113 protein-coding genes, 1 tRNA gene and 1 riboswitch (1 of these 115 only partly in view) are annotated in these 112743 nt (G+C 65.3%); of the genes, 54 read left to right on the top strand and 60 right to left on the bottom strand.

The window, feature by feature from the left end:
- From DK926_RS08160 to DK926_RS08145, 4 genes are all read left to right on the top strand, one after another.
- On the top strand, positions 1-283 hold the 3' portion of the coding sequence (locus DK926_RS08160) for an EXLDI protein (protein ID WP_114330105.1). Its footprint begins 236 nt before the window's first position; only the last 283 of its 519 coding nucleotides appear in the window; the start codon falls outside the window, past its left edge; the stop codon is at positions 281-283.
- A 136-nt stretch (positions 284-419) separates the two neighbouring features.
- Entirely contained in the window at positions 420-1373 is a 954-nt protein-coding gene (locus DK926_RS08155) for an ATP-binding cassette domain-containing protein (protein WP_114330010.1), read from the top strand.
- The gene (locus DK926_RS08150) at positions 1370-2158 is read left to right on the top strand and encodes an ABC transporter permease (RefSeq protein WP_114330009.1); all 789 of its coding nucleotides are present in this window, start codon (positions 1370-1372) and stop codon (positions 2156-2158) included. The genes DK926_RS08155 and DK926_RS08150 overlap by 4 nt, the downstream gene beginning before the upstream one ends.
- Positions 2159-2266: 108 nt before the next feature.
- Positions 2267-3112 (top strand): glucose 1-dehydrogenase, encoded by an 846-nt coding sequence (locus DK926_RS08145; RefSeq protein ID WP_114330008.1) that lies wholly within the window; start codon positions 2267-2269, stop codon positions 3110-3112.
- Positions 3113-3115: 3 nt separating this feature from the next.
- Here the strand turns inward: DK926_RS08145 and DK926_RS08140 are convergent, their stop codons facing one another.
- The gene (locus DK926_RS08140) at positions 3116-4291 is read right to left on the bottom strand and encodes an ATP-binding protein (protein WP_114330007.1); all 1176 of its coding nucleotides are present in this window, start codon (positions 4289-4291) and stop codon (positions 3116-3118) included.
- A gap of 73 nt (positions 4292-4364) precedes the next feature.
- On the bottom strand, positions 4365-5084 hold the full coding sequence (locus DK926_RS08135) for an alpha/beta hydrolase (RefSeq protein WP_114330006.1): 720 nt from the start codon (positions 5082-5084) through the stop codon (positions 4365-4367).
- 134 nt (positions 5085-5218) lie between these two features.
- Here DK926_RS08135 and DK926_RS08130 point away from each other — a divergent pair, with 134 nt between their 5' ends.
- Positions 5219-5524: a hypothetical protein gene (locus DK926_RS08130; RefSeq protein ID WP_068430739.1), complete on the top strand. Its 306-nt coding sequence runs from the start codon at positions 5219-5221 to the stop codon at positions 5522-5524.
- On the opposite strand, the gene DK926_RS08125 is transcribed toward DK926_RS08130, so the two are convergent.
- Positions 5514-6359, bottom strand: a complete 846-nt coding sequence (locus tag DK926_RS08125) for an alpha/beta fold hydrolase (RefSeq protein ID WP_114330005.1) — start codon at positions 6357-6359, stop codon at positions 5514-5516. The genes DK926_RS08130 and DK926_RS08125 overlap by 11 nt on opposite strands.
- A 242-nt stretch (positions 6360-6601) precedes the next feature.
- Here DK926_RS08125 and DK926_RS08120 point away from each other — a divergent pair, with 242 nt between their 5' ends.
- Positions 6602-7147: a hypothetical protein gene (locus tag DK926_RS08120; RefSeq protein WP_125833389.1), complete on the top strand. Its 546-nt coding sequence runs from the start codon at positions 6602-6604 to the stop codon at positions 7145-7147.
- Here DK926_RS08120 and DK926_RS08115 read toward each other — a convergent pair.
- Positions 7144-8034, bottom strand: coding sequence for a LysR family transcriptional regulator (locus DK926_RS08115; RefSeq protein ID WP_114330104.1), 891 nt, complete (start codon positions 8032-8034; stop codon positions 7144-7146). The genes DK926_RS08120 and DK926_RS08115 overlap by 4 nt on opposite strands.
- Before the next feature lie 120 nt (positions 8035-8154).
- Here DK926_RS08115 and DK926_RS08110 point away from each other — a divergent pair, with 120 nt between their 5' ends.
- Positions 8155-9459, top strand: a complete 1305-nt coding sequence (locus tag DK926_RS08110) for an NAD(P)/FAD-dependent oxidoreductase (RefSeq protein ID WP_114330003.1) — start codon at positions 8155-8157, stop codon at positions 9457-9459.
- Here DK926_RS08110 and DK926_RS08105 read toward each other — a convergent pair.
- Genes DK926_RS08105 through DK926_RS08095 form a run of 3 tightly spaced genes read right to left on the bottom strand, consistent with a single transcriptional unit; the run spans position 9444 to position 12462 of the window.
- Complete coding sequence (locus tag DK926_RS08105) at positions 9444-10847, bottom strand: FAD-binding oxidoreductase (RefSeq protein ID WP_114330002.1); 1404 nt, start codon at positions 10845-10847, stop codon at positions 9444-9446. The two genes, DK926_RS08110 and DK926_RS08105, sit on opposite strands and share 16 nt — an antisense overlap.
- A complete protein-coding gene (locus DK926_RS08100; RefSeq protein WP_114330001.1) occupies positions 10847-12103 on the bottom strand; it encodes a DUF6596 domain-containing protein in 1257 nt (418 codons plus the stop codon). Before DK926_RS08100 ends, DK926_RS08105 begins: the two co-directional genes overlap by 1 nt.
- The gene (locus DK926_RS08095) at positions 12094-12462 is read right to left on the bottom strand and encodes a YciI family protein (protein WP_114330103.1); all 369 of its coding nucleotides are present in this window, start codon (positions 12460-12462) and stop codon (positions 12094-12096) included. The genes DK926_RS08100 and DK926_RS08095 overlap by 10 nt, the downstream gene beginning before the upstream one ends.
- A 257-nt stretch (positions 12463-12719) precedes the next feature.
- Here DK926_RS08095 and DK926_RS08090 point away from each other — a divergent pair, with 257 nt between their 5' ends.
- Complete coding sequence (locus DK926_RS08090; RefSeq protein WP_114330000.1) at positions 12720-13967, top strand: helix-turn-helix domain-containing protein; 1248 nt, start codon at positions 12720-12722, stop codon at positions 13965-13967.
- A complete protein-coding gene (locus DK926_RS08085; protein ID WP_114329999.1) occupies positions 13964-14698 on the top strand; it encodes an EAL domain-containing protein in 735 nt (244 codons plus the stop codon). Before DK926_RS08090 ends, DK926_RS08085 begins: the two co-directional genes overlap by 4 nt.
- Positions 14699-14755: 57 nt before the next feature.
- On the opposite strand, the gene DK926_RS08080 is transcribed toward DK926_RS08085, so the two are convergent.
- Positions 14756-15448 (bottom strand): DUF998 domain-containing protein, encoded by a 693-nt coding sequence (locus tag DK926_RS08080; RefSeq protein ID WP_114330102.1) that lies wholly within the window; start codon positions 15446-15448, stop codon positions 14756-14758.
- A gap of 370 nt (positions 15449-15818) precedes the next feature.
- Between DK926_RS08080 and DK926_RS08075 the strand changes: the two genes are divergently transcribed.
- The 6 genes from DK926_RS08075 to DK926_RS08050 are packed head-to-tail and all read left to right on the top strand — an operon-like array spanning position 15819 to position 23495.
- Positions 15819-15917 carry a potassium-transporting ATPase subunit F gene (locus DK926_RS08075; RefSeq protein WP_114330101.1) on the top strand — a complete coding sequence of 33 codons (99 nt, stop codon included), beginning with the start codon at positions 15819-15821 and terminating at the stop codon, positions 15915-15917.
- Between the two features lie 7 nt (positions 15918-15924).
- Positions 15925-17610: a potassium-transporting ATPase subunit KdpA gene (gene kdpA / locus DK926_RS08070; protein ID WP_114329998.1), complete on the top strand. Its 1686-nt coding sequence runs from the start codon at positions 15925-15927 to the stop codon at positions 17608-17610.
- A complete protein-coding gene (gene kdpB, locus DK926_RS08065) occupies positions 17607-19682 on the top strand; it encodes a potassium-transporting ATPase subunit KdpB (RefSeq protein WP_114329997.1) in 2076 nt (691 codons plus the stop codon). The genes kdpA and kdpB overlap by 4 nt, the downstream gene beginning before the upstream one ends.
- 1 nt (position 19683) lies before the next feature.
- On the top strand, positions 19684-20322 hold the full coding sequence (locus tag DK926_RS08060; protein WP_114329996.1) for a potassium-transporting ATPase subunit C: 639 nt from the start codon (positions 19684-19686) through the stop codon (positions 20320-20322).
- A 9-nt stretch (positions 20323-20331) separates the two neighbouring features.
- Positions 20332-22815, top strand: coding sequence for a sensor histidine kinase KdpD (locus tag DK926_RS08055; RefSeq protein WP_114329995.1), 2484 nt, complete (start codon positions 20332-20334; stop codon positions 22813-22815).
- On the top strand, positions 22812-23495 hold the full coding sequence (locus tag DK926_RS08050; RefSeq protein ID WP_114329994.1) for a response regulator: 684 nt from the start codon (positions 22812-22814) through the stop codon (positions 23493-23495). The genes DK926_RS08055 and DK926_RS08050 overlap by 4 nt, the downstream gene beginning before the upstream one ends.
- A gap of 8 nt (positions 23496-23503) precedes the next feature.
- Here DK926_RS08050 and ggt read toward each other — a convergent pair whose 3' ends face one another.
- On the bottom strand, positions 23504-25408 hold the full coding sequence (ggt, locus tag DK926_RS08045; protein WP_114329993.1) for a gamma-glutamyltransferase: 1905 nt from the start codon (positions 25406-25408) through the stop codon (positions 23504-23506).
- A 163-nt stretch (positions 25409-25571) separates the two neighbouring features.
- Between ggt and hadA the strand changes: the two genes are divergently transcribed.
- Genes hadA through DK926_RS08030 form a run of 3 tightly spaced genes read left to right on the top strand, consistent with a single transcriptional unit; the run spans position 25572 to position 27538 of the window.
- The gene (gene hadA, locus DK926_RS08040; protein WP_114329992.1) at positions 25572-26114 is read left to right on the top strand and encodes a (3R)-hydroxyacyl-ACP dehydratase subunit HadA; all 543 of its coding nucleotides are present in this window, start codon (positions 25572-25574) and stop codon (positions 26112-26114) included.
- Positions 26115-26131: 17 nt separating this feature from the next.
- Entirely contained in the window at positions 26132-26770 is a 639-nt protein-coding gene (locus tag DK926_RS08035; RefSeq protein ID WP_243636710.1) for a hypothetical protein, read from the top strand.
- A gap of 51 nt (positions 26771-26821) precedes the next feature.
- The gene (locus DK926_RS08030; RefSeq protein ID WP_114329991.1) at positions 26822-27538 is read left to right on the top strand and encodes a Clp protease N-terminal domain-containing protein; all 717 of its coding nucleotides are present in this window, start codon (positions 26822-26824) and stop codon (positions 27536-27538) included.
- Here DK926_RS08030 and DK926_RS08025 read toward each other — a convergent pair whose 3' ends face one another.
- A complete protein-coding gene (locus DK926_RS08025; protein ID WP_068430787.1) occupies positions 27539-28147 on the bottom strand; it encodes a TetR/AcrR family transcriptional regulator in 609 nt (202 codons plus the stop codon).
- A gap of 50 nt (positions 28148-28197) precedes the next feature.
- Positions 28198-29163 (bottom strand): NAD(P)/FAD-dependent oxidoreductase, encoded by a 966-nt coding sequence (locus DK926_RS08020; protein WP_114329990.1) that lies wholly within the window; start codon positions 29161-29163, stop codon positions 28198-28200.
- A gap of 120 nt (positions 29164-29283) precedes the next feature.
- Here DK926_RS08020 and DK926_RS08015 point away from each other — a divergent pair, with 120 nt between their 5' ends.
- The 3 genes from DK926_RS08015 to DK926_RS08005 all read left to right on the top strand — a co-directional run bounded on the left by DK926_RS08015 (position 29284) and on the right by DK926_RS08005 (position 31288).
- Positions 29284-29961, top strand: coding sequence for a thiamine pyrophosphate-dependent enzyme (locus tag DK926_RS08015; protein ID WP_114329989.1), 678 nt, complete (start codon positions 29284-29286; stop codon positions 29959-29961).
- Positions 29962-29964: 3 nt separating this feature from the next.
- Positions 29965-30894, top strand: coding sequence for a transketolase (locus DK926_RS08010; RefSeq protein WP_114329988.1), 930 nt, complete (start codon positions 29965-29967; stop codon positions 30892-30894).
- Between the two features lie 121 nt (positions 30895-31015).
- The gene (locus DK926_RS08005) at positions 31016-31288 is read left to right on the top strand and encodes a hypothetical protein (protein ID WP_114329987.1); all 273 of its coding nucleotides are present in this window, start codon (positions 31016-31018) and stop codon (positions 31286-31288) included.
- A gap of 3 nt (positions 31289-31291) precedes the next feature.
- Here DK926_RS08005 and DK926_RS08000 read toward each other — a convergent pair whose 3' ends face one another.
- Both DK926_RS08000 and DK926_RS07995 read right to left on the bottom strand, forming a co-directional pair.
- Positions 31292-31483 (bottom strand): hypothetical protein, encoded by a 192-nt coding sequence (locus DK926_RS08000; RefSeq protein WP_114329986.1) that lies wholly within the window; start codon positions 31481-31483, stop codon positions 31292-31294.
- 57 nt (positions 31484-31540) lie between these two features.
- Positions 31541-32368: an MBL fold metallo-hydrolase gene (locus DK926_RS07995; protein WP_243636709.1), complete on the bottom strand. Its 828-nt coding sequence runs from the start codon at positions 32366-32368 to the stop codon at positions 31541-31543.
- A gap of 329 nt (positions 32369-32697) precedes the next feature.
- On the opposite strand from DK926_RS07995, the gene DK926_RS07985 reads away from it, so the two are divergent.
- Positions 32698-33558 carry an SGNH/GDSL hydrolase family protein gene (locus tag DK926_RS07985; protein ID WP_114329983.1) on the top strand — a complete coding sequence of 287 codons (861 nt, stop codon included), beginning with the start codon at positions 32698-32700 and terminating at the stop codon, positions 33556-33558.
- Between the two features lie 66 nt (positions 33559-33624).
- Entirely contained in the window at positions 33625-34260 is a 636-nt protein-coding gene (locus DK926_RS07980) for a LysE family translocator (RefSeq protein ID WP_114329982.1), read from the top strand.
- Positions 34261-34270: 10 nt separating this feature from the next.
- Here DK926_RS07980 and atzF read toward each other — a convergent pair whose 3' ends face one another.
- The 5 genes from atzF to DK926_RS07955 are packed head-to-tail and all read right to left on the bottom strand — an operon-like array spanning position 34271 to position 40910.
- A complete protein-coding gene (gene atzF, locus DK926_RS07975) occupies positions 34271-35953 on the bottom strand; it encodes an allophanate hydrolase (RefSeq protein ID WP_114329981.1) in 1683 nt (560 codons plus the stop codon).
- Positions 35940-37955: a 5-oxoprolinase/urea amidolyase family protein gene (locus DK926_RS07970; RefSeq protein WP_114329980.1), complete on the bottom strand. Its 2016-nt coding sequence runs from the start codon at positions 37953-37955 to the stop codon at positions 35940-35942. Before DK926_RS07970 ends, atzF begins: the two co-directional genes overlap by 14 nt.
- Complete coding sequence (locus DK926_RS07965; protein WP_114329979.1) at positions 37952-38572, bottom strand: urea amidolyase associated protein UAAP2; 621 nt, start codon at positions 38570-38572, stop codon at positions 37952-37954. Before DK926_RS07965 ends, DK926_RS07970 begins: the two co-directional genes overlap by 4 nt.
- Positions 38569-39360 carry an urea amidolyase associated protein UAAP1 gene (locus DK926_RS07960; protein ID WP_114329978.1) on the bottom strand — a complete coding sequence of 264 codons (792 nt, stop codon included), beginning with the start codon at positions 39358-39360 and terminating at the stop codon, positions 38569-38571. The genes DK926_RS07965 and DK926_RS07960 overlap by 4 nt, the downstream gene beginning before the upstream one ends.
- A gap of 5 nt (positions 39361-39365) precedes the next feature.
- The gene (locus DK926_RS07955) at positions 39366-40910 is read right to left on the bottom strand and encodes an amino acid permease (RefSeq protein WP_114329977.1); all 1545 of its coding nucleotides are present in this window, start codon (positions 40908-40910) and stop codon (positions 39366-39368) included.
- A 207-nt stretch (positions 40911-41117) separates the two neighbouring features.
- On the opposite strand from DK926_RS07955, the gene DK926_RS07950 reads away from it, so the two are divergent.
- Entirely contained in the window at positions 41118-41831 is a 714-nt protein-coding gene (locus tag DK926_RS07950; RefSeq protein WP_114329976.1) for a TetR/AcrR family transcriptional regulator, read from the top strand.
- A gap of 38 nt (positions 41832-41869) precedes the next feature.
- Here DK926_RS07950 and DK926_RS07945 read toward each other — a convergent pair whose 3' ends face one another.
- A complete protein-coding gene (locus DK926_RS07945; RefSeq protein WP_114329975.1) occupies positions 41870-43213 on the bottom strand; it encodes an MFS transporter in 1344 nt (447 codons plus the stop codon).
- Positions 43214-43439: 226 nt separating this feature from the next.
- Between DK926_RS07945 and DK926_RS07940 the strand changes: the two genes are divergently transcribed.
- Both DK926_RS07940 and DK926_RS07935 read left to right on the top strand, forming a co-directional pair.
- On the top strand, positions 43440-44270 hold the full coding sequence (locus tag DK926_RS07940) for a fused MFS/spermidine synthase (RefSeq protein WP_114329974.1): 831 nt from the start codon (positions 43440-43442) through the stop codon (positions 44268-44270).
- A gap of 38 nt (positions 44271-44308) precedes the next feature.
- A complete protein-coding gene (locus DK926_RS07935; RefSeq protein WP_114329973.1) occupies positions 44309-44602 on the top strand; it encodes an antibiotic biosynthesis monooxygenase in 294 nt (97 codons plus the stop codon).
- A gap of 15 nt (positions 44603-44617) precedes the next feature.
- On the opposite strand, the gene DK926_RS07930 is transcribed toward DK926_RS07935, so the two are convergent.
- From DK926_RS07930 to DK926_RS07920, 3 genes are all read right to left on the bottom strand, one after another.
- Positions 44618-46405 (bottom strand): EAL domain-containing protein, encoded by a 1788-nt coding sequence (locus DK926_RS07930; protein WP_243636708.1) that lies wholly within the window; start codon positions 46403-46405, stop codon positions 44618-44620.
- Between the two features lie 206 nt (positions 46406-46611).
- On the bottom strand, positions 46612-48987 hold the full coding sequence (locus tag DK926_RS07925; RefSeq protein WP_114329972.1) for a lysylphosphatidylglycerol synthase transmembrane domain-containing protein: 2376 nt from the start codon (positions 48985-48987) through the stop codon (positions 46612-46614).
- 55 nt (positions 48988-49042) lie between these two features.
- The gene (locus tag DK926_RS07920; protein ID WP_114329971.1) at positions 49043-50311 is read right to left on the bottom strand and encodes an MFS transporter; all 1269 of its coding nucleotides are present in this window, start codon (positions 50309-50311) and stop codon (positions 49043-49045) included.
- Between the two features lie 93 nt (positions 50312-50404).
- On the opposite strand from DK926_RS07920, the gene DK926_RS07915 reads away from it, so the two are divergent.
- Positions 50405-50752 (top strand): winged helix-turn-helix domain-containing protein, encoded by a 348-nt coding sequence (locus tag DK926_RS07915; RefSeq protein ID WP_114329970.1) that lies wholly within the window; start codon positions 50405-50407, stop codon positions 50750-50752.
- 11 nt (positions 50753-50763) lie between these two features.
- Complete coding sequence (locus tag DK926_RS07910) at positions 50764-51933, top strand: macrolide family glycosyltransferase (RefSeq protein ID WP_114329969.1); 1170 nt, start codon at positions 50764-50766, stop codon at positions 51931-51933.
- Here the strand turns inward: DK926_RS07910 and DK926_RS07905 are convergent.
- On the bottom strand, positions 51914-52243 hold the full coding sequence (locus tag DK926_RS07905; protein ID WP_114329968.1) for a hypothetical protein: 330 nt from the start codon (positions 52241-52243) through the stop codon (positions 51914-51916). The genes DK926_RS07910 and DK926_RS07905 overlap by 20 nt on opposite strands.
- A gap of 9 nt (positions 52244-52252) precedes the next feature.
- On the opposite strand from DK926_RS07905, the gene DK926_RS07900 reads away from it, so the two are divergent.
- The gene (locus tag DK926_RS07900; RefSeq protein ID WP_114329967.1) at positions 52253-52579 is read left to right on the top strand and encodes a hypothetical protein; all 327 of its coding nucleotides are present in this window, start codon (positions 52253-52255) and stop codon (positions 52577-52579) included.
- Here DK926_RS07900 and DK926_RS07895 read toward each other — a convergent pair.
- From DK926_RS07895 to DK926_RS07880, 4 genes are all read right to left on the bottom strand, one after another.
- Positions 52562-53338, bottom strand: coding sequence for an AIM24 family protein (locus DK926_RS07895; protein ID WP_114329966.1), 777 nt, complete (start codon positions 53336-53338; stop codon positions 52562-52564). The two genes, DK926_RS07900 and DK926_RS07895, sit on opposite strands and share 18 nt — an antisense overlap.
- Positions 53339-53345: 7 nt before the next feature.
- Positions 53346-54023, bottom strand: a complete 678-nt coding sequence (locus DK926_RS07890) for an AIM24 family protein (RefSeq protein ID WP_114329965.1) — start codon at positions 54021-54023, stop codon at positions 53346-53348.
- A gap of 1 nt (position 54024) precedes the next feature.
- Positions 54025-54648 carry an AIM24 family protein gene (locus DK926_RS07885; protein ID WP_279387067.1) on the bottom strand — a complete coding sequence of 208 codons (624 nt, stop codon included), beginning with the start codon at positions 54646-54648 and terminating at the stop codon, positions 54025-54027.
- An 89-nt stretch (positions 54649-54737) separates the two neighbouring features.
- Entirely contained in the window at positions 54738-55715 is a 978-nt protein-coding gene (locus DK926_RS07880; RefSeq protein WP_174551494.1) for an LLM class F420-dependent oxidoreductase, read from the bottom strand.
- Between the two features lie 79 nt (positions 55716-55794).
- Here DK926_RS07880 and DK926_RS07875 point away from each other — a divergent pair, with 79 nt between their 5' ends.
- Positions 55795-56172 carry a VOC family protein gene (locus DK926_RS07875; protein ID WP_068430847.1) on the top strand — a complete coding sequence of 126 codons (378 nt, stop codon included), beginning with the start codon at positions 55795-55797 and terminating at the stop codon, positions 56170-56172.
- A gap of 1 nt (position 56173) precedes the next feature.
- Here the strand turns inward: DK926_RS07875 and DK926_RS07870 are convergent, their stop codons facing one another.
- From DK926_RS07870 to DK926_RS07855, 4 genes are all read right to left on the bottom strand, one after another.
- Entirely contained in the window at positions 56174-57244 is a 1071-nt protein-coding gene (locus DK926_RS07870) for a trypsin-like peptidase domain-containing protein (RefSeq protein WP_114329964.1), read from the bottom strand.
- A 97-nt stretch (positions 57245-57341) separates the two neighbouring features.
- The gene (locus tag DK926_RS07865) at positions 57342-58028 is read right to left on the bottom strand and encodes a nuclear transport factor 2 family protein (protein WP_114329963.1); all 687 of its coding nucleotides are present in this window, start codon (positions 58026-58028) and stop codon (positions 57342-57344) included.
- A 141-nt stretch (positions 58029-58169) separates the two neighbouring features.
- Positions 58170-59702: a metallophosphoesterase gene (locus DK926_RS07860; protein ID WP_114329962.1), complete on the bottom strand. Its 1533-nt coding sequence runs from the start codon at positions 59700-59702 to the stop codon at positions 58170-58172.
- Positions 59703-59709: 7 nt separating this feature from the next.
- Entirely contained in the window at positions 59710-60507 is a 798-nt protein-coding gene (locus tag DK926_RS07855) for an IclR family transcriptional regulator (RefSeq protein WP_114329961.1), read from the bottom strand.
- 149 nt (positions 60508-60656) lie between these two features.
- On the opposite strand from DK926_RS07855, the gene DK926_RS07850 reads away from it, so the two are divergent.
- From DK926_RS07850 to DK926_RS07830, 5 genes are all read left to right on the top strand, one after another.
- Positions 60657-61529: an isocitrate lyase/PEP mutase family protein gene (locus tag DK926_RS07850; RefSeq protein WP_114329960.1), complete on the top strand. Its 873-nt coding sequence runs from the start codon at positions 60657-60659 to the stop codon at positions 61527-61529.
- An 11-nt stretch (positions 61530-61540) separates the two neighbouring features.
- Positions 61541-62794 (top strand): aconitase family protein, encoded by a 1254-nt coding sequence (locus tag DK926_RS07845; RefSeq protein WP_114329959.1) that lies wholly within the window; start codon positions 61541-61543, stop codon positions 62792-62794.
- Entirely contained in the window at positions 62791-63327 is a 537-nt protein-coding gene (locus tag DK926_RS07840) for a 3-isopropylmalate dehydratase (RefSeq protein ID WP_068431071.1), read from the top strand. Before DK926_RS07845 ends, DK926_RS07840 begins: the two co-directional genes overlap by 4 nt.
- Entirely contained in the window at positions 63324-64655 is a 1332-nt protein-coding gene (locus DK926_RS07835) for an MFS transporter (protein ID WP_114329958.1), read from the top strand. The genes DK926_RS07840 and DK926_RS07835 overlap by 4 nt, the downstream gene beginning before the upstream one ends.
- A gap of 82 nt (positions 64656-64737) precedes the next feature.
- A complete protein-coding gene (locus DK926_RS07830) occupies positions 64738-65586 on the top strand; it encodes a DUF72 domain-containing protein (protein WP_114329957.1) in 849 nt (282 codons plus the stop codon).
- Here the strand turns inward: DK926_RS07830 and DK926_RS07825 are convergent.
- Positions 65583-66326 carry a GTP pyrophosphokinase family protein gene (locus DK926_RS07825; RefSeq protein WP_114329956.1) on the bottom strand — a complete coding sequence of 248 codons (744 nt, stop codon included), beginning with the start codon at positions 66324-66326 and terminating at the stop codon, positions 65583-65585. The two genes, DK926_RS07830 and DK926_RS07825, sit on opposite strands and share 4 nt — an antisense overlap.
- Positions 66327-66851: 525 nt before the next feature.
- On the opposite strand from DK926_RS07825, the gene DK926_RS07820 reads away from it, so the two are divergent.
- From DK926_RS07820 to DK926_RS07805, 4 genes are all read left to right on the top strand, one after another.
- On the top strand, positions 66852-67952 hold the full coding sequence (locus DK926_RS07820; protein WP_114329955.1) for a serine hydrolase: 1101 nt from the start codon (positions 66852-66854) through the stop codon (positions 67950-67952).
- Complete coding sequence (locus tag DK926_RS07815) at positions 67949-68434, top strand: helix-turn-helix domain-containing protein (protein ID WP_114329954.1); 486 nt, start codon at positions 67949-67951, stop codon at positions 68432-68434. Before DK926_RS07820 ends, DK926_RS07815 begins: the two co-directional genes overlap by 4 nt.
- 110 nt (positions 68435-68544) lie before the next feature.
- Positions 68545-68943: a DoxX family protein gene (locus DK926_RS07810; RefSeq protein WP_114330098.1), complete on the top strand. Its 399-nt coding sequence runs from the start codon at positions 68545-68547 to the stop codon at positions 68941-68943.
- Between the two features lie 96 nt (positions 68944-69039).
- Entirely contained in the window at positions 69040-69723 is a 684-nt protein-coding gene (locus DK926_RS07805) for a hypothetical protein (RefSeq protein WP_068430872.1), read from the top strand.
- Here the strand turns inward: DK926_RS07805 and DK926_RS07800 are convergent.
- The 3 genes from DK926_RS07800 to DK926_RS07790 all read right to left on the bottom strand — a co-directional run bounded on the left by DK926_RS07800 (position 69689) and on the right by DK926_RS07790 (position 75341).
- Positions 69689-72943: a BTAD domain-containing putative transcriptional regulator gene (locus DK926_RS07800; protein ID WP_114329953.1), complete on the bottom strand. Its 3255-nt coding sequence runs from the start codon at positions 72941-72943 to the stop codon at positions 69689-69691. The two genes, DK926_RS07805 and DK926_RS07800, sit on opposite strands and share 35 nt — an antisense overlap.
- 20 nt (positions 72944-72963) lie before the next feature.
- Positions 72964-74874, bottom strand: coding sequence for a DEAD/DEAH box helicase (locus tag DK926_RS07795; protein ID WP_243636707.1), 1911 nt, complete (start codon positions 74872-74874; stop codon positions 72964-72966).
- A 71-nt stretch (positions 74875-74945) separates the two neighbouring features.
- Entirely contained in the window at positions 74946-75341 is a 396-nt protein-coding gene (locus tag DK926_RS07790) for a VOC family protein (RefSeq protein WP_114329951.1), read from the bottom strand.
- A gap of 136 nt (positions 75342-75477) precedes the next feature.
- On the opposite strand from DK926_RS07790, the gene DK926_RS07785 reads away from it, so the two are divergent.
- From DK926_RS07785 to DK926_RS07770, 4 genes are all read left to right on the top strand, one after another.
- A complete protein-coding gene (locus DK926_RS07785; protein ID WP_114329950.1) occupies positions 75478-76638 on the top strand; it encodes an alpha-hydroxy-acid oxidizing protein in 1161 nt (386 codons plus the stop codon).
- Entirely contained in the window at positions 76635-77921 is a 1287-nt protein-coding gene (locus DK926_RS07780; RefSeq protein ID WP_114329949.1) for an alpha-amylase family glycosyl hydrolase, read from the top strand. Before DK926_RS07785 ends, DK926_RS07780 begins: the two co-directional genes overlap by 4 nt.
- 69 nt (positions 77922-77990) lie before the next feature.
- A riboswitch (TPP riboswitch) is annotated at positions 77991-78086 on the top strand.
- Between the two features lie 26 nt (positions 78087-78112).
- Positions 78113-78868 carry a 3-oxoacyl-ACP reductase gene (locus tag DK926_RS07775; RefSeq protein WP_114330097.1) on the top strand — a complete coding sequence of 252 codons (756 nt, stop codon included), beginning with the start codon at positions 78113-78115 and terminating at the stop codon, positions 78866-78868.
- A gap of 3 nt (positions 78869-78871) precedes the next feature.
- Positions 78872-80143, top strand: a complete 1272-nt coding sequence (locus DK926_RS07770) for an LLM class flavin-dependent oxidoreductase (protein WP_114329948.1) — start codon at positions 78872-78874, stop codon at positions 80141-80143.
- Here the strand turns inward: DK926_RS07770 and DK926_RS07765 are convergent.
- Entirely contained in the window at positions 80107-81027 is a 921-nt protein-coding gene (locus DK926_RS07765; protein ID WP_114329947.1) for an alpha/beta fold hydrolase, read from the bottom strand. The two genes, DK926_RS07770 and DK926_RS07765, sit on opposite strands and share 37 nt — an antisense overlap.
- A gap of 70 nt (positions 81028-81097) precedes the next feature.
- Between DK926_RS07765 and DK926_RS07760 the strand changes: the two genes are divergently transcribed.
- Positions 81098-81574, top strand: coding sequence for a hypothetical protein (locus DK926_RS07760; RefSeq protein WP_114329946.1), 477 nt, complete (start codon positions 81098-81100; stop codon positions 81572-81574).
- 48 nt (positions 81575-81622) lie between these two features.
- Here the strand turns inward: DK926_RS07760 and DK926_RS07755 are convergent, their stop codons facing one another.
- Positions 81623-81994 carry an alpha-isopropylmalate synthase regulatory domain-containing protein gene (locus DK926_RS07755; RefSeq protein WP_243636706.1) on the bottom strand — a complete coding sequence of 124 codons (372 nt, stop codon included), beginning with the start codon at positions 81992-81994 and terminating at the stop codon, positions 81623-81625.
- Positions 81995-82382: 388 nt separating this feature from the next.
- Between DK926_RS07755 and DK926_RS07750 the strand changes: the two genes are divergently transcribed.
- Complete coding sequence (locus tag DK926_RS07750) at positions 82383-83573, top strand: ATP-binding protein (RefSeq protein ID WP_114329944.1); 1191 nt, start codon at positions 82383-82385, stop codon at positions 83571-83573.
- A gap of 61 nt (positions 83574-83634) precedes the next feature.
- Here the strand turns inward: DK926_RS07750 and DK926_RS07745 are convergent, their stop codons facing one another.
- The gene (locus DK926_RS07745; protein WP_068430906.1) at positions 83635-84753 is read right to left on the bottom strand and encodes an alkane 1-monooxygenase; all 1119 of its coding nucleotides are present in this window, start codon (positions 84751-84753) and stop codon (positions 83635-83637) included.
- Between the two features lie 146 nt (positions 84754-84899).
- Here DK926_RS07745 and DK926_RS07740 point away from each other — a divergent pair, with 146 nt between their 5' ends.
- Positions 84900-85730, top strand: a complete 831-nt coding sequence (locus DK926_RS07740) for an alpha/beta hydrolase (RefSeq protein ID WP_068430909.1) — start codon at positions 84900-84902, stop codon at positions 85728-85730.
- Here DK926_RS07740 and DK926_RS07735 read toward each other — a convergent pair.
- Positions 85727-86605, bottom strand: coding sequence for an amidohydrolase family protein (locus DK926_RS07735; RefSeq protein WP_114329943.1), 879 nt, complete (start codon positions 86603-86605; stop codon positions 85727-85729). The genes DK926_RS07740 and DK926_RS07735 overlap by 4 nt on opposite strands.
- Entirely contained in the window at positions 86592-87278 is a 687-nt protein-coding gene (locus tag DK926_RS07730) for a dienelactone hydrolase family protein (RefSeq protein ID WP_114329942.1), read from the bottom strand. The genes DK926_RS07735 and DK926_RS07730 overlap by 14 nt, the downstream gene beginning before the upstream one ends.
- A gap of 87 nt (positions 87279-87365) precedes the next feature.
- Here DK926_RS07730 and DK926_RS07725 point away from each other — a divergent pair, with 87 nt between their 5' ends.
- Complete coding sequence (locus DK926_RS07725; RefSeq protein WP_114329941.1) at positions 87366-88355, top strand: NADPH:quinone oxidoreductase family protein; 990 nt, start codon at positions 87366-87368, stop codon at positions 88353-88355.
- A 29-nt stretch (positions 88356-88384) separates the two neighbouring features.
- Here the strand turns inward: DK926_RS07725 and DK926_RS07720 are convergent, their stop codons facing one another.
- Entirely contained in the window at positions 88385-89740 is a 1356-nt protein-coding gene (locus DK926_RS07720; RefSeq protein ID WP_114330096.1) for an AarF/UbiB family protein, read from the bottom strand.
- A 183-nt stretch (positions 89741-89923) separates the two neighbouring features.
- Between DK926_RS07720 and DK926_RS07715 the strand changes: the two genes are divergently transcribed.
- On the top strand, positions 89924-90499 hold the full coding sequence (locus DK926_RS07715) for a DUF998 domain-containing protein (RefSeq protein ID WP_165839536.1): 576 nt from the start codon (positions 89924-89926) through the stop codon (positions 90497-90499).
- 9 nt (positions 90500-90508) lie between these two features.
- A complete protein-coding gene (locus tag DK926_RS07710) occupies positions 90509-90856 on the top strand; it encodes a helix-turn-helix transcriptional regulator (RefSeq protein WP_068430925.1) in 348 nt (115 codons plus the stop codon).
- Here DK926_RS07710 and DK926_RS07705 read toward each other — a convergent pair.
- Positions 90853-91443 (bottom strand): ATP-dependent Clp protease proteolytic subunit, encoded by a 591-nt coding sequence (locus DK926_RS07705; protein ID WP_068431082.1) that lies wholly within the window; start codon positions 91441-91443, stop codon positions 90853-90855. The genes DK926_RS07710 and DK926_RS07705 overlap by 4 nt on opposite strands.
- 5 nt (positions 91444-91448) lie before the next feature.
- Positions 91449-92063, bottom strand: a complete 615-nt coding sequence (locus tag DK926_RS07700; protein WP_243636724.1) for an ATP-dependent Clp protease proteolytic subunit — start codon at positions 92061-92063, stop codon at positions 91449-91451.
- Between the two features lie 164 nt (positions 92064-92227).
- Here DK926_RS07700 and DK926_RS07695 point away from each other — a divergent pair.
- Positions 92228-92301: transfer RNA gene (locus DK926_RS07695), tRNA-Met, on the top strand.
- A 61-nt stretch (positions 92302-92362) separates the two neighbouring features.
- Here DK926_RS07695 and DK926_RS07690 read toward each other — a convergent pair.
- The 5 genes from DK926_RS07690 to DK926_RS07670 form a co-directional block, all read right to left on the bottom strand.
- Positions 92363-93013: an LON peptidase substrate-binding domain-containing protein gene (locus DK926_RS07690; protein ID WP_114329938.1), complete on the bottom strand. Its 651-nt coding sequence runs from the start codon at positions 93011-93013 to the stop codon at positions 92363-92365.
- Positions 93014-93029: 16 nt separating this feature from the next.
- Positions 93030-93920, bottom strand: coding sequence for an alpha/beta fold hydrolase (locus DK926_RS07685; RefSeq protein WP_068431085.1), 891 nt, complete (start codon positions 93918-93920; stop codon positions 93030-93032).
- A 125-nt stretch (positions 93921-94045) separates the two neighbouring features.
- Positions 94046-96592, bottom strand: a complete 2547-nt coding sequence (locus DK926_RS07680; protein WP_114329937.1) for a non-ribosomal peptide synthetase — start codon at positions 96590-96592, stop codon at positions 94046-94048.
- A gap of 130 nt (positions 96593-96722) precedes the next feature.
- Positions 96723-99281: an FtsX-like permease family protein gene (locus DK926_RS07675; protein ID WP_207890772.1), complete on the bottom strand. Its 2559-nt coding sequence runs from the start codon at positions 99279-99281 to the stop codon at positions 96723-96725.
- Position 99282: 1 nt separating this feature from the next.
- Positions 99283-100014, bottom strand: coding sequence for an ABC transporter ATP-binding protein (locus DK926_RS07670; protein ID WP_114329936.1), 732 nt, complete (start codon positions 100012-100014; stop codon positions 99283-99285).
- A gap of 76 nt (positions 100015-100090) precedes the next feature.
- On the opposite strand from DK926_RS07670, the gene DK926_RS07665 reads away from it, so the two are divergent.
- Complete coding sequence (locus DK926_RS07665) at positions 100091-100852, top strand: deoxyribonuclease IV (RefSeq protein WP_114329935.1); 762 nt, start codon at positions 100091-100093, stop codon at positions 100850-100852.
- A gap of 40 nt (positions 100853-100892) precedes the next feature.
- Here the strand turns inward: DK926_RS07665 and DK926_RS07660 are convergent, their stop codons facing one another.
- The 3 genes from DK926_RS07660 to DK926_RS07650 all read right to left on the bottom strand — a co-directional run bounded on the left by DK926_RS07660 (position 100893) and on the right by DK926_RS07650 (position 103270).
- Positions 100893-101528: a hypothetical protein gene (locus DK926_RS07660; protein ID WP_206030857.1), complete on the bottom strand. Its 636-nt coding sequence runs from the start codon at positions 101526-101528 to the stop codon at positions 100893-100895.
- An 82-nt stretch (positions 101529-101610) separates the two neighbouring features.
- Complete coding sequence (locus DK926_RS07655; protein WP_114329934.1) at positions 101611-102099, bottom strand: DUF309 domain-containing protein; 489 nt, start codon at positions 102097-102099, stop codon at positions 101611-101613.
- A complete protein-coding gene (locus tag DK926_RS07650) occupies positions 102050-103270 on the bottom strand; it encodes a multidrug effflux MFS transporter (RefSeq protein ID WP_114330093.1) in 1221 nt (406 codons plus the stop codon). The genes DK926_RS07655 and DK926_RS07650 overlap by 50 nt, the downstream gene beginning before the upstream one ends.
- A 136-nt stretch (positions 103271-103406) precedes the next feature.
- Here DK926_RS07650 and DK926_RS07645 point away from each other — a divergent pair, with 136 nt between their 5' ends.
- Complete coding sequence (locus tag DK926_RS07645; protein ID WP_114329933.1) at positions 103407-103811, top strand: hypothetical protein; 405 nt, start codon at positions 103407-103409, stop codon at positions 103809-103811.
- Here DK926_RS07645 and DK926_RS07640 read toward each other — a convergent pair.
- From DK926_RS07640 to DK926_RS07625, 4 genes are all read right to left on the bottom strand, one after another.
- On the bottom strand, positions 103786-104727 hold the full coding sequence (locus DK926_RS07640; RefSeq protein ID WP_114329932.1) for an aldo/keto reductase: 942 nt from the start codon (positions 104725-104727) through the stop codon (positions 103786-103788). The genes DK926_RS07645 and DK926_RS07640 overlap by 26 nt on opposite strands.
- A gap of 83 nt (positions 104728-104810) precedes the next feature.
- Complete coding sequence (locus DK926_RS07635) at positions 104811-105326, bottom strand: VOC family protein (RefSeq protein ID WP_068431091.1); 516 nt, start codon at positions 105324-105326, stop codon at positions 104811-104813.
- A gap of 103 nt (positions 105327-105429) precedes the next feature.
- Positions 105430-106371 (bottom strand): DNA-3-methyladenine glycosylase, encoded by a 942-nt coding sequence (locus DK926_RS07630; RefSeq protein ID WP_114329931.1) that lies wholly within the window; start codon positions 106369-106371, stop codon positions 105430-105432.
- Between the two features lie 32 nt (positions 106372-106403).
- On the bottom strand, positions 106404-107408 hold the full coding sequence (locus DK926_RS07625) for an acryloyl-CoA reductase (protein WP_243636723.1): 1005 nt from the start codon (positions 107406-107408) through the stop codon (positions 106404-106406).
- A gap of 141 nt (positions 107409-107549) precedes the next feature.
- Here DK926_RS07625 and DK926_RS07620 point away from each other — a divergent pair, with 141 nt between their 5' ends.
- Positions 107550-108113, top strand: a complete 564-nt coding sequence (locus DK926_RS07620) for a ribonuclease H (protein WP_114329929.1) — start codon at positions 107550-107552, stop codon at positions 108111-108113.
- Between the two features lie 16 nt (positions 108114-108129).
- On the opposite strand, the gene DK926_RS07615 is transcribed toward DK926_RS07620, so the two are convergent.
- From DK926_RS07615 to DK926_RS07605, 3 genes are all read right to left on the bottom strand, one after another.
- Positions 108130-108627 carry a MarR family winged helix-turn-helix transcriptional regulator gene (locus DK926_RS07615; protein ID WP_207890771.1) on the bottom strand — a complete coding sequence of 166 codons (498 nt, stop codon included), beginning with the start codon at positions 108625-108627 and terminating at the stop codon, positions 108130-108132.
- Entirely contained in the window at positions 108617-109708 is a 1092-nt protein-coding gene (locus DK926_RS07610; protein ID WP_114329927.1) for an LLM class flavin-dependent oxidoreductase, read from the bottom strand. The genes DK926_RS07615 and DK926_RS07610 overlap by 11 nt, the downstream gene beginning before the upstream one ends.
- A gap of 79 nt (positions 109709-109787) precedes the next feature.
- Positions 109788-110165 carry a hypothetical protein gene (locus DK926_RS07605; protein WP_114329926.1) on the bottom strand — a complete coding sequence of 126 codons (378 nt, stop codon included), beginning with the start codon at positions 110163-110165 and terminating at the stop codon, positions 109788-109790.
- A 296-nt stretch (positions 110166-110461) separates the two neighbouring features.
- Between DK926_RS07605 and DK926_RS07600 the strand changes: the two genes are divergently transcribed.
- Positions 110462-111502, top strand: a complete 1041-nt coding sequence (locus DK926_RS07600; protein WP_114330092.1) for a glycerophosphodiester phosphodiesterase family protein — start codon at positions 110462-110464, stop codon at positions 111500-111502.
- Between the two features lie 6 nt (positions 111503-111508).
- Here DK926_RS07600 and DK926_RS07595 read toward each other — a convergent pair whose 3' ends face one another.
- Entirely contained in the window at positions 111509-112423 is a 915-nt protein-coding gene (locus tag DK926_RS07595; protein ID WP_114329925.1) for an oxidoreductase, read from the bottom strand.
- A gap of 157 nt (positions 112424-112580) precedes the next feature.
- The coding region (locus tag DK926_RS26995; protein ID WP_165839535.1) for an integrase core domain-containing protein at positions 112581-112743 on the bottom strand (163 nt) is incomplete at its 5' end.

Below are 112743 nucleotides of genomic sequence, written 5' to 3'. Positions count from 1 at the left end.
GGATCGCGTCGAGGAGTTCCGCGTATACCGCGGCCGTTCCGGCAAATTCGTCGTACACACCACGAAGTCTCCCGAAACGTCCTGGACCGCAGGTGCCAACGGTTCCGCGCAGGGATGGCGAAAGTATCTCAGCAGCGACCAGCAGTGGAGTACCACGGCTGCGACCGCCACCCTCGACATCGCCGACGACTTGGATGCACTGCGTGAGGTGATACCTCCCGAACTGTTCGCCTTGGTGTCCGATGCAACCGCAGACCCGGTGGTCGAAGACCTCGATATCTGAAACACATTGTGTGACAACACTTCACTGACGCGCTGGCGTTGACGTAGCCGCGCATTCTCGTCGTACCGCCGCCGATCGGGTGATGCGGTCGACTTCATCTGCCCGAAATACTCGGGCCACACGGGGAGAACTCGTCATGACCCTGTCCACTCGTTCGCCCGCGGTGTATGTGCGCGGCCTTCGTAAGACGTACGGCGACCAGACCGTGCTCGACGGAATCGATCTCGACGTCCCTGCGGGGACCGTGTTCGCGCTGCTCGGCCCCAACGGTGCGGGCAAGACCACGACAGTGCACGTACTGTCCACTCTGATTGCACCGGACTCGGGCGAGGTTGTCGTCGCCGGACACGACCTCCGGAAAGACCCGAACGGTATTCGCCGCGCCATCGGTGTCACAGGCCAGTTCTCGGCCGTCGACAAGCTGTTGACCGTCGAGGAAAACTTGCGGCTCATGGCCGATCTGCACCGGCTCGGCCGTGCCGAAGGCGGCCAGAGAATCGCGTCGCTGCTCGCACGCTTCGAACTCGCCGATGCCGCACGGAAAACGGCCCAATCGTGTTCGGGTGGAATGCGTCGCAAGCTCGATCTGGCGATGACTCTGGTCGGCGAGCCGAGTGTCGTTTTTCTCGACGAGCCGACAACCGGACTGGATCCGCGAGCACGAAAAGTATTGTGGGATACGGTTAGCGAGCTCGTGGCCGACGGCATCACGATCGTCCTCACCACCCAGTATCTCGACGAAGCGGACGCATTGGCCGACACGGTGGCCGTGATCGACGAGGGGCGCGTCGTGGCACAGGGCACGCCTGCCGAGCTGAAACGACGGGTTCACGGAGGGAATGTGCGGCTCCATCTGGCCGACAAACGTGCGTTCGACGCTGCGGCACAGGCCTTTCCGAACGGGACCGCTGGTGTCGACGATGCCGTCTTGACGATTCCTGGCGCAACCGATGTCGCCGGGCTGCGAGCGGTTCTCGACCATCTCGATGCACTGGGCGTGGAACCGGATCATCTCGAGGTGACGGCCCCGAATCTCGACGACGTCTTCTTCGCCCTCACCGACTCCACCACCCGAAAGGTCGCGCCATGACTACGCTGTCGCCCGCGTTCCAAGATTCTGCGGTGATGTTCCGCCGCAACCTGATTCATCTTCGACGCTACCCGAGTATGACGGCCGTCCTCGTCGGGATGCCCGTCGTCTTCCTGCTTCTGTTCGTCTACGTCTTCGGCGGAACGCTGGGAGCCGGGTTGCCGGGAGCGGGCGGTCGTGCTGCTTACCTCGCATACGTGACGCCGGCGATCATCGTCATGGCTGCGGCGTCTGCGGCTCAAGGCACCGCCATCTCAGTCGCCACGGACATGACCGAAGGCATCATCTCGCGTTTCCGCACGATGGCGGTCTCACCCGGTTCGGTCCTGACCGGGCATGTCCTTGCCAGCGTAGTGCAGGGCCTGCTCGCTATGGGTGCTTTGATCCTCGTCTCGGTAGCGCTCGGGTTCCGGCCCGACGCAGGCCTACTGGACTGGCTCGCGCTGCTCGGAGTCCTTACGCTGCTTGCACTCGCGCTGACCTGGTTGTCGGTGGCACTCGGGCTCGTGTCGGACAGCGTCGAAACGGCGAGCAACCTGCCGATGTTCCTGATCATTCTGCCGTTTCTCGGAAGCGGATTCGTACCGACGGACTCGATGCCGACGGTTCTGCGGTGGTTTGCCGAGTACCAACCGTTCACGCCAGTGATCGAGACCGTGCGCGGTCTGCTGGCAGGTGACGTCCGACCAGCCACGGCCACTTGTGCGGTCGCGTGGTGCGTCGCCATCACTGCAGCCGGTTACCTGTGGGCGAGAAGACTGATGCGTCGCGAGCGCACCCGCTGACGAAACGTCCACTTTCGAGGACTGTCTCGGACACCGGCCCGCCGGTAGCGTCCATCTGTGCTCGACGGCCTACCCGTCTCGGCGAGATTCGCATCCCCAGGAGGACCCATGCCCGGTTTGCTCGAAGACAAAGTTGCCATCGTCACGGGCGGGTCGAGCGGGATAGGGCGAGGGATCGTCGAGAAGTACGTCGCCGAGGGTGCGAAGGTCGTCATCGCGGACATCCGCGACGACGACGGGTCGGCGCTCGCCGGTCAACTTGGCAAGAACGCCGCGTTCGTACATTCCGACGTGACGAAAGAGGAGTCGATCGAGTCGACGGTCGCCTTCGCCGTCGACACCTTCGGTCGTCTCGACGTGATGGTGAACAACGCAGGGGCACAGGGTGACCCGTCGACGATCCTCGACGTGCACGCCGACGGTTTCGACAAGACCATCGCGCTGCTGACGCGGTCCGTTCTGCTCGGCACCAAATACGCGGCGGCCCAGTTCATCCAGCAGGGTTCGCCGGGTTCGGTCATCTCGACCGCCAGTGCTGCTGCCCTGCAGGGCGGGTGGAGTGCGGTGGGTTATACCGCCGCCAAGCATGCGGTGGTGGGCCTCGTCAGGCAGGCTGCCGCAGAACTCGGCCAGTACGGAATCCGGGCCAACGCCATCGCGCCCGGAATCATCATGACCCCGATCATGTCTCGCACGTTCGGCGTCGAGGACGGGCGATCCGAGGAGTTCACGACGTTCCTGGCCGAGCGACTGGGCCCCGGCCAGCCGTCGCGTCGCGTGGGCTTTCCCGCCGACATCGCGGGCGTCGCAACCTTTCTGGCCAGTGAGCTGTCCGAATACGTCAATGGGACCGTCATTCCCGTCGACGGCGGTGCAACGAGCGTAACGCTGGGCACGTTCGCGACGGATGTCGTCGCGGCAGCGAACGAATTCGTCTCCGGCGCAACTCGATAACACTCACGGGTCGTACCGCCGCCGCCTCGTTTTCTGTGCCGGAACGACGAGCGTCGGCATCGCCCGCGTCAGATAGTCCGCGAACGCAGGCGCGGTGAAGGCAGCCGTCCCGTCGTCGCGCAGGTAGATCATTCCCTTGTCGACGAGATCGCTTCGCGTCGAGTGGCATCGATGTGCAGTACGCTCGAGCAGCCGGGCGGTCTCGGCTTCCTCCGCGGCATCGACCACCGCACGCAAGTACGCCAGCTCCAGTTCCGTTGCCCGAGCGAGCATTGCGCCGAAGTAGTGACGATCGACGTGCTCGACGTAGGCCGTCTCTGCCGCTGCGCCCACCACGGCCGAGCCTCCAGCCCTCTGCCACAGGACGTACCCGAGCGCCTGGACGAAGGCCGGAACGCCACCGGTACGTTCGACGGCCCATGCGATCGCGTCGTCGTCCCATTCCTGATGCGTGCGAAGCAGATCGGCAGTCTCGGCACTGGACAACGCCTCCAGTTCCACGAAATCGAAGAGGCGCTTCGCGCGGACCTGCGTCTCGGGCATGAGCGCGTCGGATCTGGGGATTCCGGCGCCGACGAGGGTGATGGGCAGCTCCCGCAGGTATGTCCGGTGTAGCCCATCGACCAGCGCGCCGAGTTGTCGGACGGTCAGGTGATGCATCTCGTCGACGACGAAGACGACGCCGGTGCGGTGCTCGTGGGCTGCCTCGCCGAGCGCCAGGAGAACGGCGGTGACGTCAGCCGCGAGATCGCCGGTGTCGGCGCTGCCCGGCGCCGTCAGGTCCCAGTGTGCGGTGAGCGGACTGTTCTCGCCGAGGGGTGACGCGAACGATCCCAGCGCCCGTGCCGCGGCTTCGGTCTCGCCCGACCAGCGCGAGCGCGGCGCGAGGGAGAACAGTGCACTACGGAACTCGAAGGTGAACTGACGGCGAAACCCCAGGTCGTCGCGTCGGACAACGCCGGTGTCGACGACCGTCCACCGACGTCGACGTGCGATCTGCGCGAACTCACGCAGGAGGACGGTCTTACCCATTCCTCGCAACCCGGTCACCCACTGAGATTGCCGAGGATGTCCGCGTTCGAGCCCGTCGAGCAGCGTCGTGAATGCAGTTCGGTATCCCTCGCGCCCGACGAGCATGCCCGGCTGCGCTCCGGCGTCGGAAGTGAAGGGGTTTTCCATACCGAAAGTTATATTGTGTCGCCAGAACTAAGTAAATCGCTGGCGGTGAATTTCAGAGGAACCCCCGACCGGGCTAGGGATGCCTGCTGGTCAGGTGCTCGACCATCCAATCGAGGCCGACGGAGACCGCGTCCCGTGCGTGCCGTTCGTCCGCCGTTGCGTCGAAGCCATGCCCGACGCCGTCGACCCTCTGAATCTCCAGCGGTGCGTCGACCTTCGATGCTTGTTCGACGAACCCGTTCTGGCCGTCGACGAAATCCGGTATCTCGTGCTCGACGAGTGTGAGGAACGTGGGCACCGACGCGATGCCCGCGATAGCTTGCTCCGGCGTCGGCCAGCCCGGAGTCCCGGGACCGGGCAGAACGGGGTACGTCAGTTCGACGCACCGCAGCCACGACGGCGGCTCGGCGAGAAGCGGGTAAGCCAGCGGGCCACCGCCGGAGAAGAACCACGCACCCACCGAGTCGCCGTCGGTCGTGGGCAAGGAGCGAAGTCGATCTAACGCCGTCGTGACCGTCTCGAGTGCCTCGGGGTAGAGGAATCCGTTCAGGAGATCATGGTCGACGACGCCGGCCGCGATTCCCCGCCGGGCCAGGTGGCTCGCGTAGTCCCGGTAGAAGCGTGAATGTCGCGGTGTCACTGCGGGTTTCTCGGGAAAGAGTCCGTGAACGAGCAACACACACGGGGCAGGCAGGCCGTCGGCGGGCAGATAGACGTCCAGATTGTCGTACGACTCGGGGGCGACGTGTTCGGCGGGCAGGATCAGGGGCGGATCACTGAGGTCGGGCAGCATGGATTCCTCTCGGCGACGGGATTGTCCAGGAAATCCTCCTCACCGCCATCCGTTCCTGTCCAGTCATTTTCGAGTCTCACCGGGAGCCGATCCGTATGGTTGGTTTCGGGTCGCGAGTAGGCAGGGGTGGAAACATGAGTATGCGAGACAGGTTGATCCGTGCGGAGCCGTCGACGCTCGTGTTCGGTGACCCACACACAGCTGCCGACGGCGCGACCATCATCGCTGTCTCCTCCGTTCGGTCCGACGGATCACGCACGGCGGCAGGGTTGTTCGTTGTAGTGGATGGAAAATGCACGTGGACGCCTGCGGTGGATCAGACGCGCATCGCGATGTTCGGTATCGCGGTCGGACTGGTAGCGGCGACGATCTCCGCCCTTGCAGTCCTACGGCGTCCGCCGTGGCCGGACCTGACCGGGACGGTCCGGATCAACTCCTGAGGAACCTCATCACCGTATCCGTCTGTCCGACGACGGCGTGTCCGATGCCGGGCAGTACCGTGACCGACGCGTCGGCGATCGATTTCCTTACACGACTGGCCGTTTCGGCGGAATCCATCATGACATCACGGTCGCCGACGATCACCTGCACGGGAATCGAGATGCCGCGGAGGTCGTCGTCGGAGAATATCGGCAGTCGCTCGGTGCGCGGCTTGAAGTGCGCGAAAATGCTTACCACGTCGTCGAGAACCGGTGCAGCGGAGGCGGTGTGCAGACCCGTCACCATCTGCGCGGTGCGTCGCCGCCCACGCTTGCCGAAAGCGCGCAAGAGCAGGGCCTTCGGTAGCCATCCCATCGTCTGGCGACCGATTCCGCCCGGGCACAGCAACACCAGCTTGTCGACGCGGGTCGGTCGACGAATCGCGTAGTCGAGTGCTGTCCAACCGCCGAGCGACATCCCGACGAAAGACGCGTGCGCGACGTCGAGGGCGTCGAGTACCTCGTCCAGCCAGGACGCGAGTGCGTCCGTGTCCAAGGGAAGTCGCACAGGGTCGCTTCCGCCGGGTTCGCCCAGCATGTCGACGGCGTGGACTCGGAATTCGCGCGCCCAGGTGGCAATGTCGCCGATCCAGGTTCCGGCATGCGATCCCGACCCGTGCAGCAGAACGAGCGCCGGAGCATTCGCTGGGCCGGACGTGACGACGTGCGTTTCGCCTGCTCGCGTCGAGACGCGTCGCTTCTCCGACGGCACGGGCCAGCTGTCGAGCATGGCGCGGTAGCGGCGCGCGACGTCGTCGGCTCCGGCGGTAGAGGTGTAGATCTGTGTCGTTGTCATGCACGTATCGTGCACTAAAGGAGAAAAATAGGGAAGCATAGGGAGTAGCAAGGAAATATTCGGTTACGACAGCGGCGGCATACGGCTCGCGACCGCGCCACTCGCGGGCATGAATGAACCATCGAAGCCATCCGATCGTATGGATGAACCATTCAAGCGGTGACAGCGCCCCAAAACCGCTCCGCCACAGAGGTTTCCGGCGCCCAGGCACGTCGAAACATGCCGAGGGGTATGGTTCTTCCATGACGTGGTCACGGGTCAGGGGGAGTTCGGTGGCCCTCGGAGCAGTCTGCGCGGTGCTCGGCGCCGCGACGTCGGCGTGCGGCGAGTCGGTGCAGGCGGCGACCGGACGGTGTTCCGACGCCGGTGTGTCGAGCGTCCGCGTCACCGGCGATGAGCCTCCGGAATGGGCCGACCACTGGGTGTCGCGTTCCGAAGGCTCGATCGGCGGCGGTTCGGTGACGCCTGGCTCCGACTACGACGCCACATTCGACAACGTCTATTCCTGTGTCGGGTTGACAGCCCAGAAATGGAACGCGATGGCGACGGGCAGTAGCACGATGGAGCAGCGCGTGGTGCGCGTCGGCGTCGACGACTACTACTACCGCGCGGGCGACGTGAGTGTCGAGAATCGCAGTTATGCGGTGGATGTGGTTGTCGCGCAGATCGACTCGGACTCGGCCAGATTCGGAGTGGCGTTCTCGCCGCTGTCCGAGCCGCGGCCGCTCGACGACGTCTACGGCGGAGCGTTCGTCGTTCAGCGGATGCGTGAAGCCGGAGTCTTCTAGTCGATCGTCTGATCCGGTGCCGTGTCGGCGAGTGCCTCGATGAGGTCCCGTTGGATGTCCGTCGCCGGAATCGACGAGTCGACGACGGCCGAGACCGCCAACTGCAGCCTGTGGTGCGCCTCGGTGCGGAATGCAAGACCGGTCTTCGGCGTGCTCTCCGCAGTGCTGGCGTAGATGATCGACCAGCATTCGGGATGGTTGAGCAATTCGGCGCTGGCGGTGTGATCAGGGGCAACGGGTGGACCGAACGTCAGCCGCAGACCACTGCGTTTCATCGCGCCCTCGATAACACGGTGCAGCAGGATTTGATCGGAACGTTTCGGTAGCAGCAACGGGTACGCGGCCAACTGCTCGAGGCTGGGGTTCTCCCCACGTGCCAGCGGATGACCTTCGGCGAGCACGACCACCAGATCTTCGGTCCACAACTCGGTGACCTGCAGGCTCGACCGCTCGACGCTTCCGCGAATCAAGGCCACTTGGCAGTCCCCGGACATGACCGCGTCGATTTGTTCGGCGAATCGTTTCAGCACGAAGTCGATCTCCGCTTCGGGATGCCGCTCGCGGACGCGAACGATCGCGGCGAGCGCGTTCGCGGCGAACGTCATATTGCCGGTGAGGCGAAGCTGGTTCTGCTTTCGGGTCGTCAGCGCCAGCGCTGCCTGCTCGAGTTCGAGCATATGCCGCGCGATCGACACCAATTGTGCTCCGACAACGGTCAATCGGACCGATCTCGACGACCGCTCGAACAGCGGTTCTCCCATCTCGCGTTCGAGCTTGGCTATCTGGAGACTGATTGCAGATTGGGACACATAGCAGCGCTCGGCCGCCCGAGAGAAACTCAATTCCTCGCCCACGGCCAGGAAATACTTCAGCTGCCTCAGCTCCACGTCGCCTCCATCCATGAGTTTCGCTCATCGATGCTATTCCAACTTTCGCGTTGATAACGACTTCGTGCCCGCGTTCTATGGAGTGTGGAAGTTCGATTCGTGGGAAAGGGATGCAAGACAGTGGACACGTACGAGGTCGTCATCGTCGGATCAGGATTCGGAGCACTGGCCGCCGCCAAGACTCTGGGCAAGGCGGGCGTACGGTTCTCCCTCATCTCCAGCACCACCGAACATCTCTTTCAGCCGTTGCTTTACCAGGCCGCGACGGGCATGCTGTCGACCGGCGAGATCGCCCCGCCGATCCGGCGCATCCTTGCCGAGTACGACTCGGCCGACGTCCGTCTGGGACGCGTCGTCGATGTCGATCCCGACAAGCACCAGGTCACCTACACCGCCGCGGGTGTGACGCACACGATCGGCTTCGGCAAGCTCATCGTCGCGACAGGCGCCACCCAGGCCTACTTCGGACGCGACGAGTTCAAGGACCGCACGTTCGCGCTCAAGACCGTCGACGACGCCATCGCACTGCGCGAGCAGATCCTGAGCTGCTACGAGAATGCACATCTGGCCTCGGACCCGGCCGTGAAGAAGGACCTGCTGAGCTTCGTGGTCGTCGGCGCCGGCGCGACGGGCGTCGAACTCGCCGGCCAGATCAGGGACCTCGCGCAGCGGTACTTTGCCGGCTCGTTCCCCGACATTTCCCCCGACGACGTCACCGTCACGCTGGTCGACGGCGTCAAGGACGTTCTGCCCGCGTTCGGCGGCAAGCTGTCGAGTTACGCGCGCACGAAGCTCGAGAAATCGGGAGTCGACGTCGTCACCGGCGCGCTCGTCACCGACATCGCGGACGACGTGGTCACGATCCAGGATGTCGACACCAAGACCTCCCGCACCATCGCGGCCAAGACCGTCGTCTGGTCGGCCGGCGTCCAGGCAAGCGATCTGGCTGGGACCGTCGCCGAGCGAACCGGTTGCGACACCGATCGCGCCGGACGTCTTCTGGTGCACGACGACCTCACGGTCGGTACGTCGAAGGACATCTACGCCATCGGCGACGTGACGTCGCTGAACGGCCTGCCCGGCCAGTCGCCCGTCGCGATGCAACAGGGACGCCACGTCGCGAAGATGATCACCGGCAAGGTCGAGAACGGGACCGCGTTCGAGTACGTCGACAAGGGAAGCATGTCGATCGTCGGCCGATTCAGTGCCGTCGCACGGTTGTTCGGCAAGGTCGACATGTCCGGACCGATCGCCTGGGTCATGTGGCTCGCGGTGCATCTGCTGTACATGGTCGGCTTCAGGAATCGCTACGTCGCGGTCGTCTCGTGGCTCAGCTCGTACATCGGTGACCGTCGCCCGCACTTCCAGTACACCGATCGATGGGAGAAGGTCGACGAGCGGGAAGAGGATCAGATAGCAGCCTGACGGCGGTCGAACAGCACGCCCGGGTTCAAGATCGAGTGGGGGTCCCACGCGTTCTTGATCGCGGCCATCGCCTGGACCTGGACGTCCCCGCGCTGACGCGTCAGCCACCGACGTTTCGCTCGCCCGACTCCGTGTTCGGCGCTGACGGTTCCTCCGACCGAGAGCACGTGGTCGAGCACCGCGTCTTCCAACGCTTCGGCCACGGCCTCGGGGAAGGTTCCGGATCCGGGCAGAATGTTGACGTGGATGTTGCTCTCGGCGAAGTGCCCGAACAGCACTGGGATCGCGGCGGCGTCCACCCCGTGCACCGTCGTCGGAAGTGCGTCGACGAACGCGCAGAACTCGTGCGCGGGCACACCGACGTCGAGCTTGACGGGAACGCCTGCAGCACTGACGGATTCGGTGATGCGCTCACGGAACGACCACAGTGCTCGTCGTTCGGCGGCCGAGACGGCGACCGCGATCCGGTCGGCGTCCAAACCCGACGTCGTGAGCGAGTCGATCACCGGTGCAGAGGCGTCGACGAGGCTGCGGTCGCCGACGTCGGAGTCCCCGAGCTCGACGAAGACCCAGAACCCGTCGGTCGGCAGCGGTGGCGTCGTATCCAGAAGAGCCGCAGCACGTTTCACGGCACTTCCCGCTGCCCACTCCACCGCGTCGAGCCCTGGAAACGACAGCAGAGTGGTCAACGCATCGGCGGCACTCCGCGAATCGGGGAAGGCGAATGCAAGAACCAGTCGATCGCGATGCGGCACGACGAGCTTCCACGTCACGTCGGTGATCACCGCGAGCGTGCCCTCGGATCCGACGAGGAGGTTCGTCAGGTCGTAGCCGGTGTTGTCCTTTCGTAGACCGACCCGGCGGTCTACGATCTCGCCGTTCGCGAGCACTGCCCGCAGGCCGTTGATGCGGTCACGCGCCGTGCCGTACCGCAGCACCCGCGCGCCACCGGCGTTCGTCGAGGCGACGCCCCCGACCGTCGCCGTTGCCCCGGACGCGAGCGCCAAACCGGTCGTCAGACCGTTCTCCTGAGCCAGTCGTTCCAGTTCCTGCAACGTGACGCCGGCTCCGACCGTCACCGAGCCGTCCTCGCGCACGTCGGAAGTCGATGTCAGTGCCTCGGTGGTCACCACGACGGATCCGTCCGCCGGAACTGCGCCGCCGACAAGGCCGGTGTTGCCGCCCTGTGGAACGACGGATACTCGATGGTCGTTGCACACGGCCAGCACGGCGGCAACGTCCTCGACCGACCGTGGCCTCGCGACCGCGCGCGGCGAACCCGTCCACCTGCGCGTCCAGTCCGTCGAGTAGCGAGCCATCGCGTCGGCGTCGCGCAGGATTCTCCCGGGGGCGGCGGCGTCGAGAGCGGCATCGAACGAGGAGTCCATCACGTCAGGCTATCGGGACCCTCGTCCAGGCCGAGAGACTCGAGTCGACGCCGGAGGAATTCGCGCGTGGGCGCGTCGGGAGACAGTGACATCGCTTTGGCGTAGGCGGCAGCTGCGTCGTCGACGCGCCCGAGGCGCCCCAGGAGATTCGCGCGGGCCGCCCACGCGGGCTGGAACGACGTCGCGGCCGACGCGTCGTCGAGCATGCGCAATCCGGTTGCAGGCCCGTCTATTTCGGCCGTGACGACGGCGAGCGCGACCGCTCCGCCGACCGTCGGTGCAAGCGTCTGCAGCGCAGAATGGACTTGGGCCAAGTGATACCAGTCGGTCACGCCGGTGCGTCGGCGCGCACAGTGGACGGCCTCGATCGCGGCTTCGAGCTGAAAACGGCCCAACGGCGATCCCCTGCTCGTCGACGCGTGTGCGACGCGCAGGTGGTTCTCACCGCGTGACAGAAGGTCCTGGTTCCACCGCGTCGCGTCCTGCTCGGGTAGCGGCACGAGAACGCCGTCGTCGTACCGTGCTGGAAGCCGGGCGAGTGACAGACACATCAGTGCAGCGAGACCGTGAGCCTCGGCGTCGTCCGGCAGCAGGACACAGAGAGTCTCGACGAGGTGCAACGCTTCCCCCGCGAGGCCCTCCCGTACTTCGGTGCCGGTGGTGTGCCAGTCGATCGCGAACGCACCGTGAACCGCCGCCATGACGGCCGTCAGCCGAGTCGGAAGCACGGATCGATCGGGCAGCTCGAACGGGATGTGTGCGTCGCGAATACGTTTCTTCGCCCGTCCCAGACGAGCCGCGAGGGTCGACGTGGGGAGCGCGAACGCCTGGGCGATCTGCTTCGCCGTGCAGCCGAGGACGACGTCCAACATTAGCGGAGTGTGTACGGCCGGATCTATCCCCGGGTGGGCGCACATCAGCATCAGCTGCAGCCGCTTGTCCGGAACGGCATCCGGGTCGATGTCGTCGACGCTGCTGCGGGCATGAACTGCGGGGTCGAGCGACACGCTGGTACGACTGGCGGCCGATTTCCAACCGTCGCGCTGGCGATTCCGCGCCGCGGTCAGCAGCCACGCGTCCGGATTGGTCGGGACGCCGTTGCGTGGCCAGGTCGTCAACGCACGCTCGAACGCGTCGGCCAACGCGTCCTCGGAGCTGGTGATGTCGCCGCTCGCCCCGACCAGAATCGCGAGGAGCCGCCCGTACGACGTGCGGGCGGCCGCCTCGGCGTGTGCGACAGTGCTGGTCAGGTCCATGATCCGTCGACGAAGGACGTCGCCGCCGCGCGTACCTCGATGACGCCGTACTGGGCGCCGGGGCACCGCTCGGCCCACATCAACGCCGCGTCCAAGTCGGGAACATCGATGACGAAGACGCCGCCGAGTGCTTCCTTGGTATCGGCGAACGGGCCGTCCTGGATCTGCACGGTTCCGTTCCTCAGCGTGACGGTCGTCGTCGCGGCCGTGTTGGTCAGGACCTCGGCTGCAACGAGGACTCCCGCGGCTTGCAGCGCCGCGCCGTACGCGCCGAAGGCTTGCTGCATCTGGGCGATCGCCTCCTCGGGGATCTCCCCGTCGGCAGGTTCGGCATTGTTCAGAAGAAGTGCGTAGCGCATGGTGTGCTCCTGGTCGTCTGCAATCTCCACCGCGTCGTGCGGTCTTTCACCGTGATGACGATCGACGCGTGCCGCAATCGACAACGTTCGACCGATTTTCGCTCATAGCTGCCGCGGACAGCGGCTCATCAACGGTCGACGCACGCCCGTTACAGTCATCGAGATCGGAGAACACGCTGAAATCAGTCGAAAAGTTTGTTTGTTGTCGTATTGTGATCTGATCGTATGTCCGAGAGGCGGTCGGGAAGGGGGCTCGGATGGCAACACCCACCGGTGCTGCGCTCGCCGTGTCTCTGGGCGGGCGGCCGGCGTCGCACAGTCTGCGCACCACCCGCGCCGCGACGACGAGGCTGGTCGACGCCATCATCGACGGCGCCGACTGCACCGAACTGACCGACGACCACGGCCGGGACGAGGTGGCTCAGATCGCGACGCTGTGCGTCGAACTCGCTGCCGACGTCCTCGACAGCGGAACGCAACCGTCCACCGTCGACCTGACGAGGCTGCGAGAACACGCAGCCAGGTGGGCTCGGGCCGGCATGCAGATCGCGCCGATCCTGCACGCGTTCCACGTGGGCTTCTCGGCCGGATTGCGACTGGTCGCCGACACCGCGGACGCCGACGAACATGCCGCGCTGGTCGACGGTGCGGTGTTGATGTTCGGGCTTCTCGACGTCGTGTCCGAATCCGTCACGTCGGCCTACCTCGAGGAGTACAAGGCCGTCGCGACGCTGCACGACGACACCGGACACTCGATGACCACCGCGTTGTTGGCCGGCGGCACCCGTGCGCAGCGCATTGCCGAGCGGTCGGGGATCGAATTGGCCGCGTCGTACGACGTCATCGCGTTGCACTTTCCGCCGCACCCCGACGAGAAGGGATCCCCGGCCGAGCGGGACATCGCCGCCGGTATGAAGCAGCGTCGTATTCACGCCGCCGTTGCCGACTGCGTGTCCCCGTCCCTCGCCCTGGCCGTGCTGAGTCCGACCGGTGGCACCGTCCTGGTGCCCGACACGGCGTCGGACAGCGTGGAGACGATCGTCGAGCGCATGAGCGCGGCAGGTGGCATCTCGATCTACGCGGCGTCGGTGACGGCGACGACGGATCATGTTCCGGACGCAGCCGAGAACGCATACGAGCTTCTCCGGCTCGTCCAGCGACTCGAGTATCGACCGGGCGTGCACCGCATCTCCGACCTCGCGCTCGAGTTTCAGATCGCGCGCCCCGGTGTCGGTAGACGGCACCTCCAGAAACTGCTCGACCCGCTGCGCGTGGTTCCCGATCTGCTGCCGACGCTACGTGCGTTCGTCGGAGCCGAAGCCAACCGCAAGAAGGCAGCGAAACAACTTGTCGTGCATCCCAATACCGTCGACTATCGGCTCAAGCGTATCGAGCAGATCACCGGAATCGACCCCATGAAGTCGTCCGGCCTACGGTCGCTGCACGCCGCATTGATCGCGGACTCGTTGGATGCGCACACTCCGTCGGAGGCGTCCAAGCGATGACCGTCACGTCGATGTCCGCACGCGCCGCACTCGTGGCGATCGATGCGATGATCCCGTCCTTCCAGCCCGTGGTCACGCTCGACACCGGCGGAGTCGTCGGCGTCGAGGCGCTCGCGCGCTGGCCAACCGTCGAAGGCGTCGATCCTGCCGAAGTGTTCGCGCTCGCCCGGCGACGCGGCGTCGTGGCCGACGTCGACATCGCTTGCCGCACTGCGGCAGTCAGAGAAGCTCGGTCGTCGTTGTCGGTGCGCGGTCTCACGTTGTTCCTCAACGTCGAACCGTGCGGCGCAGCCGATCCCGTTCGGATGGAGGCGCATCTCGACACGCTCGCAGACGACCTCGACGTGGTACTCGAGATCACCGAACGCGGCCTCGACGTCGACCCCGACGGTCTGCGCGCCATGATTCGAGCGGCACGCCGTCGTGGAATCACCATCGCACTCGACGACGTCGGTTCGAACTGGAGCACGTTGGACGCGCTACGCATCGTCGAACCCGACATCGTCAAGCTCGACGCGCGAATTCTGCGCCACCCGGGGACGATTCGGTCCCGTCGTGTGCTTCGCGCGGTTCGAAAGCATGTGGACGACGCGTCCGCGGTGATGGTCGCCGAAGGCATCGAAACCGAACGTGACCGGGCCCGCGCCGTCGACCTCGGTGCCACTCTCGGTCAGGGCTGGTTCTACGGCCGGCCCGTGTCCATCTCGTCCATCGGCGCAACGGACTGCTGACGCACGAGGTTGTGGGCGACATGTCCCAGTTGCCGCAGGCTCATCAGGAATGCCGGTTCATACGGGAGCGACTGGGACATCACGCCCAGCCTCGGCTTTCCCCGACTTCTCCCTCACCAGGGTCGGCATACTCTCGACGGCCGCCCGCCGAATCCACCGCCGGGGATCACGGGCGAACGTGAAGTCGAACCGGGCGAGCACCGTCCGCCGGGCCAGGGCGAACAGGACCGCCGTGCCCGTGACGGCCATCCATGTCGGCATGGGATACAGCGCGAGGCGCTCCCCGAGGCCGAAGTGCAGCGTCTGCGCGACCATCAAGATTGCGCCCACCACTCCGACCGCCGCACACAGAGCGGACCACACTGCGACCAGTCGTCGTTCGTGCCACAGATGCCATGCGATCAACACGAGCACGACATGCCGGGCGATGAATCCGGGAAGTACCGCGGTCCAGTGGACGATCGTGCCGTCGTTGGCGGGGAACAGGCCTGTCGCGGCGGTACTGACGGCAATGACGACCGCGAGCGAGAGGATCCACTTCTTCTCCCGGCCGCTTCTGATGTGTCGGTGAAGAAACACCGCGCCGACCAGCGTAAGGGCGCCGAGCACGATGAACGACGAGTTCATCACGTCGTGCATCGGTGAACACGAGTCGACGTCGCACGTGGTGACTCCGAGTGAGCTGATCGAATCTCGGGCGAAGCTGTACGGCGTCTTCCAGGCCGCGGCGGTGAATACCTCTGCCAACAGATAGGCGAACGAGAGTATCCAGGCCGTCCCCGCTGCCAGATGACGAAGGTTGTGGGTTCGGCGTTCGTGACTGATGAGAAACTCCCTGTCGCATCGAGCGTGGTTCCGGCACACCCTACGGCCCGAACCTGAGAGCCTGCCCGAAATGACCAGTGCCGCTCTCAGGTTCGCACCCGGAACCGGACGGTCGGTGCCGTAAGAATGTCGTCAAGAACGCACGGTCGGTCCGTAAGGAGCTCGTAAGAATCGTCGTCCGGACGCGTCGACGAGCCGAAGCTGGGGTCATGGCCGATATCGCTTACCTAGCCGTCGTACTCGCCGCGTTCGCGTCGTGCGCGCTCGTCGTACGGGCACTTGGAGCAACACAGTGATCACGTATTCAGGAGTCGTGAGCGTCGTGGCGATCGCACTCGCAGCAGTCACGGTCGTCTACCTGCTGATCGCTCTGCTCGATCCCGAGAGGTTCTGACGCCGACATGAATCCTGCGCTTCTCGCGGGCCTGCAGATCGCTGCTGTGATCGCCGTGCTCGCACTCGCCTACGTGCCGTTGGGTGACTACATGGCCCGCGTGTTCGACGGCACCCGCGATCTACGGGTCGAAGCGGTGACCTATCGCATCTGCCGCATCGATCGACGGACCGAACAGACCTGGGTCGGCTACGCCGGCAGCCTCCTCGCATTCTCGGCGGCCTCGGTGCTGTTTCTGTATGTACTGCAACGGATTCAAGGCGTTCTACCGTTGAACGACGGGTTGCCCGGGGTGAGTCCGGCCGTCGCGTTCAACACCGCCGTCTCGTTCGTCACCAACACCAACTGGCAGTCCTATGTACCCGAGACGACGATGTCGAATCTGACGCAGCCGCTCGGCCTCGCCGTGCAGAACTTCGTGTCCGCGGCGGTCGGTATGGCGGTGGCGGTTGCTCTGGTACGTGGATTCGTGCGCGTACGAAGCGGCGGCGAGATCGGCAACTTCTGGGTCGACCTCACCCGGGGGACGCTGCGGATTCTGCTTCCGATCTCCTTCGTCATCGCCCTGGTGCTGCTGACACAGGGTGTCGTGCAATCGTTTTCGTCGGGTTTCACAGCACACGGGCTGGACGGATCGATGACGAACACCGCACTTGCACCTGCTGCATCGCAGGAGGCCATCAAGGTGCTGGGGACCAACGGCGGCGGAATCTTCGCCGCCAACTCGGCACACCCGTTCGAGAATCCGACGCCACTGAGCAACATCGTTCAGATCATCGCGCTGCTGCTGATTCCCGTCTGCCTGACGCGAACGTTCGGCACCATGGTCGGAAATCGCAAGCAGGGTCTGACGGTACTGGCCGTCATGGCGACGCTGTGGGGATGCTTGCTCGCCGTCACACTCGCCGCCGAATCCGGCACCCGCGGAATCGCTGCGAACGCGGCGGGCGCGATGATGGAGGGCAAAGAGGTACGGTTCGGTATCCCCGGCTCCGTGCTCTACGCCGTCTCGACGACCGGAACCTCCACGGGCGCAGTCAATGCCGCGCACGACAGCATGTCGCCGCTCGGTGGAGGGGCGGTCCTGCTCAACATGCTGTTCGGAGAGATCGCGCCCGGCGGCGTCGGTACCGGCCTCTACGGGATGCTGATCCTCGCCGTAGTCGCGGTGTTTGTCGGGGGACTTCTCGTCGGACGCACCCCGGAATTCCTCGGCAAGAAACTCGGTCGACGCGAGATCACGATGGCGGCCCTGTCGGTGCTGGTCATGCCCGCGCTCGTGCTCGTAGGCACCGCCGTCACCGTCGTTCTGGACTCCACCACAGGGTTTCAGGGAAACTCGGGTGACCCGGGCACTCCAGGGTCGATCCACGGCTTCACCGAAGTTCTGTACGCCTACGCGTCGGCCGCCAACAACAACGGAAGCGCGTTCGGTGGCCTGACGGTCACGAGCGACTGGTTCCAGACGTCCCTGGGCCTTGCGATGCTGTTCGGCAGGTTCCTGCCGATCGTCTTCGTTCTGGCGCTTGCCGGCTCCCTCGTCAAGAGCAGGCGTACGGCCACCGACGTCGGAACGCTGCCGACCACCGGTCCTCTGTTCGGCACGTTGCTCCTCGGCTCGGCGGTCCTCGTCGCCGCCCTCACCTTCTTCCCCGCCCTCGCTCTGGGCCCGATCGCGGAGGCGATGCAATGACTGTCGTGACCAGTCCGGAACAGCCCGTGGACATCGAAACCGCCGTTCCCGCCGGCAAATTCGACACCGACCAACTGTGGACCGCGCTGCCGGGTGCGTTCCGCAAACTCGATCCTCGGCACCTCGCGAGAAACCCCGTCATGTTCGTGGTGTTCCTGGGGTCGGTGGTGACGACGGTCCTCGCCGTCGGCGACCCCTCCGTCTTCGCGTGGTCGATCGCGGGGTGGCTGTGGTTCACGGTGCTGTTCGCGAATCTCGCCGAATCCGTGGCGGAAGGGCGCGGCCAAGCGCAGGCAGCGAGCCTGCGCAAGGTCAAGCAGGACACCACCGCGCGACGACGCACCGCGGGCGGAGGCGTCGAGACCGTACGCGGCTCCGACCTCGCGATCGGTGACGAGGTGATCGTGGCCGCCGGTGAGACCATCCCGGGTGACGGCGACGTCGTCGAGGGAATCGCCAGCGTCGACGAATCGGCGATCACCGGTGAATCGGCCCCCGTGGTCCGCGAAGCCGGCGGAGACCGGTCGGCGGTCACCGGCGGCACGACGGTCCTGTCCGACGAGATCGTCGTGTCCATCACCGCTGCGCAGGGTGAGACGTTCGTGGACCGGATGATCGGACTCGTCGAAGGGGCGTCGCGTCGGAAGACACCCAACGAGATCGCGCTGAACATCCTGCTGGCCTCGCTCACGATCGTGTTCCTGCTCGCCGTCGTCGCCATCGGACCGATGAGCGCCTACGCCGGTGACGAACAGGATCCGGTGCGGTTGATCGCGCTTCTCGTCTGCCTGATCCCGACCACCATCGGAGCGCTGTTGTCCGCCATCGGGATTGCCGGCATGGATCGTCTCGTGCAGCGGAACGTCCTGGCGATGTCCGGCCGGGCGGTCGAGGCTGCCGGTGACATCGACACATTGCTCATGGACAAGACCGGCACGATCACCTACGGAAACCGACGCGCGACCGCTCTGCACCCGGCGCCCGGGGTCGATGCCGTCGACCTGGCTCGCGCGGCGCGCCTCTCGTCGTTGGCGGATGGCACGCCCGAAGGGCGCAGCATCGTCGAATTGTGTTGCAGTGAATTCGATCTGGCACCGACAGCCGACGCGTCGGAGATCGCCGGTGAGTTCATTCCTTTCACCGCGCAGACACGGATGAGCGGTATCGATATCGGTGACAGCAGGATTCGCAAAGGCGCTGCGGACACCGTCGCCGCATGGGTACTCGAGAACGGCGGCACGCCGGTGGACGCCGTGCGCAACACCGTGCACGACATCGCGCAAGCAGGAGGTACGCCTCTCGTCGTAGCGGAGACGGCCGACGGCTCCTCGACCGTGCTGGGCGTCGTCGAACTGTCCGACGTCGTGAAGCCGGGGATCGCACACCGCTTCGCACAACTGCGGGCGATGGGCATTCGGACGGTCATGGTCACGGGCGACAACCCGCTGACTGCGAAAGCGATTGCCGCGGAGGCAGGTGTCGACGACGTCCTCGCCGAGGCGACGCCGGAGGACAAACTGGCGTTGATCAGGAAGGAACAGGAAGGCGGCAGGCTCGTCGCGATGACGGGCGACGGCACCAACGACGCCCCTGCGCTCGCACAGGCCGACGTCGGCGTTGCGATGAACACGGGAACGTCCGCCGCCAAGGAAGCCGGCAACATGGTCGATCTGGATTCGGATCCGACCAAACTGATCGAGATCGTCGAGATCGGTAAGCAGTTGCTGATCACGCGCGGCGCATTGACGACGTTCTCGCTGGCCAACGATCTGGCCAAGTACTTCGCGATCTTGCCCGCCATGTTCAGTGGGCTGTATCCGCAGCTGAGTGGGTTGAACATCATGCGACTCGCGACGCCCGAGTCGGCGATCCTGTCGGCGGTCATCTTCAATGCGCTGGTGATCGTCGTGCTGATTCCGTTGGCACTGAAAGGTGTTCGCTATCGCCCGTCGTCGGCTGCCTCGCTGCTGCGGCGAAACCTGTTGATCTACGGCGTCGGTGGCGTCGTCACGCCGTTCGTCGGCATCTGGGTAATTGATCTTCTCGTCCGACTCGTTCCCGGGATTGGTTGACATGCGCTTCGCACAGGGTTTTCTTCGTCAGATGCTCGCAGGCTTCGCGGTACTCGCGGTGTTCACCGCTGTCCTCGGCGTCGGTTATCCCGTCGCTGTGTGGGCCGTCAGCCGTCTGGACACGGAGTCGGCGGAGGGGTCGCCGCTTCGAGACGCTGCAGGATGCGTCGTCGGAAGCTCTCTGGTCGGCGTCGATCCACAGGTTCCGGACGGACAGCCCGACCCGTACTTCCACCCCCGCGTCACCGGATCGGTCGCCGACGACGACGCGTTCGCGCCCGGTGACCCGAGTGCCGCGCTCCCGACCAACCAGGGTCCGAGCAGCGAAACGCTGGCGTCGTTCGTCGGGCAGCGGCGCGCGGAGGTCGCAGCGCGTGAGAACGTCGACCCGAGCCAGGTCCCCGTCGACGCCGTGACGGGATCCGGATCGGGCATCGATCCGGACATCAGTCCCGCCTACGCGGCGTTGCAGATCCCACGGGTGGCCGAGGTGAACGGCCTGAGCGTCACCGACGTTCGAGCACTCGTCGACGACTACACGCACGGTCCGCAGTACGGTGTACTCGGGGCGGCTGCGGTGAACGTTCCGCAGCTCAACGTCGCTCTCGGACTGACTGCGCCGCACTGCAGCCCGGACTAGGAGACGTGCATGGACCAGAAATGCCGCGGGGAGCTGCGGATCTATCTGGGTGCTGCGCCTGGCGTCGGCAAGACGTACGCGATGCTGAGCGAGGCTCGTCGCCGCCGGGACAGGGGATGCGACGTCGTGGCGGCTCTCGTCGAGACACACGGGCGCGCGGTGACGGAGGCGGCGCTCGACGGCATCGAAGTCGTCCCGCCGACCGAGATTCCCTACCGCGGCACCGTCGGACGCGAACTCGATCTGGATGCCGTGCTGGCGCGTCGGCCGGATCTCGTTCTGGTCGACGAGCTCGCACACACCAACACGCCGGGCTCACGGAACACGAAGCGGTGGCAGGACGTCGAAGTGTTGCTCGACGCGGGTCTGGACGTCGTGTCGACCCTGAACGTGCAGCACCTCGAGTCGCTCAACGACGTCGTCCAGCAGATCACCGGCGTCGTGCAGCGAGAAACAGTCCCGGACAACGTCGTTCGTGCGGCAGCGCAGGTGGAGCTCGTCGACATCACGCCGGAAGCGTTGCGCAGCAGGATGTCCCACGGGAACATCTACAGCGCCGAGAAGATCGACGCCGCGTTGGACAACTATTTCCGACGCGGCAATTTGACGGCGCTGCGCGAGCTGGCGTTGCTGTGGATCGCCGATCAGGTCGACGCGGCGCTCGTGAAATACCGGACCGACGAACACATCACCGACACGTGGGAAGCGCGCGAGCGAGTCGTCGTCGCGGTGACGGGTGGGCCCGAGTCGGAGACGCTGGTGCGTCGCGCAAGTCGTGTCGCATCTCGGTCCAGCGCCGAGCTCATGGTGGTGCACGTCGTGCGCGGCGACGGCCTCGCGGGGGTGTCCGCGCCGCAGATGGGGGCTGTCCGCACCCTGGCGACGGCCGTCGGCGCGAGCATGCACAGTGTCGTCGGCGACGACGTCCCGACGACGCTGCTGGAATTCGCGCGGGGCGTCAACGCGACGCAGTTGGTCATCGGCACGTCGCGACGGTCTCGGTTCGCCCGAATCGTCGACGAAGGCATCGGATCGTCCGTCGTGCAGAACTCCGGAACCATCGACGTGCACATGGTGACGCACGGCGAGACCGGGTTTCGACGACGCCGTCTGCGCGTCCATGCGGATTCCCGTGCGCGACGGATGCTGTCGTGGGTCGCTGCGGTGGCCGTTCCCTGTGTCGCCGCTGCCGTACTCGCGATCGTCGACCCGCAGTTCGACTCGAGCGGTGAGAGCGCGCTGTTCTTCATGGTCGTGTTGTGCGTGGCTCTCCTCGGAGGGGTTGCGCCCGCGGCACTGTCGGCTCTGATCGCAGGATTTCTGCTCAACTTCTTCTTCACCGCTCCGCGACACAGCTTCGCGGTCGCCGAGCCCGAGAACTTCGTCGTGACGGTCGTGCTGCTGATAGTCGCCGTCGCGGTCGCGGTTCTGGTGGACACCGCATCGAGACGTGCCAGGGAGGCACGACGCGCGTCGCGCGAGGCCGAGCTGTTGACGTTGTTCGCCGGCTCCGTGCTGCGCGGTGCGGATCTCGACGCCTTGCTCGAGCGCGTACGGGAGACGTACGGGCAGCGGTCGGTGTCGTTGATCGAAGTGTCCACCGGTGACACGGTCGGTAGCGTCGGAGATGTGCCTGCGCCGACCGTCGAACACGCCGATACGCGAATCGATGCGCCCGCCGGAGATTTCACGATGGTGCTCGCGGGGGCCCGCACCCGTGCGCGTGACCGACGCGTGCTGACGGCCGTCGCCAATCAGGCGGCCGGGTTGGTGCGGCAGGCGAGACTGACCGAGGAGGCCAGCCGTGCCAGTGCGTTGGCCGAAGCGGACGTGCTGCGGCGAGCGCTGCTGTCGGCCGTCAGCCACGATCTGCGGACGCCTCTGGCCGCGGTCAAGGCCGCATCGTCGTCGCTGCGCAGCACCGACATCGAGTTCTCTCCCGAGGACACCGCCGAATTGCTCGCCACCATCGACGAATCGGCCGATCAACTGACCGCGCTCGTCGGCAACCTCCTGGACTCGTCGCGACTGCAGGCGGGCGTCGTTCGACCGACCCTGCAGCCGGTGTACGTCGAGGATGCCGTCCATCGAGCGCTCGTCGGATCGTCGGCTCCGGTCGGGCGGGTACATATCGACGTAGGCGACGTCGAAGTACTCGCGGACGTCGGACTGCTCGAACGGGTGCTGGCCAATCTCGTCGACAACAGCGCACGGCATGCGCCCGACAGCGACATCCGGATCAGTGCCACGCGCGCAGGCGAGCGTGCGTCGATCACGGTGTCCGACGGCGGTCCCGGAATCGCGGAAGGATCGGAGAGCACCATGTTCGACGCGTTCCAGCGACTCGGCGATCGCAACAACACCGTCGGAGTCGGGCTCGGGCTGTCCGTCGTCAAGGGTTTCGCCGAGGCCATGGGCGGGTCGGTCGTCGCCTCGGGCACCCCGGGCGGCGGGCTCACGATGACCGTCGAGTTGGGAGCGGTGACCCGATGACGGCAGCGAGGACTCGCGTGCTCGTCGTCGACGACGAGCCGCAGATCGTGCGCGCTCTCCGCATCAACCTGCAAGTCAGAGGCTATGAGCTTGCCGTCGCGACGTCGGGAGCCGAGGCGTTGCGTGCGGCGGCCGATTTCCATCCCGAGATCGTGATCCTGGATCTCGGGCTACCCGACATCGATGGTATCGACGTCATCGGCGGCCTGCGGGGATGGACGGATGTGCCGATCGTCGTGTTGTCGGCGCGGACCGACTCGGCCGACATCGTCGACGCTCTCGACGCCGGTGCCGACGACTTCGTCACCAAACCGTTCGGGATGGACGTGCTGCTCGCGCGTCTCAGAGCGGCGGGGAGGCGTGGTCCGCATGCGACCGAGAACGCCGTCGTCGTGACCGACGCGTTCACCGTCGACCTGTCGGCGAAAACGGTCACCCGGCACGGGGAGAACGTCCACCTGACCCGCACCGAATGGGGTGTGCTCGAACTCCTGGCCCGCAACCGCGGAAAACTGGTGTCGCAGAAGGAAATTCTCCAAGCGGTGTGGGGTCCACGGCACGAACGCGAAACCCATTACCTGCGAATCTATCTCGGCCAGCTCAGGCAGAAGCTCGAGGACGACCCGTCGCACCCGAAGCATCTGCTCACCGAGACGGGCATGGGATATCGGTTGCAGTAGTGCGGCTACTAGTTACCCAGTACGACACCCTCACGACGCGGATCCGCACCACCGGACCATCCGGTGTCGGTGCGCTGCAGCGCGCTCAGGCCGCTGGACTGGTCGGCGACGGACACGTCGTGGCCCATCGCGTCGAGTTGCGTCACGACGGGATCCTCCGGCCCCTGCACGTTCGGATGCTCACCGCCGTAGTTCGTGGCGGGCGAGTTGGCGGCACCGAAGTCGACCATCGACACGGCCTGTTGGGGGTTCATCCCCCAATCGAGCATGCCCACAAGCGTTTTGACGACGAACTGAATGATGACCGATCCGCCGGGAGAGCCCGTCACGATCGCCAGATCGCCCCGTGAGCCGTCGGTGTTCCGGTCGAACACCAGCGTCGGCGCCATCGAACTGCGGGGACGCTTTCCCGGTTCGACGCGGTTGGCCAGCGGTGTCCCATCCGGTGATGCCGGCTCGGCGGAGAAGTCCGTGAGCTGGTTGTTCAGCAGGAAGCCGTCGACCATGTGGAACGAACCGAACGCCGACTCGACCGTCGTCGTCATCGACGCGGCGTTACCGTAGCGGTCGACGACGGAGATGTGGCTGGTTCCGTGTTCGGGATCGGTCGACGACGCGAATTCCACGGGCCCGAAGTCGCCGTGCTGTGCCGTTCCCATGCTGCGCTGCGGATCGATGATCCCTGCCCGCTCGCTCAGGTACTCCGGGTCCAGCAGTGCATCCGGTGATCCCCCGGGAAGTGGCACGAAATCCGGATCGGCGACGTAGAAATCCCTGTCCGCGTACGCAAGTCGCTCGGCTTCGGAGATCAGGTGCACACCCTCGGCCGTGGGCTTCCCGCCGTTCGCATCCATGTCGGTCGGTGCGTACTCGGCCAGATCGAAATTCGACAGAATCCCCATCGCCGACGCGACCGCGATCCCACCGGACGACGGCCCGGGCATCCCGCAGATGTCGTGGTCCCGGTACTGCGTGCAGACGGCGGTACGGGTCTTGGCCTCGTATCCCGCGAGGTCCTCCAGCGTGATCTGCCCGGGTGTGCGGCCTGCCGAGGTGTCGGCGGTGGCGTCGACCATCGCGTCCGCGATGTCGCCGGTGTAGAACGCGTCGGCGCCACCGTCCGCGATGGCGGACAACGTCTTCGACATCGCCGGGTTGTTCAGCACGGTGCCCTCGGACTTCGGTGCGCCGTCCGGCAGCAGGAAGTAGTCCTTCGATTCCGGGTCGAGCGCCAGCTTCGCGGCGGAGTCGGCAATCGACTGCGCCATACGTGGACTGATCGCGAACCCGTTGTCCGCCAACTGCACTGCCGGCTGGAACAAGTCGGACCAGTCCTGAGTCCCGTGATCGGTGTGTGCCTGCTCGAGCATACGGAGCACCCCGGGCACGCCGATCGATCGGCCACTGGATCGGGCATCCGGTTGCGGCGGGGTGCGGTCGACGTCGTCGATGTAGCGCAGGTAGTCGCCGGTGGCGCTCGCGGGCGCCACCTCCCGACCGTCGTACGCCTGTACCTCGCGAGATTTCGCGTCGTAGTACATCAGGAACGCGCCGCCCCCGATGCCCGACGACTGCGGCTCGACGAGCCCGAGCACGGTCTGCGCGACGATGAGCGCGTCGGCAGCGGTACCGCCGTCGCGCAGGACCTCGCACGCGGCCTCGGTCGAGATCGGATTGGCCGTCGACACCGCGTAGTCGCGGGTGTCGACCGGTGTCATCCCCGATCGGTACCCGGTCGCGATCTCCGGGTTCGTCGAGATGTCACCGCCGGAACTGCCGCCCGCCGACGTGCTCTGGGCTGCGGTGATGTCACCAGCCGCGCACGACGCGGATTCGGTCTCCTCGTTACTGCAGGCAGTGACCGGTAACAGGACGAGTGCGCAGAGCGCCACGGTGATTCGTCTCGAACGCATCGACCGACGCTAACACCGGTGCGCCGTCCTCGTAGTCGTTCCACTCCGGGTCGGCGTCGAGTACGGCGATTCCACGGTTGCTGAACGGTTGCTGGAGGAGCTTTCGGCCCCGTGTGGAACGCGTTGCATTCGGTCGACCAGCAGGGCGGTAAAATCGTCACCCATGAGCGATGTGTCAGAGGACGTGCCGGGGCAGGTACGTGCCATGGTGGGACAGAGCTACCGGATCGACGACGTCTACGAGGTCGGCAAAGCGAAGGTCGCCGAGTTCGCACGTGCCGTACAGAATTTTCATCCGGCCCACTTCGACGTGGACGCAGCCGCGGAACTCGGTCACCACGATCTCGTCGCTCCGCCCACCTTCATGGCGCTCGTCGGATTCGTCGCACAGCGTCGGCTGTTCGAAGAGACCCTCAGCTGCTACGCCATGCCGCAGATCCTGCAGGTCGATCAGAAGTTCGCCTTCCACCGGCCGCTGCGCGCAGGTGATCGCCTGAGCTGCGAGGTGTCCATCGTCTCGGCGCGCAAGGTTGCTGGAACCGATCTGATCGTCGTCGAGAACGACATCTTCGACCAACGTGACCAGCCGGTCATGACGGCGACGACGACCATCGCAGCCAGCACCGACATCCAGGCACCCGACGAGTTCATGGACGTCGTGGAGAAGATCATGATGGCCGGTACGGTCGCGGTTCCGGCCATCTGACGGTAGTTTCCCGTGGCGTGAAGCGTGCGCCGCTCGAGTCCCGTCCCGACGAGATGCGCCGACGATGGGCGCTCTGTTCCGCACTGACGGCAGCACAGGGTCGGCCGGACCACTGCTGTGCGCGTGATCGCACCTGGCACTACGACGACGGCGGCGGTAACTGGGCCGACGTGCGGATACTCGACGAGGGACGGGCGGTCCTCGTCGGCCACGACCACGAGTACAGCGACACGTACTACGCCGGAGCAGCACCGTACTTCGGTGAGCCCGAAACCGATCTTCTCGCGGACACTCCCGCGTGGTGGCGGGACGCGATCGAGGACTACCTCACCGACATCGAGCGGAACGGCATGTGGATCGGGTTCGTGTACGGCTTCGACGGCGGGGTATGGACGCGCGCCGACTACACCGTCGCCGACGGCTTCGAATCCCTTGCTCTTCCGACGGTCACGCACGAGGCGACGGCGCGTCATCTGACCGAGTTTCTCCAGCACATCGCGCGTGACCAGGGCATATCCGCCGACGTCGATCCCCAGGCCGTAGCAGCGGCGATCGCGGCAGGCGCCGACGTGTCCGAGGATCAGCTGCGCACGCTGTTCGGCGCGCGGCAGCTCGACGTCGCGGCCGGAGTTGCGGCGGCGCGAGCGTTTCGATGACATCGTCAACCGAGGGTTGACGCAGCGAAATCGTCAACTTATGGTTGACGCATGACCGAACCCACGAAACTCAACGTCCCCGTCCGTCTCGATGACCTCATCGAGGGCATCAAGAAGGTGCACACCGATGCGCTCGACCAACTGTCCGACGCGGTTCTCGCGGCGGACGCACTCGGCGACCTCGCCGATCACCTGATCGGGCACTTCGTCGATCAGGCACGCCGGTCCGGTGCGTCGTGGACCGAAATCGGCCGCAGCATGGGCGTCTCGAAGCAGGCTGCTCAGAAACGGTTCGTGCCCAAGGGTTCCGACTCCGACCTCGACGCGAACCAGGGGTTCAACCGTTTCACTCCGCGCGCTCGGGGCGTCGTGGTGGGGTCGCAGAACGAAGCGCACTCCGCCAAGAACGCAGAGATTTCCCCGGCGCACATCGTCCTCGGCCTCCTGAGTGAGAAGGAGGGCATTGCAGCGCGAATCCTGTTGACGGACAATCGGACCGAGCAGACCGTGCGTGACGCGGCCGCGGCGGTGTTACCGAAGGCCGTCGCGGAATCCCCCGCTCTGATCCCGTTCGGCGCCGACGCGAAGAAGGTCCTCGAGTTGACGTTCCGCGAAGCGCTTCGTATGGGGCACAACTACGTCGGCACCGAGCACATTCTTCTGGCTCTACTCGAACACGAGGACGGAACAGGGTTGCTGACCGATCTCGGCCTCGACAAGTCCTCCGTCGAGCAGCAGGTTGCCGAATTTCTGTCGCAGTTCGACTGATCATCGACGCGGCGGCGAGATGCCCGCCGTCACGTTGTCGACGAGTGCATCGACGAAGTCGAAGTCCAACGGCAGGGTCGGAAGCAACAACCTCAAATAGCAAGCGCCCCACAGTTCGTCGATGACGACGTCGAGGTCGATGCCGTTCGCGATCTGTCCCACGCGTCGGGCGGCTTGGAGGCGTCCCACCATTCGCGTTCGACGCGGACCGGCGTACGAGCGGATGAACTCGTCGGCGAGAGCGGGGTCGCTCTGTGCCGCGCCGATCAACTCCGCGACGATATGTCCTGACCGTTCCGCGGTCAGTAATGAAACGAACGACCGCAGTTGGGTTTTCAGGTCGGCGGAGATGTCACCGGTGTCCTCGAACGACACGACGTCGTCGACGACGCTCGAATAGGCCTCGTACGCCAGCGCGCCAGGCGACGGCCACCATTTGTAGAGCGTCATCTTGCTGGTGCCGGCCTGCGCGGCCACCTTGTCGAAAGTAATTGCTGCGAAACCGCTTTCGAACAAGCGATCGGCGGCGGCCTTCAGAACGGCGGCACGTACCTCTCCGGCGGGCCGTCGTCCGCGGCCTGGCCGGAGGGACGTCGGCCGGTCCTTCACACCTACCCCTTCGGATGGTCCTACGTGGTCGAAGGGTACACGACGGCCTCTCAGCGCGATGTGGCAGCGAGTGCCGAACGGACGTCTTCTTCGATGAAGCTGGCGACGATACCGCCCGCTGCCCGGACTCCTGCTGCGGCAGAGCCGATCACGTTCTCCATCGGCGCCGCGACGTTGCCCGCTGCGAACACGCCGGGGACAGAGGTGTTCCCGGCCTGATCGGTGGCGACGTACGACGCGCCCATCGGCTTGTCGCCCATCGTCATCTCGGTGACCTCGAGGCCGAGACTCACCAGAATGTCCGCGTTGGCCTCGAACTCGGGCTTGGTGACGACTGCCTGCACCGGAACGGTGGTGCCGTCGGCCAACGTGACTCCGGCGAGCGTGTCGTCGTCGAGTGCGAGGCGCGCGATCTCGCCCTCCACTACGGTCACGCCGAGGGCCGCCAGTTTGGCCGATTCCTCTGCGGTGGGCTCGAATTGGTTCGTGAACAGCACGACGTCGTCGACCCACTGCCTCCACATCATTGCCTGATGCGTCGCGAACGCGCTGCCGATGATGCCGACGGTCTGCTCGCGCACTTCCCAGCCGTGACAGAACGGGCAATGCAGAACGCTACGTCCCCATTGCTCTGCGAGTCCCTCGATGTCGGGCAGCACGTCGGTGAGACCGGTGGTGACGAGGAGGCGTCGCGCAGTGACCGCGGTGCCGTCGGACAGGTCGACCGTGAAGTGCGGATCGGTGTGCTCGTCGGACTTCGATGCGGACAGCACCGAACCGGCCTTGATCACGACGCCGTAGGACTGTGCCTCGTCGCGGCCTCTGGCCAGCAGGTCGAGGGGCCGTATGCCCTCGAGGCCGAGGTAGTTGTGGGCGTGGTCGGCCGGTGCGTTGCGCGGCTGACCTGCGTCCACGACGAGCACCCGCTTGCGTGCCCGTCCGAGCGTCACCGCTCCCGCAAGGCCTGCGGCGCCGCCGCCGATGATGATCACGTCGTACTCGGGTTTCGATGTCATGTACCCACTGTGACCCACCGTTCCGAGTATGGCAAGTAACTTTGCTGGATCGGCAAAATAGACCACTCATGGAGGGTCTGGCCTTGACCTCGACAAAGGTTGAGGTCGCAGGCTGGGGTCATGACAGCGACCTACGACGAGCTACCGGCGCTCATGACCAGAATGACCGGCGACGAAAAGCACGATGCGAGCGCCACATCCACGCTCGACGTCATCTGGGTTCTCTATTCGAACGTGCTCCGCGTCGACCCGAGCGACCTGGACGACCCGGACCGTGACCGATTCTTCCTGTCCAAGGGTCACGGGCCGATGGCGTACTACGCGGTGCTCGCGGCACACGGGTTCCTGACGCCGACGCAGCTGGACACGTTCGGCGACTTCGACTCGATTCTCGGATATCACCCGGATCGCACCCTCGTGCCCGGCGTCGAGATCTCGTCGGGTTCGCTCGGTCACGGGCTCGGCCTGGCCGCGGGAACCGCTGTCGCTCTGGCGCTGCGCGGGAGTGACGCACGCGTGTTCGTCCTGCTCGGCGATGCGGAACTGGACGAGGGCAGCAACATCGAAGCCATCCAGTTCGCCGGCCGTCGCGGTCTGACGAATCTGACCGCCGTGGTGATCGACAACGACTCCGCGGGGCTCGGGTGGCCCGGCGGTATCGCACGCCGGTTCGCGGTCGAGGGATGGGTGGTCGACGACGTGGACGGCCGAGATCATCGACGACTGCACCGTGCGCTCACCGCCCGAGACGGGGACATGCCTCATGCCGTCGTAGCCCACGTGGAGAAGAAGGGATAGACCATGGCGACATCGACTGCCGCATCGACCGATCAGCGTGAACGCTTCTACCGGCTCGTTCCGGAGCTGCTGGCCGAAGTCGATCGGCTCGCGCTGGTACTCGCCGAGATCGGCGTCGGATACGTCGACCCGTTCCTGACGGACGACGTTCGGGCGCGAGTGGTGAATGTCGGTATCCGCGAGCAACTTTCGATTTCCCTGGCGGGCGGTATGGCGCTGGCCGGGATGCGGCCCATCGTGCACACGTTTCCGCCGTTCCTGATCGAGCGACCTTTCGAGCAGGTGAAGCTCGATCTCGGCCATCAAGGCGTCGGCGCCGTACTCGTCAGTGCGGGCGGTTCGTACGGCATGGCGTCCGGCGGGCAGACACATTTCGGCCATCGCGACGTCGCGGTGCTCGACACCCTGGATGGGTGGACGGTCGACGTCCCCGGCACGGCCGACGAGGCGGAGGATGCGCTGCGTCGAGCGGTTCGATCGGATGACCGCGTCTATCTGCGGCTCGACAGCACATCCAATCGCCGACGCTACTCCGACGGCCCCGGCTTCACCGTGCTCCGGCGAGGCAGCTCAGGGACGGTCGTCGCGGTGGGACCGACGGCGGACAACACGCTCGATGCCGTCGAACTCCGCGACGTCACGGTTCTGTACGCCGACACCGTTCGGCCGTTCGACGCGGCAACCCTCGTGTCCACGCTGACGCATCCCGACGTGGCGATCGTGGAGCCGTATCTGGCGGGGACGTCGGTGCCGTACGTGTCCGACGCGTTGTCCCACGTCCCGCACCGAGTGCTCGGCCTAGGTGTGGGGCGGGAGGAACTGCGCCGATACGGCTCGCCGAAAAACCATGAACGGGCACACGGACTCGATGTTGACGGTCTCCGGAACTCGCTCGACGAATTCTTCGGATCCACGCCCCGTTTCGGGGGCTGAAACAGGACGGTTCGGCATCGAATGTCCAGGTCAACCGACCTGGATCGCCTTGAAACACGTGCTGTGGTGTTGTTCACTGGTCGGGTACGGAAGAGGTCGTACGAACAGTGGTCGGGGGACGATGAACAGAGCAGTCGAGCATTCGTGGCACGAGAACACGTGGCGCGACGGGGACACCGTTGTCGCCGTCCGCGATCTGGGCAAACGATCGTGGTGCAGTGGCGTACCGGCGGGTTCGGTAGGTGTCGTCGTCGACATCGACTGGCTCGGAGACCTACGCGTGGTGTTCACCATCGACGACTGGCTCGCGGGCCGGACCATGGTGGAGAAGGTGGTTCCCGTGTGCGACGTTCGTCAGGTTTGCCCGTACGAACGTCGCCTCTCGAGTACCTGACGTCTACTCGGTCTCGGTAGCCGGGCCCTCGGGGGTCGCGCCACCTTCGCCGGACCAGTCCCCGGACTCGATACCTTCGGCGGGGTCCGATTGAACGTCGGAATCCGCGCCTTTCGAGTCCTTGTCGGTGTCGACGGTGGCGGGGTCGGCCGAGTCGGCGTGCTCGTCGTTATGCGTGTGATCGGTGTCGGTCATGCAGTGCCTCATACCCCTGGATTCCGATGGTCAACCGTCGACGATGTCGGTGACGGGTCAGAGCCCGTCGGTCGGCACTCCGATGTGGTCGAAATACCGTCGCGCCGAGCGGAACACCGCGTCGTGCGCGTCGCGAGTGATGATCCGATCCCACCACGCGCCGTACAGCGATTCGAATGCCAACGGGCGCACGAGGTCCACCGCTCGGCGAATCGTGTCCGGATGCTCGGGGATCAGATTGGGGTAGCTGTACATGAAGCCGACCCACTTACGGTCGGCGACGACGGTGAAGATGTCGCCGGCGCACAGCGCACCTCGGCCGTCGATGCCGTCGGCCCAGTGCATGACGGTGCCGCCGGCGAAGTGGACTCCCGCGTTGATCAGAGTGCGTCCGGGGAGGATGTCTCTCGCGTCTCCCGACCACAGGACGACGTTGTCGCGTCGGGGAACCCATGGTGCGTCGCGCTCGTGCACGTAGATGGGGGCGTCGTCGAACGCGCGACTCCACTCGACCATGGAGCTGTAGTAGTGCGGGTGCGACAACGCGATGGCGGAGATGCCGCCGAGTTCGGTGACCCGCTGCACGGCCGCGTCGTCGATGTACGAGATCGAGTCCCACAGCACGTTTCCGCCGGGGCCGGGAATCAACAGCGCGCGCTGGCCGATGGCGAAGTCGGGTGCCGTCGCCAGCCCCCACAACCCGGGAACTTCCTCGTGGATGTCGACGGTGTACCCGTCGCGCCGCAGCTTTGCGAGGGACGTCCACTGCTGGCCGTCGTAGCCGACGTATTGCCGCTCGTCTTCGCAGATCGGGCACTGCGCACGGTCGGCGTCCAGCGGATACTGGACGCCGCACGTGACGCAGATGGGGAGATCGTTCCCCACGATCACTCCGATATCAGAGACCGAAGGGGAGAACTCCCGGAGCCAGCTCGAAGCCGCTGCTGCCGGCCGAGATGGATCCGACGCTGCCGAGGATGAGGTTGATGAAATTCGTGATCATGCGGTGGTAGTCCTTACGTTACGGATGCGGTGAACCTGGTCGAGGGTACCGGCGCCGTCGTCGAATGGGCAGCCCGTGTTGCCTGTGACTTGGCTGCGAATCCGTGCAACGCGTTCTCCGCGCACGTTCCACCGGCAGCGCAGGTTGCACCGTGCGCGTTCGCTGCAACCTGCGCGGTGGCGCTGGTTCGCATCGGTAGCCTGGGAGAATCATGCGTCGCGCAGCGGTAGGACTTCTGGCAGGACTCGTACTCGTCGGGTGCAGTGCCGAGCAGGAATCGGGCGCGTCGGCCCCGACCCCTCCGGCGGTCGACTACGTCGCACTCGGAGATTCCGCTGCGTCGGGACCACTCATTCCGAATTCGACCGGGACGCCCGGCTGCTTGCAATCCGATGCGAACTATCCCCATGTTCTGGCTCGGCTGATCGATGCGGCGACGTTCGTCGACGTGTCCTGCTCGGGTGCGCGATCGGAGAACATCACGGTCGCCCCGCAGCAGACCAACAGCGGTCCGATCCCCATTCAGCTCGACGCCCTGTCCCAGGACACGGACCTCGTCACGATCACCATCGGCGGTAACGACGTCGACCTGGTCTCCGCCGCGCGCGGATGCGTCAACTTCTCCCCCGAGCCGAACGGGGAGTCGTGTGCCGACGCGCTCACCGCGGGCGGCAACGACAGCATCGCCGACGCCATCGCCGCTGCCGCACCGAAATGGGGTGACGTGCTGGACGCGATCGCCGACCGAGCGCCGAACGCGGAGATCGTCGTCGTCGGCTACGGCACGTACGTCCAGCCCGGTGGTTGTTACGGCACCCAGCCCGTGTGGGCGCGGGATGCGGACTACCTGCAGGCGAGCGTCGATCGATTGAACGACGCCCTCGCCGCCGAGGCCCGGTCTCACGACGCGAAATTCGCCGACGTCCGGCCCGTGAGCGTGGGTCACGACGCGTGTGCGGCTCCCGATCAGCGCTATCTCGAAGGCGTCGTGCCGGCGAATTCGGCTGCGCCCCTGCACCCCACCGCGGCAGGGATGGAGGCGTTCGCCCAGGTGATTGCGGCCATGCGCTGACGCACCCGTCCACGATCGTGAAACTGGCCCGATACAACGGGTCCGAACACTGTCATCGTCGATGGCATGGTGACGACGACTGCGGTGATGGGTGTGTTCGCTGTCGCGCTGGCGATGGTGCTCACTCCTGGGCCGAACATGGTGTATCTGGTGTCCCGCAGCATCTCTCAGGGTCGCAACGCGGGGCTTGTGTCGCTCGGCGGCGTCGCGCTCGGGTTGGTGGTGTACGTGGTGGCCACCAACCTCGGGTTGGCGACGGTGTTCGTTGCTGTTCCCGCGCTGTACACGGCCATCAAGATCGCCGGAGCGTGTTATCTGTTGTGGCTGGCCGTGTCGGCGATTCGAGGATCGACGACGGTCTTCGAAGTGTCAGGGCTGCAGCAGGATTCGAACCGCCGGTTGTTCACGATGGGGTTGGTGACGAATCTGCTGAACCCCAAGATGGCCGTCATGTACATCTCGATCATTCCGCAGTTCGTGAATCCTGCTGCCGGACATGTGTTCGTGCAGGGCGTCGTGCTCGGCGGAGTGCAGATTCTCGTCGCGGTGACGATCAACGCACTGATCGTGATGGGCGCGGGCACGATCGCGCAGTTCCTGGCGGTCCGACCGACGTGGGCGCGGATTCAGCGGTACGTGATGGGAACGGTGCTCGGCCTCCTTGCCGTTCGTCTGTGCGCTGACGCACCCATGCGTGGATAGTTGGCCTGGGCTAGGACTTTCCGCGCACGGGTGCGAAGCGCCACCCGCCGAACTCGGTGATGTCGACGCCCGCCTCCCCTGCCTCGTACGAGCAACCGAATCCGGTGACCCAGCGGCCGTCGGACAGTTCGACGGACGTCAGCCCCATCGGTGCAGGCAGCCCGGCGAGGAACGTTCCGAGGCCCGCCGCGGACATCCGATACAGCTCGCCCGCGATGGGTGCGCCGAGACCGGAACCGTGCCGTACGAGGCCGGGTTTGGGCGGGGTGGTGCCGAGATCGACGAGTCGATACGCGTCGGACGTGCGTACCTCGCCGACGAAGCGCGCACCGCGGTCGGTCAGCTGGTGATGAAGGGGGAAGCCCTGGACATGCGCACCGACGACCAGCAGATCGACACCGTCGTCGACGAGAACGGGTGCAGCGCAATCGGACACCCGAGCGGCGACGTCGACGGCCACCTGGTCGGCGAAGCCGGGCACGACGACCATGACGCCGAACGGATGACCCTCCGTCGTCGGTGCGCCCGGAACGGCGACGGCGGCCATGTCCAACAGGTTGCAGAAGTTGGTGAACGTGCCGAGCCGACGGTTGATACCGACCGGGTCCGCCTGCACCGCAGCGATGGTCGGATGCTCGGTCGTCGTCGGTAGGAGCAATCCGTCGAACCCGTCGAGCAGTTCCGATGCCGTCCGCTTCGCGGAGGCGAGCACACCGAGTTCGTCGACGTAACGATGCGCAGCGGGCTGCGCGGCATTCCGAACGATCTGCGCCACAGTGGGATCCGCGCTCCCCGGCTCACCCGAGAGGAACTCCCCGACCGCGGAGTAGCGCTGTGCGACGATCGCACCGTCGTACAGCAGGACGGCGGCGTCGAGCAGCACGGAGATGTCGATCTCTGCGTAGGTGACGCCGTTCAGCGACGCGAGCGTCCGGTCGAACGCCTCGCGGTACTCGGGGCTGAGTGCCGCGAGATCCTCCGCGCGGGGAACCGCCAGACGGGGTGTCGGCGACGCGGCCAGTCGGACGTCGGCAGGCCAGGTGCGACTGCGAGGGTCCGACGCGTCGTAACCGGTCATGACACGTGTTGCGCGCGTGGCGGTCTCAAGATCCGATGCGAGTACGGTGACGCAGTCGTAGTCCGCGCATGCAGGCACCACGCCGGTCGTCGGGACGATGCCGAGCGTCGTCTTGATGCCGATGATTCCGTGGAACGCTGCCGGAACGCGTCCGGAACCGGCTGTGTCGGTGCCGATTCCGATGTCCACGATACCGAGCGCCACGGCGGCCACCGAGCCCGACGAGGATCCGCCCGACACCCGCTCGGGATCCCACGCGCACCGCACCGCACCGTACGGGCTGCGGGTGCCGACGAGACCGGTGGCGAACTGATCGAGATTCGTCTTCCCGAGAATCAGCGCGCCCTGCTGGACGAGTCGTGCGACGGCCGTTGCCGTCACCTCGGGCGTGTACGCGAACTCGGGGCATGCCGCGGTCGTCGGCAAGCCTGCGACGTCGACGTTGTCCTTGACCGCCACGAGCATCCCGGCCAGCGGCAGGGTCGGGTCGACGGCGGCTGCGTCGGCCAGCACGTCGTCCTCGGGCCGGAGTGTGATCCAGACTTCGGGACGGTCGACCTCGGCAATGCGCTTGTACGCCCGACGCACCTTCTCGGCGATCTCATGCTGCAGCATCGGTGCCGCCTTTCTTGGTGAATTCGCCCGCCGCGGACCACGCCGCGCGCTCGGCGTCGAATGCGATGGACTGCGTCGCGCGGAACCTGTCGATCGAATCCGCATGGGCCGCGAGGAACTGCTCGTGGTCGGCGAGCGAGAACTCGCCGTCGGTGATTTCGACACCGCCGTTTCCCCGCCCGGCCGCGGTGTCCGCGCGCAGATCCATCAGCTCTTCGGGTTCGACCGGGTACCAGGAGATCCGGTCGAAAAACCGCAGCAGCCAGGGACTCTCGTTCTCGAACGGGGCGATCGTGCTGGGGTACCGGTGATTCCACACCTGCGTCGTACGGCCGACGAACTGGTAGCCGCCCGGCCCCTCCATGCCGTAGATGCACAGGTAGGCTCCGCCGATCCCGACGGCGTTCTCCGGTGTCCAGGTGCGCGCCGGGTTGTACTTGGTCGTGACGAGTCGGTGCCTCGGATCCAACGGAGTCGCGACGGGCGCACCCAGGTAGACGTCACCGAGACCCAGCACCATGTACTCGGCTGCGAAGACGGTGTCGAAAACATCTGCGACAGTGTTCAATCCGTTCATGCGACGGATGAACTCGATGTTCCACGGGCACCACGGCGCGTCGGAACGAACGCCGTGCATGTAGCGCGCGATCGCTTCACGGGTGGACGGATCGTCCCACGACAGCGGCATCCGCACGTGACGCGACGGCACCACGAGTTCGGACGCGGCGGGCAGGTCGTCCTCGATCTCCGAGAGCAGACCCATCAGTGTCGAGATCGGGAGTACGTCGGGATCGACCTTGACCTGCAGCGAACGGATCCCCGGCGTGAGATCGATCAGACCCTTCGGCGCGAGGGCCTCGACTCGCTGGTGCAGTGCATGCGCACGAGCACGTAATGTCAGGTCCAGCTTCATGTCTCCGTACTCCACGAGCACGTTGTCGTCACCGGAGCGCCGATACGTCACCGAGGTCTCCGCCTCGCGACGCGCGAGGACGCCGTCGTCGCCGTCGCCCCCACTCGAGAACACGACGGGCATACTCGCGCGTCGCTGGACTCCGAGCGTGCCCAACGAGGCGGCGTGCGCCGCTCTGATCGGTACGAAGCGGACGGTGTCTCCCGCCTTCAACTGCCCGAGCTTCCAGCGTTCCGCGGCCACGGTCGTCACGGGGCAGACGAATCCGCCGAGACTCGGACCGTCAGGTCCGAGGAGAATCGGTGTGTCACCGGTGAAGTCGAGTGCGCCGACGCTGTAGGCGTTGTCGTGAATGTTCGACGGGTGCAGGCCGGCCTCTCCGCCGTCCTGTCGCGCCCACTCCGGCTTCGGTCCGATGAGGCGGACACCCGTGCGATCGGAGTTGAAGTGCACTTCGTACGACGTCGAATACAGCGTGTCCATGTCGGCGCGGGTGAAGAACTCGGGTGCCCCGTGCGGCCCTTCGGTGACGGCGATGTCCCATGTCGTCGTCAGGACGGGGCGGTGTTCCATCGGGATCGATCGGACGCGGTCGGCGTCGTCGGTGGCACCGGTGATCTCCAGAACGTCTCCCTCACCGATGGTTCCGCCGCGGTGGCCTCCGAACTTGCCGAGCGTGAACGTCGATGCGCTCTCGAGGTACGGCTCGACGTCGATCGTTCCCTGGATCAGGACGTAGACGCGCAGGCCCGCGCCGTCGGTCATGCCGACGTCGAGGACGGCTCCGGCAGGAACGAGCACCGGACGCCACTGTGCGACCCGTACGCCGTCCACGCGTACCCGGGTGTCCGCACCCGTCACACAGACGTACGTGTCCGCGTCGAACGTCAACGCCGGCCCGGCCATAGCGGATTCGAGACCCGGTGCGCCCTCGGGGTTTCCGAGGGCGACGTTGCCGAGGCGGAAGGACAGGTCGTCCATCGGTCCCGACGGCGGCACACCGACCTGCCAGTAGCCGACGCGTCCCGGCCAGTCCTGCACCGTCGTCAGCATGCCGGGGCGTACGACGGTCATCTTGGTACCGGTCATGGCCTGCTCACGATCATGCGGACCGACGTGGGGTCGAAACCGTTGCACGGGTTGTTGATCTGTGGGCAGTTCGAGACGAGGACGAGTGTGTCGATCTCGGCGCGCAGCGACAGCGACTTACCGGGGGCGGAAAGGCCGTCGACGATCCCGAGGGTGCCGTCGGCGTCGACGGGAACGTTCATGAAGAAGTTGATGTTGGACACCAGGTCTCGTTTGCCGAGGCCCCATTTGGCGCCTTCGATCAGGAAGTTCTCGACGCAGGCGTGCTGGTGCGCGGTGTGGTGTCCGTACCGCAGGGTGTTCGATTCCTGCGAGCAGGCGCCGCCGACGGTGTCGTGGTTGCCGACCTCGTCGTCGACGATGGTCATCAGCGCGGTGGAATCGTCGCTGCGCAGAACGGTTCCGGTGGTGAGGAACAGATTCTTCTGGGCGACGACGGTCGCTGCCGCCGAGTATCGAACGGCATGATCGTGCGCCGAGTACACCAACGTGTCGACGGCTTGGTTGCCGTGCAGGTCGACGATGGTGAGGATGTCACCGGCCGCGACGACGGCGGACCACGGTGCTCTGGCGTCGGCGATCTCGTCCAGGATCACGGTTCCGAGTGTCGTTGTCATCGTGTGCCTTTCGCTGCGGTCCATGCGCTTTCGGTGTTCCACACCGCGCGTTGATATTCGGGGTCGGTGTTGAACAAGTCGTTCAGTTCGGACGATGCATCCCACGCCAGCACATCGAGTGCGGTGGTGTCGAAGGTCGGGGACGGATCGAGCGGATGGGCCGTGTTCGCGAGCAGCACGACGACCGGAAGATGGATGAGCAGGTCGATCTCCGCTCCTGCGTTCGCATTGCCCGTCGCCGTCAACGCGCCGTCGGCCTCGACGCGTACACCGTGGAAGAACGAGATCGACGGTGGCAGATCGCGAGGTTCCAGACCGTGCTTCGCCGCTGCGACGGTGAACAGCTCCCGTCCGGCCGGCGAGGACGAATGCAGTTCTCCGCTTCCGTATTTCGCGTCGTTGGCGGCAACGGATGTGGTGCCGCAGAACGCGTCGTGGCGTCCCGACGAGTCGGCGACGACGGTCGCGAGTACCCGGCCTTGGTCGGACAGAAGCGGGTGACCGATACCGAGATACGCCTGCCACGGGACCTTCACCGTGTCAGCAGCATTGAGGCGTTCCCACGGTGCGTCCGCGCGGTACAGAAGAAGGTGTGCGCAGGCATTGCCGTCGACGTCGCGCAGGCGGAGCCGGGTACCCCGTGCCAGGACCTTCGTCGTGTAGCGACCACCGGGGACGGTTTCGGACCAGGTCAGTTCGCTGATGCCCTCGGGCGCGGCAGGCCCGGTGATCGCCGCGGCCTGCGCTCGGGCATGGTCTCGGGCGGCGTGAGTCGTTGCGGTGTTCATGGGTGTCAGGCTCCGATCGTGACGGGCTTCGGGTGTGCTTTGCCGCGCGGCAGGCAGACGATGCCCACGACGACGACGGCGAGGACGGTGAGCGGTGCTGCCCACTGCAGTATCGGGAATTCCCCGGTGGGGTTGAAGATTTCGGCGCGCGGCCAGGAGAGGTTCACGACCATGAGACCGCCGTACAGCACCGCGAGGATGTTGACGGGGATGCCCAGGACTCCGAGGCCGAACAGTTTCGTGCCTTCCGAGTCGACCTGCATACCGCCGCGCGGCCAGCCCTTCAGACGTTGAACGAGCAGCGGCACGGTGACCATCATGTAGGCGAGGTAGATCAAAACGATGCAGACGCTGGTCAGCGTCGTGAAGATCGCTGCGTTGCCCACGTTCACCGCAAGGACTGCGACGCAGGCGATTCCGATGAGAACCGACGGCGCCATGGGCGTTCCGGTCCGTGTGTTCACCGTCGACAGCAACTTCGACGCGGGCAGTCGGCCGTCGCGCGCCATCGAGAACATCAGGCGGGATGCAGCGGTCTGGATCGCGAGTGTGCAGATGAAGACGGCGATCGCGACGTCGATCAGCAGAACGGTTCCCCACGGCGAGCTGAGGATCGAATCGAGAACGTACGGTAGGCCTTCGGCGGCGAGTCGACCATCGGTGAGGCTCGGAGCGGCCATCAGCGCACCGACGATCATCAGTCCACCGCCCAGCGCGGAGGCCGACAGCGCCAAGCGAATCGTGCGCGGTGCGACGCGTCGGGGATTGTGCGTTTCCTCGGCCAGTTCACCTGCGGAGCCGAATCCGACCATGACGTAGGCAGCCATCAGTCCCGAGACGATCCACGCCCAGATGTATCCGGGCTCGGCGCCTGCGGAGCCGGTGTCCAGTACCACCTGCGGTCCACGTTCGGCGTGAGTGAAGAAGACGAGCACTACCGCTGCGACACCGACGATTTCGCAGGTGACGCCGATGCTGTTGATCCGTGACATCCAGTTGACGCCGATGCAGTTGATCGTCGTCGTCAGCACCAGAAGGGCCGAGCCGAGGATGACGGCATTGGCAGCGCCGCTCGGGGACGTGAGGGCGGTGTCGTCGCCGACGATCTGAAATCCGCTCCAGATGCTCGGTAGTACTACCTGCAGCGCGATGGCCGCTGCCGCTGCCGTGACGATCTGCGCGATGATCATGAACCAGCCGGCGAACCATCCGACGATCTCACCGCCCATGCGCCTCGACCACTGATAGATCGCGCCCGAAATCGGGTATCGCGCAGCGAGTTCGGCGAAGTTCAGTGCCACCATGAACTGACCCAGGAACACCAGCGGCCACGTGAAGAAGAAGGCGGGACCACCGAAGCTGAAGCCGAGTCCGAAGAGCTGGAAGATCGTCGTCAGGATCGAGACGAACGAGAACCCTGCAGCGAACGACGCGAACTTCCCGAGCGAACGATGAAGCTGCGGTTCGTATCCCAGCCCGACGAGGTCGGAGTGATCGCTCGTGGTCGATGTCGACGGCCCCTCGGGTGCGGGCAGAGTAGTCGAGCTCATACGTGTCTCCTGAACGGAAGTGAGAGTGACCGCCCGTCTGCGCTGCCGGTGCGGGGGTTTCTGTCACTCGATAGTTTTCCGTCCGGGATCGCTCGTTGGGTGACGAGCATGTAGCGAACGTGTGCCGTCGTGAAACATCTGTGTTTCGTACGTTTCTGCCCGGTGACAGAAACTTCACACCAGGCGATTCGATGCCAGGATGAGCACATGGCCACCACCACCGGCGCAGGCCGACCGAGACTCAGCACCAAGAAGCGCCCGGGTGACACGGCACGCGAGGAGATTCTGGACGCGTCTGCCGAGCTGTTCACGACGCGGGGATACACGAGCACGTCGACGCGCATGATCGCCGACGCGGTCGGGCTTCGTCAGGCATCGCTGTACCACCACTTCGCGGGCAAGGACGACATCCTCGACGCACTCCTCGGCGGAACCGTCGACGAGCCGTTGGCTGTCGGTCGCGGGGTGGCGGAGAGCGACGCGTCGGCGGCGGTGAAGATGTACGCCCTCGTGCTGTTCGACGCGGATCAGCTGGCTCGCTCCACCTGGAACCTCGGAGCGCTCTATCTCCTGCCGGAACTGAGGGCGGATCGGTTCGACGCCTTCCGGCAGCACCGGTACGCGCTCATGAACATCTACGCGTCGCTGGCCTCGGCCACGGCATCCGAGCTGGGCGTCGATGCACTCCCCGGCACCGAGGAACTGCCGTTTCGCCTGGTGGAGACCGTCGTGAACGGGAGGGCCGATGCCGAGAACGGCCGAGGAGTCCCCGCCGTCGAGTACGCGAAGACCATCGCCGACGCGGCGGTGCGGGTGCTGGGCTGGGTCGGTCCCACCGACACCCTGCGCACGGAGGCAGTGCGGCTGTTGGACTGCTCGGCCGCCGTCGAGACCGTCTGGACGGCACGGCTCCCGTCCTGACCGCCGACGCGGCGAGAACGGGAGTCGCTGGTGGAGCGTCAGGCCATGTTCACTTCTTTCGTCTCGACGAGCGCCTTGGTGCACACGATGCTCAGAAGGGCGAGCACAGCGAGCATGACGCCGACCGACATGCTGCCGAACGACGCAGTCAGAGGCGCGGCCAAGATCGGAGGAACGGCACCGCCGAGCACCCCGGCGAGGTTGTAGCCGAGTCCCGCTCCCGTGTAACGGAAACGGGTCTGGAACAGCTCGGGCAGCAGTGCGCCGGTGGGACCGTATGCGATGCCGAAGATCAGGAGAGTGATGCACATTCCGAGAACGAATGCCGTCTCCGATCCCGAATCCAGCAGTGGGAACAGAGCGAGCGACCACGGGACGGCGACGATGCACGACGTCATGATCACCCGGCGACGTCCGATGCGATCGGAGTAGGCCGCGGAGATCGCAGTTGCCAGGCCGAAGACGACGGCCGCGACGATGCCTGTGATCAGGACGAACGGGCGATCGAAGCCGAGTGTCTTGGTGCCGTAGCTCGTGAGGTAGGCGGTGCCCATGTAGAAGAGCGAGAACAACGACGCCAACGCGCCGGCGGCAAGCAGGATCTCTTTCTTCTGCACACGCCAGGCATCGAAGAACGGCAGACGCGACGGTCGATCGGTTTGGGTGTCGCGGAGCTGTCGATCGGCGCGGAAGATCGGTGTCTCCTCGATAGCAAGTCGCATGTACAGCCCGATCAGAACCAGTACGGCGCTGAACAGGAACGGAATGCGCCATCCGTAGTCGAGGAACGTCTGGTTGGTGTCGCCGAGCAAGGCTCCGGTGACCAGGAAGGTGGCACTGGAGAGTACGAATGCCGCGGACGGTCCCAGCTGGGGGAACATCGCGTAGAAGCCGCGTTTGTTCGCGGGTGCGTACTCGGCTGTCAGCAGTGTGGCCCCAGCCCATTCGCCACCGACGGCGAAACCCTGTCCGAACCGTAGGAGCACGAGGATGATCGGCGCGGCCACCCCGATGGTCTCGGCACCGGGGAGCAGTCCGATGACGAATGTCGAGATACCCATCAGCAGCAGTGTGGAGATGAGGGTCTTCTTGCGACCTATCCGATCGCCGAAGTGCCCGAACAACACTGCGCCCGCAGGACGCGCGACGAATGCGACGGCGAACGTCGCGAAGGACGCCACGGTGCCTGCTGTCGAGCCGAGCGCGGGGAAGAATACCGTCGGAAAGACGAGAGCGGCTGCGGTTCCGTAGATGAAGAAGTCGTAGAACTCGATCGTCGTCCCGATTCCGCTCGCGAACGCGACTCGGCGAACGCTGGTGGTCGGTCCGGACGCAGTCGGTCGCTCGGGGGCGGCTACGTCGGGTTTGGAAATATTGCTCATTGCACTCCTCGTGGACAGTGCTGGCTCGATGACCAGTACGAGGAAGGTATGTGACCGGCGACACAGTGGACTACCCCCTGATGGGGGTACCGCGCGGTCGCGTTCCCGGGCGACGACGAGTAGGTCTCGCCACCTCGACGGGCGTAGTCGCATACTGACAGGGTGACTGTTCTACCGAATCGGGCCGAGCGCCCCGACACGATGACGCCGCCGGCGCTGGAACCGCATGCCTAGGAAGAAGGATTCGGCCGGTCCGACGGCAGGCGTCTACGACATCGACACCGGTACGTGCGAATTGATCAGGGACACACTCGTTTCCGACGGCTGGACCGTGCAGATCAACGGTGTGCCCAGTTCGCACATCGACATGGACGACCCCACCCAGCTCGACTTCGAGTACATGCGGTGGATGGCCGGACTCGTTCGGTACCACGACTTTCCGGGATCGCGATTGCGAACATTGCATCTGGGCGGTGGAGCCTGCACTCTCGCACGGTATTTCGCCGCGGTGTACCCGGACGCGCGGCAGGTGGTCGTCGAACTGGACGGCAGGCTCGCCGAACTCGTCCGCGACTGGTTCGATCTTCCGCGCGCACCGCTGCTGCGCATTCGCGTCGGCGATGCACGTGAGGTGACCGAGACGCTCACCGAGAACAGTCGAGACGTGATCGTCCGTGACGTGTTCGCCGGCAGCACCACGCCGGAGGCGTTGCAGACGAAGGAATTCACCGATCATGTCCGACGCGTCCTTGCGCCCGGCGGTGTGTACGTCGTCAACTGTGGCGACACCCGGGACCTCCAGCGGACGCGGCGGGAGGCGTCGACCATCGGTTCGGTTTTTCCACACACGGCGATCGTCGCCGATCCTGCGATGCTGAAGGGCCGACGCTACGGCAACGTCGTCATCGCAGGCAGCGACGTCCCGCTGGCGCAAGAACCGGCTTTGGCTCGTGAGCTTCTCGGTGGCGGCGTACCGGCCCACGTGTGGCAGGACGAGCAGGTGCGCACGTTCGCTCGCGACGCGAAAGTTCTTCGAGACCCTGTGCAGAAACAGTAGTGTGAGCGGCGGACACCGTTCGCACACGAGGAGAGAAAATGGCACTGATCGCACTGCTCGATCTGAAGCTGAAGCCCGAAATTCTCGACGACGCCAAGGTCGTGCTCGGCCGCGTGCTGGGTGAGACCCGCGCGTTCGACGGCTGCCTCGGTGTCGACGTCCTGATCGACGAGGCGGACGAGACCCATTGGATCGCCTACGAGCGGTGGGAGTCGTCGGACGCCGACGCGAAGTACCGCGAATTCCGAGCCGGCCCAGGCAAGATCACCGACCTCGCTCCGCTGCTCGCCGGCGCGCCGAGCCTCACCAAGTTCACGGTCGCCGACGTCTAGGACGAACGAAACATCTCAGGACGCGCTCGGCGCCTCGGGGCGACCGGTGAGGAAACCCTGCACCATGTCGACGCCCAGTTCGAGGGCGACGCGCAACTCGCCCGCGGTCTCGACGCCTTCCATGATGAGAGTGGAGCCGACGTCGTGCGCGAACTTCGCGAGCGCGGCGGCCACGGCTCTGCGGGTCGGGTCGGTGTCGATACCGCGGACGAGAGAGATGTCGACCTTCAGCGCATCGGGTTTCAGCTCGACGACTTGGCGCAGACCGGAGAACCCTGCGCCGACGTCGTCCACCGAGATACGAACCCCGGCGGCGCGCAGGCCCTCGACCGACCGCGCAACCGAACGGTAGTCGTCGACGCGTTCGTGTTCGGTGATCTCGAGATACAACGTGCGTGAGCAGACGTGCGGTGAGAGCCGGGCGAGAAGGTCGGTGGTTCTGATGGTTTCGGCGGAAGCGTTGATCGACACGAAAGCGTCGGGCGGCAGGGTGGCCATGGCGCGAAGCGCTTCGTCGATGGCAGCAAGTTCGAGACGGGGCCCGATTCCCGCCTGCGACGCGTCGCGGAACCAGATCAACGGCGACCCGTGACCGAACGGAAAGCGTGACAGCGCTTCGTAACCGACGATATCGGTCGTCGCGGTGTCGCAGATCGGTTGAAACACCACGCTCGGGCCGCCTGCCGCGATCATCGAGTCGATTCGGTCGCGTACCTGTAGTGGATCGATTCGGTGCACGGGCACCAGCGCCTGCGGGTGAACCTTGCTGCGGTACAGGTCGATGTCGGCGATCGCGATCAACTTGCGAAGCTGCGCGCCGGTCGTGTCCCCCCGGGTCGCGGCTTCCCCGGCCGAGCCGACACTGGCCGTGAAGGGTGGGCCGTCGACGGTTTCCTCCAGCGCGGCCCGAATCCGCCGCTCGATACCGTCGACGTCGGTTCTGGATCCGACATGGACGCAGACGAATTCGTCGCCTCCGAGCCGGGCGACGACCGTGTCCGACGACGCGGCACCGCGGAGCCGGTTCGCGACGTCGACCAGGACCGCGTCACCGGAGGGATGGCCGTAGCGGTCGTTGATCGCTTTGAACCCGTCGATGTCGATGACCAGTACGCCGATCACGATGTCCTCGCGCGGCGAGTCCGGTACGGACTCGTTGAATTCCTCGACGGCCTCGAACAGTCCGCGACGATTGAACAAGCCCGTCAACGAGTCTCGTAGCGCGACCTCGGCCTTTCTGCGGAGGTCGTGCAGATACGGCCGAACCGCGAACGGCACGACGAACAGGGCGCCCAACGTGACGCACCGCGAACCGGCCAACCACGGATCGATTCCGTCCAGAACCGACAGGACGGCGAAGACGGCGAGCGCCCCGATCGAGAACACCAGATGCAGGACCAGCATCTGCTGCGAGGTCGCCACGATCGCGAACACGGCGATGACGGCGAACATCGCACACCCGGGCATCGCGGCGAACGGTGACTCGAAAGCCAGCAGGACACCGAGGATTCCGACGTCGGCCCACAGCACGTTGAGGGCGGCGAGACGCGGGCTGGGCCAACTGCCGAGGCACCACGCCACGGCGACAGGAACGGTCGACAGAGTGGCAAGTCCTACGAAGATCGATTCACCGGTACTGAACTGGCCCGACGGAATGACCAGCATTCCGGCCAGCCCGAACGAGAGAGTCATCGCGCCGACGAGCAGACGTGCCCATCGCTGATCGTCTGGTGCAGGGGACCACGATCGGTCACCGGTCAGCAGGTCGAACGTGGCCGACCGCGACGGGAGAATGTCGCCCACCGATATGTGGCCTCTCGTTCTAGGACCATGTGCACCACGGGATCATCCGTGGATCACTCGATCATGTCGTATCGGCCCCGACCCGATGAAAGAAACCGTACCAGTGCCGGGTTCGAGTGTTCATTCGAATCCCGCACTTGGCTTGTCGTGTCGAAACAGTCCGCTGTCGAGCGTTCGAGACTTTCCGCCGACGGCCGTCGGTCACGTCAGACCATGTCCTTGCGCGTCAACCAGCGCAGTGTCGGCCAACCGCAGAAGACCGGGAGCCAGCATGTCAGGACGCGGTACAGCAGCACCGACGGCACCGCGACGCTCGCGGGCAGGCCGAAGGCGGCCAGGCCGCCGATCAGTGCTGCCTCGACGGCGCCGACGCCGCCGGGCGTGGGCGCGGCCGATGCGAGCGTTCCGCCGATCATCGTCACGACGGTGACGGTCACGAATGTGGTTCCGCCGCCGAATGCCTCGACGCTGGCCCACAGTGCGAGCGCGGCGCCGAGTGTGGTTGCAGCACAGCCGAGAACGATCAGCAGGAATCGCTTGGGGTCCTTGGCAAGCAGTCCGAGTTCACCGAACACCTCGGTGAGCTGGGGACGAACGGCGTTGCGCAACCACCGCCGTAGCGTCGGGACGAACATGAACGTGCCGACGATGCCCAGTGCGACACCGGCGATCAGGTACAGAACCGTCGGATCCGGAACGAAGTGCGCGAGATCGGCCGACGTGCCCGCGACCACGCTGAAGAACACCAACAGCGATACGTGCGTGATCACCTGGACCGACTGTTGCAGTGCGACAGCGGCCGTCGCGCGGACAGCGCCGAGCCCGCCCTTCTGCAGGAATCGCACGCTGAGCGCGAGGCCGCCGACACCTGCGGGCGTCGTCGTCGCCGCGAACGTGTTGGCCACCTGCATGATCGTCAGATTCTTGAAGCTGACCATGCCGAAGGCGCACGCCCACAACGCCGCGGCGGCACCGATGTACGTCAATGCCGACACGGCGAGTCCGAGCAGAGCCCACCACCAGTTGGCCGTCCGCAGTTCGCTGACGAACGTCGGGACTGCGCTGATGAACGGGTAGGCGACGTAGACGAGTCCGATCAGCAGGACGAGTTGGATGATCTGGTTTCGCGTGAAACGTGTGACCTGCTCGGCGCGAATCTCGTCGGTGCCGGTCTGCTTCACCACCTCGTCGCGTACCGCGTTCATCACGCCGGTGCCGTCGGGTACGGACTTTCGCACCCGCGCGGGAATCGCGGAACGGGTGAGTCGTCCCGACGCGGTCAGCACGGTCTGTGTGCCCAGCGTGTCGATGGCGATGCGGACCGCGCGTTCCTCACCGAAGAGTGCCGACGTCGAAATCAACAGCTGCGCGACGTCGGACTGCATCTGAGCGTCCGACGCGCCGAGCTCGGCATTGGAGAATCCGCCGAACAGTGCGGTCCCCTCGTCGTCTCTGAGCTCGGCGCTGCGCAGGTCACCGTGCGAGATCTGATGCGAATGCAGTATCTGCAGACCCTTCCAGATACTGGTGGCCAGTGCGTCCTCCGACGATTCGTCGACGGGAACACCGCGCGGCGCGGTGTGTGCGTACATCGCCCAGCCGCGCGCGAGCGCCGAAACCGCCAGCGGTCTGCTGCTGGCCACGCCCAGGTCACCGATGGCGATACCCATCAGAGCGCGATGTTCGACGGCTCGTCGCATCGACGCGTGCAGTGGCGCACTCTCGCTGTTGCGGAACGACAGCCAGCGCCACGCCTGCCGGAGAGCGCCCCCGCTGCGTTGGTTCTGCCCGTACATCTCGACGACGATGTTCGGTTCCGCACCGCGCACAGCCGCGGCGAGCACGAGCGGTCCCGGCCCGGCGGGCTTCAGAACGCGGAACGAGTCGACGGGATGGCCCCGCTCGGCGAGCAGGCGAGCGGCCGCGTCGAGCGGAACCTCGAGTGCCGGGGTGCCGACGAACAGCACGATGATCGCGCCGACGCACCAGCCGACCGACAGGCCGAGCAGCGACCGCGCAGGCACGACGGTGCTGACGAACAGGTGGATCGGGACGAACGCCAACAGCAGGAACCACCACAGCCGACGCCATCGCGCGGGCAACCAGGGGCCGGACACCGTCAGGACCGCAGCGAGCATGGCGATCCACCGGGAGTCGTCGAGGAATTGAGACAGGAACGTGTCGAGGCGGTCGGGTACGTCGAGGTGCCATGCGGGCGTCGAGATTCCGGTGCCGGTGATGGACAACGCCAGACCCGCGATGAGTCCTGCGGCCGCGTACCCGGCCAGCAGCTTCCACTGCCGACGCGCGATCAACCCGATCAGAATGCCGAACGGCAGAGCCAGGATCGCGACGCCGTACAACAGGTAGACGAGGTTGGACTGGTCGGGGCTGAGGACACCGACGATGTTCGACACCGACTTCTCGAGCGCGTCCCACTGCCCGCGAGTGATCAGCGACCCGGCGATGACGGCGGCCAGCAGAACGAGCGACAGCACGAGACGCAGGATGTCGCTCGTGCGCCGATTCAAAGGCTGCAGCAGGCTCCCGCTGACCGGAATATCCCGCCCGTCGACCCGCATGCTGTGTCTGTTCCTCGCTGGTTGATGTGGGGTCAACCTACCGTGCCCGATCCATTCACTGCTCGGACACTACGGATTCGGCTCGGCGTACAGACCAGGCACGGCCAGTGAGGGCGACGACGGCAGCGCCTACGCCGATCAGCAGCACGACGAGCACTGTCACCGTGTGCGCGAACGCAGTCGCGTACTCGTGAGGGAAGCCCGGAACACCCGCGGCGGTGGCGTCGGCCCGCGCATCATCCGGCATCGCGCCGCGCACGAGGTGCGTCAGGAGGGCGGCGTAGGCAGCGACGAACAGGGCTTCCCCGCCGATGCGAAACAGATTGAGCACTCCGGCCGCCGTGCCGCTGCTGTGCGCGGGCACCGCGGCGAGGGCTTCGCCGTCGACGAGACCGATCGGCAATCCGAAGCCGAGTCCGAGCAGCGTCATGGGAAGCAGAATCCACCAGATCGAACCGCCCGGGGTGAGCAGCAGCATGCCCAAGGTGCCGATCACGAGTGCGACAAGGCTCGTGTGAATGATCACGAGCGGTCCGACACGGGTGGACGTGATCACCCGCGCGACGATTGCAGGCGCGACGAGAACGGGAACCGTCATGACGAGCATCAGAAGTCCCGCGGAGCCTGGTGTCGTGGAACGGATGCCACTCATCGCTGCAGGCAGGTAGGTCAGCAGTGTGACGAACCCGATGGCGCCTGCAACCGGAACCAGGCAGAGACCCAGGAACAGTCGATTGCGGAGCAGAGACAGGTCCAGGCCCGACGACGTCCGCGCTCGGACCGCGGGGATCGCTTTCGTTCCCGCGCATGCCACGGCAAGGACGACGGCTTGTGCGAAAAACACCCAGCGCCAACCGAAATGCCCGACCAGCAAGCCCGCGATCGTCGGGCCGAGAGCGAGGCCGAGTCCGTTGACGGTGCCGAACGCGGCGAACGCCGTCGCACGCGCGGTACCCGAGTAGAGGTTCGACAGGATCGACGTTGCGCCGACGAGAACGGCAGCGGCACCTATTCCGGCCACTATTCGCGCGATGTCGAGCACGAGGAGGTCCGGGGCAACGGCGCTGGCCAGTCCCGCGAGACTGGTCACTGCCACACCGATGCGGAACGAGATGTGGTGCCCGATCCGGTCCGACGCGGCGCCCCACACCACGGTGAACAAGGCGAACGCGAGGTTGAAGCCGTTGACGACCCACTGCAGCGGTCCTGGGCTCTCACCGAGATCGGCGGCGATGCGCGGAAGTGCGATCGCTGTGCCTGCGATGGACATCGGAATGACGAACTGAGCTGTGAGTACGACTGCGAGCGTCGGTTTCGAGAGCACAGATCCCCCTAGGTACGAGAATTGTCGTACCTATGACAGCAGATCGGAAGGTATGATGCAATCCGTGCACATGGCGACTGAAAGGAGCCCCGAATGCCGGACGAAGACGGCCACCCGGACGTGTCCGAGATGGAGCTGGGATCGGTCATGTCGGCACTGTCGGATCCGTTGCGCCGCAGAGTGATCACCGAACTCGTGGGAGAGGGCGACGGCGTCGAGCGCACGTGCATGTCGTTCGAGCTCGGCGTCTCCAAATCGACTCTGACGCATCACTTCCGGGTGCTTCGCGAGTCGGGTCTCGTGTTCCAGGTGGATCGCGGGAACAGTCGCAAGGTGACGCTGCGACGGCGTGACGTGAACGACCGCTTTCCGGGCCTGCTGGATCTCCTGGCGAACGAGAAGAGTCGTAAATCGGTGGAGTCGGACGCCGTCGAACGCTAGCGTCGGTTCTCATGCACATCGCCATGATCGGCTGTACCGCGCCGAGTCACATCTATCCGTCGCTCGGCCTGATCGCCGAGCTGGTGCGACGCGGACACCGTCTCACGTACGCGGTCGGTGCATCGATGGCCGACGTCGTCGAACCTGCTGGTGCTCAGCTCGTGTCGTTCAATTCGATCCTGCCGCAGGGTGAAGCGGACTGGCCCGAAGATCCGGCGTCGGCGATGCGGGTGTTTCTCGACGAGGCGATCGGATCGTTCCCGATTCTCACCGAGTTCTACGACGTCGACCGTCCGGATCTGTTGCTGTACGACATAGGCGGTCTTGCCGCTCCGATCCTCGGACGCCGCTACGGTGTTCCGGCAGTGCAGCTTTCGCCGACCTATGTCGCGTGGCGGGGCTACGAGGACGAGATGGGTGAGGTGCTGGAGTCGATCCGGCAGTCCGATGCAGGAAGGGATTACCGCGACACCTACGCGAAGTGGTTGCGAAACAACGACATCGAAGCCGATCCGTGGGAGTGGATCACGTATCCGGAGAGTGTGCTGTCGCTGATCCCTCGCGCGATGCAGCCGAATGCCGATCGGGTTCCCGACTCGGTGCAGTTCGTCGGGCCGTGTCTCGACCCGGCTCGGCTCGACGACCGATGCTGGACGCCTCCCGCCGACGGACGCAAGGTGCTGCTCGTCTCGTTCGGCACCGGATTCAACGAACGCCCCGACTTCTATCGCCTGTGTATCGACGCGTTCCGTGACTCGGATTGGCACGTCGTCATCGCGATCGGCTACCGCGTCGACGCGGAGTCACTCGGTGAGGTGCCGTCGAACGTCGAACTGCATCAACAGGTTCCGCAACTGACGGTGTTGGCGGCCGCGTCGGCGTTCGTCACGCACGCCGGTATGGGCGGGTGCACCGAGGCGCTGTGGTTCGCCGTGCCCACCGTCGCCGTTCCTCAGGCCGTCGACCAGTTCGGGAACGCGGCGATGCTCGAGGAGCTGGGCGTCGGAGTGCAACTCGCCGACAGCGACGCCACCGCGATCGCTCTGCGTGAGGCCGTGGACAACGTCGCCGGCTCGCCGGACATCGCCGCACGACTGGCAGGCATCAGCGCCGACATCAGAGCGCACGGCGGGATCGAGCGTGCAGCAGACGCCGTCGAAGCTAGTCTTCGAGCACGCTGACGCTCACTCCGTACGGCAGGAACCGCACCTTGCGCGTCGGATCGGTGTTGTCCTTGTGCGCACGCAGCGCGTCGAGTTCCGTCGCGTACAGCTGGTCGATAAGCGCGGCGCCGTCCTCGGAGACGGTGTATATGGCCCACACGCCGTCGGCAGGTGATGTGGGCTTCGGGGGTTCGGGCGCCGTCCGCGTCGCACCCCCACCGAAGAACTTGCCCACCTGGTCGACGACGTCGCGCAGTCCGTCGCTCGCCTCTTTCGCGAAGCGATCGAAGTCCTCGGGGTCGATTCCGAAAGGTCCGTTGTTGGTCATGTCTCCAGTGTGCGCTCGCTGTACGCCGACGCGCACCTCGGATCGCTCTCCGTCGCGCAGGTTGCAGCAGGTGCGCGCGTTGCAACCTGCGCGTTCGCTGAAAGGTGCGCGGCTACGGTCACGGCCTCGACCTCACCCCTGATCTGCGCAGGGTGCAGCAGGCGCGCGCGTTGCAACCTGCGCGTTCGCTGCAAGGTGCGCGGCTACGGTCACGGCCTCGACCTCACCCCTGATCTGCGCAGGTTGCAGCAGGCGCGCGCGTTGCAACCTGCGCGTTCGCTGGAAGGTGCGCGGCTGGGCACGGCCGGCGCAGCCGCACTACTGCTGCAGCCGTGACCCGATGGTCTGGTGCAGCGCCCGCAGACTGTTCTGCCCCAACGAGACGGTCTGCGACTCGATGTGGCGGAGCAGGTGACCGTCGTCGAGAACCTTCTCACTGGACTGGATGAGAACGGTTCCGGCGCCCGTGAAGTCGAACTGCCGCTCCTCACCGCTGTTCGCGCCGAGGAATCCGCGGGCCGCACCGAGGAAGTTCTGCATCCACCCGGCGTCGAAGTGATGCGACGGCGACGGGCAATCGGCCCATCCGACGAGCGCTTCGGGGTCGATGCGCAGAGGCGGTTCGGCGAACATGACCTGCCCGTTCGACGACGCCAGGAACTTCCCGGTGCCGAGGAGCGTCAGGAACCCGGGCACGATCGACTGCTTCAGATCGAGCGTCGGCTCGAACGCGAGGAGGTTCGCGGCGCGGATCGTCAGGTTGCCCTCGTCGAGGTCGTAGGAGTTGATGTTGAAGCCCCGGTCACCGAGGATCAGCTTCCCCTGCCCCTGCGCGAGAACCCACTCGTTCGAGTACAGCGGCGACGAGAAACGCGCGGCGACGATGGCGGGCATCGACGTCTGTCCGAGCGGCTCGAACCGCACGTTGCCGTAATACGCGATCATCGCGCCCTTCGACGTGAACCACGGCTGACCTGCCAGTTCGACGCAGAAGGCGTAGTCGTTGCCGGGCACGTTGTCGTTGACCGGGAGGGTGTAGGGAGTGTGCACTTCGGCGGGAGTGGAGCCCGCGGAATGACCCGGAAAAGTAGTCATGAGGGCCTCAGAATTTCTGCTCGGACGCCTGGACCCACACGGTGCCCATGCCGGTTATCTTCAGTTGCATCGCCTCACCGCTTCCGCGGCCGACGGCGTCGCGCCAGCCCACGTTGGCCGAGATGTCGACCTGGATGTTGCCGATGTGGCAGACGTACGCCTGCGGATCGACCACCACGTGCGGGCGTTGCGGCCCGACCTCCAGCGGAATCGCACCGCCGTGTGAGAGAACCGCGACGGTGCCCTGCCCGCTGAGTTGGGTGGTGAACAGACCTTGGCCGGTCATCGCGCCGCGCACGGCTCCACGGACACCGCCTTGCGACGTCAATGCCACGACCGAGGTCTGCAGGTACCCGTCGTGCGCGAGGAGGCGATCGGCTTCGACGGTCAGCAGCGACGAGCCGTCGAGATGAATGACTTCGACGTACAGGCCTGCGTGGCCGTAGAAGACCTCGCCCTGGCCTTCGGCGGCCATCATCGAGACGTGTTCACCGGACATCATCCGTCCGGCCATTCCCGCGACCCCACCCAGACTCGGCATGCCTGCCGCCGAGCCGCCCATCGAATGAGGAACGAAGCGGACATCGCCGGTGTAGTAGAGCATCGCGCCCTTGCGGGCCAACACGTTCTGGCCCTGCGCGAGTGTTGTCTTGACGACCTTGCTGTTGACGACTTCGAGCGGCACGTCAGCGCTCCTCGGGTTGGATGTAGACGACGCCTTGGCCGTCGAAACGAAGCGAGAAGGCCTCACCGCTGCCGCCGCCGATGGCGGAACGCCACGTGACGTCGGTGACGAAGCTCTGGTTCAGTGGGCCGCGGTGCGCGACGAAGGCGTCCGGGTCCACGACGAGGGGGTACTGCGGGTCGACGGCGAGTGCGATGAGCGGACCACCCGCCGACAGCAGCGCGACGGCGCCGGATCCGCTGACGACGGTGGTGAACAGACCTTGACCCGACGACGCGCCACGCAGGCCGCTGAACTTCACCTCGGTTTTCAGCTGACCCGTCAGTGCGAGAAGTTGTGACGCCTCGACGTGCATCGAGTCGCCGGCCAGTTCGACGACCGTGATGTCCTGTGCGTCGACGGCGAAGTAGACGGTGCCCTGGCCGGAAACCTCCATGAGAGAGAGGGATTCACCGGCGACCTTCTGTTTCAACGCGGCTCTCAGTCCGCCGCCGCCACCCATGCCCGCGTTCTTGAAGGAAACGTCGCCTTCGTAGGCGACCATCGATCCCGACATCGCGCGCAGCGAATCGCCTGTCAGATTCGCGACGAGCACGCGGTGCCCGTTCGTCGTCAGCTGTGCCACGGGGGAACTATGCCACGGCCCGTTCCCCCGTGCCAGCTGTTGCGCCCCGTGCGTGGGAATGTTTAGCCCGCTATACATTCCCACGCACGTCAGACGAGCGGTTTCAGCGTCTTACCTGCGAGTTCGACGATGCCGGGCTGGTGTCCGTTGGTCACCAGGTTGATGATCACGCCGTCGATGCCCTGGTCGAGGACGCGTCGCTGGACTTGCTCGGCGACGTCGTCGGGGGTGCCGCAGAACTGGCGATCGGTGGCTGCTGCCTTGTCGTCGTCCGAGAGGTTCGACAGGTCGACGCCCGTCGACAGCAAGTAGTCGTGTTGGAGCTGCCGGGCCTTGTCGCCGTCCTCGTCGATGATCACGAACGCCAGGAAGCTGGTCTCGAGGTCCTTCGGGTCGCGATCGATCTCCTCGCACCGGGCCTCGACGGCCTTGACCTTGCGTGGCAATTCGCTTGCGTCGCAGATGATGTTGAGGTGATCGGCGAACTGGGCGGCCAAGCCGAAGGTCTTCTTCTCACCGCCACCGCCGAGCATGATCGGAAGGTCGTCGCGAATCCGGGGTTCGTTGATGGCCTCGTCGACCTGGTACCAGAGTCCGTCGAATGTCGGACGCTGTCCGCGCAGCATCGGCTCGATGATCTGCAGCGCCTCGTCCAGGCGTTCGAACCTGTCGGTGAACGTACCGAACTCGAGCCCGAAGCTGTTGTGCTCCAACTCGAACCAGCCTGCGCCGATGCCGAGGATAGCGCGGCCGCCGCTGACGACGTCGAGCGTCGTGACGGTCTTGGCGAGGATCGCCGGGTTCCGGTAGGTGTTGCCGGTGACGAGAGCCGACAACTGGATGGTGTCGGTGGCCGTCGCGAGGCCGGACAGTGCGGTGTACGCCTCGAGCATGGGCTCGTCGGGCGCACCGATTCCGGGCAGTTGGTAGAAGTGGTCCATGACGAAGGCAGTGTCGAATCCTGCTGCCTCAGCCTCGCGCGCCTGCGCGATGACCGTGGGGAACAGTTCCTTCACGGAACCCGAGTAGCTGAAGTTGGGCATCTGGTATCCGAGACGAATGGTCACCTGGTCAACGCTACTCGCGGTCCGGCGGTGATGCGTCGTTTGCGCCCCGATACGCGCGGACGAGGCGCACCATGGACCGATGACACTCGAACTGACCCGATCCCCGTTCTCCGGATTCGCCGTCGACGACATCGAGGCGGCCCGATCCTTCTACGCCGACACACTCGGAATGACCGTGGTCGACGGCGAGATGGGGCTGATCCATCTTCGCCTGAGCGAGAACTCCGAGGTGTTGGTCTATCCCAGGCCTGGGCACACGCCCGCCCCGTACACGATTCTCAACTTCCCCGTCGCCGACATCGAGGCCGCGGTCGACGCGTTGACGGCCAAAGGTGTGGTGTTCCAGCAGTATCCGGACATGGGCACCGACGAGCGTGGCATCTTTCGCGGTGGTGGGCCGTTGATCGCGTGGTTCACCGACCCGGCAGGTAACGTTCTGTCCGTATTGGAGGCGTGACTCAGGCTGTCGGACTGCCTGTTTCGAGTGTCGCCATCTGCGTTCGCCGGACGCCGGTCGTGGTCACCCACTCCAGCCGGACGATCTCGCCGGGTCGTCGTCCCACCATCTCCGCGGCGAGATCGTCGGACGAGCGGACCGGGCGGCCGTCGAACGAGACGATGACGTCACCGCGTACGAGGCCCGTCCGTTCTGCAGGCGAGTTGTACTCGACTCCGACGACCGAGGCCCCCTGTGACGGGTTCGCGTTCCAGGCCGACACATCTCGGACCTGCACGCCGAGGAACGGCGTCGGGCCCACGTGAACCGTTCCTGCAGAACGGCCTTCGCGAATCTGGTCGACGACGGTCATCGCGATGTCGATCGGGATCGCGTACGCTTCCGGCGCCTGAGTGAGCCTGGCTTCGTCGGACAGGCCTGCCGCGTCGACGCCGATGACACTCCCCCACGCGTCGACGAGCGGCCCTCCCGAGTCACCTGCTCGGACGTCGGCGTCGATCTGGATCATTCCGGTCAGCTCGTTGCGTGAGCCGTCGACGGAACTCTGCGCGGTGACGGTCTTGTCGAGCGCGACGACCTGTCCCGGGGCCGGAACGAGAACCCCTGCGCCCGAAGCGTTTCCGATTGCCGTCACTGCGTCCCCGACGGCCACGTCCGCGGAACGTCCGATCACGGCCACCGGGAGGCCTGCTGCCGAATCCAACTGCAGGACCGCGAGGTCACGCGTCTTGTCGTACCCCAGAACCGATGCGTCGTACATCAGTCCGTTGCCCACCGCGGTGACCGAAGCTGCGGTCTCGATGACATGGTAATTCGTCAGGACGAGACCGGCCGGGTCGACGACGAATCCCGTCCCTGCAACTCCCGACGTTCCCCACTCGGCGGTGATCGTGACGACGGCCGGGTCGACCTGGCTCGTGATCTGCTCGGGGGTGAGCGGGAGTGGCGACGGTGCTGCGACCGGCGGAGGTGACGGCGGTGCGTCGAGCACGCCAGGGGTGAGCGGCGCCGCGAACGCCGACGCAGCAGCGGTCAGCACGACGAGGAGTGCCGCTCTGCCAGCCGCCTGCATGAGGGTCGATTATTGCTCAGTTCTCACCGACTGCGCACCTTTCAGCGAATGCGTACGTTGCAACCTGCGCATTCGCTGAAACGTGCGCGTACGGGGCTCAGCGAAACAGCGTTACGGATTCGACGGTGAGGGATCCGGGTGCGAAGTTCACGAACACGACACCTCGTTCGGTACCCCATCGAACTGTCGCGCTGACGGTTCGTCCGGCGGCGATGAACTTCTCGAACGTCGCGCCGTCATGGTCGGAGCGCAGTCGGTCTGCCGCGACGGACTTGCCCTTCGCGCCGACGGATCGAAGGCCCGACATGAAACCGACAAGGCCTGACACACCTTGATTTCCGATCATCTGCGGGGTCAGGGCGATCGACGACCGCACTCCCGCGAATCCGCCGCGCAGCAGTTGGCCGATCATGGACGCCAACTCCCAATGCGCGGCGAGTCGTGCGATCTCGAGCGATCCATCGTCGTCGACCAGGTCGTACCGCAGATGCATCGGCACGGTCACCGCCGCGCCCGCCGACATGGTGATCGTCAGCGACAGGTCCCGAACGACGGACATCCCGGACACCATGTCGTGCTCGACGTGGAATTCGATCGTGTTCGGCGCGATGAACGTGTCGTAGAAGCGCGCGATCGCGTCGTGACCCTGATGGGGCCGCGACCCCACCGGATCGTTGACGACCCCGTCCCGGGCGTAGAGATCGACCCACGCGGTGCGGTCGTGCACGGCCACTGCGGCAGGCGAGCCCTCGACGAAGGCCAGCAGATCTTCCGAGGCGAACACGCTTCGACGCTATATCGACGCGCCAGGTCAGGTCTTGGAATCGGCGAGATCGGGTAGACGCGCACGCAGTGGTCAGGCGCACGCCGAATTGCTGGCTATTCGGCGTGCGTGTGGCCATTCGGTGCGCGTTTGTCGTGTCGCCTACCGCGCCGTCACGGCCCTCGGCACATCCGCCCGCAACGTGAAGTCGGTGACGAACTCGCCGTCTTCGGGCACGAAACGCCGTCGCGGATCGAAATTCTCGACGTCGAATCGGTCGAGCGACGGCGAATGGGTCGTGACGGCCATCGTGCCGCCGTCCAGGTCGAACTGCAGCAGTCGCTGGAAGCCCGTGGTGCGTTCGCCGTCGACCTCGAAGTACTGGTAATCGGCGAGCAGCTGAACGACGGTGCGATCGGTGTCCCCGATCTGCCGGTCGACGACGGTCGCCTGCCCGTCGACGTGGCCGGACAGCACGAGGAACACCGAATCATGCGGTAGGACAAGCCGATTCCAGATCTGCTGCCCCGAACTCGCGCCGATGTCACCCAAGGCCATCAGCTTCTTCTCGCCGCCTTCGTCGAGGTAGTAGTGCGTTCCGATGACGACGTTGCGATCCGGGTGCTCGTCCAACACTCGCTCGGCCCATTGCATGACCTTCTCGGGCGGGTTGTACCCGATGTACAGCATCAGGAATTTGGCACCTGCGATGTCGATCAGGTCGTAGTGTGCCGAATTGTCCGTAGGTGTGAAGGAATCCCCCCACCACGGCTGATTCGCGTATCGCTGCGGACCGAAGTATTCGTTGTAGAGCTCGTGGTTCTGCTCGTGCATCCCCGGTACGAGCTTGCCTGCGACGTTCCATAGATTGTCGTGATTTCCGGGCAGTACGCCGTGGGGGATCTCGGCGTCCTCCAGCAGTTTCATGGCCTCGCTCGCAGCTTCGAACTCGATGCGCGACTGCGTGTCCGGACGCCCGGGGCTGATCCAGCTCTGGATGATGTCTCCGGTGTGCATGCTGTATTCGATGCCGTATTTCTCGGCGTTGTCGACGGTCCACCGTGTCATGTCGTCGTACACACCCGGGTCGTCGCGGGAGATGTACTGGGTGTCGGTGATGTGTTGCAGCGCAAAGTCGTACGTGCCAGGCGTCGCGAATGTTGCATCGGGTCCGGCGTTGTCGGTCGCGAACGAGCGGTCCTCGCGCGGCGAGTCGACGATCATCACTTCGAGTGTGCCGTCGATGTTCGCGACCGTCGCCGTGAGCTCGATGGGCCCACCGGGCGTCGACGGGGACGCGGTGGCCACTGCGGGACCCCACGACTCGGTTCCCGGAGCGCGGACGTGCATGGCGAGATCGTTCAGGTTGACCGACGTTCCGGTCCAGTCCATCTGCGCGACGGTGACATCGGGTCCGAAGGTCACCGTGTAGCGGAGATACGGGTAGTCGTCCCATCCGGAGGTGCGGGACGACGAGTCCGAGAACTCTTCCCCGTCCAGGACGCCCGCGACCATGTCGGCTGTGATGGGCGCGGGCTCGGCCGTCAGACCGAGCGCGGGAACAGCGGCGGCGGGCACCTGGGTCGGCAGTCTCGACGGATCGGCGACGGCGTCGGCCCCGACGAGCGCACAGGCAAGGAGAAGAGATCCGACGGTCGGGAGGCTCCGCCACCCGTGCGCGGATAGTTGGTCCATAGTCCAACTATGCGCGCACGGGCAGCGACGCTGCAATGTGCGTGAGACGCGCGGCCGCGTCGCACACTCGGTCGATCTTGTCCTGAAGCGCGTCCCCTTCGAAGGCCTCGACGCGTCCGCCGATGCTGATCGACGCCACGGCCGTCCCGTCACGTCCGAGTATCGGTGCCGCGACGGCGGCGACGCCGTCCAGGTAGTCGGAATTGCTGACCGAATATCCCGCGGCCCGAACGGAATCCAAGTGCTCGGAGAGCGCGGTGGCGTCCGTCAGTGTGCGGTCGGTGTACGCCGGAAGTTCGCGCCGGAACCATCTCTCTCGCAACGCATTCGAGAACGCAAGCATCGCGATGGGGCCGGCGGCGGCGTGGTACGGCATGACCGATCCGATGTTGATCCCGGCGACGACGAGAGGGTTGTGGCCCTCGAGCCGGTCGATGCACACGGCGCCCTCCTCGGCGGGGACCATCAGGAATGCGGTGTCGCCGAACGTCGTCGCCAAGCCCTCCATGTACGGACGGGCGGCGGTGCGAAGGTCGAGCTGAACGAGTGCGGCCGAACCGATTTCGAACAACGGCATCGCCACGCGATACGACCCTTCGGACGTGCGGTCGATCCATCCTGCGTGGATGAGTGTCGCCATGAGTCGATGCACGGTGGTCTTGTTCATGCCGCTCGTCGAGGTCAGGTCGTTCAATGTCCAGACGGGCCTGGACGCGTCGAAGTGCTCGAGCAGGCTGCAGGCCTTCAGTACGGCTCCGACGATGTCGCGGCCCGACCGGTCGTCGGACTCGATGGGCGCAACCACAGATGCTCACTCTTTCGTCGGCTCGAAGAAGGTCTCGTCATCATACGAACAGCGTTTCCGGAGAAGCCGCCTTGACATGTGACGACCACCACTCTAGCTTCATTCTCGCGATCTGCGGAATGCGTTCCGCAATACGGAATGGAGTGATGATGGCAGGGACAGCCCCCACCCTGAAGGACCTCACGACGCAGGGACTCGTCTACGCGCCCGGCGTATGGGACGGCTTGACCGCTCGCCTTGCCGAGCAGGCAGGATTCAGCGCGCTCTGCGCTTCGGGATTCGCGGTGTCCGCGGCGCTCGGACTGCCCGACGCCGAGCTGTACACGGCAACCGAGAACCTGCAGGCTGTGCGAACGATCCACGAATCGTCGTCGCTACCGCTGGTCGCCGACATCGACACGGGCTACGGCAACGCCGTCAACGCCGCGCGCACCGCCAGGAAGTTCGTCGACGCGGGTGTGCAGGGCATGTTCATGGAAGACCAGGTCTCGCCGAAGTCGTGCCCGATCTGCGTCGGCGACCCCGTCGACCTCATCACCGTCGAGGAAGGCACCGGCAAGATCCGCGCAGTACGCGACAACATTCCCGACGACGTCCTGCTCATCGCCCGTACCGATGCACGAGGTGACGACGCGATCCGCCGCGCCCAGGCGTACGTCGACGCCGGCGCGGACATGATCATGCCCGTGACGAAGACGTTCACGACGATCGAGGAGTGGGAGCGGTGCCACCAGGAGGTCGGTGTTCCGCTGATGGCGACGCTGACCGCCTCGACGTGGACCGAGCGTGAGTTCACACCCGAGGTTCTCGAGCGGATCGGCGTGCGCCTCGCGCTCCTGCCCACGCAGATCCTGATGGCAGCCACGGGCGCAGCACGAGAGGCGTTGCGACGCTTGGCCGGCGGCGAGGCCCCGGCGTCCGTCAGCGCCGACGCCTTGCAGCACCACGAGTTCGTCGACCTCATCGGCTTCTCCGAGGTCGAGGCGCAGCAGCGCAAGTACCTCCCGGAGAAGATCTCGTGAGCGGATACACGATGACCGAGAAGATTCTCGGCAGGGCATGCGACGCCGAAACCGTCAGGGGCGGTGAGAATCACGCCGTTCGTCCCGCGCGGATGATCGCGTACGATTTCCCCGGTTACACCGACGTCATGTTCCGTCAGATGCGCGACGACTTCGGCATCACCGAACTGTCCGATCCCAGCCGCTACGTCGTGTTCATCGATCACATGCTGACGAAGAACAACGACAAGGAAGCCGAAGTCCACCAGGTGACGCGTGACTGGTGCGAGTTCTACGGCATCGAGTTGCACGAGGGCGCAGGCATCGGACATCAGCTGACAGCCGAACTGGGGCTTGCCATTCCGGGTGACTTCCTCGTGCATTTCGACGGGCACATCAGTGGCGTCGGCGCGTTCGGAGCGCTCGGATGGGGAATCCGACGCGATCTCATCGAAGCCTGGGTGACCGGCAAGCTGTACGTCGACATTCCGACGACGACGCGGTTCGACCTCGTCGGCGAGTTCGCACCCGGTGTCGACAGCCGCGACCTCGTGCACACCATCATCGATCTCGTCGGTGCCGACGGATGTGCCCACGAGGTCATGGAATTCGGTGGCCCGGGCGCTCGGTCGATGAAGATCGATCACCGGCAGGGTCTCTGTGGCATGGCGATGTTCACCGGTGCAGTGTCCGCGATCTTCGAGCCCGACGACATCTCGCTCGCGTACGCGAACGAGGTTGCGCGGGACAGTTTCTCGCCGGTCTATCCCGACGCCGACGCGTCGTACTCGGCGCGACACACTATCGACCTCGCGACGATCGTGCCCCGCGTCGTGCAGCCCGGTTCGGCACGCGCCGCGAACACGAAGACCGCGAAGGAGGTGTCCGGCACGCCGATCACCAAGGCCTTTATCGGATCCTGCGCGAGTGGTCGGATCGAGGATCTTCGGGCCGCAGCGCTCGTGCTCGACGGCCGGACCGTGGCGCCCGGCGTCGAACTGAACATCGTGCCGACGTCACAGAAGGTGCACCAGCAGGCCGAGGACGAAGGCATTCTCGATGTGCTTCGTGCGGCAGGCGCGAACATCGCGGTGTCGAGCTGCGATTTCTGCTTCGGGTACCAGAAGCCGTTGCAGGCCGGAGAGAACTGCATTTCGACTGGCGTACTGAACATTTCGGGACGCATGGGCAGTTCGGATGCGAACATCTACATGGGATCGCCGTACACGGTGGCGGCGAGTGCCGTCGTCGGTGAGGTGCAGGAATGGCAGGAGGCAAGTCGGTGAGCGCCTACCCACCCCCGCCCGACGTCATCGAGGGCCGCGTCGCCTGGGTCTTCGGCGACGACTTCGACATCGATCTCGTGGTCGGAGTGTCCAACATCAAGTCCTACGACCCCGACCACCTACGGTCCGTGTGCATGAAGGCCTACGACGACGGGTTCGTCGACCGAGTACGTCCAGGCGACATCGTCGTCGGCGGACGCAACTTCGGGTACGGTCATCCGCACTATCCGCCGATGGTCGCGCTGCGCAATGCAGGCATCTCAGCCATTGTCGCCGAGTCGTTCTCGCCCGGCTTCTGGCGCGGCGAGACCTTCAACGGCATGCCGCTCATCACCGTGCCCGGCGTGTCGACGGCTGTGAAGACCGGTGACGCCGTGTCACTGGACTGGCGCGCCGCGACAGTGCGTACCGACGACGCAGTGCTCGTCGGCACTCCCCCGAACGCGCGAACCGTCCAGGTGATCGAGGCCGGCGGTTCGTACGAGCTACTCCTTCGAGAACATTCCCTCGCACAGCAAGGACAGAACCGATGACGAACGTGGAACATCCCCCCGCACGTTCCGCCGAGAGCGTGCCTCAGAGCAAGGCCTCGTCGACGACGGCCCGACGCGCCGCGATTGCAGGCGGCGTCGGAACGCTCATCGAGTACTACGACTTCGCGGTCTACGGCTTCCTCGCCGTCATCATCGCGCCGTTGTTCTTCCCGTCGACCAGTCCTGGCGTCTCGATTCTGGCGACGTTGGCCGTCTTCGGCGTCGCCTATGTCGCACGCCCACTCGGTGGCATCTTCTTCGGTCGACTCGGGGACCGTCGCGGGCGTCGATCCGCGCTCGTCATCACCGTCGTGTGCATGGGTATCGCGTGCGGCATTCTCGGTCTGTTGCCGACGCACTCGTCGGTCGGCATCCTCGCACCCATCCTGCTGGTGGTCATCCGGCTCGCGCAGGGCTTCTCGGCCGGAGGTGAAATCGGCGGCGCCGCAACGTACATCGCAGAGTCGGCACCGCCGAACCGTCGTGGATTCTTCGGCTCGTTCACGCCGATCGGGTCGACGCTCGGGTTCGCCGTCGCGGCTGCGGTCGTCGGTCTCGTGACACTCGGTACGACGGACGAGCAGATGGCGTCGTGGGGTTGGCGCATCCCGTTCCTGCTGGCGCTGCCCCTCGCGGTGATCTGCCTCCGTGTGCGGCTGAAGCTCGAGGACAGTCCCGAGTTCGAGGAGATGGCCGAGAAGAACCAGGTTGCGAAGAGCCCGCTGTCGGATGTCGTGAAGCGAAGCCCGTTGTCGGTGTTGCGCGTCATCGGTATCGCGATCGCGATGAATGGATCCGGTTACATCGGTCTGACGTACTTCAGCGTGTATCTCATCAAGGATCTCGGATTCTCGAAGGACTCCGTGTACTGGACGTCGGCGATCGCCATCGCGCTGGCCTGTGCGACGTTCCCGCTCAGCGGCATGCTCACCGACAGGTTCGGCCGCAAGCCCGTTCTGCTCGCCGGCTATCTCGCGTACGTCGTGATCGCGTTGCCTGCCTTCATGATTCTCGGCGCGACCACCAGCATCGTCGTCGTCGGCATCGTGTACTTCGTGTACATGGTGCTCAACGGGGTCGTGCAGGTGCCGGCGTTCCCGCTGTTCACCGAGCTTTTCCCGCGTGCGGTGCGCTACACGGGCGTGTCCCTCGGATTCAACATCGGCACCATCGCCGCGGGCGGCACGGCGCCGTACGTCGCAGCGCAGCTGGTGGAATCGACCGGCAACGCCATGTCGCCCGCCTACTGGGTGATGGGTGTGTGTGCCGTCGGTGTCGCGACGGTGCTGACGATCCGTGAGACCGGAAAGAAGTCGCTTCCGGTGTAGTGCGCTTCGCGCCCGTGCGCGGATAGTTGGCCCAGGGACCGACTATCCGCGCACGGTTGCCGAAGGCGCCTAGGCTTTCCACATGACCCCACGCTCGGCCACGACCGAAGTCCGGATCGGCATCTCCGGCTGGACGTACGCGCCGTGGCGTGGGGATTTCTATCCGAAAGGCCTCGCGCATCGGCGGGAGCTGGAGTACGCGTCGGAACGGCTGACGTCGATCGAGATCAACGGAACGTTCTACGCCATGCAGAAGCCGACGAGCTTCGTGAAGTGGCGCGACGAGACGCCGTCGGACTTCGTGTTCTCGGTCAAGGGCGGCCGCTACATCACGCATCTGAAAAGGCTTGTGGGAGTAGAGGCTGCGCTCGCGAACTTCTTCGCGACGGGTGTGTTGGGGCTCGGCAGCAAGCTCGGACCCGTGCTGTGGCAGCTCCCACCCAACCTGCAGTTCGACGCAGACACACTGGCGAACTTCTTCGAGCTGCTTCCCCGAACGATGTCGGAGGCCGTCGCACTGGCGGACAAACGTGACGACAAGCTGACCGACGATCGGGTCGCTCTCGGTTACGACGTCGATCGGCCTATCCGCTACGCCCTCGAAGTGCGTCACGAGAGTTTCGCGTGCGCGGAGGCGATCGAGCTGGTCCGCGCGCACGACGTCGCGTTCGTCGTCGCGGATACAGCCGGTCGATATCCGTTCGTCGAGACCCCGACGTCGAACTTCATGTACGCCCGGCTGCACGGCGACAAGGAGCTCTACGCGAGCGGGTACGACGATGCTGCGCTCGACGTCTGGGCAGAGCGTGCCAGGGCCTGGACCTCGGCGGGGATGGACGTCTTCGCGTATTTCGACAACGACATGAAGGGATATGCACCGTACGACGCGATGCGGTTGATCGAGCGTGTAGGTCTTTCTACGAATATCTAGCTGTCGCCGTAGATAGCGCTAGTGTCCACTATCGACCTCAACAGTTCCGCCGGCAGAGCCAACGGCGGCATCGAGTTCAGGTGGATGCTGTCGTCCTGCCGATCCGACGCGCTCTTGATCTCGGCGACCTCGTCGTGCAGACGTTCCATCGTGACGTCGAGGCGGTTCGCGCTCTCGGCGGCGTCGGTCAGCTCGTCGAGTAGCGGCGTGGGGATGGTGCCGTCGTACTTGTAGAAGATCTTGTGCTCGAGGCTCGCCCAGAAATCCATCGCGATCGTGCGGATCTGGATCTCCACGGGAACGGGTTGTACTCGGTCGCTCATGAACACCGGGATCTCGACGATGAGGTGAAGACTCTTGTAGCCGTTGGGTTTCGGATTCGCGATGTAGTCCTTGACCCCCAGCACGGTGACGTCGGTCTGGTTCGACAGCATGTCCGCGATGCGGTACGTGTCCGAGATGAAACTGCACGTGATGCGAATACCGGCGATGTCGACGATGGTGTTGCGAATGTCGTCGAGCGTCAGAGGGCACTTCTTGCGACGCGCCTTCGTGATGATGCTCTCGGGCGTCTTCAGCCGTGACCCGACGTGTTCGATCGGACTGTAGCGGTGGATGTGAGTGAACTCTTCCTTCAAGATGTTGATCTTGGTCATGAGTTCGTCGATCCCGAACTTGTACGCCATCATGAAACGCGTGAATTCGCTGCGGAGACGATCGAAGTCCGTACTACTGTCCATGTGATCGATTCTGTATTACGACGTCATCGGTGCTGGTCGGAGCCTCGGGAGTCGAAACTCGCGTCCGCGCACCGCGGTCCGAGCGGGGGCGTGAACGTCACGTGCCCACACGTTCTGCACTCGTGTGTGCGGTGGTGACCCCGTCCGCAGGAGCATGCCCTCGACCCGACCAGCACGGTTCGTGGGCCGAGGGCATGACCGCGGGCGCACCTGCACGGAGCGCTCTCGGCCCATCGATCGCCCAATCGATGGAGCGTCGCGGAGGCGTCGAAGGATTCGCCGCCTGTTTCGTCGGGTACCACCATGCTCGATACCGCCTTGCTGTGACATCCGTAGTGCTGTGACATCGGTAGTGCTGTGACATCGGTAGTGCTGTGACGCCGGTAGTTCTGGGCCGTCCGCGAACGCGTCCCGGACGGCTCGGCCAGCCTACCACGCATTCGAACGTATGTTCCCATTGTGTAAGCCGGCGGTCTTTCTTATGGTTATCCGTAATTACGGAATTGCCGACCAGATGGGAAAGACATGCGACGGATCGCGACACTTTCTGCAGCCTGCGCCACGGCCCTCGTCGTCACCGGGTGTTCATCGACTTCCGCGGAATCCGAAGAAGTCTCCACGCAGTCCGACGACTGCGCGGCCGTGACGTCGACCGATCTCGCGACCGAGGAGGGATGGCTCGGACTTGTCGACCAGGCACCGGACACCGTCAGCATGATGATCGACGACGGCAGGGGCCGAACCGTCGAGCACCGGCCGGACGAAGAGCAGGTGTTGGCGTCGGCGATGAAAGTGGTGCATCTCAGCGCGTACGCCAAGGCGGTCGCCGACGGTGATCTCGATCCCGACGAGCAGATACCGCTGTTGGAATGGGAGCGCTGGTACGTGCCGGGGACCGACGGCGGCGCGCATCCGGCGGCGTTGACGCGACTCGGAATCGCGAACGACGGGGTCAGCGCAACCGATCCGAATGCGACGGCTCGGCTCGACGACATGGTCACTGCGATGATCCAGGAGAGCGACAATGCGGTTCCGGACTACCTCCGATTTCGGATCGGCGACGATGCATTGAAAGATGCTGCGGCAGACAGTGGTTGGGATGGGTTCGCGGTGCCGACGCTCGTCGGCGATTCCCTGTCGTTGTTCGATCCTGCGCTCGCGGAGGGGGATCGCTGGGAGACGGCGAACCGTTGGGCGTTCGACCAGCCGTTCCGCGAGAGTGTCAGTGCGTCGGTGCAGATCCCGTCGTACGACGAGCAGGCCGCGGGCGTCGAGAAGTTCTTCACGCGCGGGTCGGCGGAGCAACTGACGGCGTTGTACAGGTCGTTCGGCGACGGAAGCTTCGGGCCGGGCGCCGACACGGTGCTGCGTCACCTCGAGTACCAGCCCGCACCCGCGGGAACGCTCGGCCTCGGCTTCAAGGGAGGTAATCTCCCCGGAGTCCTCACGCAGGCAATGGAATTGCGTCGTGACGACGGCACAATCGCGACGGCGGTATGGCTCGTCGACGGGCTGCCCGCCGATCGGTACGAAGAGGCGATGAACACCTTCACCGTGCAGCAGGGCTTGATCGTCGACGCCATGAGCTCGTCCGACGCTCTCGACCGGATAGCCTGCGTCGTGTGAATGACGACGTCGAAGCGCGACTGGACCGCCTCGAAGCGCGGGTGGCGGAGCTGGAGGGGCGCGGCAAACCTCCACACGCTGCCCCGTCGGGCGGGTCGGTTACGTACCAGGGCGACGTGCACCTTCATGGCGACGTCGAATGGTCCATCGGATATTCACCCGATGCGATTCTCGAGCTGTCGGTAGCGCGCACCGCCGAGGTGCTCGCCGCGCTGGGGCATCCCGTCCGTCTGCAGATCGTGCGGACGCTTCTGCGTGGCCCGGCGAACGCGTCCAATCTGCAGGAAGCGGTGGAGCTCGGATCCACCGGGCAGGCCTATCACCACCTGAAGGCGCTGGGCTCGGCGGGCGTCGTCGAGCAGCATGCGCGGGGCGAGTTCCGGATCTCCGCCAGGAAGGTTGTGCCACTGCTCGTCTCGATGTTGGCGGCGGCGGACATTTCAGGGGAGGTGGCTTCGCCACCCGTGCGCGCGAATGTGTAGCCCTCTATACATTCGCGCGCACGGGCGGCGAGCTGCCCCGCCGATGAGAAATCGAGGTGACGGGTGTCGGTACTGGCAACCACTTCATCCCACTCACATCGGAGAAGACAATGACCGCACCGACCGCACCGACGACGAACTCCCGCACCGCAGCCCGTATCGGCTGGGTGCTGACGGCGCTCCTCGCGATCTTTCTGATCTTCGACGGCGTCAGCAAGCTGATGAACGTCCAGCAAGTGCAGGACGCCGCGGTCGATCTCGGGTTGCGCGAGGAGATGCTTCCGATCATCGGCGTCGTGCTGCTCGTGTGCCTGGCGTTGTATCTGGTCCCGCGCACCGCATTTCTCGGTGCCGTGCTGCTGACCGGATACCTCGGCGGCGCCGTGCTCACCAACTGGCGGGTCGACAAGCCGCTCTTCAGCACTGTCCTGTTTGCGGTTTATGTCGGGATCGTCGTCTGGGGTGCGCTGTACCTACGTGACCCTAAGGTGCGCCAGCTGGTGCGCTGACGCGCCCGTGCGCGCGAATGTATAGCCCTCTATACATTCGCGCGCACGTGTAGCCCACCAAGTCGCGACCAAGTGGCCCGGGCCAACCTTCCGCACATGAACATCACACCTTCACTCCTGTACCGGCTGAGCGGCGTATCCGTGATCGTCGCGTTCGTCCTCAATCTGATCGGCGGAACCCTCCACCCCGTGGTGGGTGGCTGGGCGCATTCGGTGGAAGCACTGAGCGCACCGTTCAACCCCTACGCGCAGTACTTCCTTCTGATCGGAACGCTTCTACAGTTCCTCGGCCTCCCCGCGGTGTACGTCTGGGTGTCGAAGAAGGCGGGCCTGCTCGGACTGATCGGCTTCGTCCTCTACTTCTTCTCCAGCATGCTGGTGATCCTGCCGCACCTGACGGTCGAAGCGTTCGTCTCCGTGCCCATCGCGAAGGGACCCGAAGTGGCCCACTTCCTCATTCCCGACGACGATTCGCTGTTCGCCGCCCCGGCATTCCAGAGCCTGCAGATGATCGCAGGCATCGCGTTCATGGCGAGCATGCTGCTCATGGGCATCTCGTTGCTGCGTTCACGGGCTGTGCCGGTGTGGATCAGCGTGGTCATGATCCTCGGTGCTCTGGTCCTGTTCGTGCCCCTGCCGCAAGCGCCGGTGCTGACCGGCTTGGTCATCGAAATTCCGCGCGGACTCGCCATCGCCGCGATCGGCGTGCTGATGCTGAAGAGAAAGAACATCGACGCCGACGCGGTCACCGAGAGCCGCGTCGACGCAGTGACTCGATGAGTCGATCTCCGGAACGTTCGAACTCCTCGGCGGCAGTAATGTCGCCGAGGAGTTTTGCCGTTGCCGCCAAGGCGAAGTCGACGGGGCCTGCGTAGAACGCGCCCGAGTTCAGACCCCCGATTCGACCCGCGAACGGCAACAGTTCGTCGTGAATTCGACGTGACGCGTCGATATCGCCGAGCCGCGCGGCCGCGTGCGCGGAATACGTCGTCATGCCTAGCCAGTAGTAGTCCCGTGGGTACGGTCGTGCGTCGGACCAGAGCTGACGGGCCTGTTCGACGTCGCCGCGGTCCAACAGCGCGACGATCAGCGGCAGTCGTAGGCTGTGCGGCCGCATCGACTCGACAGCGCTCAGCTCGTCCACCATCGGCGACAGATCGTCGAGATATGTTGCGACGCCGAGTCTTCCGATCATTGCAATGAAGTAGGCGACGGCGTTTCCGCCTGCCACCATGTGTTCGGCGATGGCGGAATACTCGGCCAGCGCGGCGTCGGTGTTGCCGGCCATGATCTTCGACGCGGCTTCGTAGATCTGCAGCACGCCCAGCATCTCGCCGAGCTGATGACCCGAGGCGTGCTGGATCGCCGCGGCTGCACTCGACTCGGCAGCGTCGAGTTCGGTTGCCGCGCAGTGAGCCAAGAAGGCGTAGTAGTAGGCGAGGGAAGTGAAAGCCGCGTCACCGTCCGCGGCGGTGAGCAGTTCGTCCGCGATAGAAGGTAGCCGATCCGCGAGATCCGGTCCGAGTGCGATGTAGCCCAACGCATTCAGGGCGCGGCACAGCACCGCGGAATCACCGGTTTCACGGGCAAGGTCGACGGCTTCCGTGGCCGCGGCGATGGTCTCGTCCGTGTCGTCGCCTTCGATCTCGAACACCAACGCGACCAGGAGCAACGCACGATCTCGCGGGGCAAGATCGTCTGTATCCAAAGCACTTTCGATGTGGTCGACGACCGCTCGATCGATGTCGACCTCCGACCGGATCGACCAGACCACCGGTGCGTTCCACGACGTCAGCGCCGCAATCAGTTCCGGACGCCCGATGCCCGACGCGATGTCGATGGCGCGTTGCCGTTCGGCGCGTGCGGTCGTGGTGTCCCCTGCCCGTGCGAGCGATCCGACGAGTGGAGCGAGAACATCGGGAAGCGACGACGGGGATGCGTCGACGGCCTGAGCGTGCAATGCGGCCGCGGAGCGCCACAGCGCCAGTGCCTCTCGGTGTGAGCCGAGCGATTCGTACCTGCGGGCTGCGTCGACGGCGTACGGCAGAACATCCATGGCCGTCGACGGGGTGGCCGACAGAATTGCATGGTGTGCCAACGCGGCATGATCGTTCGGTGTGCGATCGGCGAGCACACGCAGAGCCGCGCCGTGCAAGCGTGTGCGACGCATCAGCGGTAGCTCGCCGTAGAGGGTGTCGCGGACGAGCGCGTGCGTGAAGCGGAGGCGATCGGGCGATGGTTCGATCAGTAGACCTGCGAGAACGGCAGGTTCGAGCGCGTCGAGTAGCGCGTCCTCGGATCGTTCGCCCATCGATGCGAGCACTCCGAGGTCGACGTCGCGACCCAATACGGATGCGCGTCGCAGCGTCGTGACGCTCTCGCCCGGCAACCGGGTGATTCGACGCCTCAGTACGTCACCGATGGTGTCGGGCACGGCGGACAGTGCGACGTCGGAGCCCTCGGACAGGATGAGACGCGCGAATTCCCGTACGAACAAGGGGTTTCCATCCGTACGTTCCGAAAGAAGCTGGAGTATTGCGGGGTTCGCCTCGGTGTACCCGGAGTGACGCGCCACCTCGGCGACGCCGGCCGCGGAGAGTCCGGTCAGGTGGATCTTCGTCGATCCCGCACCGGCCGTCGCAGCCCAGGTCGTGTCCAGTTCGGCCGAGACCTCGGACGAACGAAACGTCGCCACGACAAGAACTTTCACCGAGGCAAGCGCGGCGAGCAGGTGTCGTAGAATCTGCATCGTCAGCTCGTCGGCACGGTGACAGTCGTCGAGAATCACTGCGACAGGACTGTTGTCGGCGACGAGTGTGAGGTAGTCGGCGAGCGCCTTGGACAGCCAGAACGGCTCGACCGCAATGGATTCGACGTTCGACATCAGGGGCAGTAGTTGTTTCTCGATGGTCGACGGCATTGGGAACTGCTGCGACAGTGCGGCGGCAATGTCCGCCCACGGCCATCCCGGCGGAGTGCCGTCGACCTCCCGGCAGCGACCCCACGCCGTCGCCCATCCGTCGGACCGAAGTTGTTCGACGACGTTCGACGCCAACGTCGTTTTCCCTTGCCCCGGCTCGCCACCCACCCACACGACTTCGACCTGGCCCGCGGCGACCGTCGTCGCGACGGTCAGCACCGTCTCGGTCTCGTCGGGTCGGCAGTTGACTTGCTGCGCAGCAGGTGTTTTCGAGCGTAGCGCCGGTGCGTCGACGCGTCGCGGCGCCTCGAGATGTGCGCTCTGCGCGAGTATGTCGGCTTCGAGGGTGCGCAGTTCGGAGCCTGGGTCGATGCCGAGTTCGTTCGCGAGGTACGTGCGTGCACGACCGATGGTGTCGAGCGCGTCTCCCTGGCGGCCTGCTCGATACTGGGCGAGGGCGAGCAGGTGCGCCGGACGTTCACGTCCGGGGTTCTCCGAGACGTGGTGAATCAAGGCGGTGATGACAGCGGTCGGCGGCTCGCCCAGTTCGAGCAACGTGCGTGCGCGTTCTTCGACCGCAGTGCGGTGCAGTTCGTCGAGACGTGCGATTTCGGGTGCAGCCCAGGAGGTGTCGGCCACTTCCTGGTAGGGCCGCCCCGCCCACACGCCGAGTGCAGTGTCGAGAATCGCGAGCCGCTCGTCGTGGGCTGTGATGCGCAGGGCGTCCGTCAGGAGTGACTCGAAGTGCCAGGCGTCGACGGCGTGGGCTGGAAGGTTCAGCGCGTACCCGGGAGATGAGCTGATCAGAATCGTCGCGGGCGTGCGCGGTAAGCGTTCTGGTTCGATTACCCGTCGGAGATTGGAGACATGGACCTGCAGCGCAGCGAGTGCTTTCGGTGGCGGTTCGCCGGACCACAGGTCCTCGATCAACAGATCGGTCGACACGACGGCACCCTTCGCCAGGGCCAGTCGCGTCAGGACAGCGCGACGGCCGGGGCCGGCGAGGTCGACGACATTGCCGTCCCGTAGCGCACGCAACGGGCCGAGCACGTGAATCGACAACGGGTGCGAGGTACTCATGGTGTTTCGCAGACTAATCGCTACGCGGGTGAAGCTCTCGCTGCAAGAAACGCCTCCGGATCGATCAGGTCCGCTTGACCGACGATCGACCCCAGATCCGCGATGCGCTCGATGCCCGTCAGCACCATTTCCTCCTCGACCGTGCCCTCGGCGAAGCCGTAGTAGCAGGTCGACGTCGTGTGGTTGTGGTCCTTGTCGATGCGGTTGGCGCGTCCCTCGATCTGACGGATGTCGATGGGAGTCCAGCGCGGGTCGTGGATCAGCGTGACGCGGGGCGCTGCCGTCGACACCGTCCGCTCGGGTAGCAACAGCTCGCCCGCGTGCAGGTTGATGGCACTGGTCGTGGTCGAGATGATCACGCGCGCCGCACCGGTCTGGAAGCGTCGAATCTCGATCTCCTGATCCGCACTGCTCATGCTGCCGTCGACGACCGCGACGTCGAGCCCCTCGTCGCGCAGGGTCTCGGCGAGAGCAGCCACCGATTCGCGATAGAACATCGACACGAACACCTGATTGCCCTCGCGGACCCACGACCGGACCTGGTCTGCCGACGCCGGAATCCGCAGGTACGAACACTTCTGCCGGAACCGCAAGGTCGCTGCTCGCGTGCTGGGATTCTTCTGCAGAACCCGCTTGCCACCGACGGACTTCCACAGCGGCAGGCCCAGTTCCTTCCGGTAGTCGACCCACGCGGAGTTGTAGAGACGCTTCTGTGCAGCCGTCAGTTCCTGCCCGAGGGGTTCACGCGGCGTCGGAGGGGACGGCCGCGAAATGGACCACGGCACCGCACCGCCCGCAAGCCACCGATGAATGGTCGAGATGTCGCGGTCGCGTCGGGCAGCGTCTTCGGGCTCCCACCGCCACGACTTGAGGCCGCCCGCCTTGCCCTCCTTGAGCGCGAATCCGGCGTTCTCGAGGAACATGGCCCACTGGGTGGTGACGGCGTATCCCAGCGAGTCGTCGTCGACGATGGGCTCGTTGCCGCGGCTCTGTTCGATGGCCCGGGCCATGTACGCGAAGTGCATCGGCTGATAGCCCGGCGTCGCGGACATCCAGACCACTGCGCGCGCAGCTTCCTGGTAGCGCCAGATGATCTGCGACTGCTGCGATTCGATGTTCATCAACGCGTGGGACTCGTCGGCGATGACGACGTCGATGTCGAACCGCAGTTCGCCGAGCGCGATGGTCCGCTTGTTCTGGGTCTTCTTGCGTTTGCCCAGGTCGGTGTCCTCGGGCACCGTCAGCAACTTCTTCGTCGACTGGTAGGTGACGAGAAGCCACCGCTTCCGGTCAGCCGGGTCGGGGTCGGCCTCGGTGTCGGCGATGGTGCGTCGCCACCCGGGAAGCGCACCCTTCGGGGCGACGACGAGAACCGTGGAGATCGCAGGATCGTCCATCTGCCGGACGGCCTCGCACACGGCGAGCGTCTTACCGAGACCCGTCGAATCCATCTGTGCGAAGTACGGGAAACCGTGGTCGAGAGCGTCGAGATGCCGTCGTACCGATTCGAGCTGCGTCTCGCGCGGCTTCATGGAACGCTCGTGGACGACCTCGTCGCGCCACGTCTCGTTCGCGTCGTCCTCCACCCACCGCTGCAGGCTGTAGGGCATCGACTCGAACGAGGCCAAGGCGTCGGGAAGCTCGGTTCCGTAATACGCGAACACCCGCGGCCCCGGGTACCAACGGGCGCCCGACGCCGACGCGAGGGACCGGTCCTCGAACGGGACGTCGAGGACCCAGACGCGCTCGCCCGGGTCCGGGAGCCGAAGGTCGGGTGAGACCGTCTTGCGGACGGCCCTCTTCCTCGGCGCGGCTTTCTTCTTAGCGGTCGACGTGCCGCTCGCCTGCTTGAACTTGCGCGCTGCAGCGCTCTTCCCCGCGCCGACGGTACGGGCGGTGGTGGAGGCGGGCTTGCGTCTGCGAGGTGGCACGGCAAACACCGTAGAGCACCCGTCCGACACCTCCGATCAGGCGGGAGTGGAGCCTGCAGGAATGACCCTTATCAGGCAGGTGCGAAGAATTCCAATGCGATGTTGTCGGGATCGCGGAAGGAGATACCGGAGCCGTAGTGGGCGTTCTTGATGCCGGAGTGGGTGATGCTCAGCTCGTCGAGCCTCGCCGGCCATTCCTGCAGCTGATCCTGGGTACATCCGAAGCCGACGTGGTCGAGTCCGATGTGGTGCTCGTCGAACGGATCCCCGGTGGCGTGGCCGGGATGGGTGTGCAGGCCGAACAGCATGCCACCGCCGATGGCGAACACCGTGTGGTGAAAGGTGCCGGATTCTTCGTCCTCGTCGAGGACCGGATCGGAGCCGAACAGTCGCGAGTACCACGCGGTACTGGCGGCCAGGTCGGAGACGGTGATCGCCACGTGGGCGAGTCCTGGGAACTCGGTCATGATGCTCGGGCCCTTCGATCGACGTCGTACATAGGCGTGTTCACGCTATGACCGAGACCGCGTCCGCACCGGCAGATGAGGGTGAAACCGCCCGACAGGGCAGGTGAGGTTGCGCGCTCCTATTACGGTGTGAAACATGAACTTCAGCGACCACCAGATCGGCATCTACGCCCAGGGGATGTTCACCGATACGAGGCCGGAGATCACGACCAATCTCGCGACGCTCGAAGAGCAGGCCGCGGCCACGCTGACGCCCGAGGCCCTGGGCTACATCGTCGCCAGCGCGGGCAGCGGTTCGACGGCGCGCGCGAACCGCGATGCGTTCGACGCCTGGCGCATCGCACCGCGCATGTTGCGGAGCGCCGCCCAACGCGACCACGCGACGACGATCCTCGGCACCGCACTGCCCGCGCCGCTGATGATCGCGCCCGTCGGGATCCAGACCCTCGCGCATCCCGACGGTGAACTCGCGACGGTGCGCGCGGCCGCAGCCCTCGGCGTGCCCTACATTCACTCGACGCAGGCGTCGCACTCGTTCGAGCAGGTCGCCGAAGCGGGCGGCGACGCGCCCCGCTGGTACCAGTTGTATTGGCCCACCGATGAATCGGTGTTGCTGAGCTTCCTCGGACGGGCACAGGACACCGGCTTCACGACGCTCGTCCTGACTCTCGACACCACCCTTCTCGGCTGGCGACCCGCCGACCTCGATCGCGGTTACCTCCCGTTCCTGGCGAACCTCGGTATCGAGAACTACTTGTCGGATCCGGCGTTCCGAGCGGGCCTCGAACAGCCGGTCGACGCCAATCCCATTGCTGCCGCGATGCATTGGGCGCAGATGTTCCCGAATCCTGGCCTGAACTGGTCGCAGCTGGCGTTCCTGCGTCAGCACTGGGACGGCCCGATCGTGCTGAAGGGAATCTGCACCGTCGGCGATGCACGCTCCGCGCTGGAACACGGCGTCGACGGTATCGTCGTGTCGAACCATGGCGGACGCCAGATCGACGGTGCACGTGCATCGTTGGACGCACTACCCGAGATCGTCGACGCAGTGGGCGATCGACTGACGGTGCTGTTCGACTCCGGTGTACGCACCGGCGCCGACATGGCTAAGGCGCTGGCGCTCGGCGCCGATGCAGTCCTTCTCGGCAGGCCGTTCCTGTACGGTCTGGCGCTCGCGGGCCAAGCAGGCGTCGAACATGTACTACGTTGTATCCTTGCGGAATTCGATCTCGTCACCAGTCTGTCCGGCCACGCCGGTGCGTCGGAGCTCGGCCGTGAGTCGGTGATCCGAGCGTGACCGCTCCGGCGTGGGTCCAGCACGCGATCTGGTGGCAGGTGTATCCGCTCGGCTTCGTCGGTGCGCCCGTTCGGAATTGGGACGGATCGTCGTCGGCGGACGAACACAAGCTGCGTGGCATCGTCGAATGGCTCGATTACGCAGTCGAACTCGGAGCGTCGGGAATCGCCCTGGGGCCCATCTTCGCGTCGGAGGGACACGGATACGAGACGGTCGATCATTTCCGCGTCGACGAACGACTCGGCACCGGCGAGGACGTCGACGCGCTGATCGAGGCCGCACACGACCGCGGAATGCGGGTATTGCTCGATGGTGTATTCAATCATGTGGGACAACGTTTTCCACGATTTCAGGAGACGCTGGCCGGTGACGCGAAGGCCGCGTCCTGGTTTCACCTCGACTCCTCCGGTCGGCACCGCAACTTCGAGGGCCACGACGAACTGGTGACGCTGAACCACGACAACGAGGACGTCCGGCAGTACGTGGTCGACGTCATGTCGCACTGGCTGAGTCGCGGCGCCGACGGCTGGCGTCTGGATGCGGCCTACGCCGTTCCGACGTCGTTCTGGGCATCGGTCGTACCCCGTGTGCGCCAGTCCTTTCCGGATGCCTACTTCCTGGGTGAGGTCATTCACGGTGACTACGGCCGCATCGCAGCGGACAGCGCACTCGACTCGGTGACACAGTACGAGCTGTGGAAGGCGATCTGGAGCGCGATCTCCGAGAAGAACTTCTTCGAGCTGTCCCATGCGCTGGGCCGACACAACGAGTGGCTCGACGCGTTCGTTCCCGCCACGTTCGTCGGTAACCACGACGTCAATCGCATCGCCAGCACCATCACGGACGAACGGCACCTCGCGCACGCCCTCGTCGTCCTGTTCACCGTCGCGGGGACGCCGACTATCTACTACGGCGACGAGCAGGGTTTTCGCGGCACCAAGGAGGAACGCGTCGGCGGGGACGACGAGGTTCGCCCCGAATTCCCGTCGCACAAGGATGATCTCGCCCCGTACGGGTGGCCGATCTTCCATCTGCATCAGGAATTGATCGGCCTGCGCAGGCGACACTCGTGGCTGCACACGGCACGGACGGAGGTCGTCGAGCTGACCAACACCGCACTGGCGTACCGCGCGTCAGCGGGCGAGGAACGGATCCACGTTGTCCTCAATCTCGGCGACGACAGCGTCGAGTGCCGGTTGAGCGGACCCGTGTTGGCCGGCCAGGCTGCGGTGCAGGGCGGACACGTCACCGTGCCACCGCACGGATGGGTGGTTCTCGGCTGAATCGGGCTGTATATCGTTTTCTAGTGATCAAGCTAGAAAGAGATATACAGGCCGATACGGCTACACTCGGCAATCGACACGGGGTGCCGCTGCACGGCGGCTGAGAACACACCCGTCGAACCTGATCTGGCCAGCACCAGCGTAGGGATGTCTATGTCTGAGCTGTGCCTATGAGCGAGAGGCGCATTCACATGAAATTGGACGAGCAAACAGTTCTGGTCACCGGTGCCGGCCGCGGTCTCGGGTCCGCGATCGCGCGGGCCTTCGCGGCGCACGGTGCACGTGTCGTCGTCAACTATCGACGCAGCCAGGAGGCAGCCGAGAAGCTGGCCACCGAGATCGGTGGCGTTGCGGTACAGGCGGACGTCACCGATGCGGACCAGGTGGATGCGCTGTTCGCCACGGCCGAGAAGCACTTCGGCACGCCGATCACGACGGTCGTCAACAATGCGCTCGCCGACTTCTCGTTCGATGGTGACGCGCGCAGCAAGGCCGATTCGATCGAGTGGGAACAGTTCGATTCTCAATTCCGTGGGGCCGTGAAGGGTGCATTGACGACGACGCAGCGCGCGATCCCGGGCATGCGCGCCGCAGGCTTCGGCCGGATCGTGAACGTCGGCACCAACTTGTTCCAGAACCCGGTGGTCCCGTACCACGACTACACGGCATCGAAAGCTGCGCTGCTGTCTCTGACACGCACTCTCGCAACCGATCTCGGCCCTGATGGCATCACGGTCAACATGGTCTCCGGCGGGCTCCTGCGCACGACGGACGCCAGCGCCGCGACACCCGACGAAGTGTTCGACCTCATCGCCTCGTCGACCCCACTGCAGCGTGTCGTCACGCCCGAAGAATTCGCCGACGCGTTGCTGTTCTTCGCGTCCCCGTGGTCACGCTCGGTCACCGGGCAGAACCTCGTCGTCGACGGCGGTCTCGTCAAGGACTGAATCATGCTGCATTTGAACGCCTTTTTGTTCGGTTGCGGTCACCACACCGCTGCCTGGCGTCACCCGAATTCGCGGGTCGAAGACCTCGGTGACATCGCGTACTACGAGGAACTGGCGCAGATCGCCGAACGCGGCAAGCTCGACGCAGTCTTCTTCGCCGACGGCCATTCGGTACGCGACCCCGCAGGCGCCGGAACCTGGTTCCTGGAACCGATCACGGCTCTGTCGGCCATGGCGCGGGCGACGACGCACATCGGACTCGTGACGACGGTGTCGACGACGTTCTACACTCCGTTTCACGCCGCCAGGATGCTGGCGTCGCTGGATCACATCAGTGGCGGCCGAGCCGGATGGAATGTCGTCACCTCGATGTTCGACGCCGAAGCACGGAACCACGGTTTCGACGACATCCCCGGCAGGAACGAGCGTTACGCACGAGCCGAGGAGTTCGTCGACGTCGCACTGGCATTGTGGGACACGTGGGACGCCGACGCGCTCGTTCTCGACCGCGCCGGAATGTATGCGGATCCAGCGAAGGTGCATCGGATCGACCATGACGGCAAGCATTTTCGCGCCGACGGTCCGCTGACGGTTCCACGATCGCCGCAAGGTAGGCCGGTGCTGTTCCAGGCGGGCGCGTCGGGGCAGGGTCGTGATCTCGCGGCTCGATACGCCGAGGCCATTTATGCGGTGGCGTACGATATCTCGTCCGGATCGAGGTACTACGCCGACGTCAAACAGCGGATCGCGGAGGCGGGCAGGGACGCGTCGGCGGTCGGGATCATGCCGGGGCTCGTCACGTACGTGGGATCGACGATGGGCGAGGCGAAAGCGAAGAAAGCAGAACTGGACGCGCTACTCCCCGTCGAGCAGTCGCTGCGTCAGTTGAGCATGTTCGTCGAACAGGATTGCACTACTTGGGAACTCGACGCACCCGTACCGTCACTGCCGCCGCTCGAGGAGTTCACCGGTCCGCACGGTAGGTACGACACGATCCTGCGCATCGTCGAGAAGGATGCGCCGACGGTCCGCGAACTACTCGGCACCCTCGCGGCGGGCGGTGGACATGCGACGATGATCGGTACGCCCGAGTCCATCGCCGACGAGATCGAGGCCTGGGTGCAGGCAGGCGCGGCCGACGGCTTCAACCTGATGCCGCCGCTCTATCCGCATGGCCTCACCGAGTTCGTCGACCACGTCGTTCCGATCCTGCAGGCGCGCGGCGTTTTTCGTCGCGACTATGCCGGGTCCACGTTGCGGGAGAACCTGCGCTGACGCACGGGTGGCGAAGCCGCAAAACTCTTCGTCAACTTCGCGATCTCCGACGCATGGGAGATGGGTGACCAATGCCCGGCGCGAATTTCGTTGCGCGTCAGGTTCTTCACCCACTTCTCGGTGTCGTCGTAGTGGAACGGCCGAACTGCGACGTCCTCGGTGTTCACGATCAACTGCACGGGCACGTCGATGTGACGCTGCCTCGGCTGGGTCAACCGGGGGACGATGTTGGCGCGGTAGCGGTTCGTGCCGTTCACCGCGTCGGACCACAGCGTCGAATTCTGGGTCACCAGTGCGGGATCGACGTTCGAGAACTCCTGCAGGAACGCGGGCCATCCCTTCGCGAACTGTCGCTTGATGCGGAACGTCGACAGCCCCGGAATGTGGAACGTGACCGTGTACCACGAGGCGCGGGTCTGTGCGAGCACCTGCTTGATGCCTGTCCACGTCGGCTTTCGCAGTCGGGACCGCGACCACTGGGCAAGATGATCGAGGTTGGGCCCCGACACCGACGTGTACGACGCGATGCGGTCTGCCGCGCGAGGCTCGCCTGCCGCCTCCCATACTTCGACGGCCCCCCAGTCGTGCGCGAGCACGTGGACCGGTCGATCGGGGCTGACGGCGTCGATCACCGCGTAGAAGTCGCTCGCCAGGTTGCTCAGGCGATATGCGGACTGCTCCTCGGGGACCGTGCTCTCCCCTGCGCCGCGGGTGTCGTAACTGATGACGCGGAACTCGTCGGCCAGTAGCGGAACGATGTGACTCCACAGGTCGTGGGTATCCGGCCAGCCGTGCACCAGGACGATCGGTTCGCCGTCCGGGTTGCCGGTCTCGAACACCGCGAGCCGCATTCCTTCGTTGACGACGACGCGTTTGGTAGTCATACGAACCAACTTAATATGAACGCCGGTTACATGTACAAAGTTTGTCGGTGTGGCCTGCCATGATCTGCGCGTGACTTCCGACTGGCCGCACGACTGGCCCCTGACCGCACGCACCATCGCGGCGGCAACCGACGACGCGATCGCTGCCGCGACGGCACGGTCCGTCGAGCCGTTCGCCGACGCGATCGAGACGCTGACGTCCGAGGATCCCGCCCAGGTCGGTCTTGTTCATGCGGAGATGGTCAGGTCGTTGCTGGAGGAGTTACATCCCGACGGTCTGACCGGCGAGGACGTTCAGGACGCTCTCACGCGGACGGTCCGCAGCGCGGCGGAATGGAACCCGAGCGTCGACGTCGACGGCTTCGTCGAGGTGCTCACCGGCGCGTTGGGCGTCGCCGACACCGAAGAACGCCGCCCCCGTCCGAGGCCCGAACATGCAGTGCTGCTGATGGCAGATCTGCTGGTCAGGCGGAAGGCGTCGGGCAAGCTCTACATCCGCCGCGCGGTCGCAGAGGTGCAGCGCGCGCAGACCATGGAGATGCCATAGACACTTCTATCGCTATATAGCTTGTAGGCTAGATAGCGATAGATCGCTCTACAGGTGAAGCATGTTCGCCGCACCGACGACGGCCCGAACCGACGACAGCGATGCGTCGGCCTCGATTGCCATCGACCACTCGCGGTGACCGTCGCACTCGAACGCGACGAAGGTGGCCGTCGATCCTTCGGTGAGTGTCTGCTGGTGGAATTCGAGTATCTCGACGTGACAGCCGAGGTCGTAGAGCATCGACGTCAACGCGTCGATCGGCCCGTACGTCGTCGCCGACGCGGTGTGGATGGCATCTCCGATACCGAATGTGGCGTCGAACGTCGTTCGGCCACCCCGTGCGGCACTGGCTTCCCAACTGCCGAGTCGGATCGGGCCGGCGGTCGACGTGAAGGTCTGGCTGAAAGTAGTCCAGTTCATGTCCTGTGCCTGAGTTCGAAGGTCGCGCGGGAGAGGGGATCCGTAACGAGCGGCGAAGCAGTCTGGCGACGAAAGAGCAGTGAGAGCGTTCATGATGGTGGTCCTCGAAATGTGAAGGAAGGACCGAGGTAGCACGTTGACCCGCAGCGAGGGGTCGGTCCGAATCAGACCCCGCTACGGCGGCGTACTACGAGAATGTTCTTCACGAACGCCAATCTAGACCTGGTTCGGAAGGCGATGCAACCACTATTTTCCGATCTAACGCACTCTACGGTCGGCGATAGACAGGTCGATAGTCACCGAGAAACTTCATTGCCGTCGATAGCGGTCTCTAGGACACGACCTAGATGTCCGCATAAACGCCTAGTCGTGTTGTTACTTTGACCTCATGGACCCCGTGCGTAACCCTTACGCTCCCGGCGCAGGCCAGCGGCCGCCCGAGCTTGCAGGTCGGACCAAGCAGCTCGACGCCTTCGACGTCGTACTCGAACGCATCACCCGCGGCAGGCCGGAACGCAGCGTCGTACTGACGGGGTTGCGTGGCGTCGGGAAGACGGTGTTGCTGAACCAGCTCCGATCAGCGGCCGGCGCGCGGGGGTGGGGCACGGGAAAGATCGAGGCGAGACCGGATCAGGAGCTTCGACGACCGTTGGCGTCGGCGCTGCACATGGCGGTGCGCGGCATCGCGGCGTCGCATCGGGATCCGGAACGCGTCGACGAATTCCTGGGTGTGCTCAAGGCTTTCGCGTTGCGCGCGTCGGCGGGCAAGGGCATGCGCGAGCGGTGGCAGCCCGGCATCGATGTGCCGGCGAAGACAGGTCGTGCCGATTCCGGTGACATCGAGATCGACCTCGTCGAACTGCTGCTCGACGCGTCCACGCTGGCGGGGGACGTCGGGGTCGGCATCGCGATCTTCATCGACGAGATGCAGGACCTCGGCCCGGCCGACATCTCGGCGTTGTGCGCGGCGTGTCACGAGCTCAGTCAGGACGCGGCCCCGCTGATCATCGTCGGAGCCGGGTTGCCGCATCTGCCTGCCGTGCTGTCCGCGTCGAAGAGCTATTCGGAACGTCTGTTCAGTTACCACCGCATCGGACGGCTCGAACGCAAGTCGGCCGATCTCGCGCTGATCGCGCCCGCCGACCGCGAGGACGTCGAGTTCACCACCGAGGCACTCGATGCGCTCTACGAGGCTGCCGACGGCTACCCGTATTTCGTGCAGGCGTACGGCAAAGCGACGTGGGATCTCGCGCCCGAAACACCGATCACCGCGGAAGACGTGCGCGTCGCAGCGCCGACGGCCGAGGAGGAACTCGCCGTCGGATTCTTCGGCTCACGGTACGAACGGGCGACGCCCGCCGAACGCGAGTACATGCGCGCGATGGCGGACCTGTCGGAGGAGGACGCGTCGGTGCCGACGGCTGCAGTCGCGACGGAGCTGAAGCGCAAACCTGCGTCGTTGTCCCCCGCGCGCGACGGGCTGATCAAGAAGGGCCTTATCTACTCGGCAGAGCGCGGAACGATTGCCTTCACGGTCCCCCACTTCGGGCGGTACCTGAGGGCGCAGACGGACGAATAGGCAGCTTCGATGCACGTGCGCGCGAATGTATAGCCCCCTATACATTCGCGCGCACGTGGCGTCAGCCGCCATTGATACGCGCCATGTCCCCGTCGTAGTAGTCGATCAACCTCTGGTCCATCACTTTTCGCCACAGCGGCGGAACGAGCGCGCAGAAGATCATGACCGCGTAACCGGCCGGAAGCTGGGGAGACTCGTCGACCGTCCGTAGCGCCTGGTACCGCCGAACCGGGTTCGCGTGGTGATCACTGTGCCGCTGCAGGTGGTACAGGAACAGATTGCTCCACAGGTGATCGCTGTTCCAGCTGTGGGTGTGGTTCGTCCGCTCGTACCGCCCCCGCTTGGTCTTCTGACGCAACAGGCCGTAGTGCTCGAGGTAGTTGGCGGCCTCGAACAGGATCACCGCGATGGCAGCCTGCAGAACGAGATACGGCGCAACCTGCCACCCGAAGATCGCGATCAACGCCGCGAACACCACGATCGACATGGCGAGCGCATTGAACAGGTGGTTGTGCGCGGTCCACGTCTTCTTGCCGACGCGATCGAGGCGCCTCTGTTCGAGCTCCCACGCCGACTTGATCCCGCCGAACATGCTGCGCGGCAAAAATTTCCAGAAGCTCTCGCCGTACCGAGCCGACGCCGGATCCTCGGGGGTCGCGACGCGTACATGATGGCCGTGATTGTGCTCGACGTAGAAGTGGCCGTAGAACGATTGCGCCAGAGTGACTTTGGACAGCCAGCGCTCGACGTTCTCGCGTTTGTGACCGAGTTCGTGCGCCGCGTTGATGCCGACACCGCCGACCACGCCGACCGTCACCGCCAGACCGATCCGCTCCGGAACACCGAGCGGCCCGTGAGCCCACAGGTAGCATGCCGCTATCAATCCCGCGTACTGCAATGGAATCAACAGGTAGAGGCACCAGCGGTAATACCTGTCGTTCTCGAGGGCTTCGGCGACCTCGAGCGGCGGATTGGACTTGTCCACGCCGGCGAACGCGTCGACCAGGGGGACGACGATGGCGATGATGATGAGCCCCAGCGCCCAGAATGCTCCGGGGCCGAGCCACGCCACTAGACCCCACGCCAAGAAGGGGCTCAGCGGGATGACCAGACCCAACGGCCAGAGGTATCGCTTGGGGTCACGCCATCCGAAAGCGGGCGCAGAGGGGGTGGCGTTCATCGGGGCTGCACATCCCCTCGCCGTAAGTCACGCATCGAAAAAATTACCTTTTCTAACTATCGCATCGAATCTACTACTCTCCTGTACTTCGCCGCAGCCCCGTGGTGGGATTACCGAATCCGGCGCCTGTGTGAGGGGAACAACACATGAAGACCAGCGAATCGACGTTCACGGGCGTGCACGGGACACGGATCGTCTACGACGTCCACACGCCCGACAACGCGACGGGGTTCCTCGTTCTGTCGCACGGCCTCGGCGAACACGCAGGTAGATACCGTGAGGTCGTCGAGCGCCTGACCCAGCTCGGTCTGACGGTGTACACGATCGATCACCGCGGCCACGGACGTTCCGGCGGCAAGAGGCTGGAGCTGAAGAGTTGGTCCGATTACATCACCGATCTCCACGAACTGTTCCGCATCGCGCGTGCCGAGCATCCTGACGAGAAGGCATTTCTCCTCGGCCACAGCATGGGCGGCGCGATCGCGCTGTCGTACGCACTCGAGTATCAAGCGGAGCTCGACGCGTTGATGTTGTCCGGACCCTTCGCCGTGGTCGGCGACGACACCCCGAAGATCCTGATCACGATCGGCAAGGTGCTCGGCAAGATCGCGCCGCGCGTGCCGGTGCAGACGCTCGATTCGGCCGACGTCTCGCGGGACCCGGCCGTCGTCGCCGCCTACGACGCCGACCCGCTCGTGCATCACGGCAAGATCCCCGCCGGTGTGGCCGGCGGTCTCGTCGGCGCGACCGAGAGCTTCCCGACGCGGCTGCCCACCCTCACTTTGCCGGTACTGGTGCAGCACGGCAGTGAAGACAAGCTCGCCGACGTCGCGGGAAGCCGCATGATCGCCGAGAAAGCCGGCTCGAAGGATCTCACGATCGAGATCTACGACGGCCTCTATCACGAGATCTTCAACGAACCCGAGCGCCAGCAGGTACTCGACGACCTGGTGGCCTGGCTGAAGCCACGCCTCTAGCGCTCGAAGAGTCGGGTTCCATTGTAGTAGCAGACATCTCGTACCCAGTCGTCGCCGAGGCCGAGTCGCTGGACTGCGGTCAACGCCTCCGCGTAGGTGTACGGGATGTTGGGGAAGTCGCTGCCGAACAAGATGCGATCCTGCAGGTCCACCAGCCGTGACCGGCTGCTCGGTGGAAACGGCCACGCCGCCTCGGAGAAGTCGGTGAACGCCATCGTGGTGTCGAGTCGGACCTCCGAGTACGTGTCGGCGAGGGCGAGGAAGTCGTCGTACTCCGGCATGCCCATGTGTGCGATGACGAGCGGCAGACGTGGAAAACGCTGCAGCAGAGCGTCGATCGGGCTGGGTCCGGTGTACGTCCCCGGTGCAGGCCCGGACCCGCAATGGATGACGACGGGTATCCCCGCATCCTCTATCGCACCCCAGACCGGATCCAGCAACGGGTCGTTCGGCGAGTAGTTGCCGACCTGGATGTGCGATTTGAAGATTCGCGCACCACCCGAGATGGCAGCGGCGACGTAGTCGCCGGCGGATTCCTCGGGGTAGAAGGTCGCCGTGTGTACGCAGTCGGGCGTACGCTCGGCGAACTGTGCGCCCCATGCGTTGAGCCACGCGGCCATGTCCGGCTTGTGGGGATAGATCATCGACGTGAATCCGCGAACGCCGAACTCGCGCAACGTCTCCAAGCGCACGTCTTCGTCGTGGCGGTACGAGATCGGCCAGGTCATCCCCGTGAGGGGGCCTACCGCGTCGAAGTATGCCCACACCTTGTCCATGACGTTCTTCGGCATGAAGTGGGTGTGGACGTCGAAGATTCCGGGCAGGCCGAGGCCGTCCCAGAACGTCCGAACCTCTACGGTCTCAGCGGGCGACATGAGCGTCGAACCAGTCGAGGGTCTTGGACCACGCATCGGCCGACGCGTCGGCGTTGTACACCGCCGGGCGATCGTCGCAGTGGAATCCATGGTCCCCCTGGGCGTATCGGGTGATGTCGGTAGCCACCGGCGATGTGGCCGCGGCGGTGCGCAACTGTTCGACCTCCGAGGTGGGGATGCCCTTGTCCAGATCGCCGAAGAAGCCGTGCCACGGTGTCTGCAGAGCATCGGCGACGCTCAGCATCGTCGGATATCCGAAGCGGCCCTTGTCGATTCCGCCGCCGTAGAACGTTGCGGCGGCACCGAGGGGGCGTCGGACAGCGGTATGGAAGGCGACCGTACCGCCCATGCAGAAACCGACGATCGCGCACTGTGTCGGTTCGAACCCACGCTCGGCCAAGCCTCCGAGCGCAGCGTCGACATCCGAGTCGACCTCGTCGGCCTTCAAGGAACCGATCGACGACATCGCGGCTTTCATGTCGGTGTAGTCGTGTATCTGCTTGTTCTGTCGGTGGAACAGATGCGGTGCGACCGCAACCCAGCCGGCGTCGGCGAAGCGTCGGCAGACGTCGACGATGTGGTCGGTGACGCCGAACGCTTCTTGGATCACGACGACACCGCCACGGGATGCAGCGCCTCCGGATGGTTCACGAAAGGTGAGAGGAGTGGTCATACCTCGATTGGAGCACAACCCGGTCCGTGCGCAGGTCGGGGGTTTTGTAGGCTGCATCACACGTCATCACTCTGGAGAGGACACTGTATGCGCGCGGTACACATCACGAGGCTCGACGGTCCGGAATCGGTGGAGATCGTCGACATCGACGAGCCTGCGGCACGTGACGATGCGGTCGTCATCGACGTGCACGCCGCGGGCGTCGCATTCCCGGATGCACTGCTGACGCGTGGGTTGTACCAGTACAAGCCGGAACTGCCGTTCGTACCGGGCAGTGAGATCGCAGGTGTCGTACGTTCGGCTCCCGAGGGTTCGGGATTCGCCGCGGGTGACCGCGTCGCCGCGCTGACCGGCCTGTCCGACGGCATGGCCGAGGTCGCAGTCGTGTCCGCCGACACCGTGTTCAAGCTCCCCGACGCCGTCTCGCTCCCCGCAGGCGCCGGCCTCCTCTTCAACGACCTGACCGTGCACTTCGCGTTGCGCGAGCGCGGAAGACTGACCGAGGGCGAGACCGTCCTCGTCCACGGTGCCGCGGGCGGCATCGGCACGTCGGCGCTGCGGATGGCACCGGTGCTCGGTGCGTCGCGAGTCATCGCTGTCGTCAGCTCCGAGGCGAAAGCCGACATCGCCCGCGCGGCGGGTGCCACCGACATCGTGCTGGTCGAGGACGAGAACGGACGCGGCTGGAAGGACGCCGTCAAGGAGCTCACCGGAGGGAAGGGCGTCGACGTCGTCGTCGATCCCGTCGGTGGTGACCGCTTCACGGACAGCATCCGCAGCCTGGCGCCGTCGGGACGCGTTCTCGTTCTCGGGTTCACCGGCGGCGAGATCCCGACCGTCAAGGTCAATCGTTTGCTGCTGAACAACGTCGACGTCGTCGGAGTCGGCTGGGGCGCATGGTGGATGACGCGTCCGGGTTACCTCGCGACGCAGTGGGCCGAGCTCGAGCCGCTGCTCGCGTCCGGCAAGCTGACGGCGCCGGAACCGTCGGTCTTCCCGATCGAGAAGGCGGCCGAGGCCATCGCATCGCTCGAAAACCGCACGGCCGCAGGCAAAGTGGTACTACAGATTATTTGATGGTCGTTCCTGCGGGCTCCACTCCTGCCTTAATCAGGTAGGACGACGCCCCTCGCCTGGGACAGGGCTGCCACCTCGGCCGGAAACACGTTCTTGAACACGAACGGGTCCGTGCCGAGAGCCCAGTCCGGGGCCAGTTCGATGGCGTATCTCTCGAAGTAGCCGAGCTGCTTGCCGACGAGGATCAACTCCTCCGGGCTCGACGTGCGGTACTGCTGGCCCATCCCGACGAGCGCCTTGATGAAGTCGGTCAAGCTGAAGTGCGCCAACGTATCCGACAGCATCGGAGCGAACACGGTCTGCAGGATCATGCCGACTTCGGCGTCGGTGCCGACGTCGTCGGACACGATGCCGAGTCGTTTCACGCTGCCCGCGAGACGAGTGAAGTCGCCGTCGATGACGGTGGCATGGAACAGATCCTGGAGCAGCAGTCGCCACTGCTCGTCGATCTCGCCCATGACGCCGAAGTCCAGGAATGCGACGCGGCCGTCGTCGAGCACCCAGACGTTGCCCGCATGCACGTCGCCGTGGAACAACCCGTGCAGGACGAGCGCTTCCATCCACACCTTGGCGGCGCGCCGCACGATCAGCTCGGACTCCACGCCGGGCGTGCACTGGTCCAGCGGCGAACCGTGCATGCGCTCCATGCAGATGACTCGGTTGCCGCAGTACTCGGTGATCACCTCGGGCGCGGTGACGAACTTGTTGTCGTCGAACGCGGAGATCCCCGCGCGGAACGCTGCTTGTCGACGCGCCTCGACGACACTGTCCAGCTCGGCGAAGGTGGCGGCATGCAGATCGACGATGATCGCCGACGCATTGGCCGTGGAGAAGAACGCGATGTACTTCTCGAGTGCACGCGCGAACACGTATGCGATACGCAGATCGACCTTCATGCGGTGGTAGATGCCGCGGCGCTGCACCTTCATGACGGCTTCCCTGCCGTCGTGCAGCACGCATCGATGCACCTGCGCGACAGACGCCGACGACAGCGGAACGTCGTCGAACAGCTGGAAGAGCTCGGAGGTACTACGCCCGAGGTCGGCCTCGATGACGGATCGCGCCTGGGCCGCGGGGAACGGCGGCACTTCGTCGAGACATCGCAGGCAGGTGTCGGCGAGGACCTTCGGGAACAACCCGGGCGACGACCCCATCAACTGCCCGACCTTCACGAACGTCGGCCCGAGCGCGAAGAACGCGTCGACGACGCCTTCCGACGCATGGACCGCCCACCCGCGTCGCGGCCGTCCGATCCATTTGCCGACGGCGATCACCTGGTAGAAAACGAGGACAGCGCCGATCACGACGAGGCGGAGGAATTCGCGGACGCCGAACGTGCGCAGAGGAGGAGGCGAGACCCGTGTCGCCGTAATGCCGCTGGTCATGCCCACCCCTTGTGAGATTCTCCACATTTCCGCCATCCGAATCGCAGTCGACTGTACCTACCGGTAGGAGACGGTCACAGCCCACCCGGACCTGCGGAATGACCAGAAGAACAGGAGCGCACCATCCACCGCATTCGACCAGGCCGCGCTGCTGCCGCAGCCGCTCTCTTCGGTGTCGCGGGCGTGCAGTATCTGCTGGCGGAGGCGTGGGCGTCGAGCCGGTACGACGGGTACGACCATCTCCGCGACACCGTCAGTCAATTGGGCGTTCCGGCGTCACCGGCGCATGTGGTCATGAACGCCGCGTTCTGCGTGTCCGCAGTGTCGGTGGCGATCGCAGGCTGGGCCTCCGCCCCTGTGCTGCGGCGTCGGCGCCGCCGGGTGTACCTGGGCGCAATCGCGGCGTATTCGGTCGGCAGCCTTCTCGTGGCCGCAGTACACACCAGCGCAGAGAACGCAGGTGTCCACGTGGCAGGCGCGATCGCGGCCATCGGTGCAGGCAATCTGATTCCGATCCTGGTCGGAACGGGCGTGCCGGACTGCCCACGCTGGTATCGGGCTGCGAGCATCGGTCTGGGGGTCGTCGGATCTGCGGGGTCGGTTCTACTGATCGCCGGCGTCGGTCCGGTGGGCTTGGCCGAGAGGATCGGGATCGACACCTTCGTCGGCTGGGAGATCCTCACCGCAGTCGCTCTGGTGCGTTCTGCCGTCAGCAGAAAAGTTGTCGATAGTCCGGCGGACACACGTCCGCACTCCTAGCCTGAGGCCATGGCCGACACGAACGAGATCGCACCGGTAGTGCCACTGCGTCGTCCAGAGGACGCCTCGGAACCTCTCGTGCGCGACGGCATGGGCAAGGTGTTGCGTCGTCTGCGGCAGGACCAGGGACGCACCCTCGACGACGTGGCGTCGGAAGCCCGCGTGTCGACGCCCTACCTGTCGGAGATCGAGCGTGGCCGCAAGGAGGCGTCGTCGGAGGTCTTGTCGGCGCTGTGCGGCGCTTTGGAGATCAAGCCGTCGCACCTGATGATCTTGACGGGCCGCGAGCTCGCCGGGGCGTCGCCGCTCCGACGAGTCTCGCGTGGTCCGGCACCGGTGACGATGATGGCGGCCTAGTTCCTCGACTGTGCGATGTGGTCCGCGAGCCCGTACTCGACTGCTTCGGTCGCCGAGAAGATCTTGTCCCGGTCGGTGTCGCGCCGGAGGATCTCGGGGTTCTGCCCCGTGTGACGGGCGAGGATGGTCTCCATCTCCGAGCGGACGCGAACGATCTCGTCCCGCTGCAGCGACAGATCCGAGATGACGCCCTCGCCGCCGCCCGACGGCTGATGCAACAGAACTCGTGCGTGCGCCAACATGATTCGCTTGCCCGCGGCTCCCGCCGCCATCAGGACACCGGCGGCCGACGCGGCCTGCCCGACGCAGAACGTCGACACGTCCGGCCGGATGTACTCCATCGTGTCGTAGATAGCCGTCATCGCCGTGAACGATCCACCGGGCGAGTTGATGTAGAGGCTGATGTCGGCGTCGGGGTTGTCAGACTCGAGATGGAACAGCTGGGCGATGATCACGTTGGCGACGCCGTCGTCGATCTCCGTCCCCAGGAAGACGACCCGCTCGCTGAGTAAGCGGCTGTAGATGTCGTATGCCCGTTCGCCGCTGTGCGTGCGTTCGACGACGGTGGGAATCGTGTACTGACCCATGAGAATCACAGCCCCACTTTCGGTTTCGATGCCGATGGTCTGATGTCGTCGAGCGTGGTGACGACGGTGTCGACGAGACCGTACGCGCGTGCCTGTTCGGCGGTGAACCAGCGATCACGCTCGGAGTCCGCAGTGACGGTGTCGACGTCGTGCCCGGAATGCTCGGCATTGAGCTTGTGCATCAACGCCTTCGTGTACTCGAGATTCTCGGCTTGGATTTCGATGTCCACGGCGGTGCCACGAATCCCGGCCGACGGCTGATGCATCATGATTCGAGCGTGCGGCAGGCTGTACCGCTTGCCCTTCGTTCCCGCGGACAGCAGGAACTGGCCCATGCTGGCCGCGAAACCCATTGCGAGCGTTGACACATCGTTCGGAATGAGCCGCATCGTATCGAAGATCGCCAGACCCGCGCTGACGGATCCGCCGGGAGAGTTGATGTAAAGGCTGATGTCTCGCCGTGGATCGGACGCCGACAGCAACAGAAGCTGCGCGCAGATGCGGTTCGCGATCGCGTCGTCGACCGCGGCGCCGAGCACGACGATGCGTTGGTCGAGCAGCCGGGAGGACAGTTGGTCGTCGAACGGCGAGGCGCCAGGTGCGTCGCCGTCGTTCATCATGGGGGTCATATCAGTCCTTTCGGTCGGTACGAGAACCAGACTGAAAGCGACAGGCCCTGGAGGGAAGGATTCTCTGCCCGAGGCAGAATCGCTGTCGGCAGAACCGCTCTGACCAGGCGATTGGGCGTTAGGTGGATAGGGCATGTACGGTAGAGGAACAACGACGCGGGGTGGAGCAGCTCGGTAGCTCGCTGGGCTCATAACCCAGAGGTCGCAGGTTCAAATCCTGTCCCCGCTACAAAAGAAGAACCCCGGGAAGCATCAGCCTCCCGGGGTTCTTGCTTTCACCCCTCTTGCTTCTATCCTTGCAGACGGAACCGGACGATGTCCGTGGCCGTGTCGATGGCGTCGAGCAGCGCACGGAGCCTCTCGCCGGGTCCCGGTGCTTCGAGGATGGTCTGCCGGTCCGATTCGCCCATCGGCACCTGTGACGCGAGCAGGAACAGGCGCTCTCCCGGATCGTCCGGCAGTGAGGAGAAGCTCGGCGCCGGAGGCGCCGCGGCATTCTCGGCGGCCGCGAGTTTGCCGACGAGCCGGTACATCTCGTCGATCTTGTCGCGTAGTACATCCAATTCCAGTGCAGCGAGCGGGGATCGGGGAGGTGCGTCCGACGTCTCGTCCGGCCACGCGCGCACATCGGCCCGTGGATAAGGGTCGTCCTCGAGCCAGACGTCGACGCGGATCCGCTCGGCTCCGACGCACTCGATGAGGTGCCGTCCGCCGCCGATGTCTCGGTGACCGACGATGCGCGCCTTCGTCGCCACGTCGTACCGCACATCGCCGCCGCCCGCTTCCCTACCGCGCGCAATCAACACGACGCCGAAGCTCGGGTCCTCCATCGCCAAGCAGTCGCGCAGCATGTCCTGGTACCGCTGTTCGAAGATGTGCAGGGGCAAGCGCTCACCGGGCAGTAGTGCGCTGCCGAGCGGGAACATCGGAGTCACGGTCATGGTCGTGAGTCTGCCGTCAGTCCGATGCCGCTGTGCTGGTGGGCAATCGAGGGACAGCGTTCGCGGCGAGGAACTCGTCGAGCACGCGGTAGAACAGGTCGGGCTCGTCGAGCTGCGGGAAATGCCCGGCCGACGAGAAGATCTCGACGCGTGACGCCGGCACCTCACGCCGAATGCTGTCGGCGTGCGACGCGGGAATCATCCGGTCGCGGCCACCCCAGATCAGCAAGGACGGCATACCTTCGAACTTGTCGAAATGTTGTTTGGCGCTGACGGTTTGACCACGCGGGCCGACGACGGCACGAGTCGACGCAAGGAATGCTTCGCGAGAACGCTTGTCCGACACGGTCTTGAACGCGCGCCACGTCTCGTTCAGGCTCTTGCCCGGCCGGACGGGGAGACCCCACCGGTTCAGCTGGCCGACGACGTTCTCGGTGTTCTTGCGTACCCAGTCCGACGCGAGGAGGGGCAGTACCAACTCGCTGCCGGGAAGCGTCGCCGCCTTGAGGAGGAGCGATACCTCGGGTCCCAGCCCTCCGCTGCTGACGAGCGCGAGCCGGTCGACGCGCTCGGGAAACAGGTACGTCGCCTGCATGACGATGCCGCCACCGAGTGAATGTCCGACCATCGGTGCGGACTCGATCTCGAGATGGTCCAGCAGGTCACGGATGGTGGCCGCGTGCGAGCTCAACGAATAGTCGCCGGACGGCTTGTCCGAGCTCCCGTGACCGAAGAGGTCAGGTGCGATGACGCGGTACTTCTCGGACAGGCGCTCGATCTGACCTGCCCAGGACTGGTGTGACCCCAGCAGGCCGTGCACCAGAACGACCGGCGGACCGTCGCCCTCGTCGACGTAACGGAGCACGTCCTTGTGCAGCTCCACGCAGTCGAGCTGGTACTCGCTCATGGCCCGTTGCACCCCCTCCAGCGCATCGACGTTCGGCAGACTCACAGTGTCCTGGCCCAACGTACGCGTCTCGGCCGGTGGTGAACAGGTCGAGCCGCGATGCGCCGCGATGGCAGCCGTGAGCGTCACCGGTCGGACTCGAGGGTGCGGTCGATGACCTCGGCGACCTTGCTCACGACCGGTTCGCGCACCAGCCCGATGTGCTCACCCGGCATCTGTTCGATGTCCAGGCGCCCCGGGGCGAGGGCTTCCCACGACCGGCGGTCAGCGGTGTTGCTCTCGGTGACGACGACGGTCACCGGCCCGTCCCACGGCTTCGGCGTATGTCTGCGCAGTGCCATCGCTCCGATGATGCCGAACGCGAGCCATCGTTCGGTCGTTCGGAACCGGACGAGTCCGGCGGTCGCGACCTGTGCCCACTGACGGGCGACGGCCCGGAAACCGGGCTTGTAGCTTTCCGAATAGGGGTCCGGTGGCGCTGCTTCGAGATGCTCTCCGCCTCCCGGCACCTTGTTCAGCAGCCACTGGTACAGGCGTGGGTCGAGCAGCACGACACGCTCGACGGTCTCACCGTGCGATTCGAGGACGTGCGCCATCTCGAGCGCGATCCAGGCCCCGAGCGAGTGCCCGGCCAGCGTATAGGGCCCGTGAGGCTGCACTTTCTGGATCTCGCGAGCATAGGCCCGCGCGGCCCGGGAGATCGTGCGATGCGGGAGCGCACGGGTGTCGAGGCCCCTGGCCTGCAACGCGTACACCGGGCGGCCGGTCAGTCGTTTCGCGAGCGGGGCGAGACCCACGGCAGGAACACCTGCACCCGCGACGACGAACAGTGGCGCTCCCGTCCCTTCCTCACGAAGCGGTACGAGCATCGGGTTCTTCGGTCCCCTGCTGCGATCGGCCGCGGCGAGCCGTCGGTCGATCAACTCGGCCAGGCGACGTACCGTCATCGCACTGACGAGGTCGGCCGGGGACAGTTCCACGTGGAACGCCTGCCGGATCTCGACGAGGATGCGCGTCGTCACCAACGACGTGGCGCCGAGTTCGGCGAAGTCCGCGTCGCGATGCAGTGTCGTCAACTCCAACTCGCGAGTGACGATGATCGCGAGCCAGTACTCGGTCGCGCCCGACAGCACGGTTTCAGACGACGCCGCCGCGCCGTGTCGATCCGTCGGAGGTATGGGTGGGAGCGAGGCCCGGTCGACCTTGCCGCGATCCGTGCGCGGAATCGCATCGAGCCGGGTGACGAACTTCGGCACCATCCAGTCCGGCAGCGTCTCGCGGAGAGCGCCGCGCACGTCCGTGTCGGTGATCGAGTCCCCGACGAAGAACACGGCGAGTTCGAGAGCCGAATTGTCCTCGGACGCAACGACGACCGCGTCCGTGACGCCGTCGAGCGATCGCACCGCGCTCTCGACCTCGGCGGGTTCGACGAGATAGCCGCGGATCTTGACCGCGTCGTCGATCCGGCCGACGAGGTGCAGGACGCCACGTTCGTCGATGCGGCCGAGATCGCCTGTCCAGTAACGCTGTCGGCCGGAGTCGGCGGAGAATCGACGCGCGGTCTGATCGGGCATGTCGAGGTAGCCGTCGGCGAAGCAGTCTCCGGTGACTCGGACCTGCCCGACCTCACCGGGCCTGGCGAGAACGCCGTCGGATCGCACGATGTCGATGCTCTTGCCTACGGGGCACCTGCCCGCGTCGAGAAAGCCGTCGGGAAGCGGAGCGCCGGGGCCGTAGTGCATCCGCGCGACGGCACCCGCCTCGGTGGTGGCGTACCAGTTCACGAACGTTGCGGCACAGTCGGATTCGTGTCGAAAAGCGACCACGTCACGTGCATGCAGAGCTTCGCCGTAGGTGATCACGTACTGCAGCGACGGAAACCGACGCGTATCGGAAGGAATGCCCGCGATCGCGCGAACGAGGGACGGCGAGCAATGCAGCGTCGTCAACTCGTTCCGGTTGACCCAGTCGGTGAACTCCACGGCATGCGCGGCCCGTGGATCGCGACAGTGCACCTGCGCGCCGCTGAGGATGCCGGCCAGCAACGTGTTGATGCCTGCACCGAAACTGACGGGAAGAGCATTCCCGACGCGGTGGCGTCCGGACAATCCCAGAGTGGAGCTCACTTCGTACGCCTTGCTCAGGCACATGCGGTTGCTGAGCAGTACGCCTTTCGCGGCACCGGTAGATCCGGACGTGAACGCGATGAGTGCGATGTGGTTTCCAGTGACCATCGGGAGCGGCACCGACGACACCTCGATGCCGTCGACGTCCTCGATTGCGAGGCGTCGGGCGCTGGACTGCGCGACGATCTGTTCCCGGCGCGCTTCGGGCAGGTGGGGGTCGAGTGGAACAAGGACCCTGCCCGACGCGAACACCGCGAGCATCAGGACCACTGCGTCGATCGTCGACGAGGTCTCGACGGCGACGGGTTCTGCTTCGGTCGGCGCGAAGGTCACGACCTTGCGGGCGACCGCATACGTGCGGTGCATCAGATCGTCGAACGTGATGGACCCGTCGTCGGTCTCCACGGCCGTTGCGGACGGCATTGCGTGGGCGACCTCGCAGAGACGGCCGAGAACGGTGTCGCGGACGTCGGGCCTGCTCAGAGGCGCGAGAGTCTCGTTGAAGCGTCGATCGGCCTCGCGCGCCGTGCTTTCCTGGACCGACATGCGCCTCCCCTTGCCACTGCCGACGGACCACTCAGTAATCGTGCACTAAACCATCCTTCGGTCTGTTTTACACGTTCACGGTAACTGGGTGGTCCGTTTTCCGGCAATTGGTGGCGCTGTTCGGGCCTCGTCAGGCCTCGCTGATCACCTCCAGTGGGCGGGTGCGCGCGGCCCGGATTGCCGGGAGCAACGCGGCTCCGATGCCGACGACGGCCGAACCGACCAGCATGCCGATCATCTGTCCCCATGGAATGGTCAGGACGCCGAGTCCTTCGTCGCGCAGAGTCCGCACGAAGCCCCAGCCGAAGACGACGCCGAGGATCAGTCCGATGATCGCGCCGAACAATGCGATGAGCATCGATTCGAGATAGATCGTGCGCCTGACCTGCGGACGCTGCATGCCGACGGCCCTCAGCATGCCGATCTCGCGACGTCGTTCGACGACGGACAGCGCGAGCGTGTTGACGATGCCGAGAATCGCGATGACCACCGCGAGTGCGAGGAGCCCGTACAGCACCGCGAGCAGCGTGTCGATCTGTTGGCTCTGCGCGCCCTTGAATTCCTCACGGTCCTGCACCTGGACGACAACGAACGGCTTCACTGCGTTCTCGAGGTCGGTACGCAGTTGGCCCAGGTCGGTGCCCGGTGCCGCGCCGATCAGGACGGCGATGTCCGAGCGCACGACTCCCGGCGTGACCGCCTGGTAGACGTCGTCGGACAGGATCCAGTCGCCGACGAGGGGGTTGTCGGCGAAGATCGTCGTCACGGTGACCGAGACGGACTTGCCGTCGAGCGAGACCATGTCGATCGTCGACCCGAGAGGCCAATCGTTCTTCTTCGACGCCGACTCGGACACGCCGATGCTGTTCGGCGTCTGCTCGCCGGATCCCGCCACGACGCTCTGATCGAACAGACCGTCGGGGCTGCCTTCGAGTGCGACGCCGAACGCCTGCTCGTCGTCGATCTTCACCGACACGGGATGCAGGATCGCGACGCGTTCGACGCCGGGGACGTCCCGTGCGGCCCGTCCCGCGCCCGTCGGCACGCCGATCGACGGCGGCCCGCTGAAGATGTAGTCGGCTTCGATTCCGTTGTCGACGAGCGCGTCGACGCTCGCCTTGGCGGTCGAGCCGAGCACCCCGATGACGGAGACGAGCATCAGACCGAGCATCAGTGCGAACGCGGTTGCTGCCGTGCGCCGCGGATTGCGCACCGAGTTGGTTCGGGCGAGGCGTCCGATGGCGCCGAACGGCCTGGTCAGCACGGCGCCCAGCGCGCCGACGATCGGCCTGGACAGCGACGGTGCGGCGAGTGCGACGGCCACGATGACGGCGACCGCACCGACTCCGACGGTCGCGGCTGCGCCACCACCGGTCGATTGCGCCCCGACGACGAGGGCGAGCAGCCCCAGCACACCGAGGACTGCGCCGACGACCGTGCGCACGCGCAGACTGTCACCGGTGGACGCGAACTCCTCCCGCATGGCGGCGACGGGTGGAATGTTCGCGGCACGCCGTGCGGGCGCGTAGGCGCTCAGAACGGTGACGACGATGCCGACGGCGAACGCGACAATCACGGTTCGGGGTTCGAGAGCCAGTGTGCCCGAGGGTAATCCGAGATCGAATGCGTTGAGTAGCTCACGTAGGCCGTATGCGAGACCGACGCCTCCTGCGAATCCGATTGCGCTACCGATGATTCCGACGACGAGGGCCTCCAGCACGACCGATCGGCTCACCTGGCCGCGGCTGGCACCGATCGCCCGCAGCAGTGCGAGTTCGCGGACGCGCTGCGCGACGATCATCGAGAAGGTGTTGTAGATGATGAACGTGCCCACGAGAAGTGCGATTCCGCCGAACGCCAGCAGGAAGTAGTTCACGAACGACAGCGCGGTCTCGACCTGGGCCTGCGCCTCGTCACGCACGTCGTCGGCCGTCTGTACTTTCAGGTCGGGAAGGGCGGCGGCGATCTCGTCGCGAAGATCGGTCTGGGTAAGACCCTGTGCCGCAAGGTCGTTCCCGGCAATATCACCGCCCGCAACGTCGTAGTACTGCACGTGCGTGCCGTCGGTGAACAATTCGTCGGCCTGTGGCTCGTAGAACTGCAGGCCGATGTATCCGCCGGATTCGACGGGTGTGTCGTAGATGCCGACGATGGTCACGTCCACGGTGCCCTTGGACGGTACGAGGACCTGCGTCGCGTCGCCGACGGTCAGTCCGGATCTCGTTGCGCCGCCTTCGTTGACGACGACCTGGCCGGGTGCGGTGGGCGCTGTTCCTGCGACGAAGACGGCGGGGTCGCCGAGGCGTCGATCGTCGGCCAGGTAGGCCTCGCCCACCGTCGGCGCGCCACCGGTCTGCACCGCGGCGCCGTCCTTGCCCAGGAGCACGACCTGTCCGCCCACGTACGGTGCGACCGCGCGCACGTTCGGAAGGGCTGCAATGACATTCGCGTCGCTTACCGGTACCCCGCTCGACCCGGCTTCCTGCGCGCTGACGCGGACGTCGGCACCCTGCGCGGTGTCGGAGAAGATGGACGAGAAGGTGCGCTGAAGCGTGTCGGTGAAGACGAACGACCCCGACACGAACGCGGTGCCCAGCACGACCGACAGGACGGTCAGCGCGAGTCGAACCTTGTGTGCGGCAAGGTTTCTGAGCGACACCCTGCGCATGGGGTTATGAGTGCGCGACATGTCAGACCGTCTCCAGCTGCTTCATGCGGTCGAGCACGGCCTCGGCGGTCGGGTCGGCGAGATGATCGATGACCGCACCGTCGGCGAGGAACACGACGCGGTCTGCGTAGCTGGCAGCGCGGGGGTCGTGCGTGACGATGACGACGGTCTGGTCGAACTCGTCGGCTGCGGTCCGCAGAATGCCGAGGACCTCGCCCGAGGAGCGCGAATCGAGATTGCCGGTCGGCTCGTCGCCGAAGACGATGTCGGGGCGCCCGACGAGCGCACGGGCGCACGCGACGCGCTGCTGCTGTCCACCGGACAGCTCGCTCGGGCGGTGACCCAGCCGGTCGGTCAGACCGAGCCGGGTGACGACGGTGTCGAGCCATTCCTCGTCCGGCGTGCGGCCGGCGATGTCGAGCGGCAAGGTGATGTTCTCCAGCGCCGTCAGCGTCGGGACGAGGTTGAACGACTGGAACACGAAACCGATTCTGTCCCTGCGTAATCCGGTCATCTGCTTGTCGGACAGGTCGGTCAGTTCGGTGTCACCGATCGTGACGATGCCCGACGACGCCGTGTCCAATCCGGCGAGGCAGTGCATCAACGTCGATTTACCGGAACCCGACGGTCCCATGATCGCGGTGAATTCGCCGCGCGCGAACTGGACGCTCACGTCGCGCAGCGCGTGAACCTGTGTGTCTCCGGTGCCGTACGTCTTGGACAGTGCGACCGCGCTGGCGGCGATTTCAGTCATGCAGGACAGTGTTCCCTGCTTTCGGTCGTCGCACTATCGGGGGACACCCTGAGAAGTCGCTCCTACTATTGGACTCATGCGCATTGGAGCACACGTCCGCGACAGCAACGATCCGCTCGGCTCCGCGGAGAGCCTCGGCGTCGACCTGGTCCAGATGTTCCTCACCGACCCGCAGAAGTGGAACAAACTCGAACCTCATCCGCAGGGCGAACAGCTCCGCGACAGCGAGGTCGACGTCGTCGTCCACAGCTCGTACGTGCTGAACGTCGCGAGTCTGAACAACCGCATTCGCATTCCGTCCCGCAAAGCCGTCATCGAGCAGGCTGCGGCTGCTGCCGAGATCGGTGCGATCGGTCTCGTCGTGCACGGCGGGCATGTGCGCGACGGCGAGGACACCGCGAAGGGCTTCGAGAACTGGCGCAAGTTGTTCGAGCGGCAGGCGAAAGACGGCGGATTCGGGGTGCCGATCTTCATCGAGAACACCGCGGGCGGCGACTTCGCGATGGCGCGACGGTTCGACGACATCGCGCGGCTGTGGGATGCCGTCGGCGAATTCGGTGCCGGATTCTGCCTCGACACGTGCCACGCGTGGGCCGGTGGCGAGGAACTGGTCGGCGTCGTCGATCGGGTCAAGGCCATCACCGGGCGTATCGACCTCGTGCACCTGAACAATTCACGCGACGAGTTCGATTCGGCGCGAGACCGTCACGCCAACCTCGCCGACGGGACGATCGACGCCGAGGTACTCAAGGCAGTGGCCGAGGCGGCTGGGGCGCCGGTGATCCTGGAGACACCCGCCGACGGTCTCGCCGCCGACGTGCAGTACCTGAGGGGCTAGACGAACAGGCTTACACGATCAGGCCTTATACGAACAGGCCTCATACGAAGACTGCGAGTGTCTTTTCCCAGAAGCGCTCGAAGTCGTCGACGTCGGCGCGGGTGAACACTCGGCAGTTCCAGCGAAAAGCGGTGTCCACCATCGTGACTCCGTCGACCTCGACGACGTCGCACGTGACGGCGAGGCTGTGCGTCAGGGAGTCGTCGCCCCGAGCTTCTATCTCCGTGCCGACGCGGAACGAGATCTGGGCGCCGGACCTTCGATTCAGCGCCGGAGAATTCAGTCGGTACTTCGCAGCCGCGTAGTCACGCCCACCGTTGGGTGCTGCGGCGACGCGTCGGCGAACTTCCTCGAGAAGGGAGTGCGCGTCACCGGTGCACGGAAGGCGCACCGGGAAGAACTGGCCACCCGGGCCGTCGATGTCGACGAGGACGCCGGACGTGCAGCTGCGGCAACGATCGCTCTGCCATGCCCCGACGGTCGCGGCCAGGGCGGTCAGCAGAGTCGTCGCGGACGGGTGCTGCGGGCCCGCCCATTGCGTGCGCGTGTTGGTGACGACGGACGAGGAGATGGTGTCGATTCTCGGGTCGCTGCGGCGGCTTCCGAACGAGCGCTCCTCGGGAGTGAGCACTGCAACCCAGTACGGGATCTGCGCTGCTGCTGTCTGCACGGTCACCGCCGGATCTCCTTCTGTTCCGAAAGCCTTACCTAACCTCTCGCCACAATAGCGATCACTGTTTCGATGCGCGAACGAGGGATCAGCGACGAAGCTGCGGCACGGCGGGCGAGTCCGGGACGCGACCGGCCTCGAGAGCGTCGACCAGCGTGTCGGACCAGTGCAGAAGGCCTGCGATATCGAGTCCGTAGGGCGGATCGGCCTCGTGATCACGGATGCGGTCGTGGCCCTGGCCGAGGAGGGATCGAGCGCCGACGGCATTGCCGCGAAGGAGATGAGTGAGGCCGACGGCCAGCTGAGCGAGTCCCTGCCACAGCATCCGCTCGGCTTCGGGGGCGTCCTTCCACGTTCCTTCGAGAATTTCGTGAGCGTGGAAGGGCATGCCGCCGTCGAGAAGTTCCTGAGCGCGCGTGATGGCCTCGTCGGGAGGGAGCCTCAGGTCGTCGGGGATGCGATCGACGCCGACGGCTCCCCGCGGAAGCGGCCTGCCCAGGCCGTCGCGGGGACGCGCGTTCTGCGGTTTACCGGCCGAGTCCCGTTCCCTGCTCGATCTGTCGTTCTGCGCTGGCACTCTCGGTTCTCCTGGTAGCTCGGGTCACTGCGATCAGCGCGACGAGAGCGATCGCCGAGACGCCGACCATCGTGACCGATACTGCCACGTTGTCGTTGCCGAGCACGCCGACGACCGGAGCGATGATCGCGCCGGACCCGAACTGCGCGGCGCCGAGCAGGGCAGCTGCGGTACCGGCTGCGTCGCCGTGGCGTGACAGTGCGAGCGCGGGGGCGTTCGGCATGACGAAGCCGACGGCGCCGAGGACGAACCACAGCGGAATCAGGAATCCGAACATGCCGCCGACGCCTGCCAGCGCGATGACCGTCATGACGAGTGCGGACACCACTGCCGTCGACAACGCAGCGATGACGATGCGGACTGGGGTGAAGTAGCCGAGCAGCACGACGTTGAGTTGCGAAGCGCCGATCAGGGCGATGGCACCGAGCGCGAAGACGATCGCGAACTGCTGCTCGTTGAGGCCGAACTCCTCCTGCAGCACGAACGACGACCCGGCGATGTAGGCGAACATGGCCGACATCGCCAGAGCAGCGACGAGGACGAGCACCAGGAACTGGCCGTCGCGCAGCAGACCGCCGTACGTGCGGACGACGGGCATGATGCCGCGGCTGCGGCGACGCTCCGGCGGAAGGCTCTCGCGCAGTGCGAACACCGCGACGATCAGGAGTGCGACGCCGAGCACCGCGAGAACGCCGAAGACCCAACGCCACGAGCCGGCGAGCAGGATGCCGCCACCGATCGACGGCGCGAGCACGGGCGCGACGCCCATGACCAGCATCAGACGCGACAGAACCGTCGCGGCTGCGCGGCCGGTGAAGAGGTCACGTACGACCGCCATCGCGACGACGGCCGCGGCTGCCGCACCGAGACCTTGCAGGCCGCGGAACACGCCGAGCACAGCGACGTTCGGTGCGACGACGCACAGCAGCGACGCTGCGATGTGAATGGCGGTGCCTGCGATGAGCGGCAGACGGCGTCCGACGATGTCGGACAGCGGGCCGATGACGAGCTGGCCCAGGGCGAGACCGATCAACGTGCCGGTGAGCGTGAGCTGCACCGCGGCCGAGGACGAGTTCAGATCGTCGACGATCGACGGCAGTGCGGGGAGATACATGTCGATCGTCAGCGGGCCGAGGGCGATCAGCGCGCCGAGGACGAGGATGATGCGCATCCGTTCGGCGGAGGTGGGCTCGGTCGTCGTCGCTGACGCTGTCGTGGCTTGTTCGGTGGCGTGGGACACCCAACCCTCAGCAACGAGGCCTGTCGTTCTGTTCCCGGTGTGACGAAGTCGAACTACAGTCACGATCGTGGAGGGGGACAGTCCTGAGTCGGCGTCGACACGGCAAGCAGTGGCGCGGGCCTACATCGATGCACTGGCGTCGCACGACGCGAGCGCGGTCCAGTTCGCGCTCGGAGCGCGTCGGGTCGAAAACGGTGTCACCACCGGCTTTTCCGGCCCTGGGTTGAAAAAGGGTCTGAACACGGCCTTCTACTACCGTGCGATTGTGGACATTCGCGACATCGCGTTGACCGAGGACGGCGACACGGTGCACGCGACGTTCGTGATCGACGCGGGGATGTTCGGGAGAAAGCTGGTGACCGTCGGGGTCGCGGAGTCGTTCCTGATCCCCGACGGCACCATCCACTTCATTCGTGCGCGTCTGTCTCTCGGCTCGAGACCGCGAACTAGATCCGGTCGGAAACCTCGGTGAGCCGTGCGACCTCGTCGGTCGACAGTGCCAACGCGGGAGCGGCGAGCAGGGCCGGGAGCTGAGAAATCTTGCTGGCGCTCGCGATCGGCGCGGTGACGGTCGGCTGCGCCAGCAACCACGCGAGCGCGACGGACGAGATCTCGGCGTCGTGGGCGTCGGCGATCTCGCTGAGGGCGTCGACCACGTTCAAGCCCTCGTCGGTGAAGTAGCCGGACGCCAACTTCTGGCGTGCCTGACCTTCGAGATCCTCGCGGGTGCGGTACTTGCCGGTCAGGAACCCTGCGGCGAGCGAGAAGTACGGGAACACACCGAGATTGTTGTCGGCCGCGAGAGAGGCGAGTTCGGTCTCGTACTTGCGACGAGTCACGAGATTGTAGTGAGGCTGCAGCGCAACGGGTGCCGAGAAACCGTTCTGCTCGGCGAGTGACAGCCATTCGCGGATGCGGTCCGGCGAGTAGTTCGAGATGGCTACGTAGCGGACCTTTCCGTCCTTGACCAGCTCGTCGAACGCGGCGAGCGTCTCGACGAGCGGCGTGTTCTCGTCGTCGTAGTGGGCGTAGTAGACGTCGATGTGGTCGCTCTGCAGACGCTTCAGCGACGCCTCCGCCGCGGCCTTCACGTTGGCGGGTGCGAGACCTCTGAACTCGGGGTGCTGGCTCACCTTGGTGGCGATGACGACGTCGTCGCGGTTGCCGCGTGCCGCCGTCCACTTGCCGATGATCGTCTCGGATTCGCCGCCGGAATTGCCGTCGGCGAACGCCGAATACGAATCCGCGGTGTCGATGAAGTTACCGCCACCTGCGGTGAACGCGTCCAAGATCTCGAACGACGACGTCTCGTCGCTCGTCCAACCGAAGGTGTTTCCACCGAGTGCGAGGGGGAAGATGTCGAGGTTCGAGTTTCCTATGGCAACCACTGTGGACTCCTTATCGCAGCGAAGTATCTCGCTTGCACAACGCGTACCCGTGGAGGTGTTGTTCCCCGCCGGACTCCGGGCGATCAGCTCACGGGACTCGACACGCCGACGCCACTGGGTGTGTCGATGCCGTATCGATCGATCTCGGCCTGCAGATCGAGAGGGCGGATGGACTTGCTCGCTTCGACGGCCGCGTCGTCGATCAGGTTCAGCGGAACGAGCCAGACGATCTCGAATTCGATGCCGTCCGGGTCTTTGCCGTACAGACTCTTGGTCGTGCCGTGGTCCGACGCACCGACGAGACCGCCTGCGGCAGAAAGCTTCTGCGCGAGATCGGCGAGATCGGCCAGCGTCTGAACCTCCCACGCAAGGTGGTAGAGGCCGACGGTGGAGCGTCCGGCGCTGCTCGGTCCTGCGGCGTCGCCGAGTTGGAACAAGCCGAGGTCGTGATCGTTGGAGCTCGCACTTGCCTGGAGGAACGCCGCGCTGGAGCCCATGGTCATCTTCGTCCGGAAACCGAGGACGTCGGTGTAGAACGCGACGGACTTCTCGACGTTCCTGACGTACAGAACTGCGTGGTTGAGACGTTGGATGGACATGGGCACCTCGAGAACTGGAGTAATGACGGCTAAGTTGAACCTTCAACAAAAGAATACACCTGTGTCATCGATGCGCAAGGGGGTTCGCGCGTAGGGGAGGGCGTCAGTGCCAGGTGTGATCGACGAGCGGAGTGCGGGGCCCGAACTTCGGTTTGATGGCCTTGCCGCTCGCGGCGAGCAGGCGGACCGCTCGATGTCTGTGCGGCGCAATCGGTTTCATGTACTCGATCATCTCGGCGTCGTCGATGGGTCGTCCCAGGAGCGACCAACCGACGACGGCCGACAGGTGGTAGTCGCCGACGGACAACGCGTCGGGATCCCCGAAGGCGCGTTGCGCTACCTCGGCGGCGGTCCAGATGCCCACGCCGGGAACGGCGCGAAGGCGTTTCATCGCGTCCTCGGGACTCATCGACGACGCCTGCTCGAGACGGTTCGCGACCTGCGCGCACCGAACGATGGTCTTGGACCGGGCAGGGTCGACGTTCGCGAGGTGGTACTCCCACGATGGGATTCGACGCCACACGTCGGGCGTCGGCGAGACGAACATCGGCTTCGGTGTCGGCCCGGGAGCGCGGTCGCCGAACTTGGTGACGAGCTTGCGCCAGGACGCGAACGCGGACAGGCCGTGCACGCGCTGCTCGAGGATCGCCGGAACGAGGGCTTCCATCACGCGGCCCGTGCGTCCGAGGCGCAGGTGGGGAAACAGTCGATGGGCTTCTTTCAGCGTGGGATGCTCCGGCGCGAATTCCGACGCGTCGTCGTCCGCGCCGACGAGCGCCGGCAGCGACTCGAGGAATTCGGACGCCCCCGGGCCCCATGCGGTGGCTGCGACCGAATGCCTCGATGTCTGGGTGAGTCGGTAGGTGACAGGCCCGGTCTCGAATCGTGATGTGCGCCACACGGACCCGGAGACGTCGCGCTCGTAGGTGGGGTCGGTGCGCCCCCGACGTAGCGGCGACATGGACAGGAGCACGTCCAGTGGCCGGTCGGAGACGAACTCGGCGCGCACCGAGTCGGTGGCGGAAAGAGGACCTGGCGACAGCATGGGATCACCAGGATATCGGCCGGGACCGACAGTCAGAACCCGCCGGCCACTGCGACCACCGTTCGGCCGGTGACACCTCCCCGCGAGATGTCGTCCAATGCCGCATGCACATTCGAGACAGGGACTTCGGTGACGAGTTGGTCGAGACGACGTGGGCGCAGCGTCGATTCGAGTTGCTGCCAGGTTGCTCGACGCTTCTCGATGGGCCGTTGGACGGAGTCGATGCCGAGCAGTGCGACGCCTCGAAGGATGAACGGCAGAACCGTCGTCGACAAGCCTGCGCCGCCGGTCAACCCGCTCGCGGCGACGGCGCCTGCGTACCGCGTGGTCGACAGAACGTGCGCGAGCGTCTTTCCGCCGACGCAGTCGACGGCGCCCGCCCATTCGGCACGGCCGAGCGGTCGCGGCTTCGCGTCGGGATCCTCGGGGAGGCGGCCGATCACGTGCGCTGCTCCGAGGCTGGTCAACAGGGCGACGGCGTCCTTCTTGCCACTCGATGCGTGGACTTCGAAGCCCGCCGCCGACAGCAGATCGACGCTGACGCTTCCCACGCCACCGCTGGCGCCGGTGACGACGATGGGGCCGTCGTCTGGTCGGATCCCGTGGGTGAGCAGGGCTTCGACGCTCATCGCGGCGGTGAAGCCGGCGGTACCGATCGCGGCGGCGTCGCGGGTCGACAGTGTCGTGAGAGGGACGACCCAGTCTGCCGGTACTCGCGCGTATTCGGCGTAGCCACCGTGTTGCCCGGTGCCGATGTCGTATCCGTGGGCGACGACTTTCTGTCCGACGGGGATGTCGTCGCTGGATGATTCGACGACGGTTCCTGCGATGTCGATTCCCGGGACTATCGGGTAGTCGCGGACCACACCGCCCTTCGGTGTAATGGCGAGCGCATCCTTGAAATTGACGCTCGAATACTCGACGGCGATCGTGACCGCGGGTGCGTCATGACGGGGAAGGAAGGTCTCGTCGACCGTCTCCTTCGCGAGTTCGATTCGGGCTGCGTCCGGTTCGTGTGCAACTTCGCGGGCAACCAGGGCACCGAACGACGAGGGAACGGTCACGACAGGAGGTCCTTTCGTTTCGCGGATGTGTCCCACAGTAATTCAGTCGAGCGACACGGTTCTCCGTGCGCGGCGTCTGTTCTTTGTCGGTGGGCCGAAGTAGGGTCCTGTGTCGTGATCATCGTGAGTACTGACGGCTCTTGTCTGCGCAATCCGGGTGGCGCCATCGGGTGGGCCTGGGTGAATCACACGGGCCCCAGCAACTCCGGTGGAGAAGCGTCGGGTACCAACCAGATCGCCGAGCTTCGGGCTCTGCTCGAGGCCGTGCTCGCCCATCCCGGCGACGAGCCGCTGTTGATCGAGTCCGATTCTCAGTACGCCATCAAGTGCGCCTCCGAGTGGCTGCCCGGATGGAAGCGCAAGGGGTGGAAGACGGCAGGCGGGTCGCCCGTCAAGAACCTCGATCTCGTCATGAACATCGATCGCGCGATCACCGAGCGCACAGGCCCCGTCCGGTTCCGCTGGGTTCGTGGTCACGTCGGCAACCACTTCAACGAAGCCGCCGACGCGCTCGCCGGTGAAGCTGCGCGTGCTGCGGCTGCGGGTAAGTCCACGGCGGGTGTATCCACGGCTGCGGTGGCGGTCGCGACGTCTATTCCCGCTACTCCCGCCCTGAAGGCAAATGCATCTGATACACGGAACGACGCCGACCTCGACGAGGTTGCGACCCTGTTCTAGCCCACAAGTCGCGAGATCAAGCCTGCGATGGGTTGTCGTCCGACCCGTCGGTTGCTCGATCGAGAACTACGACGCCCGCTTGGCCCAGACGCAGCTTGGTGCACAACGCGGTGAGCGTCGTCATCTCGTCGTCGGACAGAACGCCGCCGACGTAGCGGCGGATTCGGGCTGCATGCTTGCGGCCGATGTCGCGCTGCACGGCAAGTCCGTCGTCGGTGAGGACGACGACGGTTCCGCGTTTGTCGCTCGGATCCGGTTGGCGCGTGACGTACCCCAGCTTTTCGAGGCGTTCGCACAGGCGGCTGAGTGACGGTTGGCTGAGCAGGATCTCGTCGTTCAGATCGTGCAGACGCAACTTGCGGGTGGCGCATTTGCTCAACGTGAACAGCACGTCGTACTCGCGCAGGCTGATCGGATCCCAGATGTCGTCCGCGGTGAAGCGTCGCATCAGCGACACCTGGGACCGGAAGAGCGACTCCCAGGCGTCGGTGGCGAGCTCGGTACTAGAGGGCAACTACTTCTTCCTTGCGTGCCAGCATGCTCGCGTGCGTCGGCGGGTTCTCCGGCACACCTTCGGGGCGTCGTGCAGCGAATTCCTTACGCAGCACGGGTACGACCTCCCCGCCCAGCAGGTCGAGTTGCTCGAGCACCGTCTTCAGTGGGAGCCCGGCGTGGTCCATGAGGAACAGCTGGCGCTGGTAGTCGCCGAAGAAGTCCGCGAAGGTCAGCGTCTTCTCGATCACCTGCTGGGGTGAACCGACGGTCAACGGCGTCTGCTCGGTGAACTCTTCCATGGTGGGTCCATGGCCGTAGACGGGTGCGTTGTCGAAGTACGGGCGGAACTCCTTGACCGCGTCCTGGCTGTTATTGCGCATGAACACCTGGCCACCGAGTCCGACGATGGCCTGGTCGGCGCGTCCGTGACCGTAGTGTTCGTAGCGCTGCCGGTACAGGTTGATGAGCTGGATGTAGTGCTCTTTCGGCCAGAAGATGTTGTTCGCGAAGAATCCGTCACCGTGGTACGCGGCGATCTCCGCGATCTCGGGGCTGCGGATCGAGCCGTGCCAGACGAACGGCGGAATGTCGTCGAGGGGGCGAGGCGTCGACGTGAAGCTGTCGAGCGGCGTGCGGAAATTGCCCTGCCACGTGACGACGTCCTCGGTCCACAGGCGTCGCAGTAGCTGGTAGTTCTCCAGTGCGAGCGGAATGCCTTGTCGGATGTCCTGTCCGAACCACGGGTACACGGGTGCGGTGTTGCCGCGGCCCATGATCAGGTCGACGCGGCCGTCGGCGAGGTGCTGCAGCATCGCGTAGTCCTCGGCGATCTTCACCGGGTCGTTGGTGGTGATCAGCGTGGTCGACGTCGACAGGATCAGCTTTTCGGTCTGGGCCGCTATGTAGCCGAGCATGGTCGTCGGCGACGACGGGACGAACGGTGGGTTGTGGTGCTCGCCGGTCGCGAAGACGTCGAGGCCGACTTCCTCGGCGTGCTTGGCGATGGTGACCATTGCCTTGATGCGCTCGTGTTCGGTCGGCTCGCGACCGGTCGTGGGGTCGACCGTGACGTCGCCGACGGTGAAGATTCCGAACTGCATGGCGTGCTCCCAAGTTCATGCGTTTGCATTGACTTTCACTGTAACCGCAGGAGTGGACGGAGTATTCCGGGGGAGTGGGTCAGCCGTCGACCAGCAATGCAGTGCCCGACAGGGCGCGCACGTCGTAGGACTCGAGCGCGCCGTGCACGAAGCGGTCGCCGGCGATGTTGCCGCGCCGGGTGAACAGGACCGCGTACGAGGAGAAATGCACCGGCTCGTTCTCGACGTTGACGCGTGGGACCACGGCCAGCAGGTGGGTGGAGTTGCCGTCGTGTACCTGTTCGACGATCGTGCGGATCTCGTAACCGAGGTCCGTTCGCGTCACCTCGGTGGACTTGAGTGTGGCGCCGCTCAGCACGAGTTGTGCCGCCGCAACCCCGGAAAGTCTGTTCGTGTCGAAGGATCCCGTCAGCTCGTCGCCCTCGAAAACGTAGTGGTTGGCCGCTGTGTAGGACATGCGCGCAAGGCTAGGTCGTCGGCTGGAGAAGAGATAGGTCGTGGGCTGAAAAAATTTTCAGATCCGACCCATCCACCCCATCACCTGCCGCGAATCGTAGATGAGACGCCCGCCGCTGCTGTCGCCCCCGACCGCCGTCAGCTGTGGGCGTCTCCCTTTGTCTGCGGTGTGTCGGGCGTCGATCGTTACCTTCCTGCATGGCGCGGGAAGGGCGTGATTCACCCGATCGTCACGTGCGGTCCATAGCGTCACGAGACATGCGTCGCACACTCTTGGTCGCTTTGTCCGCTGCCGCGATGATCGCCGTGTCCGCGGCTCACGCTCAGGCTCTTCCCATCGATGCCGGGTCTTCGAACAGCGGGTCGTCGAACACCGGGTCGTCGGAGCCTGCACCGGCCTTCGATCTGCAGGCGCACCGAGGCGGGCTCGGACTCGTCAGTGAAAGCACGATCGCAGCGTTCACCAACGCGCTCGAGCTCGGCGTCACGACGCTGGAACTCGACACTCAGATCACGGAGGACGGCGTCGCCGTTGTGACGCACGACCGTCGAGTATCCGACAAGAAGTGCCTCGACACGATGCCGGTCTTCGACGGTGACCCCGAGTTTCCCTACGTGGGTAAGTACGTGAACACGCTGACGCTCGCGCAAGTCGAGACGCTCGACTGCGGGTCGCTTCGGTTGGCGGATTACCCGGAGCAGCGAACAGTGCCGGGTGCCCGTATGCCTACGTTGACCGAGGTGCTCGACGTGGCGAAGACGTCACCGAACGTCCGTCTCAACGTCGAGACGAAGGTCGAAGCGGCAAGCCCGACGGAGACTGCGCCGCGCGAGCAATTCGTCGACATCGTCATGACCACCATCGAACAAGCCGGAATGCTCGATCGCGTCAGCATTCAGAGCTTCGATTGGGGTGCACTGCAGCTGGTTCGAGCGATGACGCCGTCTGTGCCGCTCGTTGCGTTGACGAACGGCGACTTCCTTCAAGTCGGTCAGGATGGGGCGTCACCGTGGCTCGGCGGACTCGACGTCGACGACTTCGGGGGCGACGGCGTCGCTGCGGCCGCATCGATCGGCGCGTCTGCGTACTCGCCTGTGCAAGGTAACCCGCAGAACGGGGCGGTGGGAGATCCGGGCTTCGAACTGTATGTCACGCGGCAGATGGTCGACGACGCCCATGCGCGCGGCATGCGCGTAATTCCGTGGACCGTCGACGATCCCGCCACCATGAACGCACTGATGGACTTGGGTGTCGACGGTATCATCACCGACTACCCGAACAGGTTGCGAGATGTTATGGCGCAGAGAGGAATACCGCTTCCCGCGCCGCAGCGCTGACGTGATTCAGCTCAGGTCGTAGACGACCCCGGTGAGCTTTTCGCTTTCGTTCCACAGCTTTTCGGCGAGTTCGGGATCTTTGGCCTTGGCCGAAATCTTGGCGGGCCCCGGGGCGCCGCGTGATTCCATCAGCCACCTCGGACCCGTGTAAGACCCCGGCCCGCCGTTCTCGAGTGCGTCGAGCGTGGGAAGTGATCCGGCGCGGGCGGACTGGGAGATGAACAAAAGGCCGATCGACGCGGCGAACGAGACGATCTTCGAGCTGCCGAGGCCGTCGGGGCTCGTGTACAGCTCCGTCGAGGAGATGCCGGGGTGGGCGGCGTTGCTCGTGATGGGGATGCCTGCTCTGTCGAGTCGTCGCTGAAGTTCCAGCGCGAACAGCAGATTGGCGAGTTTCGAGTTCGCGTACATGCGCTGCGGGTTGTAGCCGCGTGCGGCTTGGAGGTCGTCGAAGTTCAGCTTGGGGGCTTGTTTGTGGGCCACCGACGACACGGTGACGACGGTCGCGCTGTCCGCAGCACGGAGGTTCGGCATCAGGTGGCCGGTCAACGCGAAGTGACCGAGGTGGTTTGTGCCGAACTGAAGCTCGAACCCGTCCTTGGTCTCGGTGCGCTTCGACGGCATCATGACCCCGGCATTGTTGATGAGCACATCGACCTTCGCGGGCGCGGATTCGGCGAAGGAGCGCACAGAATCGAGATCGGCGAGGTCGAGGCGGGCGGTGTCGACGGTGCCCTGAGGGGCATCTGTGCTCTTCCGGGCTTCTGCGGCGATCTTCTCGGCCGCTGCGTCGGCCTTGTCGAGGTTGCGGCACGCAAGTGTCACGCGGTCGCCCTGCTTCACCAACTCGAGGGCGGTGAAGTAGCCGATACCGGTGTTTCCGCCGGTGAGAAGTACGCGTCGCTGCTTGTTGTCGGACACGGCGCCCAGGGTACGGGAGACCCTAGGATGTGGCCATGAACGAGGTCGAACGTGACTGAACCCGTCAACCGCTTTCCGAAGGGGACGGGCCGTCCGGCGTCGCGGGCGTTCGATGCTGCAGGTTACCGGTCGTTGGACGAGCTTGCGGGACAGTGAATCACCCCAGGTTCTGTGCCGCCTCCAGTTGGGGCTGATCCTCGGTTCCGAAGCCAGCGTAGTAGAGAGTTTCGTACTCGATCGGGGGCATATGCCCGATGCTCGAGTGGAGACGTCGAGCGTTGTACCAATCGACCCATCCGGCGGTCGCGAATTCGATGTCC

It is taken from the genome of Rhodococcus sp. Eu-32, assembly GCF_003336925.1.
Classification (GTDB): Bacteria; Actinomycetota; Actinomycetes; order Mycobacteriales; family Mycobacteriaceae; genus Rhodococcoides; species Rhodococcoides kyotonensis_B.
This window is presented reverse-complemented; position numbering and strand designations above follow the sequence as displayed.

Excerpts from the sequence above, each read along its gene's own strand:
- DK926_RS08155 (WP_114330010.1), top strand. The coding sequence starts at position 420 with ATGACCCTGTCCACTCGTTCGCCCGCGGTGTATGTGCGCGGCCTTCGT.
- DK926_RS08150 (WP_114330009.1), top strand. The coding sequence starts at position 1,370 with ATGACTACGCTGTCGCCCGCGTTCCAAGATTCTGCGGTGATGTTCCGC.
- DK926_RS08145 (WP_114330008.1), top strand. The coding sequence starts at position 2,267 with ATGCCCGGTTTGCTCGAAGACAAAGTTGCCATCGTCACGGGCGGGTCG.
- DK926_RS08140 (WP_114330007.1), bottom strand. The coding sequence starts at position 4,291 with ATGGAAAACCCCTTCACTTCCGACGCCGGAGCGCAGCCGGGCATGCTC.
- DK926_RS08135 (WP_114330006.1), bottom strand. The coding sequence starts at position 5,084 with ATGCTGCCCGACCTCAGTGATCCGCCCCTGATCCTGCCCGCCGAACAC.
- DK926_RS08130 (WP_068430739.1), top strand. The coding sequence starts at position 5,219 with ATGAGTATGCGAGACAGGTTGATCCGTGCGGAGCCGTCGACGCTCGTG.
- DK926_RS08125 (WP_114330005.1), bottom strand. The coding sequence starts at position 6,359 with ATGACAACGACACAGATCTACACCTCTACCGCCGGAGCCGACGACGTC.
- DK926_RS08120 (WP_125833389.1), top strand. The coding sequence starts at position 6,602 with ATGACGTGGTCACGGGTCAGGGGGAGTTCGGTGGCCCTCGGAGCAGTC.
- DK926_RS08105 (WP_114330002.1), bottom strand. The coding sequence starts at position 10,847 with ATGGACTCCTCGTTCGATGCCGCTCTCGACGCCGCCGCCCCCGGGAGA.
- DK926_RS08100 (WP_114330001.1), bottom strand. The coding sequence starts at position 12,103 with ATGGACCTGACCAGCACTGTCGCACACGCCGAGGCGGCCGCCCGCACG.
- DK926_RS08095 (WP_114330103.1), bottom strand. The coding sequence starts at position 12,462 with ATGCGCTACGCACTTCTTCTGAACAATGCCGAACCTGCCGACGGGGAG.
- DK926_RS08090 (WP_114330000.1), top strand. The coding sequence starts at position 12,720 with ATGGCAACACCCACCGGTGCTGCGCTCGCCGTGTCTCTGGGCGGGCGG.
- DK926_RS08085 (WP_114329999.1), top strand. The coding sequence starts at position 13,964 with ATGACCGTCACGTCGATGTCCGCACGCGCCGCACTCGTGGCGATCGAT.
- kdpA (WP_114329998.1), top strand. The coding sequence starts at position 15,925 with ATGAATCCTGCGCTTCTCGCGGGCCTGCAGATCGCTGCTGTGATCGCC.
- kdpB (WP_114329997.1), top strand. The coding sequence starts at position 17,607 with ATGACTGTCGTGACCAGTCCGGAACAGCCCGTGGACATCGAAACCGCC.
- DK926_RS08060 (WP_114329996.1), top strand. The coding sequence starts at position 19,684 with ATGCGCTTCGCACAGGGTTTTCTTCGTCAGATGCTCGCAGGCTTCGCG.
- DK926_RS08055 (WP_114329995.1), top strand. The coding sequence starts at position 20,332 with ATGGACCAGAAATGCCGCGGGGAGCTGCGGATCTATCTGGGTGCTGCG.
- DK926_RS08050 (WP_114329994.1), top strand. The coding sequence starts at position 22,812 with ATGACGGCAGCGAGGACTCGCGTGCTCGTCGTCGACGACGAGCCGCAG.
- ggt (WP_114329993.1), bottom strand. The coding sequence starts at position 25,408 with ATGCGTTCGAGACGAATCACCGTGGCGCTCTGCGCACTCGTCCTGTTA.
- hadA (WP_114329992.1), top strand. The coding sequence starts at position 25,572 with ATGAGCGATGTGTCAGAGGACGTGCCGGGGCAGGTACGTGCCATGGTG.
- DK926_RS08030 (WP_114329991.1), top strand. The coding sequence starts at position 26,822 with ATGACCGAACCCACGAAACTCAACGTCCCCGTCCGTCTCGATGACCTC.
- DK926_RS08020 (WP_114329990.1), bottom strand. The coding sequence starts at position 29,163 with ATGACATCGAAACCCGAGTACGACGTGATCATCATCGGCGGCGGCGCC.
- DK926_RS08015 (WP_114329989.1), top strand. The coding sequence starts at position 29,284 with ATGACAGCGACCTACGACGAGCTACCGGCGCTCATGACCAGAATGACC.
- DK926_RS08010 (WP_114329988.1), top strand. The coding sequence starts at position 29,965 with ATGGCGACATCGACTGCCGCATCGACCGATCAGCGTGAACGCTTCTAC.
- DK926_RS08005 (WP_114329987.1), top strand. The coding sequence starts at position 31,016 with ATGAACAGAGCAGTCGAGCATTCGTGGCACGAGAACACGTGGCGCGAC.
- DK926_RS08000 (WP_114329986.1), bottom strand. The coding sequence starts at position 31,483 with ATGACCGACACCGATCACACGCATAACGACGAGCACGCCGACTCGGCC.
- DK926_RS07985 (WP_114329983.1), top strand. The coding sequence starts at position 32,698 with ATGCGTCGCGCAGCGGTAGGACTTCTGGCAGGACTCGTACTCGTCGGG.
- DK926_RS07980 (WP_114329982.1), top strand. The coding sequence starts at position 33,625 with ATGGTGACGACGACTGCGGTGATGGGTGTGTTCGCTGTCGCGCTGGCG.
- atzF (WP_114329981.1), bottom strand. The coding sequence starts at position 35,953 with ATGCTGCAGCATGAGATCGCCGAGAAGGTGCGTCGGGCGTACAAGCGC.
- DK926_RS07970 (WP_114329980.1), bottom strand. The coding sequence starts at position 37,955 with ATGACCGGTACCAAGATGACCGTCGTACGCCCCGGCATGCTGACGACG.
- DK926_RS07965 (WP_114329979.1), bottom strand. The coding sequence starts at position 38,572 with ATGACAACGACACTCGGAACCGTGATCCTGGACGAGATCGCCGACGCC.
- DK926_RS07960 (WP_114329978.1), bottom strand. The coding sequence starts at position 39,360 with ATGAACACCGCAACGACTCACGCCGCCCGAGACCATGCCCGAGCGCAG.
- DK926_RS07955 (WP_114329977.1), bottom strand. The coding sequence starts at position 40,910 with ATGAGCTCGACTACTCTGCCCGCACCCGAGGGGCCGTCGACATCGACC.
- DK926_RS07950 (WP_114329976.1), top strand. The coding sequence starts at position 41,118 with ATGGCCACCACCACCGGCGCAGGCCGACCGAGACTCAGCACCAAGAAG.
- DK926_RS07945 (WP_114329975.1), bottom strand. The coding sequence starts at position 43,213 with ATGAGCAATATTTCCAAACCCGACGTAGCCGCCCCCGAGCGACCGACT.
- DK926_RS07940 (WP_114329974.1), top strand. The coding sequence starts at position 43,440 with ATGCCTAGGAAGAAGGATTCGGCCGGTCCGACGGCAGGCGTCTACGAC.
- DK926_RS07935 (WP_114329973.1), top strand. The coding sequence starts at position 44,309 with ATGGCACTGATCGCACTGCTCGATCTGAAGCTGAAGCCCGAAATTCTC.
- DK926_RS07925 (WP_114329972.1), bottom strand. The coding sequence starts at position 48,987 with ATGCGGGTCGACGGGCGGGATATTCCGGTCAGCGGGAGCCTGCTGCAG.
- DK926_RS07915 (WP_114329970.1), top strand. The coding sequence starts at position 50,405 with ATGCCGGACGAAGACGGCCACCCGGACGTGTCCGAGATGGAGCTGGGA.
- DK926_RS07910 (WP_114329969.1), top strand. The coding sequence starts at position 50,764 with ATGCACATCGCCATGATCGGCTGTACCGCGCCGAGTCACATCTATCCG.
- DK926_RS07905 (WP_114329968.1), bottom strand. The coding sequence starts at position 52,243 with ATGACCAACAACGGACCTTTCGGAATCGACCCCGAGGACTTCGATCGC.
- DK926_RS07895 (WP_114329966.1), bottom strand. The coding sequence starts at position 53,338 with ATGACTACTTTTCCGGGTCATTCCGCGGGCTCCACTCCCGCCGAAGTG.
- DK926_RS07875 (WP_068430847.1), top strand. The coding sequence starts at position 55,795 with ATGACACTCGAACTGACCCGATCCCCGTTCTCCGGATTCGCCGTCGAC.
- DK926_RS07870 (WP_114329964.1), bottom strand. The coding sequence starts at position 57,244 with ATGCAGGCGGCTGGCAGAGCGGCACTCCTCGTCGTGCTGACCGCTGCT.
- DK926_RS07860 (WP_114329962.1), bottom strand. The coding sequence starts at position 59,702 with ATGGACCAACTATCCGCGCACGGGTGGCGGAGCCTCCCGACCGTCGGA.
- DK926_RS07850 (WP_114329960.1), top strand. The coding sequence starts at position 60,657 with ATGGCAGGGACAGCCCCCACCCTGAAGGACCTCACGACGCAGGGACTC.
- DK926_RS07845 (WP_114329959.1), top strand. The coding sequence starts at position 61,541 with ATGACCGAGAAGATTCTCGGCAGGGCATGCGACGCCGAAACCGTCAGG.
- DK926_RS07835 (WP_114329958.1), top strand. The coding sequence starts at position 63,324 with ATGACGAACGTGGAACATCCCCCCGCACGTTCCGCCGAGAGCGTGCCT.
- DK926_RS07830 (WP_114329957.1), top strand. The coding sequence starts at position 64,738 with ATGACCCCACGCTCGGCCACGACCGAAGTCCGGATCGGCATCTCCGGC.
- DK926_RS07825 (WP_114329956.1), bottom strand. The coding sequence starts at position 66,326 with ATGGACAGTAGTACGGACTTCGATCGTCTCCGCAGCGAATTCACGCGT.
- DK926_RS07820 (WP_114329955.1), top strand. The coding sequence starts at position 66,852 with ATGCGACGGATCGCGACACTTTCTGCAGCCTGCGCCACGGCCCTCGTC.
- DK926_RS07810 (WP_114330098.1), top strand. The coding sequence starts at position 68,545 with ATGACCGCACCGACCGCACCGACGACGAACTCCCGCACCGCAGCCCGT.
- DK926_RS07805 (WP_068430872.1), top strand. The coding sequence starts at position 69,040 with ATGAACATCACACCTTCACTCCTGTACCGGCTGAGCGGCGTATCCGTG.
- DK926_RS07800 (WP_114329953.1), bottom strand. The coding sequence starts at position 72,943 with ATGAGTACCTCGCACCCGTTGTCGATTCACGTGCTCGGCCCGTTGCGT.
- DK926_RS07790 (WP_114329951.1), bottom strand. The coding sequence starts at position 75,341 with ATGACCGAGTTCCCAGGACTCGCCCACGTGGCGATCACCGTCTCCGAC.
- DK926_RS07785 (WP_114329950.1), top strand. The coding sequence starts at position 75,478 with ATGAACTTCAGCGACCACCAGATCGGCATCTACGCCCAGGGGATGTTC.
- DK926_RS07775 (WP_114330097.1), top strand. The coding sequence starts at position 78,113 with ATGAAATTGGACGAGCAAACAGTTCTGGTCACCGGTGCCGGCCGCGGT.
- DK926_RS07770 (WP_114329948.1), top strand. The coding sequence starts at position 78,872 with ATGCTGCATTTGAACGCCTTTTTGTTCGGTTGCGGTCACCACACCGCT.
- DK926_RS07765 (WP_114329947.1), bottom strand. The coding sequence starts at position 81,027 with ATGACTACCAAACGCGTCGTCGTCAACGAAGGAATGCGGCTCGCGGTG.
- DK926_RS07755 (WP_243636706.1), bottom strand. The coding sequence starts at position 81,994 with ATGAACTGGACTACTTTCAGCCAGACCTTCACGTCGACCGCCGGCCCG.
- DK926_RS07750 (WP_114329944.1), top strand. The coding sequence starts at position 82,383 with ATGGACCCCGTGCGTAACCCTTACGCTCCCGGCGCAGGCCAGCGGCCG.
- DK926_RS07745 (WP_068430906.1), bottom strand. The coding sequence starts at position 84,753 with ATGAACGCCACCCCCTCTGCGCCCGCTTTCGGATGGCGTGACCCCAAG.
- DK926_RS07740 (WP_068430909.1), top strand. The coding sequence starts at position 84,900 with ATGAAGACCAGCGAATCGACGTTCACGGGCGTGCACGGGACACGGATC.
- DK926_RS07735 (WP_114329943.1), bottom strand. The coding sequence starts at position 86,605 with ATGTCGCCCGCTGAGACCGTAGAGGTTCGGACGTTCTGGGACGGCCTC.
- DK926_RS07730 (WP_114329942.1), bottom strand. The coding sequence starts at position 87,278 with ATGACCACTCCTCTCACCTTTCGTGAACCATCCGGAGGCGCTGCATCC.
- DK926_RS07725 (WP_114329941.1), top strand. The coding sequence starts at position 87,366 with ATGCGCGCGGTACACATCACGAGGCTCGACGGTCCGGAATCGGTGGAG.
- DK926_RS07720 (WP_114330096.1), bottom strand. The coding sequence starts at position 89,740 with ATGACCAGCGGCATTACGGCGACACGGGTCTCGCCTCCTCCTCTGCGC.
- DK926_RS07710 (WP_068430925.1), top strand. The coding sequence starts at position 90,509 with ATGGCCGACACGAACGAGATCGCACCGGTAGTGCCACTGCGTCGTCCA.
- DK926_RS07705 (WP_068431082.1), bottom strand. The coding sequence starts at position 91,443 with ATGGGTCAGTACACGATTCCCACCGTCGTCGAACGCACGCACAGCGGC.
- DK926_RS07700 (WP_243636724.1), bottom strand. The coding sequence starts at position 92,063 with ATGATGAACGACGGCGACGCACCTGGCGCCTCGCCGTTCGACGACCAA.
- DK926_RS07690 (WP_114329938.1), bottom strand. The coding sequence starts at position 93,013 with ATGACCGTGACTCCGATGTTCCCGCTCGGCAGCGCACTACTGCCCGGT.
- DK926_RS07685 (WP_068431085.1), bottom strand. The coding sequence starts at position 93,920 with ATGAGCGAGTACCAGCTCGACTGCGTGGAGCTGCACAAGGACGTGCTC.
- DK926_RS07680 (WP_114329937.1), bottom strand. The coding sequence starts at position 96,592 with ATGTCGGTCCAGGAAAGCACGGCGCGCGAGGCCGATCGACGCTTCAAC.
- DK926_RS07675 (WP_207890772.1), bottom strand. The coding sequence starts at position 99,281 with ATGTCGCGCACTCATAACCCCATGCGCAGGGTGTCGCTCAGAAACCTT.
- DK926_RS07670 (WP_114329936.1), bottom strand. The coding sequence starts at position 100,014 with ATGACTGAAATCGCCGCCAGCGCGGTCGCACTGTCCAAGACGTACGGC.
- DK926_RS07665 (WP_114329935.1), top strand. The coding sequence starts at position 100,091 with ATGCGCATTGGAGCACACGTCCGCGACAGCAACGATCCGCTCGGCTCC.
- DK926_RS07650 (WP_114330093.1), bottom strand. The coding sequence starts at position 103,270 with ATGCGCATCATCCTCGTCCTCGGCGCGCTGATCGCCCTCGGCCCGCTG.
- DK926_RS07635 (WP_068431091.1), bottom strand. The coding sequence starts at position 105,326 with ATGTCCATCCAACGTCTCAACCACGCAGTTCTGTACGTCAGGAACGTC.
- DK926_RS07630 (WP_114329931.1), bottom strand. The coding sequence starts at position 106,371 with ATGCTGTCGCCAGGTCCTCTTTCCGCCACCGACTCGGTGCGCGCCGAG.
- DK926_RS07610 (WP_114329927.1), bottom strand. The coding sequence starts at position 109,708 with ATGCAGTTCGGAATCTTCACCGTCGGCGACGTCACGGTCGACCCCACG.
- DK926_RS07605 (WP_114329926.1), bottom strand. The coding sequence starts at position 110,165 with ATGTCCTACACAGCGGCCAACCACTACGTTTTCGAGGGCGACGAGCTG.
- DK926_RS07600 (WP_114330092.1), top strand. The coding sequence starts at position 110,462 with ATGATCGCCGTGTCCGCGGCTCACGCTCAGGCTCTTCCCATCGATGCC.